Annotated in this window: 70 protein-coding genes; 22 read left to right on the plus strand and 48 right to left on the minus strand. The window is 38.4% G+C overall.

Annotated elements, in window-relative coordinates; genetic code table 11:
- Positions 1-181: 181 nt before the first annotated feature.
- Positions 182-508: a stress response translation initiation inhibitor YciH gene (yciH, locus tag MT390_RS12455; protein ID WP_499441505.1), complete on the plus strand. Its 327-nt coding sequence runs from the start codon at positions 182-184 to the stop codon at positions 506-508.
- Between the two features lie 119 nt (positions 509-627).
- Here the strand turns inward: yciH and MT390_RS12460 are convergent, their stop codons facing one another.
- The 7 genes from MT390_RS12460 to coaE form a co-directional block, all read right to left on the minus strand.
- Complete coding sequence (locus tag MT390_RS12460; protein WP_299664045.1) at positions 628-972, minus strand: HopJ type III effector protein; 345 nt, start codon at positions 970-972, stop codon at positions 628-630.
- Positions 973-1,261: 289 nt separating this feature from the next.
- A complete protein-coding gene (locus tag MT390_RS12465; RefSeq protein WP_499441441.1) occupies positions 1,262-1,459 on the minus strand; it encodes a diguanylate cyclase domain-containing protein in 198 nt (65 codons plus the stop codon).
- Positions 1,452-1,691, minus strand: coding sequence for a GGDEF domain-containing protein (locus tag MT390_RS12470; RefSeq protein ID WP_499441507.1), 240 nt, complete (start codon positions 1,689-1,691; stop codon positions 1,452-1,454). Before MT390_RS12470 ends, MT390_RS12465 begins: the two co-directional genes overlap by 8 nt.
- 18 nt (positions 1,692-1,709) lie before the next feature.
- Complete coding sequence (locus MT390_RS12475) at positions 1,710-2,732, minus strand: hypothetical protein (protein ID WP_499441443.1); 1,023 nt, start codon at positions 2,730-2,732, stop codon at positions 1,710-1,712.
- Positions 2,733-3,052: 320 nt separating this feature from the next.
- Complete coding sequence (gene yacG / locus MT390_RS12480; RefSeq protein WP_499441444.1) at positions 3,053-3,247, minus strand: DNA gyrase inhibitor YacG; 195 nt, start codon at positions 3,245-3,247, stop codon at positions 3,053-3,055.
- A 51-nt stretch (positions 3,248-3,298) separates the two neighbouring features.
- Positions 3,299-4,030: a cell division protein ZapD gene (gene zapD, locus MT390_RS12485; protein ID WP_499441446.1), complete on the minus strand. Its 732-nt coding sequence runs from the start codon at positions 4,028-4,030 to the stop codon at positions 3,299-3,301.
- 54 nt (positions 4,031-4,084) lie between these two features.
- On the minus strand, positions 4,085-4,699 hold the full coding sequence (gene coaE / locus MT390_RS12490) for a dephospho-CoA kinase (RefSeq protein ID WP_499441448.1): 615 nt from the start codon (positions 4,697-4,699) through the stop codon (positions 4,085-4,087).
- 121 nt (positions 4,700-4,820) lie between these two features.
- Here coaE and nadC point away from each other — a divergent pair, with 121 nt between their 5' ends.
- Together nadC and MT390_RS12500 are read left to right on the plus strand one after the other, a co-directional pair.
- Positions 4,821-5,675, plus strand: coding sequence for a carboxylating nicotinate-nucleotide diphosphorylase (nadC, locus tag MT390_RS12495; RefSeq protein WP_499441449.1), 855 nt, complete (start codon positions 4,821-4,823; stop codon positions 5,673-5,675).
- 72 nt (positions 5,676-5,747) lie between these two features.
- The gene (locus MT390_RS12500) at positions 5,748-6,683 is read left to right on the plus strand and encodes a DNA ligase (RefSeq protein ID WP_499441451.1); all 936 of its coding nucleotides are present in this window, start codon (positions 5,748-5,750) and stop codon (positions 6,681-6,683) included.
- On the opposite strand, the gene mutT is transcribed toward MT390_RS12500, so the two are convergent.
- The 3 genes from mutT to MT390_RS12515 all read right to left on the minus strand — a co-directional run bounded on the left by mutT (position 6,667) and on the right by MT390_RS12515 (position 10,970).
- Positions 6,667-7,053, minus strand: a complete 387-nt coding sequence (gene mutT, locus MT390_RS12505) for an 8-oxo-dGTP diphosphatase MutT (RefSeq protein WP_499441452.1) — start codon at positions 7,051-7,053, stop codon at positions 6,667-6,669. The two genes, MT390_RS12500 and mutT, sit on opposite strands and share 17 nt — an antisense overlap.
- Positions 7,054-7,179: 126 nt before the next feature.
- The gene (gene secA / locus MT390_RS12510; RefSeq protein WP_499441453.1) at positions 7,180-9,903 is read right to left on the minus strand and encodes a preprotein translocase subunit SecA; all 2,724 of its coding nucleotides are present in this window, start codon (positions 9,901-9,903) and stop codon (positions 7,180-7,182) included.
- 41 nt (positions 9,904-9,944) lie between these two features.
- Positions 9,945-10,970 (minus strand): peptidoglycan DD-metalloendopeptidase family protein, encoded by a 1,026-nt coding sequence (locus MT390_RS12515; RefSeq protein WP_499441455.1) that lies wholly within the window; start codon positions 10,968-10,970, stop codon positions 9,945-9,947.
- A gap of 129 nt (positions 10,971-11,099) precedes the next feature.
- Here MT390_RS12515 and MT390_RS12520 point away from each other — a divergent pair, with 129 nt between their 5' ends.
- Positions 11,100-11,564 (plus strand): DciA family protein, encoded by a 465-nt coding sequence (locus MT390_RS12520; RefSeq protein ID WP_166370018.1) that lies wholly within the window; start codon positions 11,100-11,102, stop codon positions 11,562-11,564.
- Between the two features lie 208 nt (positions 11,565-11,772).
- Here the strand turns inward: MT390_RS12520 and lpxC are convergent, their stop codons facing one another.
- From lpxC to mraZ, 16 genes are all read right to left on the minus strand, one after another.
- Positions 11,773-12,702, minus strand: a complete 930-nt coding sequence (gene lpxC / locus MT390_RS12525) for a UDP-3-O-acyl-N-acetylglucosamine deacetylase (RefSeq protein ID WP_166369760.1) — start codon at positions 12,700-12,702, stop codon at positions 11,773-11,775.
- A gap of 86 nt (positions 12,703-12,788) precedes the next feature.
- The gene (gene ftsZ, locus MT390_RS12530; protein WP_166370016.1) at positions 12,789-13,988 is read right to left on the minus strand and encodes a cell division protein FtsZ; all 1,200 of its coding nucleotides are present in this window, start codon (positions 13,986-13,988) and stop codon (positions 12,789-12,791) included.
- 70 nt (positions 13,989-14,058) lie between these two features.
- Positions 14,059-15,303 (minus strand): cell division protein FtsA, encoded by a 1,245-nt coding sequence (gene ftsA, locus MT390_RS12535; RefSeq protein ID WP_166369758.1) that lies wholly within the window; start codon positions 15,301-15,303, stop codon positions 14,059-14,061.
- 68 nt (positions 15,304-15,371) lie between these two features.
- Positions 15,372-16,115 (minus strand): cell division protein FtsQ/DivIB, encoded by a 744-nt coding sequence (locus tag MT390_RS12540; RefSeq protein ID WP_166369756.1) that lies wholly within the window; start codon positions 16,113-16,115, stop codon positions 15,372-15,374.
- A gap of 3 nt (positions 16,116-16,118) precedes the next feature.
- Positions 16,119-17,039, minus strand: coding sequence for a D-alanine--D-alanine ligase (locus MT390_RS12545; RefSeq protein ID WP_499441458.1), 921 nt, complete (start codon positions 17,037-17,039; stop codon positions 16,119-16,121).
- The gene (gene murC, locus MT390_RS12550) at positions 17,039-18,499 is read right to left on the minus strand and encodes a UDP-N-acetylmuramate--L-alanine ligase (protein WP_166369752.1); all 1,461 of its coding nucleotides are present in this window, start codon (positions 18,497-18,499) and stop codon (positions 17,039-17,041) included. Before murC ends, MT390_RS12545 begins: the two co-directional genes overlap by 1 nt.
- A gap of 15 nt (positions 18,500-18,514) precedes the next feature.
- On the minus strand, positions 18,515-19,588 hold the full coding sequence (gene murG, locus MT390_RS12555; RefSeq protein WP_499441460.1) for an undecaprenyldiphospho-muramoylpentapeptide beta-N-acetylglucosaminyltransferase: 1,074 nt from the start codon (positions 19,586-19,588) through the stop codon (positions 18,515-18,517).
- Position 19,589: 1 nt separating this feature from the next.
- On the minus strand, positions 19,590-20,969 hold the full coding sequence (gene ftsW, locus MT390_RS12560; RefSeq protein WP_499441461.1) for a putative lipid II flippase FtsW: 1,380 nt from the start codon (positions 20,967-20,969) through the stop codon (positions 19,590-19,592).
- Positions 20,970-20,971: 2 nt separating this feature from the next.
- The gene (gene murD / locus MT390_RS12565; protein WP_499441462.1) at positions 20,972-22,297 is read right to left on the minus strand and encodes a UDP-N-acetylmuramoyl-L-alanine--D-glutamate ligase; all 1,326 of its coding nucleotides are present in this window, start codon (positions 22,295-22,297) and stop codon (positions 20,972-20,974) included.
- 1 nt (position 22,298) lies between these two features.
- Entirely contained in the window at positions 22,299-23,381 is a 1,083-nt protein-coding gene (gene mraY, locus MT390_RS12570) for a phospho-N-acetylmuramoyl-pentapeptide-transferase (protein ID WP_299664008.1), read from the minus strand.
- A gap of 48 nt (positions 23,382-23,429) precedes the next feature.
- The gene (locus MT390_RS12575) at positions 23,430-25,022 is read right to left on the minus strand and encodes a UDP-N-acetylmuramoyl-tripeptide--D-alanyl-D-alanine ligase (RefSeq protein ID WP_499441463.1); all 1,593 of its coding nucleotides are present in this window, start codon (positions 25,020-25,022) and stop codon (positions 23,430-23,432) included.
- Positions 25,019-26,590, minus strand: a complete 1,572-nt coding sequence (gene murE, locus MT390_RS12580; RefSeq protein WP_499441464.1) for a UDP-N-acetylmuramoyl-L-alanyl-D-glutamate--2,6-diaminopimelate ligase — start codon at positions 26,588-26,590, stop codon at positions 25,019-25,021. Before murE ends, MT390_RS12575 begins: the two co-directional genes overlap by 4 nt.
- Positions 26,590-28,419: a peptidoglycan D,D-transpeptidase FtsI family protein gene (locus MT390_RS12585; protein ID WP_166369738.1), complete on the minus strand. Its 1,830-nt coding sequence runs from the start codon at positions 28,417-28,419 to the stop codon at positions 26,590-26,592. Before MT390_RS12585 ends, murE begins: the two co-directional genes overlap by 1 nt.
- On the minus strand, positions 28,416-28,730 hold the full coding sequence (gene ftsL / locus MT390_RS12590; protein WP_028869773.1) for a cell division protein FtsL: 315 nt from the start codon (positions 28,728-28,730) through the stop codon (positions 28,416-28,418). Before ftsL ends, MT390_RS12585 begins: the two co-directional genes overlap by 4 nt.
- Complete coding sequence (gene rsmH, locus MT390_RS12595; RefSeq protein ID WP_166369736.1) at positions 28,731-29,678, minus strand: 16S rRNA (cytosine(1402)-N(4))-methyltransferase RsmH; 948 nt, start codon at positions 29,676-29,678, stop codon at positions 28,731-28,733.
- Positions 29,679-30,140: a division/cell wall cluster transcriptional repressor MraZ gene (mraZ, locus tag MT390_RS12600; RefSeq protein WP_028869771.1), complete on the minus strand. Its 462-nt coding sequence runs from the start codon at positions 30,138-30,140 to the stop codon at positions 29,679-29,681.
- 299 nt (positions 30,141-30,439) lie between these two features.
- On the opposite strand from mraZ, the gene rsfS reads away from it, so the two are divergent.
- Genes rsfS through MT390_RS12625 form a run of 5 tightly spaced genes read left to right on the plus strand, consistent with a single transcriptional unit; the run spans position 30,440 to position 35,030 of the window.
- On the plus strand, positions 30,440-30,766 hold the full coding sequence (gene rsfS, locus MT390_RS12605; RefSeq protein WP_137297296.1) for a ribosome silencing factor: 327 nt from the start codon (positions 30,440-30,442) through the stop codon (positions 30,764-30,766).
- The gene (gene rlmH / locus MT390_RS12610) at positions 30,766-31,236 is read left to right on the plus strand and encodes a 23S rRNA (pseudouridine(1915)-N(3))-methyltransferase RlmH (protein ID WP_028869769.1); all 471 of its coding nucleotides are present in this window, start codon (positions 30,766-30,768) and stop codon (positions 31,234-31,236) included. The genes rsfS and rlmH overlap by 1 nt, the downstream gene beginning before the upstream one ends.
- A 2-nt stretch (positions 31,237-31,238) precedes the next feature.
- Positions 31,239-33,125 (plus strand): penicillin-binding protein 2, encoded by a 1,887-nt coding sequence (gene mrdA / locus MT390_RS12615; protein WP_499441465.1) that lies wholly within the window; start codon positions 31,239-31,241, stop codon positions 33,123-33,125.
- A gap of 2 nt (positions 33,126-33,127) precedes the next feature.
- On the plus strand, positions 33,128-34,231 hold the full coding sequence (gene rodA / locus MT390_RS12620) for a rod shape-determining protein RodA (protein WP_499441466.1): 1,104 nt from the start codon (positions 33,128-33,130) through the stop codon (positions 34,229-34,231).
- A 7-nt stretch (positions 34,232-34,238) separates the two neighbouring features.
- Positions 34,239-35,030, plus strand: coding sequence for a septal ring lytic transglycosylase RlpA family protein (locus tag MT390_RS12625; RefSeq protein WP_166369730.1), 792 nt, complete (start codon positions 34,239-34,241; stop codon positions 35,028-35,030).
- Positions 35,031-35,325: 295 nt separating this feature from the next.
- On the opposite strand, the gene MT390_RS12630 is transcribed toward MT390_RS12625, so the two are convergent.
- Positions 35,326-37,080, minus strand: a complete 1,755-nt coding sequence (locus MT390_RS12630) for a methyl-accepting chemotaxis protein (RefSeq protein ID WP_499441467.1) — start codon at positions 37,078-37,080, stop codon at positions 35,326-35,328.
- Positions 37,081-37,647: 567 nt separating this feature from the next.
- On the opposite strand from MT390_RS12630, the gene MT390_RS12635 reads away from it, so the two are divergent.
- Positions 37,648-38,694: an alkene reductase gene (locus MT390_RS12635; protein WP_499441469.1), complete on the plus strand. Its 1,047-nt coding sequence runs from the start codon at positions 37,648-37,650 to the stop codon at positions 38,692-38,694.
- Positions 38,695-38,989: 295 nt separating this feature from the next.
- On the opposite strand, the gene punC is transcribed toward MT390_RS12635, so the two are convergent.
- Positions 38,990-40,207, minus strand: coding sequence for a purine nucleoside transporter PunC (punC, locus tag MT390_RS12640; protein WP_499441470.1), 1,218 nt, complete (start codon positions 40,205-40,207; stop codon positions 38,990-38,992).
- A gap of 99 nt (positions 40,208-40,306) precedes the next feature.
- Here punC and punR point away from each other — a divergent pair, with 99 nt between their 5' ends.
- The gene (gene punR / locus MT390_RS12645) at positions 40,307-41,212 is read left to right on the plus strand and encodes a DNA-binding transcriptional activator PunR (protein WP_499441471.1); all 906 of its coding nucleotides are present in this window, start codon (positions 40,307-40,309) and stop codon (positions 41,210-41,212) included.
- Positions 41,213-41,296: 84 nt separating this feature from the next.
- Here the strand turns inward: punR and pmbA are convergent, their stop codons facing one another.
- The gene (gene pmbA, locus MT390_RS12650) at positions 41,297-42,622 is read right to left on the minus strand and encodes a metalloprotease PmbA (RefSeq protein WP_499441472.1); all 1,326 of its coding nucleotides are present in this window, start codon (positions 42,620-42,622) and stop codon (positions 41,297-41,299) included.
- A gap of 126 nt (positions 42,623-42,748) precedes the next feature.
- On the opposite strand from pmbA, the gene yjgA reads away from it, so the two are divergent.
- Complete coding sequence (yjgA, locus tag MT390_RS12655) at positions 42,749-43,258, plus strand: ribosome biogenesis factor YjgA (RefSeq protein ID WP_499441474.1); 510 nt, start codon at positions 42,749-42,751, stop codon at positions 43,256-43,258.
- 167 nt (positions 43,259-43,425) lie between these two features.
- Here yjgA and tldD read toward each other — a convergent pair whose 3' ends face one another.
- The 12 genes from tldD to gyrA form a co-directional block, all read right to left on the minus strand.
- Entirely contained in the window at positions 43,426-44,871 is a 1,446-nt protein-coding gene (tldD, locus tag MT390_RS12660; protein ID WP_166369716.1) for a metalloprotease TldD, read from the minus strand.
- A gap of 18 nt (positions 44,872-44,889) precedes the next feature.
- Complete coding sequence (locus MT390_RS12665) at positions 44,890-45,768, minus strand: carbon-nitrogen hydrolase family protein (protein WP_499441476.1); 879 nt, start codon at positions 45,766-45,768, stop codon at positions 44,890-44,892.
- A gap of 352 nt (positions 45,769-46,120) precedes the next feature.
- A complete protein-coding gene (locus tag MT390_RS12670; RefSeq protein WP_499441477.1) occupies positions 46,121-50,209 on the minus strand; it encodes a YhdP family protein in 4,089 nt (1,362 codons plus the stop codon).
- 84 nt (positions 50,210-50,293) lie between these two features.
- Complete coding sequence (rng, locus tag MT390_RS12675) at positions 50,294-51,766, minus strand: ribonuclease G (protein ID WP_299663969.1); 1,473 nt, start codon at positions 51,764-51,766, stop codon at positions 50,294-50,296.
- A 4-nt stretch (positions 51,767-51,770) separates the two neighbouring features.
- Positions 51,771-52,331 carry a Maf family protein gene (locus MT390_RS12680; protein WP_499441479.1) on the minus strand — a complete coding sequence of 187 codons (561 nt, stop codon included), beginning with the start codon at positions 52,329-52,331 and terminating at the stop codon, positions 51,771-51,773.
- A gap of 2 nt (positions 52,332-52,333) precedes the next feature.
- Positions 52,334-52,816 (minus strand): rod shape-determining protein MreD, encoded by a 483-nt coding sequence (mreD, locus tag MT390_RS12685; protein WP_299663968.1) that lies wholly within the window; start codon positions 52,814-52,816, stop codon positions 52,334-52,336.
- Entirely contained in the window at positions 52,800-53,681 is an 882-nt protein-coding gene (gene mreC / locus MT390_RS12690) for a rod shape-determining protein MreC (protein WP_166369704.1), read from the minus strand. The genes mreD and mreC overlap by 17 nt, the downstream gene beginning before the upstream one ends.
- Positions 53,682-53,730: 49 nt before the next feature.
- Complete coding sequence (locus tag MT390_RS12695) at positions 53,731-54,768, minus strand: rod shape-determining protein (RefSeq protein WP_166369702.1); 1,038 nt, start codon at positions 54,766-54,768, stop codon at positions 53,731-53,733.
- Between the two features lie 548 nt (positions 54,769-55,316).
- Positions 55,317-56,609, minus strand: a complete 1,293-nt coding sequence (aroA, locus tag MT390_RS12700) for a 3-phosphoshikimate 1-carboxyvinyltransferase (RefSeq protein ID WP_499441481.1) — start codon at positions 56,607-56,609, stop codon at positions 55,317-55,319.
- 13 nt (positions 56,610-56,622) lie between these two features.
- The gene (gene hisC, locus MT390_RS12705) at positions 56,623-57,744 is read right to left on the minus strand and encodes a histidinol-phosphate transaminase (RefSeq protein ID WP_499441482.1); all 1,122 of its coding nucleotides are present in this window, start codon (positions 57,742-57,744) and stop codon (positions 56,623-56,625) included.
- Positions 57,745-57,917: 173 nt separating this feature from the next.
- Positions 57,918-59,006, minus strand: a complete 1,089-nt coding sequence (gene serC / locus MT390_RS12710; RefSeq protein WP_166369696.1) for a 3-phosphoserine/phosphohydroxythreonine transaminase — start codon at positions 59,004-59,006, stop codon at positions 57,918-57,920.
- A 77-nt stretch (positions 59,007-59,083) separates the two neighbouring features.
- Positions 59,084-61,819 carry a DNA topoisomerase (ATP-hydrolyzing) subunit A gene (gene gyrA, locus MT390_RS12715; RefSeq protein WP_499441484.1) on the minus strand — a complete coding sequence of 912 codons (2,736 nt, stop codon included), beginning with the start codon at positions 61,817-61,819 and terminating at the stop codon, positions 59,084-59,086.
- Positions 61,820-62,295: 476 nt separating this feature from the next.
- On the opposite strand from gyrA, the gene ubiG reads away from it, so the two are divergent.
- A complete protein-coding gene (ubiG, locus tag MT390_RS12720) occupies positions 62,296-63,000 on the plus strand; it encodes a bifunctional 2-polyprenyl-6-hydroxyphenol methylase/3-demethylubiquinol 3-O-methyltransferase UbiG (protein ID WP_499441509.1) in 705 nt (234 codons plus the stop codon).
- 818 nt (positions 63,001-63,818) lie between these two features.
- Here ubiG and MT390_RS12725 read toward each other — a convergent pair.
- Positions 63,819-66,533 carry a TrlF family AAA-like ATPase gene (locus MT390_RS12725; RefSeq protein WP_499441486.1) on the minus strand — a complete coding sequence of 905 codons (2,715 nt, stop codon included), beginning with the start codon at positions 66,531-66,533 and terminating at the stop codon, positions 63,819-63,821.
- Between the two features lie 818 nt (positions 66,534-67,351).
- Here MT390_RS12725 and MT390_RS12730 point away from each other — a divergent pair.
- Positions 67,352-67,894 (plus strand): TrmH family RNA methyltransferase, encoded by a 543-nt coding sequence (locus MT390_RS12730; protein ID WP_166369688.1) that lies wholly within the window; start codon positions 67,352-67,354, stop codon positions 67,892-67,894.
- Between the two features lie 93 nt (positions 67,895-67,987).
- Here MT390_RS12730 and MT390_RS12735 read toward each other — a convergent pair whose 3' ends face one another.
- The gene (locus MT390_RS12735) at positions 67,988-68,434 is read right to left on the minus strand and encodes a YdiU family protein (protein WP_166369686.1); all 447 of its coding nucleotides are present in this window, start codon (positions 68,432-68,434) and stop codon (positions 67,988-67,990) included.
- A gap of 453 nt (positions 68,435-68,887) precedes the next feature.
- Here MT390_RS12735 and MT390_RS12740 point away from each other — a divergent pair, with 453 nt between their 5' ends.
- Positions 68,888-69,721 (plus strand): enoyl-CoA hydratase/isomerase family protein, encoded by an 834-nt coding sequence (locus MT390_RS12740; protein ID WP_499441488.1) that lies wholly within the window; start codon positions 68,888-68,890, stop codon positions 69,719-69,721.
- Positions 69,722-70,040: 319 nt separating this feature from the next.
- On the opposite strand, the gene MT390_RS12745 is transcribed toward MT390_RS12740, so the two are convergent.
- The 4 genes from MT390_RS12745 to MT390_RS12760 all read right to left on the minus strand — a co-directional run bounded on the left by MT390_RS12745 (position 70,041) and on the right by MT390_RS12760 (position 75,366).
- Positions 70,041-71,069 carry a methionine synthase gene (locus tag MT390_RS12745; RefSeq protein WP_499441490.1) on the minus strand — a complete coding sequence of 343 codons (1,029 nt, stop codon included), beginning with the start codon at positions 71,067-71,069 and terminating at the stop codon, positions 70,041-70,043.
- An 89-nt stretch (positions 71,070-71,158) separates the two neighbouring features.
- A complete protein-coding gene (locus MT390_RS12750; RefSeq protein ID WP_499441491.1) occupies positions 71,159-72,151 on the minus strand; it encodes a DUF1852 domain-containing protein in 993 nt (330 codons plus the stop codon).
- A gap of 795 nt (positions 72,152-72,946) precedes the next feature.
- Complete coding sequence (locus tag MT390_RS12755; RefSeq protein WP_499441493.1) at positions 72,947-74,770, minus strand: protein adenylyltransferase SelO; 1,824 nt, start codon at positions 74,768-74,770, stop codon at positions 72,947-72,949.
- Positions 74,771-75,036: 266 nt separating this feature from the next.
- Positions 75,037-75,366 (minus strand): hypothetical protein, encoded by a 330-nt coding sequence (locus tag MT390_RS12760; protein ID WP_499441495.1) that lies wholly within the window; start codon positions 75,364-75,366, stop codon positions 75,037-75,039.
- Positions 75,367-75,767: 401 nt separating this feature from the next.
- On the opposite strand from MT390_RS12760, the gene MT390_RS12765 reads away from it, so the two are divergent.
- Together MT390_RS12765 and MT390_RS12770 are read left to right on the plus strand one after the other, a co-directional pair.
- Entirely contained in the window at positions 75,768-76,166 is a 399-nt protein-coding gene (locus tag MT390_RS12765; protein WP_366944157.1) for a DUF2061 domain-containing protein, read from the plus strand.
- 145 nt (positions 76,167-76,311) lie between these two features.
- Positions 76,312-77,211: a bile acid:sodium symporter family protein gene (locus MT390_RS12770; protein ID WP_499441496.1), complete on the plus strand. Its 900-nt coding sequence runs from the start codon at positions 76,312-76,314 to the stop codon at positions 77,209-77,211.
- 143 nt (positions 77,212-77,354) lie between these two features.
- Here the strand turns inward: MT390_RS12770 and MT390_RS12775 are convergent, their stop codons facing one another.
- Positions 77,355-78,533 (minus strand): hypothetical protein, encoded by a 1,179-nt coding sequence (locus MT390_RS12775; RefSeq protein WP_499441498.1) that lies wholly within the window; start codon positions 78,531-78,533, stop codon positions 77,355-77,357.
- 478 nt (positions 78,534-79,011) lie between these two features.
- Between MT390_RS12775 and MT390_RS12780 the strand changes: the two genes are divergently transcribed.
- The 5 genes from MT390_RS12780 to MT390_RS12800 all read left to right on the plus strand — a co-directional run bounded on the left by MT390_RS12780 (position 79,012) and on the right by MT390_RS12800 (position 84,204).
- The gene (locus MT390_RS12780) at positions 79,012-80,124 is read left to right on the plus strand and encodes a PQQ-dependent sugar dehydrogenase (protein ID WP_499441499.1); all 1,113 of its coding nucleotides are present in this window, start codon (positions 79,012-79,014) and stop codon (positions 80,122-80,124) included.
- A 157-nt stretch (positions 80,125-80,281) separates the two neighbouring features.
- A complete protein-coding gene (locus MT390_RS12785) occupies positions 80,282-80,794 on the plus strand; it encodes a DinB family protein (RefSeq protein WP_499441501.1) in 513 nt (170 codons plus the stop codon).
- 57 nt (positions 80,795-80,851) lie between these two features.
- Complete coding sequence (locus MT390_RS12790) at positions 80,852-81,439, plus strand: GNAT family N-acetyltransferase (RefSeq protein ID WP_499441502.1); 588 nt, start codon at positions 80,852-80,854, stop codon at positions 81,437-81,439.
- A gap of 402 nt (positions 81,440-81,841) precedes the next feature.
- A complete protein-coding gene (locus MT390_RS12795; protein ID WP_499441503.1) occupies positions 81,842-83,353 on the plus strand; it encodes a DUF3360 family protein in 1,512 nt (503 codons plus the stop codon).
- Between the two features lie 350 nt (positions 83,354-83,703).
- Complete coding sequence (locus MT390_RS12800; protein ID WP_166369661.1) at positions 83,704-84,204, plus strand: TIGR00645 family protein; 501 nt, start codon at positions 83,704-83,706, stop codon at positions 84,202-84,204.
- Positions 84,205-84,661: the final 457 nt, after the last annotated feature.

An 84,661-nucleotide genomic window follows, 5' to 3' on the forward strand; every position in this document is an offset into this window, starting at 1 on the left:
CTAACTAACAAGGTAATACAAACTATTATCATTAACAACGTAAAGTAGACTAAAATGGCCGCTATAAACAAGACTCTTGTTTTAGATCAATTTGTCACCATAAATGAGCTTTGTATTGATTTTTGCATCTACCGTATTAACCGGTATAAAATAGATAAAAATTGAATAGGTAGGGATGATGATGGATTTTGGTGATTTAAATTTAGTTTATTCTACAGACGGTGGCAAAGTAGAAAAAAGCAAGCAAAAGCAGGTTGCACCTGAGGGTGACGGCATTATTCGTCTACATCGTGAAACTAAAGGACGTAAAGGTAAGGGAGTGACCTTGATTAAAGGTTTGCAACTGGACGATAAAGCCATTAAAGCATTGGCAAAAGAGATTAAAAAGCGAACTGGGTGTGGTGGTACAGTTAAAGATTTTGTGATTGAAATCCAAACCGATCAACGTGACATTATTAAATCGGAATTAGAAAAACAAGGTTACCAAGTTAAGTTAGCAGGCAGTTAAGCGTTGTTTTTACCCTGTAATACGCTACAAAAATGGGGTTATGAATTAACCCCATTTTATTGCTTTTTTTATTACAGCTTGATACTTCTGTTACTCATTAAATAACAGCAATCATCACCTTATAAAGGCTTTAATGCCACACTATCAAAATTAATACCAGCCCAACCATTGGCCATAAATTGACGAATATTCTGATGATCCGTAGCATCTGGATGACCTAAAACATGGTCGCGATAATAAACACCAAAACAAGCCAAGGTCTGTTCTTTAGATAAGTTATTTAATTGTGCAAATGAAAAAATCTTACATGAGCCTGCATTTTCGCCAGCAGCGTTTTTTTGTTGCCCATTACTAAACGACGTTTCAGTAAAGTTATAATTTTCTTCAATAACAGCCATTGTATCCGCAAACTCAATCACTTGTGGTTGTGTCTGCAATTTTTTTATAAAGTCTTGTAACGTCATTATATTCCCTTTTTTTATCTACGATGTTGCTTCAATGTTTGTTCAATATTTATTGAAATACATAATATCTGTTTCAATAGCATGTTTTGATCATGACCTTGAATATACTTTGAATCAAGTTAAGCTTTTATAATTAAAATCTAACCGTTAATAAGTTGAATAGGTGAAGTGAACAAATGAGGTGAGCAGATGAATGATAAAAACTATTCATCTGCTCTGTGATAATCATCATCGACCTAGTAATCATTATCAACCTAGTACTCAATAGCAATTTTCAGGACTGTAATCTCTATCTGTGATTAAAACCACTTATGAAGTCGGTTTCATCATTGCTGATGAATTGCACCTGATTACGTCCTTTTTGTTTTGCAGAGTAAAGCGCTTTATCAACCAACGATATCATATCAGTGACGCTATTAATGCCAGGGTCAATCATAGCGACACCAATACTTAAGGTCATTGTCACCGGCTTATTATCATCACTCATAACAATGCATTCTTACCGCTTGCCTAATACGTTCGGCAACAATATGCGCCTGTTTGAAGTTGGTGTACGGCAGTAAAAGAATGAATTCATCCCCCCCAATTCTGGCAAAAATGTCGACATCACGTAATGAGTCAAAACAAACTTTTGTAAAAGAAACTATTGCTTTATCGCCTGTTGCATGACCATGTGTATCATTGATTAATTTGAAGCGGTCAATATCCAGTGCAAAAATAGCAAGATCAGTGTCATATCAATGCACTATATCCAATTCTTTTTTGGCCTGTAACATAAAACCGCGTCGGTTTAATGTTTTAGTGAGCGAGTCTGTTTGTGCTAATAATAAATTTTTAGCTTGATCAAGTTGTTTCCGGTGATTCAACAACAATAGGATCGACATAATAAATAATATGCTCACAACACAGAACACCATCAATATTTTTAAATACCAACTTTGTAACCAGTCTTCGTTAGCTTCACCCACTAAAACATAAAAAGGTAAAGTATCTACTTTGCGCAACCCATAAAATCTGTTCTGATTATCCAGTGGAGAGAGATAGTTAAATGTCATTAAAGTTTGACGCTTGGAAGCAATATATTTAGCCGCAACTTCCCCTTTAACTTGTACCCCGATTTTTTCCGAAATATTGGGGCTTCGAGCCAATAGCATCATATTACTATCTATTACAGCAATTACACCGTGTTTATCCAATGTGACTTGTTCAATGAATGTTGAAAAGAAATTTAGCTCCACCTGAAAAGCAACCACCCCAGCCACTTTTTTTGAGCCTCCACGAAAGGCGCGACTCTGCACTACACCAATGTTACCAGTAGTGCTAATAAAAGCAGGTGTCACAACTTGTCCAGAGTTTTCATCATTTTTGTGCTCAACACACCAATCTCGTAGGCTACCATCAAAGCCAAGTACAGATAATCGAGGGGGATAATTATAAACATGAGTAAGAATACAATTTTTATCTGCCGTACCCACACCAGCATAATAATTAGGTAAAGTTTGTAGTTTGGAGGTGAAAAATTTGGTGCTCGCTTGTTGCTGTTGTGGATCCGGGTGAGGGTAAATCAAATCATCTGAAGAGAGATGACTCATTATATTTAATAGGACGTAATCTGATGCTTGAAACTCTCCTTTAAGCCATTCAGTAACCAAGAAGCTGGTATTGGCTATACGCGAACGAACTGCTTCTTTCTCCTTTGTATACCCTGCATAGGCGCCATATAACACATAGCTCAGAATTAACAAAAAAATAAAATACAATAAACTTCATCTATATTCGTTCATAGGTACCCTTTTTGAATAGAGCCATATACCGATTACTGTACGACTACATTTCTCTTAAGATACTAAATCAGCAAACCTTGATGTAAAAAATACTAAGCATAAAGGTGAAGCGCTGATGGATATTTAATGAATGTTTACGATGGGCTGTAAACATTCAGAATGTACCCTAAGTTACGCTAGCATTCTGAATTTTTACAGTATTAAGTTTTGATTTATTGTTGGTAGTATAAAATATTTTGTTGATCCGATTAAAAAAGAAGTCTTTCTAATTATTTATTAACAATAAATAGCTTTATTTAATCTTCCTCAAAATAAATCGTTCTATTTTGAGGAAGATTCTCGGGGCTTACTGATTCCCCTTTAATGCGTTTTTCTTCGTCGGCCCATTCGCCTAAATCAATAAGCTGACAACGTTTACAACAAAATGGACGATACAAACTTTGTTTATCCCAGACAACTTTTTTTTGACAAGTTGGACAATTAACTTTCATCGTTCTTCCTTACATATTTAATCTTTTATTTTAACGTTAATCACTTTTTTATTAACAAAAAACCTGTTCAAATTCTATATAATCAGCGTGACTATTTTCAGCATTGGCATTCATAAAACGAACCGAATAACGATGTTTATGCCCTGATATCATAGGATATACCTGCAGCGCAGGATCCACATTAATGATAATAAACAAGGCATGTTCAACTTCACCTTGGTAAAAAGCATTTTTAGCACGCTGTTTAGACTTAATACCTTGATGACGTTTCATTTTCAAAAATAATGTTAACGCACGTTCTAATACATCAAAGTGCTCAAACCATTTTTTAGCATCTGCTTTTTGTACTGAAATAGGCTGTGCTTGCCAGAAATGAAATTGCGGTAAATCAAAGTTACAACAACCACCAGGAATGAAAAAACGTTGTTTTAACGATGTTAAAAAACGACTATCTTTAAAGAATTTCAATTGTTTTGACATTACTAATAAGGTACTAATCAATTCACTTATTTCTACCATTAATGCCTTAATGGCTTCAGTATCTGCCTGCTCCCATGCCAACCATGATTGCATATCTTCTAATAAAGCGCGTAAGTCTTTAATTAAATCATGTCGAATATCACTGCGGTCACTTAATTCTATTAATTCAAATAATGATTTGAAATAGGCAGTAGCATCACTTTCATGATCCAAACCCATGCTTTGTTTAATTTGTAAAAAAAGTGACTCAAAGCGTAAGTAACAACGACTTTTTTCTGTTAGGGGGTATTCAAAAGAGATCATAAAATAGTCTATTTATTTGTTTTGTAAAAAGTAAGGTTACATTAAAAGGCATAACTAAGAATTAAATGTCTTCTTTTTTAGGGATAAAAATTTCAAATGTAACGATTTAATTTGTTGTTTTAAAGCCACGCGATCAACACTACTGTTGTCAATAACATAATCAGCCTGTTGTAAGCGAAGCGAACGGCTAATCTGCGCATCCATAATGGCTTGAATTTGAGATTTTGAATTGTCGTCTCGTTGCATTGCTCTCTCGATTTGCAATTTTTCGTCTACATCAACGACTAGCGTATAATCAGTATATTGAGTCAGTTTATTTTCCAGTAATAATGGCGCTTCCAACATCACATATTCACTCTTAGCCATGTTTAGTTGAGCTAATAATGTATCGCGAATAATGGGGTGCAATAATGCATTTAACCATTGTTTTTTAGTTTCAGATTGAAAAATAAGTTTCCTCAGCTTAGCTCTATTAAGTTCGCCTGCAGCATTTAAGACATCGCGGCCAAAATAAAGTTCAATTTCAGCTAATGCAGGTTGCCCAGGTTCAACCACCTGTCGAGCAACTTTATCTGCATCAACAATATCTATTCCTAAAGCGGTAAATTCTTTTGCTACGGTTGATTTTCCGCTGCCAATACCGCCAGTTAAGCCAATAATCACTTGCATTATATCTTCTCTTTATATTGATCTGTATCTCTTATTTTATAAGAGTTAAGCATTAAGGTCATTGGTATTCAAAGGCCATTAGGGTAATATTTCATTTTTTATCCCCGTCTGGAAATTTACCATGATTGAACAAGAAATTGCACAAAGTGTTAGCTTAGCGTTAAACGAAGATTTAAATGGATTATCAGCAGCTGAAGGTGACATTACCGCTAATTTAATTCCTGAAGATAAACGCTCAAAAGCGACAGTAATTACACGTGATGATGCAGTTTTCTGTGGTAAGGCTTGGACCCAAGAAGTATTTCGCCAATTAGGTGATCAAGTGACTATCACTTGGCATGTTAAGGACGGAGATTTTGTACTCGCTAATAGCCCGTTGTTCACATTACAGGGACCAGCAAGAACATTATTAACAGGCGAACGTACAGCATTAAACTTTATTCAGACGTTATCTGGTATCGCAACCACTACCAAGTACTACTCAGACTTAATTGCTTCAACTCAATGTAAATTATTAGATACGCGTAAAACATTACCCGGTTTACGCAATGCCTCTAAATATGCGGTGGTATGCGGAGGTGGTTTTAACCATCGCATTGGCCTTTACGATGCCTACTTAATTAAAGAAAACCACATTATGGCCTGTGGTGGCATTAAACAAGCAATAACAGTTGCTAATCAACAACACCCTGAACGTTGGGTAGAAGTTGAGGTGGAAAGTATTGATGAACTTAAACAGGCATTAGATGCAGGTGCGCAACGTGTTATGTTAGATAACTTCAGCATTGCAATGATGTTAGAAGCTGTAGCCATTAATAAAGGTAATTCACGTCAAGCAGACTTAGAAGTATCAGGCAATGTAGATAACACGACTATTTTAAGTTATGCCGAAACCGGCGTTGACTATATTTCTGTAGGTGCATTAACTAAACACGTACATGCTGTCGACTTATCAATGCGCTTTATCCAAGAATAAAAAATAACCTAACTGCTAAAAACTTCCTACACTTGTAAAAGTCTTTGTTCTTTTACTGTGTTGGAGGTTCTTATGATAAATACGATTAATCGCTTCACTCCCTGCCTATTTGTCGTCACGATAAAAAGATTAATAAACTACTATTATATATCATGCAACGGCCTCATTCGCTCCAAACTGACTAAAACAAGCCCACTGATAATCATCTTCTTTAGCACAACTTTTTGCTATGCCCAGACACCGGCAATCCAACTTGCAACCACCTTTCGTCAAGACATTAATATTGAACAATATTTTGTCAGTGAAAAATTAGATGGGTTACGTGCTTACTGGGATGGAGAGCAACTTATATCTAAGCAGGGTAACCGTTTCACTGCCCCAGTTTGGTTTACACGCGATTTCCCCACTACTGCACTTGATGGTGAGTTATGGATATCACGACAACAATTTGAAAAAGTGTCAGGTATTGTGCGTACTCAAGATAGAAATAATCCTCGATGGCAACAGGTAAAGTTTATGATCTTTGATCTACCACTCAGCCCAGCACCATTTTCACAACGCATTCAGCAGATGCAACAATTAGTTGATCAAGCGAAGAGCCCCTATTTACAGATCATAAAGCAACAAAAGTTAACCTCTATTACTGCTTTATACGCATTACTAGATGAGGTTGTAGCTGAAAATGGAGAGGGCTTAATGCTGCACCATGAACAGGCTTTATACCAACATAAACGTAATAGAGACTTGATGAAACTGAAAAAATTTGAAGATGCTGAAGCGACAGTGATCGAACATCTACCCGGCAAAGGTAAATATAAAGGACAACTGGGTTCTTTATTAGTAAAAACCGAAGATGGTATCACCTTTAAGATAGGCTCTGGTTTTAGTGATAAAGAACGCCAAAATCCACCGCCAATTGGCGCAACTATCAGCTATCGTTATACCGGCAAAACGCGTAACAATGTACCACGATTTGCCTCATTCATGCGCGTTAGAGTAATTTATTAATCACGGTTAAATTAGCTTTAGGGAACTCATATTCAATAAGTTGAGATGCGCTAACCCATTTTATCTCCTGTCCTTCTAAAGACACAGGTTCGCCTTCATAGGCTTTAATTAAATAGAAATACAGACTCAGGTTTAGTTGGTCATATTGAAAATTAAGTGAATCAAATAAAGTGAATTGGGTTGCGCTTAATCCTACTTCTTCTTTTAGCTCGCGTAACATTGCACTTTCAAGCGACTCACCCTGTTCAACTTTACCTCCCGGAAATTCCCACTTTCCAGCGAGGTGCTTACCTTGTTGACGGCGGCTAATAAGTAATTGTTTCTGTTCATTTTGTACAATGGCAATACTGATGGTTTGTTGTTCTATCATAATATTCACACTTACTTGTATCGATTAAGGTTGTTTACGCTTTAAAAAGAAAAAGGTGGTCTTCAAAGAAGTACCACCTTTTATGTCATGCTGCACTGGTGTTATCTAAATAACACCGATATTTGATCACCCTAATTTACCATGACATTGCTTGAATTTTTTACCTGATCCACAAGGACATGGCTCATTACGACCCACTTTTTTGTTTTCTCGAATAAAGGTATCAGCCGTTTCATCAGCTTCTTTTTCAGCTTCACCATCACTATTGACCTGTGCATGTTGATATTGAATTTTCGCTTTTTCTTCGGCTTCTCGGCGCTGTTGATCAATTGCTTCGGCTTCTTCTTTACTTTGAATTTGCACTTTAGATAAAATGCCTACTACATCCATTTTCAAATTTTCTAACATCGCAATAAACAGTTCAAAAGATTCACGTTTATATTCTTGTTTTGGATCTTTTTGAGCGTAACCACGTAGATGAATACCTTGACGAAGATGGTCCATCGCGGCTAAATGCTCTTTCCACAACATATCAATAGTTTGGAGCATTACTGATTTTTCAAATCCAGCAATAATAGACTCGCCCACTTGTTCTTTTTTATCTTGGTAAGTATTACGCGCATGATCTACGATATTTTCACGAATGGTTTCTTCTTGTATATTCGCATCGTCGGTTAACCATTGTTGCACTGGTAACTCGATCAAGAAGTCTTGTTTCAGACGCGCTTCTAATCCAGCTAAGTCCCATTGCTCGGTTAACGAATGTTGCGGTACATATTCGTCAATGCAGGTATTGAATACGTCTGCCCACATTTGCTCTATGTTTTCAGTGATATTATCACTGTCCATAATACCATTACGTTGTTGGTAAACGACTTTACGTTGATCATTGGCAACATCATCAAAGTCCAACAATGATTTACGCATATCAAAGTTACGGCCTTCTACTTTACGTTGTGCATTTTCAATAGCACGAGTTACCCAAGGATGTTCAATCGCTTCGCCGTTTTCCATACCTAATTTTTTCATCATATTAGACACTTTTTCAGAAGCAAAGATACGCATTAACGAATCTTCCATCGACAGGTAGAAACGACTTTCACCGGCGTCACCTTGACGTCCCGCACGACCACGTAATTGGTTATCGATACGACGCGATTCATGACGCTCAGTACCTACAATGTACAAGCCTCCAGCAGCTAACACTGCCGCTTGATCTTCTTTCCATGCAGCGGTTTCAGCAACAATTTGTTGTTCAGTCAACTCACCTAGTTTTTCTAGACGGTTTTGTAAATTACCACCTAATACAATATCTGTACCACGACCGGCCATGTTAGTTGCGATAGTAACTGATCCTAACGCCCCTGCTTGTGCGATAATATCAGCTTCTTTTTCATGGAATTTAGCATTTAAAACATTGTGTTTAATATTGGCTTTTGTCATCAATTCAGAAAGTAATTCAGAGTTTTCAATCGAAACTGTACCCACTAACACAGGTTGGCGACGCTCTAAACGTGTTTTAATATCTTCAATAATAGCTTGATACTTTTCGATCTCAGTCAAATAAACTAAATCGCCACCATCTTTACGAACCATAGGGCGATTGGTAGGGATTACAATAGTTTCTAACCCATAAATAGACTGGAATTCAAATGCTTCTGTATCTGCTGTACCTGTCATCCCACCTAATTTTTCATATAAGCGGAAGTAGTTTTGGAAAGTAATTGAGGCAAGAGTTTGGTTTTCATTTTGAATTTTAACCCCTTCTTTTGCTTCAACAGCTTGATGTAAACCTTCAGACCAACGACGACCAGGCATAGTACGCCCGGTATGTTCATCAACAATAACGACTTCACCTTGTGCTGTTACAATGTATTCAACATCTTTTTCAAACAGAGTATGAGCACGTAATGCTGCATTCACATGATGTAATAAACTGATGCTAGATGCCGCATATAAAGAAGTATTTTCTTCTAATAACCCACGTTCTTGTAAGATACGCTCAACTTTTTCTTGACCACGTTCAGTTAATAATACTTGCTTGCTTTTCTCATCAACAGTGAAGTCCCCCTCACCAACATATTCTTCAGTATCTTCTTTATCCTGCTGAGTCAGTAAAGGAATAATTGAATTTAGTTTAGTATAAAGCGTTGCATCACCATCGGTAGGGCCTGAAATAATCAATGGTGTTCTTGCTTCATCGATTAAAATAGAATCAACCTCATCGACAATAGCAAAATGGAGGCCGCGCATAACGCGTTGTGAAGCTTCAAAAGCCATGTTGTCACGTAGGTAATCAAAGCCGAATTCGTTATTCGTACCGTAGGTAATATCGGCAGCGTATGCAGTACGTTTTTCTTCACCGGTCATACCTGACAAGTTAATACCAACGGTTAATCCTAGATATTCAAATAGTGTTGCATTCCATTCCGCATCACGACGCGCTAGGTAATCATTCACGGTAATAACATGCACACCGTTACCGGTTAACGCATTTAAATAAGCAGGTAATGTGGCCGTTAAGGTTTTACCTTCACCAGTACGCATTTCTGCAATTTTGTTTTCATTTAATACCATACCGCCAATCAACTGCACATCGAAGTGACGCATTCCAAATACACGTTCAGAAGCACTTCTGACTACGGCAAAAGCTTCAACCAAAATATCATCGATGGTTTCGCCTTTAGCGAGACGTTCTTTAAAATAAGCGGTTTTAGCTTTTAACTCTTCTTCCGATAGCGCTTTAATCTCCGGTTCAAGTTTATTAATTTCATTTACTACTTTACGTAGGCTTTTAAGGTAACGGTCATTTCGACTGCCTATTATTTTTGTTATTAGCGATGTGATCATTTTGCTTTTCTCATTGTAAAAAGTCGGATAAAAGTTGTAATTTAGCTTGGTAATCTTTGTATATAATAAACTGGGTCTATTTGGGTGCCATCTTTGATGACTTCATAGTGCACATGTGGCCCTGTTGAGCGGCCTGTTGTTCCCATCACTGCAATTTGTTGCCCTTTTTCAACAACAGCCCCGACCGCTACAAGTAACGATGAAGCATGTGCATAGCGTGTTCTCAAACCACTACCGTGATTGATCTCTACCACATAACCATAACCAGTGCGTGCTTCTGATGTTGTTACTACCCCTGCGGCAGTAGCATTAATCGGCATACCTGTATGTCCAGCAATATCAACGCCTTTGTGACGACGTAAACGCCCCGTAAATGGATCTGTTCGAGTCCCAAAGGGGGAAGATATCCAAGATCCTTGAATTGGAACAGGGCGACCAGAAATGAATAACTCATCTGTAAGATGGAGATTAGTTAATGTAATTTCAAGTTGTTGCAGTAAATTTTGATTCTTTTGGTACTGATATGCGAGGAGTGATACATTTTTATGAAGTTTTGCTAGGTCTGAAGTGTCTAATGTTTTTACATTGGAAACAACATTTAACGGCACTGGCTGCTCAATTTCTTCATCTACTGACTCTGCATTTGCAGATATATTATCAATTGGCTCATGGTCAATCGCCTCTTCCACGACTTGCTCGTTGTCAGACTCTACATTTTGGTCTAGGTTTTGCTCTAAACTTTGGTCTGAACTTTGATCTAGACTTTTATCTAGGTTATCGGCATCAAGGATAAGCCCTTGATCAATATATTGGTTAATATCAAACTCAAATTCCTCTTTGGGAAAATTTGATTTATCGACAATACGTTCACCTAAATTATTTAAGCGAATACTCTGTGCCTGTAATTGACCTATTTTAACAGCCAGTGCTTGCACTTGTTGGTTGGTTTGAGATTGTAAGGTGTCTAAATATTGTTGCTTAATGAGGTTTCGCTCACTGAGAGCTTGTATTTTATGTTGGGTTAATTGTTGATGGTAATGCGATTGTAACAGCCAAGCACTCGTCATCAAGATCGCGACAATCAATATGCACACGAAAATAAATGTCGATCTTGTTATAGAAAAGCTATGTTCAGTCTCCTTCCTATTATAAATAACCGTTATACTCATAAACTTAATTCACTATTGATGGCTGCTATGAAATCTTACAAGAAACAACCTAAACCCATTGCACTATTATTAGAAAAAAATAGTTATCAGAAAAGTACATCCTTGATAACTAAGTTGGATATGGTACTACAAAGGCTTTTAAAACAACACAACATCAGTGGATGTCGTATAGGAAATATTGAAAATGGGACTTTGATTATAGAAAGTCCGACCTCACTATGGCTTCAGCGTTTACAATTTATACGAAGTGATCTCCTCAGCGAATTGCGCACCCATCATTCGTCTTTGATTAGCATCAAGGTCAAAGTTAACCCAGCCCTTGCAAAAGTGACCCCATCGCAACTAAAAACTAACAAACCAGTAAAAAAACGCGCCCAAAAAATGAGTAAAGATATTGCAGACTCTTTTTTAGCATTAGCTGAAAATGCCGATCCTAAATTAAAAAAAGCACTACAATCATTAGCTAAATTTTCAACCAATAAAAGTGAATAATAGCGATTAACTAACCACAACTATTCAATTCGAGTTCTATTCAGTTCTACGCTTAAAGTAAACCAATTCTGTGTTGCAGATTCTAAAGGGCACGAACATTTATCCCCGCTCTAAAAAATGCAAAAAAAAACCACTTTAAAAATAAAGTGGCTTTCATTGAAGTCTATCTTTGCTTAACTAAACACTTATTCAATCTTAATTAAGTATTTTAAGCAGTAACAAAAACAGGTTCGATGTATTGTATTGGTGATTCACTAACAGGTTCTTCAAAGGTCACCATTTCAAATGCTTCTTGATCAGCAAGCAACGCACACAAAAGCTTGTTGTTTAAGGCATGACCAGTTTTAAAGGCTTTTAAATGACCAAGAATGCTGTAACCAGATAAATATAAATCACCGATAGCATCTAATACTTTATGTTTAACAAATTCATCTTCGTAACGTAAACCTTCAGGGTTTAATACACGGAACTCATCTAAACCAATCGCATTATCTAAACTTGCACCTAATGCTAGATTATTAGATTGTAGATACTCAACGCTTTTCATAAAACCAAAAGTACGTGCGCGACTGATTTCTTTAACAAATAAGTCACCTGAAAACTGCATTTCAACATGTTGGTTTTGACCTTCAAATACAGGATGATCAAAATGAATTTTAAAATCTAAACTGAATCCATTATCAGAAGGATGCAATTCAGCCCACTTACCTTCTTTTTCATCTTCTACACGTACTGTTTTTTTAATACGGATGAATTTTTTAGCTGCATTTTGCTCTTCGATACCAGCAGATTGAAGCAAGAAAATAAAAGGACTCGCACTACCATCCATGATTGGAATCTCTGGTGCGTCAACATCGATAATAATATTATCAATACCTAAACCAGCCAATGCAGCAGATAAATGCTCAACAGTAGAAATTTTCTGCCCTTGATCATTTACTAAACAAGTACATAAAAGCGTTTCTTGCACTGCTTGTGCATGTGCTTTAAAGCTAACCACCGGGTCAAGGTCAATACGACGATAAACAATACCCGTGTTAACAGGTGCAGGGTGCAACTCAATTGTTACTTTGTTCCCTGAATGTAAACCAACACCCGTTGATTTAACACTTTGTTTTAATGTTCTTTGCTTAATCATAAAATGACCTCCACTACGATGATATCTGCGACCAATGATAACAGTTTGAGATCAATATCACAAACTGTTATATCGTTAGCTTAAATTTAGTTATCTGCTTGACGTCTTAAAAAAGCAGGAATATCCAAGTAACTTTCGGTGCTAGTTTTATCTTTAACTTCAGCAATTGGCTCTACTATTTCAGGCTCCGCTTGACTAGCATCTTCAGCTTCAACATTGCTTTTTGCAACTTCAACTTCAGGTGCTTTTTCAACACTTTCTGGTGTTTTCTGAGTATTAAGCGTAGGGTTTTTAACTACATTTAATTCAGATTTACGCTCACCAATACCCGTCACAATTACTGTAACGTGTAATTCACCCGTCTCTAAGGTTGGATCAACAGTTACACCAATGATATTTTGAGAGTCATCGGAAGCGAATTGTTTTAACGCATCACCCACAGTGTGGTATTCATCCCAACTGAAATCGATACCAGCAACGATATGAACAAGGACACCGCGTGCATCTGATAGATCGACATCTTCTAATAATGGACATGAAATAGCTTCTTCAACGGCTTCTTCAGCACGGTTTTCACCAGAAGATACACCGATTCCCATTACCGCAGTAGTACCCGCTTCTGTCATTACAGTGCGTACATCCGCGAAATCGATATTGATAGTACTTTCTTCATTATTAATGATTGAAGAAAAACCAGAAACCGCATCATAAAGTACGCCATTCGCAGCACGTAACGCATCTAAGAAAGATATGCCACGTGGTAAAGATTTTTGTAGTTTATCATTTGGAATAATCAACAAAGAGTCAATATTTTCAGATAAACGAGCAATCCCCTGCGTTGCGTAATTCATTCGCTTACGGCCTTCAAACAAAGAAGGTTTTGAAACCACACCAATGGTTAATGCACCTTCCTCTTTAGCGATTTCAGCAACAACCGGACAAGCACCAGTACCTGTTCCACCACCCATACCAGCAGCAATAAATACAACATCGGCACCAGTAACGATTTCTCGAATACGCTCTTTATCTTCAAGTGCTGATTTATAACCAATTTCAGGGTTTGCACCGGCACCTAAACCATTAGTGATATTAGCTCCTAATTGTAAGCGAATATCTGCTTTTGATGAACGTAATGCTTGCGCATCCGTATTCATAGCAATAAATTCAGCGCCAGTTAGACCTTTTTCGATCATATAATTGATCGCGTTACCACCACCACCACCAATGCCAATAACTTTAATTATGGCTTGTGCTGAATGGTCTTCATCATCGATTATTTCAAACATTTGACTCTCTTCCACTCTATTATTTTCTTGTGACATCGTCTGTTACCACCCAATCCATGTAACTTGATAACTAATATTCTTTTTTTATCCAATTTTTTATTTTACTGAATAAACTTGCAAAACGATTTTCCGGCTCAGCATCCTCTTCACCTGCAAACTCGTCATTTTTATAACGTAATAAACCTACTGCCGTAGAGTAAGCTGGTGAGTTTACATCATCAGCTAATCCTTGAATATGTTCCGGTTTACCAATTCGAACTTGAATATTACCAAATACTTCTTCAGCAACTTCAACCAAACCTTCAATTTGAGCAGCACCACCTGTTATGACAACACCCGCCGCTAATTGTTGCTTTAAACCTTCACGCGCAAATTTATCATTCAATTTAAAGATTTCATTCTTAACTAAAGTTAATAACTCACTATATCGTGGCTCAATAACATCTACTAATATTGAACGCTGCAAACTACGTGCAGGTCGGCCACCGACACTTGGTAAATCGATGGTCTCTTCATCTAGTACTAAGCGTTTATTTAGACACCCATATTTAACTTTTATTGCTTCAGCTGACGTTGGCGGAGCACTAAATGCAATGGCAATGTCGTTAGTCACTGAGTTACCCGCATAATCAAGTACCATACTATGCTGTAATGAACCTGCGATATAGATAGAAAGGTCCATTGTACCACCCCCCATATCGATCATACAGACACCTAGCTCTTTTTCATCTTCACTAAGAATAGCTTCACTTGATGCAACACCTGAAAATGTTAACTGGTCAATCACTAAACCACAACGTTCAACTGCTTTTTCTAAATTTTTAACTAGGTCATTATGACAAGTAATTAAATGTACATTTGCTTTTAGCTTAACACCCGACAATCCAATAGGATTATTAATGTGCCCTTGGGAATCAATAGAGTATTCCTGAGGAATGACATGTAATAAGCGCTGTTCATCACGAATTTTCACTGAACGCGCATTATGGATCACACTTTCAACGTCATAGTTAGTCACTTCGTGTGCATCAATCGCCCAAGTACCCGATTCATTCATTGATTCAATGTGCGAACCTGAAACTGATAAGTTAACTGACGAGACTCGACAGTCAGCCATATCTTCTGCTTGTTTTAACGCACTTGCGATCGACTCAACGACTGCATCTAAGTTCGTTACAGAGCCTTTATCAACTCCCTTGGACGGGGCACTGCCCACTCCAACGATATTAATTACATCATTTGCTAATAACTCACCGATTAAGACAACCACTTTATTACTACCAATGTCTAAACCAACTGTGTAATTACTTTCCATTCGTCTATCACCATTTTCTCTATTTTAAGAGAGAAGAATTAACTCAACATGAGCATAAAATTATTATATTAGGTTTTATTATTTTCTGTTTTCTTCCATCCAATTGCCAACCCAGTATCATAACGAAGATCAACATAATCGATGGAGCTGATTTCATATTTTTGTGCAATTCTTGGAAATGCATTTAAAAATAGTTGTATACGTTCTAATTTTTGTTCTTTACCTAACTTCAAACTAATGCCATTTCTTAACACTAATTCACTGGCATTACGTTGGTCACTGTGTAAAGCAGCAATTCTGTAATGACTCGGCAACAATAACTGATTTAATTGTAAATATGTATTCAGCACTTGTTCAGAATGTTTATCATCACCTGACAGCGCAATATAATTATTGTCCTGCTCAGGTAACACATCGATAATTTCGCCAAACCGATTTAATAATGACTTCTGATTCCATGAAGCAACAATCGATTGCTCAACAATATGAATCTTTAATGTATCGGGCCAATTTTTTCGAATCGATGCAGAATAAACCCAGGGCTTTTGCTCTAATTGTTTTTGTATCTCAGCTATTTCTAAAGTAAAGAAATTTAACCTATCTTCTTGGTCTGCTAGCACCTCTCTCACCACATCTTCAGTAATATGCTCGCGGTCACCCGTGAGCACTAATGCCGTTAATGGTGATGATTGGTGGTCCGTTAACCAAAATTTTAATTTAAAAAAGCTATCCTGTAAGGCATACATTAAAAGTACAAAAACAAAGAAACCAATCCATTTGCTTATTTTGACTTGTTTTAACTTATGCCACATAAATTATAAAGTTTGCTCTAAAATAGATAACACTAATTGATCAAAGCTAATACCAGCTTGCTTCGCTGCTTTTGGTACTAAACTGGTTTCAGTCATGCCCGGTACTGTGTTCACTTCTAATAGGAACCAGTTTTTGTTTTCATCACGCATAAAGTCAACACGTCCCCAACCGCTACAACCAATAGTTTTAAAAGCTTCTTCAGCGATATGGTTTAACTCGATTAGTTCATTATCTGACAGCCCACAGGGACACAAGTATTGTGTTTCTGTGGATTGATATTTTGCTTGGTAATCATAAAACTGATTAGTTGTTTTCATACTAATAGCCGGTAATGCGCGACCATTTAGCATTGAAACAGTAAATTCATCACCGGTTATCCAAGATTCAAGTAATACTTTATTATCAAACTTAAAGGCTTCTTCTAAAGCAGCCACTAATTGTTCTGCATTTTCTGCTTTAGCCATACCAATACTTGAGCCTTCGTGTACCGGTTTAACCATTACAGCACCCGATAAGGAAGCTAGTATATCGGTAGCGGTTGATGGTTCAAAGTTTTCTTTGATAATAATTTGATAGCTTGCAGTAGGTAACTGACAACTTTGCCAAATTTGCTTAGTTTTGGCTTTATCCATACCAATTGCAGAACTCGATACATCACTGCCCGTAAAGGGAATATTCAATGTATTTAAAAAGCCTTGAATAGTGCCATCTTCGCCACCACGACCATGCAATACAATAAAAGCTCGCTCAAAACCTAACGCTTTAATTTGTGAAATATCATCAATTTTAGGATCCACGGCATGCGCATCAACACCTTGACGAATTAACGCATTTAAAACGGCATTGCCTGACATTAAAGAGACTTCTCGTTCTGCACTATTACCACCAAACAGAACTGCTACTTTTCCAAAATCTATCGCCATTAACTTGCGCTCACTTGTGTCATTTTTTCAATATCTAATTTTAATTCAGCTAAGGTTTTAACAACTGCGCCAATATTGCCCGCACCTTGAGTAAGGACCAGATCACCTTCTTGAATCACTTTTGCTAATGCACCCGGCAAAGCTTCAGGTGAGGCAACAAAAATAGGCTCTTTACCACTTTGTTGGCGAATCGTGCGACATAGCGAACGGCTATCTGCACCTGCGATTGGCGTCTCCCCTGCGGAATAAACATCTAATAATAATAGTTGGTCAACCTGCGATAAAACGTGCGCGAAATCTTCGTATAAATCACGAGTACGTGTATAACGATGCGGCTGATACGCCATCACAAGGCGCTTTTCGGGCCAACCTGCTCGTGCTGCGTTAATGGTTGCTTGTACTTCCGTTGGGTGATGACCATAATCATCTGCTAACATCGCTTTACCACGACCGGTTTCGAATTCACCATATTGCTCAAAGCGACGACCAATGCCTTCAAAACTTTGTAATGCAGCTAAAATAGCCGCATCTTCAATATCATCTTCCATCGCTACAGCAATTGCCGCAGCAGCATTCAATGCGTTATGTTTACCCGGTAAATTTAACTGGATCGTTAAATCAGGGCGATTATTACGGTGTACTAAAAATTCACTTCTGCTAACCGTTTGTTGAAAGTTAGAAATACGCACATCGGCTTGCTCATGAAAACCATAGGTCACACATTGACGAGCAAAACGCGGGATCAAACTCTCAACCACTTGATCATCTAAACAAACAACCGCAGTACCGTAAAAAGGTAAGTTTTGAATAAATTGCACAAAAGTATCTTTTAAAACTTCAAAGTCACCTTGATAGGTATCCATGTGATCAGCTTCAATGTTGGTCACTACTGACACCATGGGTTGTAGATGCAAGAATGAAGCATCACTTTCATCTGCTTCGGCAATTAAATAACGGCTTTGCCCTAATTTAGCATTAGTACCAGCACTATTTAGCAAACCACCAATCACAAAAGTAGGATCTAAATCTGCTTCACGATAAATACTCGCAATCAAACTAGTTGTGGTGGTTTTTCCATGCGTACCCGCCACAGCAACACCATGGCGATAACGCATTAACTCGGCTAACATTTCAGCACGACGAACCACGGGAATACGCGCTTGCTGCGCGGCCAATAACTCAGGGTTTTCTTTATTAATGGCTGTTGATACAACCACCACTGAAGCACCATAGATATTCTCTTGTGCATGACCAATAAAGATTTCTGCCCCAATGGTACGCAGACGTTTAACGACGGTATTTTCAGCAATATCAGAACCAGTGATTTTATAGCCTTCATAGGCTAATACTTCAGCAATCCCCCCCATACCAGCGCCACCTATCCCCACAAAGTGGATCTGTTTTACACGGCGCATTTCTGGGATCATGGTACGGATTTCTGCTAATTCAATTTTTGTCATCGGAATTCACTTTCACTATATTTTCACTAAGGAATTACAAACCGCAGCCACTTGCTCCGTTGCATTTCTAATTGCTATATTTTTACAGTTTGTGCTCATATCAACAAGCAACTGCCTATTTTGACTTAATGTCGCCAAACATTCACTTAATTTTTTTGCATTTAAGTCTTTTTGAGGAAGTAATATTGCAGCCTCTGCATTGACTAAACTTTGTGCATTTTTTGTTTGATGATCATCTACCGCATGCGGTAAAGGAACAAAAATAGCAGGTAACCCTACCACAGCAACTTCAGCAACTGTAAGCGCCCCTGCCCTACAAATAATAACGTCCGCCCAATCATAAGCGGCTGCCATATCAGTAATAAAATCTTGTACTTTATACTCTACTTGAGTTTCTTCATAACGTGCTAAAACAGACTCAGAAAAGCCTTTTCCAGTTTGATGCAAAATAGACACTTTTGTCGCGTCAAAGTTCATTAATGCTTGAGGTACTGTTTCATTTAAAACTTGTGCCCCTAAACTTCCACCAATTACGAGTACCCTTAAGCTAGAAGAGGATGCTGAAAATTGCTTTTCAGGTAGAGCCAAAAGATCTTTGCGTATTGGATTACCGACTAAAATAGCTTTTTCATTCAAAAATGCACCACTAAAGCCCATTAATACCTTTTTTGAGAAATAAGAGAGTAAGCGGTTGGTCATTCCAGCGATTGCATTTTGCTCATGTAAAACAACTGGAATACCTAAAGTCCAAGCCGCAATGCCACCTGGTCCACTGGCAAAGCCTCCCATACCCAATACTAAATCTACTTGTCTATTTTTTAAGACTTTACGTGCTTGAAAAATTGATTTCAAAATTTGAAAAGGAGCTGCTAGCAAACGTTTGATGCCATTCCCTCTCACTCCAGCCACATCAATAAAGTCGATTTCATAACCGTGTTCAGGTACTAATCTTGCTTCCATTCTTGCAGCTGTACCTAACCAGCTAACTTGCCAGCCTTCACTTTTTAATTTATCTGCGACCGCTAAGCCCGGAAATACATGCCCACCAGTACCGCCAGCCATCACCAATAAGGTTTTAGTTTTATTCATATTATTCAACCTTTAGGTCATTACTTGATGCATTGTCAGGCACACTTTTAGATACCTTGCTGGATGTGTTGTCGGCAGCGTTGTCAATCGTCTTGTCTGATTCCGTATCGAAATCAATACTGGATACAGTATTAGGTGCAAAGCTAGGTATATCGCTAGGTACATTTTTGGGTTTCGATTTTTTCTTTTTGACTTTCTTTGTAATGCGCACCTGAGCAGAGCTTAAACGCGTTTCAAAATCAATACGCAATACCAATCCCACAGCAATAGCGATCGTGATCAAACTCGAACCACCGTAACTAATCAAAGGTAAGGTCAAACCTTTAGTAGGTGCGACACCGGAAGCGGCACCAATATTAACTGCGGTTTGGAAAGCGAACCAAATTGCAATACCGATAGCAACGTAACCAGCAAAAACAAAGTTTTGTTGTAACGCTCTTCTACCAATCGAAAAAGCTTTATAAACGAGAATAAACTCAAGAATAATAACAATACTAACACCAATAAAACCTAACTCTTCCGCGAGAATAGCCATAATAAAGTCAGTATGTGCTTCAGGTAAATATTCAAGTTTTTGTACTGAGTTACCTAGCCCTTCACCAAACCAGCCGCCTCGCCCAAAAGCCATTAAAGACTGTGTTAACTGGTAACTTCGGCCAAATGGATCAGCCCAGGGATCTAAGAAACCAAAAACCCTTGCCATACGATAGGGTGAGGTAACAATCAATAGGATGATCACCGATAACAAGGCCACTGCGATCCCCACGAAAGAGATCATGCGCGCATTAGCAATGAATAACATACCCATCATGATCACTACGATCACCACGGTTGAACCTAGATCTGGTTGTAATAATAGTAACAACGCCAGTAACGCTAATATCGCCAAAGGTTTTATAAAGCCTTTGATAGTATCAATCACCTCTTTTTGCCGACGTAAAAGGTAGCTTGAAATAAACAACACCACAGACAGTTTTGCAAATTCAGAAGGTTGAATATTCAAGGGTCCAAAACGCAACCAACGTAAGGAACCATTCACTTCAGTACCAATTAATAACACTGAAAATAAAGCTAAAGTGGAAAGTAATAAGATCAAAGGCGTGTATTTATGCCAGCGTGTAATTGGGATCGAAACCACCGCAGCTAATATAAATAAGCATAAAATAATATAAATAAGGTGACGTTTTAAGAAACGAAATGGGTCATCGGAAAGTGCTATTCCTTCTGGCATAGAAGCAGAGGCGACAATCACTAAGCCAACGCCCATAAGTGTAAGCACTAACACCAATAAAGAACGATCATAAGCTTGCGGCTGCAGCGACGACTGAAAGGTTAGTGTTCTAAAGACAGATGCTAACTTATTACTAATAGCCCTAAACATAGCTAGATTTTTCCAGTAAGAGCGTTAACTAAATCAATAAAATGATCACCACGTGCCATGAAGTTTTTATACATATCTAAACTGGCGCAGGCAGGTGTCAAAATAGCTAAATCACCAGCTTCGGCCTGTTGATTAATATGTGAAATCGCTTGATCTAAATTTTCAACAATAATGGTTCGAGCATCCTGTTCTGCAATTAATGCAGCATCACGTCCGAAACAAACAATCTGCCCTTTTATTTCCTGTAATACCGATTTTAATTCAGAGAAATCAGCGCCTTTACCGTCACCACCTAAAATAACATGCACTTTACCTTGAATGGTATCAGACAAGCCTAATAGCGCTGCTTGGGTTGCACCAATATTAGTGGCTTTAGAATCATTGATCCAACGAACACCTTGCACTTCTTTAACAAACTCACAACGGTGTTTGAGTCCAGTATAGGTTTGTAATGTAGCTAACATACTCGTCATAGGTAAATCAACTTGTTGCCCTAAAGCGAGCGCAGCTAATGCATTCATCCAATTATGCTTACCACTCAATTTCAAAGCAGAACAAGCTAATAAAGGTTGTTGCTCAAGGCTTAAATAATGTTCATTTTTTTGAACCATTAAACCATAATGCTGTTGGTCAAAACCAAAGCTTAATTGAGGTTGTTTTTCAGTAAAGGTTAATGGGTCGTCACGGTTAATCAAAACCGATTGACTTTGTTGATAAATCTTATGTTTTGCATCGATATAAGCTTGGTAGCTTGGGTAACGGTCTAAATGATCTTCGCTGATGTTTAAAATAGTAGAGATATCAGCATTCAGAGACTCGGTCGTCTCTAATTGGAAGCTAGATAATTCTAAAATATAAAGTGCAACATCGGCGCTTAATAAATCTAAGGCTGGTACACCAATATTACCACCCACCCCAACATTAACGTTAGCATCAACAGCCATTTCACCAAGTAAGCTAGTCACCGTACTTTTGCCATTTGAGCCAGTAATGGTAACCAATTTTGCATGTTGATAAGGTGCTGTTTTTAATTCACGCGCAAATAACTCAATATCACCGATCACCTCCACACCCGACTTGATAGCGGCATCAATTGCTGGCGTCGCAATTGCAATGCCAGGACTAACCACTAAACAATCAAATTGACATAAAAGTTGCGTAGATAAAGGCCCGCTGATCAGCTTTGTTGTTGCGTCAAGTTGGTCTTTGCCAGGCGGAACTGCACGAGTGTCGAAGACAGTAACTACAATGTCTTTTTTACGGAAAAAATTGACACAAGAGAGGCCAGTTGCTCCCAAACCAATAATAGCAATACGCTTAGCAACCATATTAGCGAACCTTCAGCGTAACTAAGCCAATCAACACTAATACGATAGTAATGATCCAGAAACGAACAATTACACGTGGCTCTGGCCAGCCTTTTTTCTCGTAATGGTGGTGAATAGGTGCCATTCTAAAAATACGTTGCTTACGCATTTTATAAGAGCCCACCTGCAAAATCACCGAGACGGTTTCCAGTACAAAAATACCGCCCATGATCACTAATAAAAATTCTTGACGAACCAATACCGCAATCACACCAAGGATAGCTCCTAAGGCCAATGAACCCACATCGCCCATAAAGACTTGCGCAGGGTAAGTGTTAAACCATAAAAACCCTAAACCAGCACCGGCAATGGTACCGCAAATAATCACTAATTCACTTGCTTGTGGAATATACGGAATAAATAGGTAATGAGAGTAGTTAACATGGCTAGTTAAATACGCTATCAATGCAAAAGCAGACGCTACCATTACCGTTGGCATAATCGCTAGACCATCTAAGCCATCGGTTAAATTGACCGCATTACTACTACCCACTACGGTGAAATAAACCAATGGGATAAACAGTAAACCTAGGTACGGCATATATTCTTTGAAAAAAGGGACCACTAAAGTTAACTGTGCATCACCTTGTGCTGTCATATATAAAACGATACCTAAGGCTAGCGCAGCAACTGATTGCCAGAAATACTTCCAGCGTGCAATTAATCCATCGGGATGTTTACGTACCACTTTTAAGTAATCGTCCATAAAGCCAATCGCGCCAAAAGCAATGGTAGTGAACAGCACAATCCAAACATATAGATTATCTAATCTTGCCCACAACAAGGTACTTAATACGATCGCGGCTAAAATGAGTACACCACCCATGGTTGGTGTTCCAGCCTTACTGAAATGAGATTCGGGCCCATCATCACGTACAATTTGACCGATCTGCTGACTCTGTAAAAAACGGATCAATTTAGGGCCAGCCCACAATGAAAATGCAAGTGCAGTCAAAACAGCTAAAACCATTCTCACGGATAAGTATGTCAACACATTAAAAAAAGTGTAATGACTTGAAAGTAATTCCGCTAACCAGACTACCATTGTTAAATCCTATTTATATAAAGCTGTTGTACAGCTAATGTAGACGTCTTACGCAGTGGTTTGTTTAATAAAAGCAACGATCTCTTCCATTTTTGCACTACGCGACCCTTTTATAAGCATCACTATTTTAGATTCTTTATCACTTAAATAAGCACAGATAGCTTGTTTAAGTTGTTGTTTATCTGAGAAATGTTCTGCCACTGTTTTTTTCGCAGCCGCATTATACGCATGGGTTGCGAGTTGACTCAAATTTCCTACGGTAAATAATTGCTGAATGCCCTGTTGTTGAGCATATTCACCAATACTTTTATGTTCCTGTTCCGCAAATTCGCCTAGCTCTCCCATATCACCGCAAACCAACACTTGTTGCGCGTCATATTGCGTTAATAAATCAATACCCGCTTTAACCGACGCAGAGTTTGCATTATAAGTATCATCAATCACTGTTAAGCGATCTGAAACTACAGAGCAATTCACTCGACCAGCTACCTGTTGGACAGTTTCCAAGCCCTGTTTAATATCCTGTAAGGTGCATCCTAAGGCAATCGCCATGGTACTTGCTGCTAGTGCATTACTGACATTATGTAACCCAGGAAGGTTCAATTTTATGCGTATGTTTGGCAAACAATTGAGGTTATTTATTAATGTATTTGCAAGATTTAATGTAAAGCTCGCTTGCCCGAGTTGATTATGTGTAATGTCAGATGCAAATAGATCCGGTTCCGCTATGTTTTTTGCTCCATCTGTACTTTTAAGTTCAGCTGAAAAAGTAATAAAGCGTTGCTCTTGATTAGTTAAGTTTCGCACAAAATCTGCAGCAAAATCGGCATCTAAATTCACTACTGCAATACCAGATTTATTTAAGCTCGACCAAATTTCAGCCTTTGCAGTCGCCACACCTTGCAACGAGCCAAATCCTTCTAAATGCGCAGGCATTACATTGTTTACTAGTGCCACATCGGGTTCAACGAGTGCTGAGGTATAGGCGATTTCACCAATATGATTAGCCCCTAATTCAAGTACAGCAAATTGATGTTGTGCTTGTAATCTCAATAGCGTTAATGGCAAACCTATATCATTATTAAAATTACCGGCAGTCGCTAATACTTTGTCCGAGTTCCCATTATGTGCCGATAATATGGCACTCAATAATTCTTTACAGGTGGTTTTGCCGTTACTACCCGTTATCGCAGCACACTTAATGCCTTTTATTTGCTGCTTGATATAACGTCCTAATAAACCTAATGCAATTCTTGTATCTGCAACCATCACCACAATGCAATCATCAGCAAAAGTGAAGTTGTTGTTTTCACCGCAACTATTTTTAACCGAGTTTTTTTCAACCCTGTTTTTTTCAACCCAGCTCTTTTCAACTAATAGGACTGCGGCACCTTTATCAAGGGCGCTTTGTAGCATGTTATGCGCATCAAAAGTTGGGCCTTTTAATGCAATAAACAGGTCATTTTCACTGATGGTTCGAGTATCAGTACTTACATTATTAATCACAACAGAATTAATTTGCGCTAAAGTCAGATTATCTGATTTCTGATTATCTACATTAAGACTATTTAAATTAAGGCTATCTAAATTAAGCTGACCATCAGTCGCTTCACATAACTGTTCTACGGTGATCGGTATCATACGCTTTGTTCCTGCTGTTTATCTTTGTTCTCAATCAAGTCGCTCAAACACTCTCGATCGCTATAATGTACTTTTTTATCGCCAAAGATTTGATAATCTTCATGCCCTTTTCCAGCCATTAAAATAATATCGTTAGCTTGTGCTGATTGTAGTAAATGTAGAATGGCTTGTTTACGATCATGTATCACTAAGGCCAACTCAGGTTGAGTTAAGCCTTTTTTAATATCTTGAACAATTTGCAGGGCATCTTCACTACGTGGGTTGTCGTCAACAATTACCACTTGGTCTGCACCTTGCTCCGCCATTTTAGCCATTTCAGGTCGTTTGCCTTTATCACGATCACCACCACAGCCAAAGACAGCGATAATACGCCCCTTTTGTTTATGATTTTGCAACGCTTTTAAAGCATTCAGCAAAGCATCAGGTGTATGAGCATAATCAACCACAAACGTGACCTGTTGTTGCGCAAAAAAGTATTGCTCCATTCTTCCAGGCACAACCGTTAACTTAGCTATCACGTCTGCAATTTGTTTAATCGAAAAACCATCCGCCAGTAACGCACAACAGACTGCGGCAATGTTTGAAACATTAAAGTCACCATAAAACGGTGCATTGATAACACCATCACCCCAACTAGAGGCAAATTCAAAACTAATTCCCTGCGCGAGGTACTGTACTTTTTTAATGCTGAAGAAAGGTTGATTTGAAAAATATTGCTGCGCATTCACGCCATAAGCAATGGCCTTTGGAAATTCTTTTAACCAAGCTTGTCCTACTGCATCGTCGGCATTAATAATACGATGTTGCAGAGGGAACTCAGTAAATAATGTCTTCTTAGCGAGAGCATAAGCTTCTAACGTACCGTGATAATCAAGGTGATCGCGCGTTAAGTTAGTAAAAATAGCGGTTTCAAAAGGGATAGCAGCGACACGTCTTTGTACCAAACCATGTGAAGACACTTCCATGATTGTATGTTTGGCACCTTGGGATTGATAATGTTGCAATTCGCGGCAAACTGAAATGGCATCTAAAGTAGTATTTAAACTGCTTGTTAACTTTCCATATAAACCATTGCCGATAGTGCCCATTTGCGCACTTTTCTGATTCAACAACATATAGCTATTTGCTAGCAAACTAGCAATGGTGGTTTTACCGTTTGTACCGGTAATAGCGGTAACCGCATGTAGATTTTGTTGAGGAAAGTAAAAGCGCATAGCTAATTCACTAAGGTGTTTGCCTAGTTGATAAATCTCTATGACAGGCGTCGTTGCTTCAAAGCGGATGTGTCCATTGGCTGTTTTATCGGTAGTTTCAGCAAGCACCACTGCAGCACCAGCATTAATGGCATTATTGATAAACCTGCGGCCATCATTAATTGCCCCCTGCAAAGCAACAAATAAGTCACCTTGCTGAACTTCACGACTATCTAAGGTCATGCCAGATAAAGACTGAGTTAATGAAACAGTTAACCAAGGCGCTAGCAACCAAGTAATGTCGATATTATCTTGGTGTTGATTAAGCACACTTTTTACATTCTGTGCTGGCACCGGTTGCGTTTCTTTAACCATTATTTAGCCTCCAAATAGGTGTAACTTTGATCTCCACCATCGGGTAATACATGTGTTAATAATAAAGTACTTTTCATCACCGCAGAAAATACAGGTGCAGCCACATCGCCAGCATAGTAACGATCCCCCTGTGGTTCATTAATCATAACTGCAATAGCAAAACGTGGACGACTAGCCGGTGCTACTCCTGCAAAGACAGCAACATAATCATCGCCATAACCACCTGCTTCAGCTTTTCGAGAAGTCCCAGTTTTACCGGCTATACGGTAACCTTCAACTTTGGCTTTTTTTGCGGTACCGCCAGGTTCACTAACCCCTTCCATCATTGCAACGACTTCAAGCGCAATATTTTTAGGAATAACTTGTTCGCCTGGATATTCTGGACCTTTGATAATAGACAAAGGATATTGCATACCACCACTACCTAAGATGGCATAAGCTTTAGCAAGCTGTAGCGTTGTCGAGGTAATACCATATCCAAAGGACATAGTGGCTAATTCAAAATCAGACCAACGATGGCGAATAGGTAAACGCCCAACACTTTCACCAATCAAAGCAATACCAGTATCATTACCAAAACCAAAATCAGCAAAAGTTTGCTGCAATTGCTCTGGTTTTAAACGCAAGGCTAATTTACTTACCCCAATATTACTGGACTTTTTCAAAATTTTAGCCAAATCCATTTTTCCATAGTTGCGACCATCGCGAACGCGACGACCACCAATGGTCATCCAACCAGGGGAAGTATCAATCACTTCATCAACATCGGTTTTATGGTGTATCAATGCACTAGCAACCACTAAAGGTTTAACCGTTGAGCCTGGTTCAAAGGTATCAGTAATCGCTCGGTTACGTAATTTGTAAGCTTGGTATTGAGTACGATCGTTTGGATTAAATGAGGGGTAATTGGCCATCGCATAGATTTCACCGGTGTGAACATCTAACACCACAATAGAACCTGAAGTTGCGTTATTCATTTTAATTGAACGTTTCAATTCAGTATAAGCAACAGCTTGAATACGCTGATCAATAGTAAGCTGTAAATTGCCTGCTAACTTTTTCTCTTTAAGTACTTCAATATTATCAATAACATTACCTAAACGGTCTTTACGAACACGTTTTTTACCGGTTTGTCCTTGTAAGTAATCATTATAACTTTTTTCAATACCTTCAATACCTTGTGCATCTAAATCAGTTAACCCTAAGATATTGGCATTAATTTCACCGGTAGGATAAAAACGATGAGACTCTAATTGGCTAGCAATCCCCGACAGTTTTAACTGCTTAACATATTGCACCATAGGATCGTTAACTTGACGTTTTAAATAAGCAAAACGTGCCTTAGGTCGTTGAATTATTTTAGCAATGGCTTCACGTTCAATGCCTAATACCTCGGCTAACGCAGACCATTTTTTTGATTCATAAAAGTATTTTTTGGTATGTCGCTCTAACCCTGTTTTGGGATTGACAACAACACTATCAGCCCACTCTTCAAGGGTGAAAGCAAAATGTTTTTTGACCTCTTTAGGATCTACCCAAATGGCAAAGGCTGGTACACTGATCGCTAACTCTTCACCATTACGATCTTCAATATTACCTCGATGCACCACGGATTTAGTGACACGCAAACTACGTTTGTCAGCTTCATTGGTTAAGTACTCAGGTTCTAAGATCTGTATAAAGGCAAGGCGGGAAATTAAGGCTATTGCAATTAATGAAATAGTCACAGCAACAAAAACATATCTACCCGAGGAATAACTCAGGTAGATTTTTTTCTTTCTTGTTTGTGAGCTTCCCTTTGCCCTTGATGTCGTCCGTCTTTTATTCATCGAATTTCCACTAATACACTATTTTGTTTGGTTGGTTGCGACATTGATAACTGTTTGGTTGCAACTGAACGAATGCGACTATGTTCATCGAGTGTATGTTCTTCGATCAGCAAGTTTTTCCACTCGATCATTAAGTTATCTTTTTGTTGAGATAAGAATTCTTTTTTTGTCACTAATTCTCGTGTTTCATGAGTGATGTAAATATTATACAAAGCACTGATTAATATCACGATTCCTAGGATCACTAGGATCGCGTTTTGACGTAAGTCCGCTAATATCAGTAATAATAAATTTTCACGAGAAGCCACCATCTAGTTAACCTCTGGCTGTCTCAATTTGACAGCAACACGCAATACCGAGCTACGAGCGCGTGTGTTGACAGCAATTTCTTCAGCACTTGGTTTAATCGCTTTACCCACCGCTTTTACGTTTTTACCCACTTGCATTTGTGCGTCAGTTAAAGGCAAACCAGGCGGATACTCAGGCCCTTTTTCCTGCTTACGAATAAAGCGTTTTACAATACGATCTTCCAGAGAATGGAAACTGATCACCGAAAGTTGACCACCAATCGCCAAAATATCTAAAGCACCGTCTAATACCTTATGGATCTCTTCTAACTCACTATTGATATAAATACGAATGCCTTGGAAACTCCGCGTTGCAGGGTGTTTTTTCTTTTCACGCTTAGGACATAAACGCTCAATTAACTGTGCTAATTGCAACGTCCGAGTAAACGGAGTTTCTACTCGATCTGCGACAATCGCGCGTGCAATGCGGTAGGCAAACTTCTCTTCACCGAAGGTCTTTAAAGCCCAGCCAATATCATCAACATCTGCTTTTGCTAACCAATCTGCGGCACTAATGCCCGATGTCGGGTCCATGCGCATATCTAATGGTCCATCGCGCATAAAACTAAATCCGCGCTCTGCGTCATCAAGTTGTGGCGAAGAAACACCAAGATCCAATAACACACCGTCTATCTTACCGGCCAAGCCAAGGTCTTTAATATATTCAGCCAAACCTGAAAAAGGTCCATGAACAATTTGAAAACGACTATCTTCTTTTTGTAAAGCTTCTGCGGTAGCAATTGCACGCGGATCTCTATCGATCGCAATTAAACGGCCATTTGGCCCTAGTTTCGATAAGATATGTCGTGAATGTCCACCACGTCCAAATGTCCCATCGACATAAATCCCATCGGGTTTAATCGCTAGTCCATCAACGGCTTCATTTAATAATACAGTTATATGCTCACTCATCTAGAACGAGAACTCCTTGAGAGAATCACTTAATTCCATGCCTAATGACATGTCACTTTGTAGATCTTGCTGAACTTGTTGATGCCACACTTGCTCATCCCAAATTTCGAATTTATTTAATTGTCCGACTAACATTATTTTTTTATCTAGCTTTGCATGCTGGCGTAAGGTGGGCGCAATTAAAGTACGGCCATTTTTGTCTAACTCACATTCACTGGCATGGCCTAAAATTAATCGCTGTATACGTCTTTCCTGTGGGTTGGTACTTGATAAACCACGTAATTTATTTTCAATCAATAGCCACTCATGTAATGGATAAAGCAACAAACAGTTCTGCGTTTGAAAATCAATCGTGCACACAAACTGCCCCTGACAAGTGTCAGATAGCCAATCACGATACCGAGTAGGGATCGCTATACGTCCTTTTGTGTCGAGATTGATCGCATTTGCACCACGCAACATGACGGTTCAGTTCCATTGATTGATGGGTGAAAGATCCATTTTATAAGAAAAAGATCCACAAAACGACACTTTTTCCCACTTTTGGACACCCAGTCTAATATTCTGCGATATTATTGCAAGCAATGGATCTTTTAAAATGAGGATCACAATCACACTTTCCTCGGCTAGGTATTTTATTTATTTGTTATATCGGTTAATAAAAAAGTGAAATTATCCTCAAAAGGCGACCAATTAATAAGTTGCGTGATATACTCCGCCGCTTAATACAATTTAACCAATAAACTCGGAAGGAAATTCCTTTGCAAGACGAACAATTAAAAGCTTTTATCATCAATCAACTTGAAGACATGAAAGCAAAAGAAATCGTAACTATTGATGTTGCAGGTATCTCAGATGTCACTGACACTTTGATCATATGTACTGGTACTTCAAAACGCCACGTACGCTCAATTGCAGAACAAACTGCATTAGCAGCAAAAAACGCGGGTGAAGTGCCACTAGGCGTTGAAGGCCTTGAAGGTAGTGAGTGGGTATTAATTGATATGGGTACTGTGGTTGCACATGTAATGCAAGATGAAACTCGTCAATTTTATCAACTAGAAAAACTATGGACTGAAACAGCGTAATGAAAATTCAGCTAATTGCAGTGGGTACTAAAATGCCTGACTGGGTTGAAAAAGGTTACCTTGAATATGCACGGCGTTTCCCAAAAGAGATGCAACTTGAGTTATTAGAAATTAACGCAGGTAAACGTGGAAAAAACGCGGACATTAAGCGTATTTTGAAAAAAGAAGGTGAATTAACCTTAGAAGCGATTCCAAAAGGTAATAAAATTGTCACGTTAGAAGTGACAGGGAAATCGTGGACAACAGAACAATTAGCGAATGAAATGACTAAGTGGCAGCACGATGGGCGAAATATTAGCCTATTAATTGGCGGGCCTGAAGGTTTAGCACCGGAATGCATTCAACAGTCAGAGCAACGCTGGTCTCTTTCTGCATTAACCCTACCGCATCCATTAGTAAGAATCTTAGTTGCTGAAAGCTTATACCGAGCTTTCACGCTAACCATTAACCACCCTTATCACAGGGAATAAAGTTGAAGAGAAAGCGTAATAGCATACGTAACCACAGTGCTGAATCAGCCCTCTTTTTACGTAGAACTCTAGTTGTTTTCTTAGCAATACTGCTTGCAGTGGGTATTTTGATCTCCAATTTGTATTACCTACAAATTAACTCCTTCGATACTTACAAAACACGATCTAATGCCAACAGGATCAGTGTACAAACAGTGCCGCCCAATCGTGGTTTAATCTACGATCGCAACGGTGTTATTCTCGCTGAAAATAGACCTGTTTATAGTTTGCAAGTTATTGCCAATAAAACCAATAACTTAACAAAAGATATTGAACGGCTAACCAAACTTTTATCTTTAACAGATAGAGAATTAGTTAAATTTAAAAGCAAAAATCGTTATTCACGATCTTTTAAAGCGATCACTATTCGCGATCAGTTAACGCCTGAAGAAGTCGCACTATTTACCGTCAACCAACACCTCTTTAAAGGTTTTTCAATTCAAGCGAGCTTAAAACGTTATTATCCTTTTGGTAATGCATTCACACACGTTTTAGGTTACATAGCAAAAATTAATAGTCGAGATTTAGAAAAAATTGAACAACGCGGTGAACGCGCACGTTACCAAGGTACTCGCTACATCGGTAAATTAGGTATCGAACGTTATTACGAAGATATTTTGCACGGTCAGCCAGGACAACGCCAAGTAGAAGTGGATAGTTGGGGTAAAGTGATCCGCACCTTGCAATTTACAGCACCAACACCGGGTAAAGATATCACCCTTAATATTGATATTAATTTACAATTAAAAGCACAAGAGCTATTGGGTGATAACCGCGGTAGCATTGTATTAATGGAAGCAAAAACCGGTGCAATATTAAGTTTAGTATCGGCACCAAGTTACGATCCAAACTTATTTGTAACAGGGATCAGCCAGAAAAAATATCAATCTTTACTGTCCTCTCGAGATCGCCCATTAATAAACCGTGCGACTCAAGGCCGCTACCCTCCAGCTTCGACCATCAAACCACAAATGGCGTTATTAGCGTTAGATGAAAAAGTGATCACAGAAGAAACTAAAATAAAAGATCCTGGTTGGTGGATTGTACCTAACTCCAAACGCCGTTTTCGTGACTGGAAACGCTGGGGCCATGGTTTAGTGGATGTGTTCCACGCTATTGAACAAAGTTGTGATACCTTCTTTTATGATACTTCCTATAAGTTAGGGATTGACCGCATCGAGCCCTTTATGCGTTTATTTGGCTTTGGTGAGTACAGCGGCTTAGATATTGCAGAAGAAACAAAGGCAATTATGCCGTCACGTGATTGGAAACGAGGCCGCTTTAACCAACCTTGGTACGATGGGGACACCATCTCGATTGGTATTGGACAAGGTTACTGGACTGTTACACCTATTCAGTTAACAAAAGCAACGGCTATTCTGGCAAGACGTGGAGAAAATATTAAACCGCATGTATTACGCTCGATCACTGCTGCGGGAGAAACCTCAACGCCAGTGTACGAAACCGCACCGATCATCAAATTACACAGTAGCCGTTATTGGGATATTGCGTTAAAAGCCATGCAAGGCGTAACCAGTAAACGTTCTGGTACCGCTTATCGTGCTTTTGGTGATGCACCTTATACAGTTGCAGGTAAATCGGGTACAGCTCAGGTCATCAATATCAAAGAAGATGAAGTTTATGATGCCGATAAAATTAATGAACGTCACCGTGATAATGCGATGTTTGTTGCCTTTGCTCCCTTTGAATCACCTGAAGTTGTGGTCTCAGTTGTATTAGAAAATGCAGGTGGAGGCAGTAGTAATGCAGCACCTATCGCGCGTGAATTATTTGATGAATATTTTAAAAACATACATCCAATCGCACCTAAATCTGCACCGGATTCATAATTATGGTTAGCACCCAAGCTCAAAAAAGTATTTTTTATCGTTTGCATATCGACCCGTACCTATTGCTGGGTTTATTTGCACTAATGAGTATTAGCTTAACGGTATTATATTCAGTGGCCGGCTATGAAATGGTCTATCGTCAATTGGTCCGTCTCGCCATTGCTTTAACCGTGATGATTGTGATTGCACAAATACCACCGGAATGGTATCGACGCTGGACACCCGGTATATTTATTATTTGTGTGATGTTATTGATTGCCGTATTGGTAATAGGTCATACCGGAAAAGGCGCACAACGTTGGCTAGATTTAGGCTTTACTAAGTTTCAACCTTCGGAAATTATGAAACTGATCATGCCTTTAATGGTCGCCTATTATGTCAGCCAACACACCCTGCCAACACGTTTTACACAAGCCCTTGTTGCCCTTGTTATCGTTATTATTCCGACATTAATAATCGCTAAGCAACCGGATTTAGGTACTTCAATCTTAGTTGCCTCATCGGGTTTATTTGTACTGTTTTTATCGGGTATTTCTTGGTTATATATCGGTATTGCTTTGGCGGGGGTGATCGGGTTTATTCCTATTCTATGGTATTTTTTAATGCTTGATTATCAGCGCGGGCGAGTATTAACCCTACTTAATCCAGAAGCGGATCCCTTAGGTGCCGGTTACCATATTATCCAATCTAAAATTGCCATCGGTTCAGGCGGACAATGGGGAAAAGGTTGGCTAGAAGGCACACAATCGCAACTAGAGTTTTTACCGGAACGACATACAGACTTTATCTTCTCAGTATTTTCAGAAGAGTTTGGCTTTATGGGGGTGTTGTTATTACTGAGTATTTACATTTTGATTATTGGTCGTGGCCTGTGGATTGCTAATCAAGCGCAAGATGCCTTTACCAAACTGATCGCAGGCAGTATCATCCTGACCTTTTTTGTTTATATCTTTGTGAATATTGGTATGGTGAGCGGATTATTACCTGTGGTAGGTGTTCCACTTCCAGTGATCAGCTTTGGCGGGACGTCGATTGTTACCCTACTGGCAGGATTTGGCATTCTAATGTCTATTCACACTCATAAACGCTTTAATATAAAACGGTGACCCCACAATGAAGAATTTAATCCTATTCAGCTTAACCTGTATTTTGTTAAGTGCCTGTAGTAGTGAGCAAAAACGCTATCAATATAGTGATGATCATGCGCCTACGGCTATTCCACCATTAGCACATATAGAAGATGTGAATCCTCGCTATGAGCCACAATCTCGAGGTGGTAACAAAGACTATCGCGTACGTGGTATCGACTACAAAGTATGGCGTGATATTACCGAGCTAACGGAAACTGGCGGTGCTTCTTGGTACGGTAATAAGTTTCATGGTCACCTCACTTCCAATGGTGAACGTTATAACATGTTTGCAATGAGTGCAGCGCACAAAAACCTGCCTTTACCAAGTTACGTGCAAGTCACTAACTTAGCGAATAAAAAACAAATTATTGTGCGAGTGAATGACCGTGGTCCTTTCCATAAAGGGCGTATTATTGACCTGTCCTACGCGGCGGCTAAAAAACTAGATATTATTCAGGCAGGTACAGGACAAGTTGAAATTAAATTAATCCACTTTTCTGAAGATGAAAGTACTAGCTTATTAGACAAACAACAAAATGAGAGTATCTACGGTACCTTTACCATTCAATATTTAGTGACATCAAGTGCAGCAAAGGCAACTCAACTATCCAACGCATTAAAAACTAAACATAACGTAGCGACTTTTTTTGAACAAAAAAATAACCTCTATTATCTACGTATAGGTCCTTTAAGCAGTGAAGCAAAAACAGAAGCTTTATTAAAAACTATTCAAAAAGACTACCCTAAAGCTTACATTATTCATCAAGAGCCTTAATATTAACAAATACTTATTAACTGCTTTTTGACAGAGCAGACTTTTAAGATAATATGCCTTTTTAAGATGGCGTCGCTTTTCTAAAATCAGGAAAGCTTGCTCAGAAAATAAAAATGCCGCGTTGAATGGATTATATTCAACGCGGCATTTTACTTTTATAACAGTTACTTTTATAACACTTACTTTTATGACAATTAGTTTTATTACTTTATTTTACTGTAATTCCAAAAAAGCTTAGCTATTTAAGTCAATACTTCAAGTATTTCCTAAACACATTCGCAACGTTATTGTCCTATTATTTAAGTTTAAATTTATTGATAATAGCCACTAACTGTAGATTTGATTCAGTTAAATGATGGGTGCTATTGACCGTCTCTTTACCATTAACACTGAGTGTATCGACCATACCTTGAATCGCCGTCATATTACGATTAATTTCTTCACTCACAGAACTCTGCTCTTCTGCAGACGTTGCTATTTGCCCTACTAAGTCATTAATATTAAGTACAGCTTCAGTCACTAAATCAAGCGAAGAAGAGACTTTAGAAGTTGTCGTTGCAGTACTGAGGCAACTTTGTTTAGTTGAGTCCATACTAACTACGGCAGCTTCAGAACCAACACTTAACTTTTCTAGCATAGTATTAATTTCTATCGTGCTTTGTCTTGTTCTCGCGGCAAGTGCCCTTACTTCATCGGCCACCACGGCAAAACCACGACCATGTTCTCCGGCTCTTGCGGCTTCTATCGCGGCATTTAATGCAAGTAGATTAGTTTGCTGTGCAATTTCACCAATCACATTCAAAACACTACTAATTTGAGCACTGTCTTCACTCATTGATATAATTGTCTTGCCGGTATCTTCAACCTCATCGACTAAATCCGTGACACTCTGAACAGCTTGTTGTACCGCTACTTTAGATTGTTCTGCTTCGCTATTGGTCGCCTCTGTCTGTTTCGCGGCATTAGCTGCACTTTCTGCCACTGCATCAGCTGTCGCACTCATTTCATGAATAGAAGTCACCGCCATTTCCATCTCTTCGCTATGCGATTGCAATAAGCGATGGCTCGACTTGGTCAAGTCTTCTAAGGTATTTATCTGATTGTTAATGTTGACACTAGAGTGAGAAACATCGAGCATCATAAGCTGTAGGTTTTCTATGAATTTATTAATACCATCAGCAATCTTACCTAAATCATCACTTGTTTCCACCTTCAGGCGATGTGTTAAATCACCACTGCCATTAGCTAAGTCTGTGATCACATTTCTTAATGTCACAACAGGACGGAAGGCAATATTTAGAGCTAAGACACTAAGTGGAATAATCACGGCAGCAGCGATTAATAACGCGATAGTAATGGAATTATTGAGGTTATCGGTATTACCTTGTATATAACTATTATCGATGTAACCGGTCAGCGACCATTCGTTACCTTCAATGCTAAAGGTATTGCTAATAGGCGTTAAATCACCCTCTATTTTGTTAGAGAATAAAACAGTGCCCACAGAGTCTTTTAATTCAACGTAACTACCATCTACGGCAGACATTTCAAAAAGACGACGTATTTTTGTAAGGTCAATGACAAAAATATCACCGGCATCATCAGCTTCTTTTTTAGTAATATTGATGTAAGGGATCTGATTTTCAAAATAGACATTACTGATTGATAATGGATCTTTTGCATTAGCAATTTGTGCGATATATTTTTCGTTGTTTGACGGCTCATCAATACTGCCTTGTTTATCAAATACCGACCCATACTTATATTTTATAATATTGCTAAAACCAGTGGAGTCGACCGCCTTTTGTATTTCCGTAAAACTAAAATTACTATTACGAGCAAGTTTTACATTATTTTCAAAATCATTAATCAACTGATCTTTAACGAGATTAAGCTGAGCTTGAATATTCTGGGTGTCATTTTTATAAATGTATTCTTTAATATAATAATTTGCACTTAAGAATGAAATCATTACTGAAATCGTAATGATGGCAACAACTAATGTTAATATTTTTGCTTTGAATGGAATTTTCTTAAAACTATTTTGCATGTAATTACTCGCTTGCTTTTAGTTAATTGCTTATTTACTGACTTATGTAGCTCAACTGTTTCGATATGCTCAGACTTATTCGTTTAATGCCTAGCTTGGGCAGCATCAAAATCCGCTGCAAATAAATCTAAATAAACGGATTTGATATTAAAAGTAGTGCAAACATATTCAATTGATAAATTAATAAGATGGGTTCACAACTCACGACTAGATTGATTGTAGTAACTTTTTAATTAAAAGCTTGGTTACATTTAATTAACATCTACAAATGCAGAGAAGATCACAAAAAAAGCAATCTTACTTATTGTTTTAAAAGGATAAAAACATTAACCTATAATTTTTAATCAAATAAAAGACAACTATTTATAAGTCGAATTTATTGCTTTACGCAGGTTATTTAAACACATCTTAAATTTTTACAATTTTATTTGAACAATCATTCAAATAAGCCTTGATAAGCATTAAACCATCCCCATTACTTAACTATGGTTACAACAAATAATTTTGTTTAACACAATTAATTACAACGATTAGTAACAACAACTAATTACAATAAGGGAACATATAATGGCTATTGATTTACTTTCACCGTTTAAATTAAACGACACGATCACGCTAAGTAATAGAGTATTAATGGCACCACTGACCCGTTGTATGGCAGATGATGATTTAGTCCCTACACAGGATATGGTTGATTATTATGCACGTCGAGCTGATGCTGGCTTAATTATTAGTGAAGCGACTATTATTCGCCCCGATGCACAAGGCTACCCTAATACGCCTGGATTATTTACCCAGCAACAAATTCAAGGTTGGAAAAAAGTAACCGATGCAGTACATAAAAATGGCGGAAAAATGTTTGCTCAGATATGGCATGTTGGTCGTGTCGCACATCCACACTTTTTCGATGGTGAAGTATTAGCCCCTTCTGCGATTGCAGTTGAAGGCTCTGTTCCGCGCATGCGTGAGTTAACTTATATCACGCCTAAAGCAGCGACGATTGAAGATATTCAAGGCTTAATAGCTGATTATGCAAAAGCGGCTGAGAATGCAATAGAAGCGGGTTTTGATGGTGTAGAAATACATGGTGCAAATGGCTATTTGATCGACCAATTTTTACATTATGCAGCCAATACACGTGACGATGAATACGGTCAAACACCTGAAAATATGTCTCGCTTTGCACTACAAGTAGTTGATGCTGTGATCGCAGCAATTGGTAACGATCGTACTGCATTACGTTTAACGCCCGGTGCGTACTTTAATATGAGCGAAGATAATCGCGATCAAGCTATTTTTGATTACTTATTAGCGCAACTTGAGAGTAGAAACTTAGCTTACTTACACGGTGGCATTTTTGATGATAGTACACGTTTTGACTCATTACAGGGTAAAACAACGTCTGAATATTTACGTGCAGGTTACTCAAAGGGTACTTTAGTCGGTGTAGGAAGTTACAGCTTTGAAAGTGCAAAAGAGGCTATTAATGACGATAAGTTTGACCTAATTGCAATTGGTCGTCCGTTTATTGCTAATCCAGATTACATTAGCAAAATGATTCATGGTGAAGAGACCCTTGCTTATAGCGATGAAATGCTAACAGAATTAAAATAATAGCAGATCTGGTTTTGTTCTATGTAACGGGTATGTATATACCCTATAAAACCAAGCTTAAAATAAAGGCAATAAATAAAGACAACCTGGATTAATTTCGGTTGTCTTTTTTATTGAATATTTTTATGTTCAATATCTAATAACTTCGCAAGCAGTTAAAGAAAGAGTAAATTATTACTTGTGATAAGGTCCTTTAAACAGTGAAAAGAGGCATAGGCGCTTTTAGAAAAGTTACAAAATAAATATCCTAGCGATTTTGCTGTACGACAAAAAACGCTAGGGGACAATCTCTAAATTAAGCGGCACTAGCCTCTAATTCTGTCATTTTACGGTCTTTTGCTATCAAACTATAACCAACAATAACAAATACCCCTTGGCATGCCATGACTGCACTCATGGCTATTACACCATACTCACTGAACAGTGACACCATTGCGCTAGCTAGTACACACAACATCATCTGCAAAAAGTTTAATAAGCCAGATGCTGATGCACTGTTACTTTTGAAAGATACCAATGCACTATTTGCTACAATCGGATAAATTGCACCGTTGGCTGCTGCCATAAAACACATCGGAATTAGCAAGGGAACAATACTATTACCTGTGCCTACCACCGCAACTGCAAAAGTTGCAATCACACTTAAAATGAACGTTTTCAGTAACAATGGCAGTATTTGCTCAGTGTTATAGCGATTTAGTAATGTCCGACAAGTATATCCACCAATGATAAAAGCGATAGTTTGCGGTACATAACTCAAACCAATATCAGTACCTGAATAACCCATTGCACTCATTGCAAAAGGAGACCCGGTTAACCATGCAAAAAAGGCTGCTGAACAAGCCGCATAAATGATCATATTACCGCTGAATTTTTTTGATTTTAAAATACTAACATACTGTTTTAAAATCGAGATTGAAGGTTGATCAGTTACCTTTTGCTGAGTAACGTTATTACTGCTAAAATCGATTAAACTACTTCGGATCGCCCAAACAACACCAATTAAAAGTAAACAATAAAAAATGCTCTGCCAGCCAAATTGAACTTCAAGTAAACCGCCTAATAATGGTGCTAATGCAGGAGACAATGCGACTAACGGCATAACTGTAGCAAAAATGTGCTGAGAAGTTTTATCATCATATTTTTCGATAACAAAAGATTGCCAAATAACTGTCGCCCCCGCAGCACCTAAAGATTGTATAAAACGCCCTACTAATAATTGTTCTACATTACCCGATATTGCACAGATAACTGTACCAATACTAAAAATAGCTAAGCTAGAAATAAGCACTTTTTTTTGACCAAGTCGTTCGCTTAATGGCCCATAAATAAGCTGACCTATCGCCATACCTAACAGGAAGATACTTAATGACCAACCGATCATCTGATTTGTTGTTGCTAAATTTTGGCGTAATACATCAAAAGCCGGGAGGTACATATCAGTTGCAAGGAAACCTAGCATGCTCAATCCAGATAACCAAATATAAGGAATTTTAACCTGTTGTTTAATCATTTAAGTGCTCTATATAATAAATTTGCGACAGTATATTCTTGTACAAAACGAGATTAAAACGGTATATTTTAACCTTTACCATCAAAAAAGTTGACGTGTATGTTTTCTCACCATGATTTGATTGTTATCGATACAGTTGCCCGCCGCGGAAGCTTCTCTGGTGCCGCGGAAGAGTTGCATAAAGTGCCCAGTGCAATCAGCTACACGGTGAAATTAATTGAAAATAAATTAGACGTATTGCTGTTTAAGCGCCTACACCGAAAAGTACAGCTCACTCCTGCGGGTGAGTATTTTGTCTCACAAACACGTTTGCTACTTAAACAGATGTCGGAAGTGAAAGTACAAACACAGCGAGTTGCTAATGGCTGGCAAAGTAGTGTTTCTATAGCACTAGACAATGTTGTAAGGGAGGCGTCGGTAAATCAACTGGTTGCAGATTTTTATCAGCAATTCCCAGATATTGAATTATTACTTACCATGGAAGTGTTTAATGGTGTTTGGGATGCATTGGTTGATGGCCGTGCTGATATCGCCATTGGTGCAACTTCTGCAGTGCCGATTGATGGCGGTGTGGCTTACCGGAGTATGGGGGAGTTATCATGGGACTTTGTCGTCAGTAAAAATCACCCTTTAGCAAAGCAAAACGAAGCGTTGACCGAACAACAACTAATTACCTATCCAAGTATCTGTTTAGAAGACACTTCGCGCATATTGCCAAAACGTACCACCTGGCTACTCAATAACCAACGTCGGTTAGTAGTGCCTAACTGGCATAGTGCAGAACAGATTTTTATCGCAGGATTAGGAGTTGGATTAATGCCTACGCATCGTGCAACGCAATTAATCAAACAAGGACTATTAGTAAAGAAAACATTAGCTTTTGGTGCTCAAGATAATAGCCCTTGTTGTTTAGCGTGGCGTGATGGTGTTCTACCACCGGCAATAAAGTGGTTATTAAACTATTTAGGAGATAGTGAAAAATTACATCAACAATGGTTGGCATAAACATAAAAACAGCTGTCAGTTACTCTTCCGCCAGCTGTTAATAAAATATAAATATAAATATAAAAAGTAATTAAAATGTGTAATTTATGCGCCAGCAATCTTCATTTTTTTAATTAAGATAGAACCAGTTTGTAAACTACTTCTTGGGTCGGTATCACAACCAACAGCACTAATATCCATGAACATTTCTTTCAAGTTACCAGCAATAGTAATTTCATGAACAGGGTAAGCAATCACACCATTTTCTACCCAGAAGCCCGCCGCACCACGAGAGTAATCACCGGTCACCATATTAACGCCTTGCCCCATTAACTCAGTGACAAATAATCCGGTGCCCATCTCTTTTAATAGACCAGCTAAATCAAGTCCGCCATCCTTTACAAACCAATTATGAATACCGCCAGCATGGCCAGTACTTTCTAGCCCCATTTTACGTGCAGCATAACCCGTTAATAAATAAGTTTGTAAAAAGCCATTGTCGATAATATTACGTTTTATAGTACGTCCGCCTTCACTATCGAAGGGTGAACTAGCAATACCTTTAACGATATGTGGGTCTTCAGAAATTGACAACCAATCAGGGAATATTTGAGTATTAATTGAGTCTAATAAAAATGAAGACTTTTTATATAAACTTGCACCACTAATCGCACTCACTAAATGACCAAATAAGCCACTGGCCATTTCAGGACAAAATAATACAGGGCTTTCCTGTGTGGCTATTTTACGGGCACCTAAACGTTCAACCGAGCGCTTCACAGCTTGTTCAGCAACCCATTGTGCAGAAAAGAGGTCATCCATATCACGGGCACTGGTATAACTATAATCACGTTGCATCTCACCGTTTTCCTGTGCAATTAAGACACAACTTAAACTGTGGCGACTGCTGCCATAACTTTCTAAGAAACCATTGCTGTTACCGTACACCTGCAAACTAGTATGACTATTAACACCTGCACCATCTGAATTAACAATGCGTTTATCTAAATTCAACGCAATATCTTCACATTGTTTGGCTAAAGCTAACAGTTGGTCGGTATTTTTATCACTTGCATGGTATAAATCTAAATCAATGGGAGCTTGTTCTAAAAAGCGTTTATCTAATAAGCCTGCATAGGGGTCTTGGCTTGTATACTTGGCAATATCAACCGCCGCTTTAACACTCGCAGCAATCGCCTCTTCGCTTAAATCAGCGGTAGAAGCGCTTCCTTTGCGGTGATCAACATAAACACTGATCCCCATTGCACCATCGTGGTTAAACTCAATATTTTCAACTTCACCTAAACGGGTGTTCACAGAAATCCCAGCACTTTTCCCTAACGCAACTTCAGCTTGGCTTACACCTAAATCATTGGCAATATTAAGCGCCGTATTAACGGCATTTTCTAGTAACTGTTTCTGTTCAATCATGTTTAAGCACCACAATGTATAATTAAATTTAAGATAAGAAATAATAACATGGATTAAGGTAAGCATCTTGTGATGATGGTATGATGCGCTTAATTATTTAATCCCTAACGTGATAGACCATAAGCTATGAATAAAAAAGTTGAAGAGATCTTTGAAGAAGACGAGATCAGTAAGTCGCAAATTAAACGTGAAGCTGAAGCTTTAAAAGATATTGGTCGCCAATTAGTGGCCTTAAATGCAAAGCAATTAGCACAAATCCCTGGTAGTGATACTTTGATGGAAGGGATTAAAGTAGCGCATAAAATATCCACTAAACATGAAGCATTACGCAGACAATTACAATATATCGGGAAAGTATTACGTACCGAAGATATGGAAAAAATTACTGCTAAGTTGGATATTATCAATGATAACAACCGTAAACGTACTCATGCGATTTCGCATTTACAGTTGCTAACAGATCAGTTGATTGAATTAGGCGACCCTAAAGTAAATGATGCGCTAGAGATGTACCCACAACTTGAACGTCAAAAACTACGCCAAATGATTCGCCAAGCGAATAAAGAAAAGAAATTAGAAAAACCAGCTAAAACTGCTAAAGAGCTGTTTGTCTACTTAAAAACCAACTGTTTATAAGTAGCTGTCTTTATAAAACATTAACAAAGCTAAATAAAAAGCCTGTGCAGTGAATGAACTGGACAGGCTTTTTTTATCGTTTATTTTATAACTTTCATTTGAAGTTCATAAAACTCAAGAGTCTAATTAAGCTTAAAACTGTAACTTGAAAATTAAAAATTAAAAAGTTAATTAGTTCCACCAACGGTTAATTGGTCAATTTTAAGTGACGGCTGACCAACACCAACCGGTACACTTTGCCCTTCCTTACCACAAACACCAACGCCTGGGTCTAAGCACATATTATTAGCCACCATAGACACTTGCTGCATGGTATCAAAGCCATTACCAATTAATGTCGCGCCTTTGATCGGGGCGGTGATTTTTCCGTCTTCAATCAAATAAGCTTCAGAGGCAGAGAATACAAATTTACCTGAAGTAATATCCACTTGCCCACCACCAAAATTAGGCGCGTAGATACCTTTTTTAACACTTTCAATTAACTCATCATGCTCATACTCACCATTTAACATAAAGGTATTGGTCATACGTGGCATTGGTAAATGCGCATAGGATTCACGACGTCCGTTCCCCGTTGGCGCAACACCCATCAAACGTGCATTGAGTTTATCTTGCATGTAACCTTTTAAAATACCATTTTCAATGAGAACATTACGCTGACCTTTAGTACCTTCATCGTCTATGTTCACTGAACCACGGCGATCAGCAATACTACCATCATCGATAATAGTGCAATGCTTAGAAGCAACTTGCTGGCCTATTTTTCCAGAAAATGCAGATGAACCTTTACGATTAAAATCACCTTCTAAACCGTGCCCTACTGCTTCATGTAACAATACACCAGGCCAGCCAGCACCGACAATAACTGGCATAGCTCCTGCAGGAGCAGCAATAGCATCAATATTAACGAGAGCCTGACGAACAGCTTGGCGCGCATAAGAGAAGGCTCTAAGTTCACCTTCTTGCGTATCGGTAAAATAATCTAAATCAAAACGACCACCACCACCGGCACTGCCTCGTTCGCGTTTACCATTTTTCTCAATTAACACAGAACAACTAAAACGGATCAAAGGGCGAATATCTGACGCTAATGTACCATCGCTTGCAGCTACTAATATTTCTTCATAAACGGCGTTTAATGACACAGTAACTTCACTAACAGAAGGCTCTAGAGCGCGCGCGAAGGTATCAACTTGTTTCAATAGCTCAATTTTTTTGTCGCGGCTCATGCTTTGCAAAGGATCCGCTGAACCATAATAAATAGGTTGTGCTGTTGGCATGACTAGCTTTACTGACTTTTCTTGCCCTGAATTAGCAATACTTTTGGCAGCATTAGCGGCTTCAGTAATGGCTTTTTTAGAGATATGATCAGAATATGCAAAGCCGGTTTTTTCACCAGACACAGCACGAATACCAATGCCTTTTTCGATGTTATAACTGCCTTCTTTGACAATCCCATCTTCTAACAACCAAGATTCATGTCGGCTTGCTTGAAAATAAAAATCAGCATAGTCAATTTGAGCTCCAGAAATTTGACTCAGTTGTGATTCTAAATCACTAATTTGCATATCAGCAGGTGCTAAAAAATTGTCTACTACTTGTTCAAAAGACATTGACGATCCTTATTTCTATTAAAGTTTTTGTGTACAGCTAAATTTATTATGTTGCTGTACAGGCATTATTTTTCTTATATCGAGTAATTTTTCTTGATCAAAATTGGCATAGATAACACCCTTACCAGTGGTCAGCTGAGTCATTATTTTCCCCCACGCATCTATGATCATGGAATGGCCAAAGGTATAACGCGGCTCGAAGTGAGCATGATTAAGAAAATGCTCCCCACCTTGATTAGCAGCAATAAAGTAACACTGGGTTTCAATGGCTCTAGCCTGTAATAAGGCTTGCCAATGTGCTTCACCCGTTACCTTAGTAAAAGCGGCTGGCAATAATATAATATCGGCCTCAAGCTCTCTAAGTTGCTGGAACAATCCTGGAAAACGTAAATCATAACAGATAGCGAGGCCAACTTTCGCAAAACCGCAATCAATGACCTTAATATCTTTTCCTGCGATAAAGGTATCAGACTCTCGATATGCCCCCTGAGTGTCTGCCACATCGGCATCGAACAGGTGTATCTTATTGTAATGTGCGATCAATTCACCCTGCGGCGAAAAAACCAAACTACTTGTATATATTTTTTCTGATTGTTCACTTTGAATCGGAAAACTACCACAGACTAAGGTACAGTGATACTGAATAGCCAATTCACTTAATCGGCTTTGAATAGGCCCAGCACCTAACACTTCAGCGACACTTAAATAATGCTTTCTACTGGAAAAACAAAGTGCATTTTCTGGTAATAACACCAATCGATTTACCACTTCTTCTGATTCAGGTAGTGCCTGTAATTGCTCAATAATCTGTTGAAAATTATCTTCAATACAATCATTGCTTACTACTTGAATGGCAACCAGTTGACATGTTGCAGTGTGACTATTTTTAGTGCTCATTTAACATGACCTCATTTTCAGGTGATAATTTGTAACGATAGTTTAGTGTGAAAGTTTATAGTGACATTTTATAGTAGTAGCCTACAGCAAAATACGTCAAAAAATGACAGCCGTAAACAAGTAGTGAAAAGCAAGTAGTTAACAGCAAAGGATTAACATTGTGTCTATTGACCCACTGCAAAATTTTCCTCTGTCCTGAAATTTGTACTCCTCCTAAAATTTTTACTTATGCGGTGCGTTAACAATGCGCTTCAAAGTATTAGCACTTAACTCTTGGTACTTACTATTTAACACTTAGCACTTAACACTTAACACCTGTCACTTAGTACTTAACTCTTAGCGTCGAACACATCTATTTTTTGACGTCACTTACGGCAGCGCTGTTTTTAACCTTACCATTACTATTGCCAACAACACTATCTTCAATCTCTTCTAACACTTCGCTATTTTGCAGTTTAACCACGCCTCTTTGTCTGTCTTCTATTTTAACGTCTGGATCCTCTAACGCACCTTTAACAGAAAAGTCGACACGAATAATACTATCCACAACCGGTTCAAGTATTTTGGTCATCATTAATACCGCAGCGCCAGTTAATGGGTTAATAGCAAAGGCAGCCAACACCGGTAAGCTAGAGGTCACAGCGGGACTATAACTAAAACGATAGTTAACATTGAGGTTGGGTAAGTCAATTAAACCTTCGCCTGATATTTTCCCCGCCGAACCATTTAAAAAATAATCATCATTTTTCAAAATACCATTACTAATATTGGCGGAAAGCGACATATCGTCAAAACCTAGTCCTTTAGAAAAAATATTACCAAACTCTAGGTTCAAACTACGGCGAATACCATCAAGGCTTAAGAAGCTTAAGAGGCGAGCACCTTTATCATCGACTTCAGTGATTTGGCCATTCTCAGCTTTCACTGAAAGCTCACCGTTCAACGAATCTAAGTTAAACTTCCAAGGTGCACCAATCCAATTTAACGCACCATTTAGCGCCGCTTGTTCATAAACCATTGGGCTGCTATAGCCTAAACGATGAACAATACTGTTATCGCTGTTACCTTTGCTATCCACAATAATATTTGTACGGCGCTGGTCCCAAACACCTGAAATATTGGTTGCCTGACCTTCTTTTCCTATCTTTAAGTAATCAACATTAAAGCTTGTTTTACTCGGGTACACATGTGCTTTAAGCGGTGACAATTGCATTTTTTCAAGGTTACATTGCACACATTCTAAAAAGACTTCTGGATAGTCTTTTCGTAAGTTATCACTGATCTTAGGTAATGATGTCGTTTCCTGTTGTGCCAATAATTGTTGTAAGCCGTCAATATCAAACAACTTAAAATCCATTTTTTTAATATTAATATCATAACGTTCAGGTACGCCCTGTCGATATTCTATATTGCCCTGTAAATTATCGGCATTAAGTTTAACCGCCCAAAAATCATTGTTATAACTGGCTTTTGCATCAAGGTTAACTAAAGGTTGTTGAAATAACTCCGCGTGTCTAATATCCACATAAACGTCATTAATTTTAAATATTGATGGTTCCTTTGACATTGCTTGCTTATCAGCTGTTTCGCTTTTATTGCTAGCAAACCAATTATTCACCACCTCGGCCCAAGGTGTTAGGTTAATATTGTCACCACTAATACGAACAATATTTTTACTTTTATCAACGTCAATCGATTGTCCAGTGCCAAGTCCTAGATAAAGGTATTTAAGCACTGGTACTCTTTCATCATTAGAATTCAGCGGGTGTAATATTTCCCCTTCGGATTTCAATTTATTATTAATCCGAGCATCCCATTGTGTCGCACGTTGATTACCGCTGATCTTAATAGAGGTCGGCCATGCTTGTAATGAATTTTTATTAAATGGTGCGGGTAACCCGACCTTAACTCCTTGTAATTGAGACGATAAGTTCACGGCAAATTGATAGCTGTTATTTGGACGTTGAATAAAATCGAGTTGCCCCTGCCAATCTAAATTACCAATAGACTGCAGCGGAGCTAACTGTTTTTCATAGCGACTTAACTTCGCCACATTCCAAAGTCCAGAAAGGTTGGCAGTGAGTTGGTATTGTTCCGCTGATTCTTTACTGGAAAAAGATAAATTAACCGGTTGCTCAAATAAAGTAGCTGTCAGGCCATTGGCCGTTAGGTCACCATTAATGAAACTAAACTGACCTTTTACTTGTTTAAATGGCAGGATCACATCGCTGGTTAATTCAATATCAATATCATTATCGTTTAAATCCAGCTTACCTTTAGCAACGGTTTCTTTAGCCGTGGAATCCAATGGAATTTCTAAGGTTAAAGCACCTGTCACTTGGCCAGCAAGACGGATCATTTGCACCACCTTACCAACACTGTTTTGCAGTGGAGAAGCGATCAGGTAATCAGCAATTGATGTAGACTCTTCTGCGACTTCAGCATCGATGGTCAATATCCCATCGGGTCTTAAATGGTCAATCACAGCCGACAATGAATCGACTTGCATATCACCTAATTTCGCTTTGTCACTACTCATTAACAATGAGTCATTTTCAAATAACAGGTCTAAATCTAAATCACTTAACCCTTCCCAACCTGGATAGAAGTCATACTGACCATTTTTAACGGGTACTGATGCTTGAAAAACACCTTGGTTATTTTGGTAAGGGTAATCCGAAAGTGCACCATGCCATACAATTTTAGCGCCAGAAACAGAGCCTTTTTTAAGGGTAGGTTGTAAATAATCAAAAACATCTTTACCCATGGCTAACATCGGCAGGTAGTATTGTGCTTTTTCTACATCACTTAAAGAGGCGTAAGTATACAAGCTCAAAAATGGGCTACTCGCCTTACTATCGTTTGGAAAAAACAGCGTAAATTGACTGCTGCTATCAAGTTCATCAGTCACTAATATACTTTTATCACTGACCAGTTTGAATCCATCTTGTTGGTTCTCCCAACGCAGTTCAAATTGCCCTTTTTGCAATGGCATACTACGACTAAACTGCTTATCAAAAAGGATAGATTGAGGACCAAGTTGAATACTAGCGCGACCAGCTCGTTGATTGCTAACTAATGAAATATTAGCATCACTAATACCAGGAAATGCACCCACCGCTTGATTGTTAAAGGCATCAATATTCGCACTTATTGAATATTCGCCGGATTGATCCACTAATAATCCTACTTTATTTACATCGCCACCCAGCTCAAGGGCTAGTATTTGCTCAATATTCGCTTCAGGCAATGTTGAAAATAAAAGAGCAAAGGGCACGATTGAATTAACATTAACGCCTGCTAGGTCAAATTCACCAAATTCATTATCAATACCCGCCCCAGAAAAATTAGCATCATTAAGCGGAATGTAATTGTGGGTAATATTTAAATCGTAACTATCGAATAACCAATGTTTATCTTGATCCGTAAATTGTAATAAACCATCATTAATTTGCCATTCATGAGATTGGTTTAACATCGACCAGGCAATCTCTGAATTACCCCATTGCAACTGCATGCTCTTAGGTCCATTAAAATCAAAGTCACTCCAAACTTCAAAAGAAACAATGGCTTTTTTAAGCTCTGCTAATGGATTTACTTGAGGTTGTAAGTATTCGGTTGCATTTAGATTTTCAGCCTGTGCGTAAAAACGACCAATCAACTGGTCATTGTCGGCTTCTGCATCACCTGTAATATCAATCACAAACTGTAATGTATTCTCACCCTGTGTATTAGGTAATGATGCTTTACCAACACCTTGATGGCGTTTATCATCGTTAACCCAACTAAGATCTTGGATTAAAATAGTCTTTTTATTATTTAGATGATCGATAAAATTAATTTGGCTATCGGTGATAGAAAATGAACTCAAGTGCAATAAAAATATATTTTTAAGTGCATCAAGCGTTAACTCTGATTGTTCTTGATCTTCTGCAGATGTGGGTGATGCAGGCTGGCTAGTAATCGCTTGAGATGAAACCGATGCACTAGCGGCAGATTGAGTGGCAATAGCTTGAGAAGTTAATTGCTGAGAATTCGCAGCAACAACTAGGTTCTGCTTTTGTGCTGATTTTAATGATAAATTTGCTCCCTTTAATGAAATATCATTAAAGATAAGCTTTTGCTTAGTTAAGCTGTCAATAAAGTCGAAATGTAAAAATAGGTGTTCAATTTTCAACTCAAAGGGTAATACTTGAGTATCAATCAAGGTCACATCTTTTAAGGTTAATACTAAGCCAGAAAAGTCAATGCCTGCCGAGACTTTTTCAGCATTAACATTGATATTCTGCTCCGCTGCCACCCACTCTACTAGCTGCTCTTTATAATCATCAACGCTATTGATAGCAAAGCGTGCAATGGTCAATAACACTGCAATAATAATTAATTTGGCAGCGAGCAGTACCCAGAGTCGCTTTAACCATTTAAAGGTGACATGTTTCAAAAATGATAACCCATTAAACCTACTTTCTCCTACTTCATAGCTACATACTAACGGCACTATAACCGTACTATAGCCGTATAATAACTACATCATAACGACATCAAACTGCTCTGGACCATATAAAGGTTCAGCATGAATTTCTACGCGTTTTTGCATAAACACAATTAATTCGCCAAGGTTATAGGACTCATCGCCCTGTAACGCTTCAGCAACCCCAACAGAGCTATAAACAACAAAACGCTCAGCAGTAAAGGCACGGTCAACACGTAATATTTCACGCAATATTTCATAACAAACGGTTTCTACTGTTTTAACGTAACCACGGCCATTACAAGTACTACATTCGCCACAAAAAATATGCTCTAAACTTTCGTGAGTGCGCTTACGAGTCATCTCAATCAAGCCCAGCGGCGAGAAATCATTAATATGAGTTTTCACACGATCTTTAGATAACGCTTGTTCTAAACTATTAAACACACGGCGTCTATGCTCTAAAAGCTTCATATCAATGAAATCGAGTATAATGATCCCACCCAAATTACGTAATCTTAATTGACGTGCAATCGCTAAGGTTGCTTCAATGTTAGTATTAAAAATGGTCTCTTCAAGGTTACGATGTCCCACAAACGCACCGGTATTGATATCTACCGTGGTCATCGCTTCCGTTTGGTCAATAATTAAATAACCACCTGATTTTAATTCAACCTTTCTATTTAATGCTCGCTGCACTTCATTTTCAACATCAAACAGGTCAAAAATAGGACTTTCACCATCATAATATTCGACTTTTTTTGCTAATTCAGGGACAAACTCCACGCTAAATTTAGAAAGTTGCTTAAAGCTCAACTTTGAATCTATACGAATACGATCAATTTCATTGCCTACAAAATCACGCAGAATACGAAATGCTAATCCAAGATCTTGATATAACATCTTATTTTTAGTTTGAGTACGCTGTTTACGTGTGATCACTTTATTCCACACTCGTTGCAGAAAAGCAGCATCATTTCTTAATTCTTCTTCAGGTGCACCTTCGGCAGCCGTACGAATGATAAAACCACCTAATTCGTTAACACAGGATTGAGTAATCTCTTTAAGACGTTCTCTTTCCTCAGCGCTTTCAATACGCTGTGATACACCGACGTGCTGTGTATCGGGCATAAACACTAAATAACGAGAAGGTAACGTAATATCTGTCGTTAAGCGTGCGCCTTTTGTACCGAGTGGATCTTTAACCACTTGCACAATAATATTTTGCCCCGGACGAACTAAGGTCGAAATATCAGCAACTTTGAATTTATCTCTTTCAGGATCTGCAACACATTCAGTACGAGGGTCGATATCTGATGCATGTAAAAAAGCCGCTTTTTCTAAACCGATATCAATGAAAGCCGCTTGCATACCAGGGAGAACACGTGTCACTTTCCCCTTATAAATATTACCTGCAATGCCTTTACTCGCCTGGCGTTCAATATGTAATTCTTGTAAAACTCCCCCTTCGATTAACGCAACACGCGTTTCAGTAGGGGTAATGTTCATTAATAATTCAACAGACATGCTGTTATCCTTTAACACTTTTAATCAGTTGAGCTGTTTCGTAGAGGGGAAGCCCTACCACAGCACTATAGCTACCGGAGAGATGAGTCACAAATTGACCCGCAATACCTTGAATACCGTAACCACCCGCTTTATCCTGTGGTTCACCTGTTTCCCAATAGTCCGAAATTTCTTGTTCTGTTAATGCTTTAAATGTGACATCAGTGGTAACTAACTTAACGCGCTGTTGATGTGCAGAAACAACCGCAACCGCAGTTAACACTTGATGAGTATTATCCGACAATAATGTCATCATTTGTCGAGCATGTTGCTTATTTTTTGGCTTCTCCATCACAGTTTCAGCACAAACTACAATAGTATCCGCTCCTAACACCACACCTTGCTGATTATTGTTATCTAAACCCGCTAATGCTTTCTCTAATGCTAATCGTTGCACGTATTCTGAGCTACTTTCATGAGCTTGTTGAACTTCGTCAATACCTGCAGTAATTCGTTCATATTGAATATTAATTTGCGATAATAATTCACCTCTGCGGGGTGAATTCGAGGCAAGGAAGATAGGCATTGTTAGCTGACCTTAAAGCGAATACGTAAAAAACGCATAAACAGAAAAAACCATGGCCACACCAACATGGAAGTAAACACTGACCAAAAATAATGACGGTGTAAAATAATCTCTTGCATACTCGATGCGATCCAATACAAGGCAAGTTTGGACATAAAAATAAACGCACCTAACAGTAACGTTGTTTGTACTAAGGTGAAGTTTCGAAAACGTTGAAAGTTAATACTGGTGATATAGGCGAGTAACGACAATAACATGGCATGCATACCAAGAATCGAGCCGAGCAGCAGGTCTAAAAATAGGCCCAGAATAAAAGCATGTCCAATATTTACTCGGTGCGGTAAAGCGATGATCCAATAACACAGAACTAACACCATCCAATCCGGACGAAACGCATTAAGTATGATCGGTAGCGGAAAAATAGCAGCAACCAAACAAACAAAAAATGTGAAATAAATTATTTTATAACTATTGAACAGGTTCATCGAACATTTCCGGCGAGTCTAAGGTTAAATCTGCACCCGCTAACGGATCATTATTCCACAACAATAATAAATAACGGCTTCTATCTAAGTCCGCCACAGGCGTCGCCGTCACCGTTGCATATAACTCACCTTCTTGATATTCAAAACGGCTAATTTTAGCAACAGGATAACCAGCAGGAAAACGCCCACCTAATCCCGATGTCACCAGCAAGTCACCTTCTTTAATATCGGCATTACTTTGTACAAAAGGCACATTCAACTTATCCCATGCACCACTACCATGTACCACAGCAATTGCATCGTTACGCTGCACGCGTACAGGAATACCATGGCTAGCATCAACAATTAACACAACGCGACTGGTGGTACTACCCACTTGTGACACTTGGCCAACCACACCCTGTTCATTAATCACCGGTTGCCCGAGATAGACACCATTAATGGCCCCTTTATCGATCAATAGTTGATGTGTAAACGGGTCTGAACGTAAGCTCATCACTTCGGTGATCATACGTTTGTTTTTAAATTGTTTTTTAGAGTTCAATAATTCACGTAATTGCTTGTTTTCACTTTGCAACTGGCCAAGTAATAAACGGTCTGCTTTTAAATGTAAATTATCTTTCTCAAGCTGTTGGTTGCGATCCACTAACGCTTGCCTAGTCATAATATTTTCAGAGAAGGCACTGAACAATTTTTGTGGCGCATCGGCAACATATTGAATAGGAGAAACAATAGAATTGAGGTAAACACGTACGGAGGAGAAAAGATTAAACTGACTATCAGCGATCAGCAAACCTACGCAACAGGCTATTACAATGAATAGCCTTAACGTAAAAGAAGGACCGCGGGTAAAAATTGTTTTCATGGGTATTTCTATTGAATCAGAGCGCAGGATTTAGCCTGCGCTAGAAATATCAATCTCCGTTAAAGACATCGCCGCCATGCGTATCGATCATCTCTAATGCCATACCGCCGCCACGTGCAACACAGGTAAGGGGATCATCAGCAATAATAACGGGAATGCCAGATTCTTCTGACAACAAGCGATCTATTTCACATAACAATGCGCCACCACCTGTTAATACCATACCCTGCTCTGCTATATCAGCAGCCAGTTCCGGTGGTGTTTTCTCTAACGCAACCATCACAGCAGCGACAATGCCACTTAATGGCTCTTGTAATGCTTCTAGGATTTCGTTGCTGTTTAATGTAAAGCTGCGAGGAACGCCTTCAGCAACATTAACACCACGTACTTCAATCTCTTTAATTTCGTCAATTGGGTAAGCAATTGCAATGCTATGTTTGATACGCTCAGCGGTAATTTCACCGATAGTACAACCATAATTACGGCGTACATAATTGATGATCGCTTCATCAAACTTATCGCCACCAATACGCACAGAAGCAGAGTAAACAATACCGTTTAATGAGATAACAGCAACTTCCGTCGTACCGCCACCAATATCAACAACCATTGAACCTTTTGCTTCAGACACTGGCATACCAGCACCGATTGCAGCAGCCATTGGCTCATCGATTAAAAATACATCACGTGCACCAGCGCCCATTGCAGATTCACGAATAGCACGGCGTTCAACTTGTGTTGAACCACAAGGCACACACACTAAAACACGTGGGCTAGGACGCATCCAACTATTGTTATGTACTTGCTTGATAAAATGTTGCAACATTTTTTCAGTAATATAGAAGTCAGCAATTACCCCATCTTTCATAGGACGAATCGCTTGAATATTTCCAGGTGTTTTCCCTAACATTTGCTTTGCAGCACTACCAACAGCAGCAACTCTTTTGCCATTTTTATCCATACGGATTGCAACCACTGAAGGCTCATCCAATACAATACCTTGGTTTTTTACATAAATAAGGGTATTTGCAGTTCCTAAATCGATTGATAAATCGTTAGAGAACATACCACGGAACATTTTAAACATGAAGATTTCCAAAAGAAGCGAATAAAAGTAATTCGCGTACTCTACCAACCCACTAAAAATACAGCAAGAAAAGAAAGCGAAAAGCTTGTTTAAAGAGCGATACAACGCCCTAAAGGGATAGATTTTCCCAATGCCTGTTGGATATTTAAAAGATGTTAACAAAGATATAAAAATAACTGACAAAATATTGACAATTTAAACCTCTGGCTTTTAAAAAAGTAATGGCAAAATATTGCGGTAAGTGAGTGCTTAATTGAATAATTAGGGCTTACAGCATCAACTATTCGTTTTTACTGCACTAATCATTAGTACTTATAAAATTCATAATAATGCCTGATGAAATTTAAATAGTGTCTAATGAATTTAAAATAGCGCCTGATGAAATTTAAACAGCGTCTAGTGAAATAAACAGGAAAGCTTTAAGTAATGAATACTGAGTTAATGAATGCTGAGATGCTGAGAAAATAAAAAACCTACCGAAGTAGGTTTTTATTAAGCATTTAAGAACAGTGAATATAAACGCTTTTTATGGCATCAAATGAACACAATTAAAAACTAACTGATGCTAATTTTTCAAAGTAATCAGGGAATGTTTTTGAAGTACATTTAGGGTCGTTAATGGTTACTGGTGTACCACTTAAAGCAACTAATGAAAAACACATCGCGATACGGTGATCATCGTAGGTATCAATTTCAGCATGTTTGATTTGTGTAGGTGCTGTCACTTCGATAAAGTCATGCCCTTCAACTACTTCTGCGCCCACTTTACGTAGCTCAGTCGCCATCGCGTATAAGCGATCGGTTTCTTTCACACGCCAGTTATAAACATTAGTGATTTTAGTAGTACCTTCAGCAAACAAAGCCGCTACCGCAATGGTCATTGCCGCATCAGGAATATGATTCATATCCATATCAATGGCTTTAAGCTCACCTTTGCTGGCTTTAATGTAATCGTCACCCCATTCAATATTAGCGCCCATTGCTTCTAATGCATCAGCAAATTGAATATCACCTTGGACTGATTTTTTACCAATTCCAGTTACTTTAATACTACCGCCACCAATCGCCGCTGCCGCTAAAAAATAAGAAGCCGATGATGCATCGCCTTCTACCAAATAGTCGCCAGGTGCTTGGTAAGTTTGTCCACCTTTGATAACAAAAGTCTGGTAATTACCATCGACATTATCTACTTCAACACCAAAGTCTTGCATAATTTGTAGCGTGATTTTGATATAAGGTTTTGATACTAATTCACCCACGATATTAATGGTTGTATCTTCAGAAGCCATCGGTGCAGACATCAAAAACGCCGTTAAAAACTGACTTGAAACGCTACCATCAATTGAAATAGTACCGCCCTTAAGGCCAGTTCCTTTGATTTTTAATGGTGGATAGTTTTCATTTTTTAAGTAAGTCACGTCTGCGCCAGCTTGCTTTAATGAATCCACTAAAGAGCCAATTGGGCGCTCGAACATACGTGGTTCACCGGTCAAAGTATATTCACCTTGACCTAAACATAATGCCGCACATAATGGGCGCATTGCCGTACCTGCATTACCTAAAAACAGCTCAATATCACCTAACGCTTGAGTATTAAACGCATGTCCTAACCCTTCCACGACACATTGTTTTTTATCTGCAGATAACTGGTAATTTACACCCAACTTGGTTAACGCATTCAACATATGACGAATATCATCACTGTCTAATAAGTTGGTTAACGTGGTTGTTCCTTTTGCCAATGCCGCTAACAATAAGGCACGATTCGACAAGCTTTTTGAGCCTGGTAAATTAATCTCACCATCGACTTTCTTAATCGGGTTTAATAATAACTGTTCCATAGTATTCGTTCTCTTATTGCAAATTTAAAACTTTAGTAAGTGCTTGCTTGAAGCGCTGATTTTCGGCTTCAGTACCAATACTGATACGTAAGTGTTGCGGCAAACCATAACCGGTAACAGGTCTTACAATCACACCTTGCAGTAATAACTGCTGGTAAACCTCATCACCTGATTGTTGATCATCTTCTCGCGCAACTTTGACCGTTACAAAATTACCCATTGATGGAATATAATCTAAATTATTCGTATCAAAAAAAGCACATAAATCCTGCATACCGGCATTATTTAATGCCACACCTTCAGCTAGATATTGCTCATCTTTCAAAACAGTTTCAGCGGCTTTTAACGCTAGTGCATTACAATTAAATGGCTGACGAACACGATTTAAAATATCAGCAATTTCAGGGTGTGAAATACAGTAACCAACACGTAACCCTGCTAAACCATAGGCTTTTGAGAAAGTACGAGAAACGATCAAGTTAGGGAACTCTTTAATCCAAGCAATGGCATTACCGCGACGTGTATTGTCCGCATATTCAAAATAGGCTTCGTCTAATACCACTAATACTCGCGCCGGTACTTTTGCTAAAAAGTCTTTGATTTCTGCTTGCTCTAAAAACGTACCCGTTGGATTATTTGGGTTAGCAATGAAGATAAGCTTAGTTTTATCGGTGATAGCGGCGGCCATCGCACTTAAGTCATGACCATAGTCTTTCGCTTTAACCACGACCGCTGTCGCGCCAATCGCCTGCGTCACTAATGGATAAACCACAAATGCATGCTCTGCAAACATCACTTCGTGACTGCTATCAACAAAAGCACGCGCAATAAGTTCTAACAGATCATTTGAACCATTGCCCAAAGTAATTTGATCGTTATTAACCGAATACTTAGTGGCAAGTGCTTGCTTTAGATAAAAACCATTAGCATCTGGATAACGCGTTAATTCCGTTAACTCTTTTTGTAATGCTAATTTAACTGACTCACTTAACCCGAGCGGGTTTTCATTTGAGGCAAGCTTTACAATATCAGTAATTCCTAATTCACGTTCTAACTCATCGGTTGGTTTACCTGCTTGGTACGGGCGTAATTTTTGTACTCCAACATTGGCCAAGCTTAAAAAATCATTACTCATTCCAGTTCCTTACAATGCTTTATTTTTTTGAATCTGCTCTTTATAGGTGTTCTTAAAAGCGATTCTTTAAAGAGTGTGGTGTAACGCATGACTTATAAAATCCATGTAAAAAAAGTGCTAGTTTAATGACTCAAACATAACACTTTAAAAACAGATGATTTTTGGACCTTAACTTAGGCGTATTTCTTCTCGAAAACAGCCATAAAATCAACTAAAGCTTGTACGCCTTCAATCGGCATTGCGTTATAAATGCTAGCGCGCATTCCACCAACTAATTTATGCCCTTTTAAAGTTAATAGACCCGCAGCTTTAGCTTCACTTAAGAAGGTTTCATTCAAGCTATCGTCAGCTAATGTGAAAGGAATATTCATACGGCTACGAACACTTGCATCAACATTATTAGTATAAAAAGCAGACTTATCAATTGCGTTATAAAGCAACTCTGCTTTAGCAATATTCTTTTGCTCAATAGCCGCTATACCACCTTCCGCTAATAACCATTTAAACACTAGACCGGCTAAATACCATGAGTAAGTAGGTGGTGTGTTGTACATTGAGTCAAAGTCGCTTTGAATTTGATAATCAAAAATAGACGGGATCGCTTTGCGTGCATGGCCAATTAAATCTTCACGTACAATCACAATCGCCAAACCAGATGGACCAATGTTTTTCTGCGCGCTGGCATAAATAACACCAAATTTTGAAACATCAATGGTGCGCGACAAAATGGTTGAGCTCATATCCGCTATTAGCGGCACAACACCCGTTTCAGGCACATCAAATATTTCGATGCCTTCAATGGTTTCATTAGGGCAATAATGCACATAAGCCGCACCGGCATTAACATTCCAATCCGCACTTGGTTTAACTGCAACTTTACCTTGCTCTGTAGTTAGCATGATATCGGTTTCATGAATGCGAGCGTGTTTTTTAGCTTCCGCCACGGCAGATTTAGACCACTGCCCAGTAACGATATAATCAGCGTCTAATTTATCACCCAATAAATTAAGTGGTACAGCAGCGAATTGGCCGCGTCCGCCACCATGACAAAACAGCACTTTATAATTATCAGGAATAGCCATTAATTCACGTAAATCAAGTTCAGATTGTTTTGCCATAGCAACATATTCAGGACTACGGTGACTCACTTCCATCGCCGAAACGCCTAAACCTTGCCAATTACAAAACTCGCTTTGCGCCTGTTGCATTACAGCTTCAGGTAACATCGCGGGACCCGCACAAAAGTTATATATTTTTGTCATTGCTAATTCTCTTAAAAAGTTGACTCTTTTAAAACAAAATAAGCGGCTATTGCCGCTTATTAAATTGTAATTAACTGTTATTCAGGTGCGTCTGTTGGTTGCTCTTCGACATTATCTAATGCCTCTGATTCACTTTCTTCTACTTCACCCTCAACTACCGCTGGCTCTTGTATAACTAGTTCGCCATTTTCATCGTAAACAGGCACATCTTTGATTTCTTCAATACGTTGTAATGCCACGATTTTTTCATCTTCAGCTGTACGTATTAATGTCACGCCTTGTGTATTACGACCGACCACAGAAACCTCAGAAACACGTGTACGTACTAACGTACCGCGGTTAGAGATCAACATGATTTCATCATTATCATCGACCTGAACCGCACCAACCACTTTACCGTTACGCTCACTCACTTTGATTGAGATAACACCTTGTGTTGCACGACTCTTAGATGAGTAATCTTCTAATGGCGTACGTTTACCGTAACCATTTTCTGTTGTTGTTAAGATGTGGCCCGTTGCATTTGGTACGATTAATGAAACGACTTTACCGCCTTCATTTAATTTAATACCACGAACACCCGTTGCCGTACGACCCATTGGACGAACACCTTTGAATTTAATCTCAGGGTTACCCTCTTCATCTAATACAACATTACCTTCTTCATCGGTTACTTCGCTTTCTTCCGCTTCTTTAAAGCGAACTACTTTACCCGCATCCGAGAACAACATAATTTCATTAGTACCATCGGTTAACGCAACACCAATTAATTCATTGTCATCATTTAAGTTAATCGCAATTAAACCACTTGAACGTGGACGACTATAAGCACTTAATGCCGTTTTCTTAACCGTACCGTTAGCCGTTGCCATGAAGACATATTTATCATCTTCATATTCACGTACTGGCAAGATTGCGGTAATACGTTCGCCCTCTTCAAGCGGCAGAATATTCACAATCGGACGACCACGAGCTTGACGAGACGCTAATGGTAATTGGAATGTTTTCAACCAGTACAGACGACCACGCGTAGAGAAACATAAAATCGTATCGTGCGTACTTGCTACTAACAGTTTCTCAATAAAATCTTGATCTTTCATCTTAGTCGCTGCTTTACCTTTACCACCACGACGCTGTGCTTCGTAATCTGATAACGGTTGGTACTTAACGTAGCCTTCGTGAGAAAGTGTTACTACCACATCTTCTTCAACGATCAAATCTTCCATACATAAATCAGATTCAGATTCAGTAATTTCAGTACGGCGTTCATCAGCAAAGTTATCACGTACTTCTTCTAATTCTTCTTCAATCACTTCCATCAAACGAGCAGGACTTTCAAGAATGAATAATAAAGCAGCAATGATTTCTAATAGCTCTTTATACTCGCCTAAAATTTTCTCGTGCTCAAGGCCAGTTAACTTGTGCAGACGTAAATCTAGAATCGCTTGTGCTTGAATTTCAGTCATGAAGTATTGGTTATCACGAATACCAAACTCAATGGCTAACCCATCAGGACGCGCAGCATCAACACCACTTGCTTCTAACATTGAAGCAACAGCACCTAAATCCCAACCACGAGACTGTAGCGCTAATTTCGCTTCAGCAGGTGTAGGAGATTTACGGATCATTTCAATGATGGCTTCAATGTTAACCAATGAAATCGCTAACCCTTCAAGGATATGTGCACGGTCACGCGCTTTACGTAATTCAAATACCGTACGGCGAGTAACTACTTCACGACGATGCAGAATAAACGCTTCTAACATCTCTTTTAGGTTAAATAATTTAGGCTGACCGTGGTCAAGTGCAACGGCATTAATACCGAATGTCACTTGCATTTGCGTTTGTGCGTAAAGGTTATTTAAAACTACTTCACCCACTTCGCCACGTTTAACTTCAACCACCATGCGCATACCGTCTTTATCCGACTCGTCACGTAGTGCGCTGATACCTTCAATTTTTTTATCTTTAACAAATTCAGCAATTTTTTCAATTAAGCGGGCTTTATTAACTTGGTACGGTAGCTCATGAACCACGATCGTTTCACGACCAGTTTTTTCATTAACTTCAATGTCAGCTTTAGCGCGTACTTTAATTTTACCGCGACCCGTATGGTAAGCTTCAACAATACCTTTACGGCCATTGATAATACCTGCCGTTGGGAAATCTGGACCTGGGATATGTTCAATCAACTCATTGATAGTAATATCTTCATTCTTGATTAATGCCAAACAAGCGCTAATCACTTCACCTAAGTTATGAGGTGGGATATTAGTCGCCATACCAACCGCAATACCCGATGAACCATTAATTAATAGGTTCGGGATTTTTGTTGGTAACACTTCAGGAATGAATTCAGTACCGTCATAGTTAGGTACGTAATCAACGGTTTCTTTTTCTAAATCGGCTAATAATTCATGCGCTAATTTCTGCATACGGATTTCCGTATAACGCATCGCCGCGGCGCTATCGCCATCAACAGAACCAAAGTTACCTTGACCATCAACTAACATGTAACGTAGAGAGAAGTCTTGCGCCATACGAACGATCGTATCGTATACCGCAGTGTCACCATGTGGATGGTATTTACCGATAACATCACCAACAACACGTGCCGATTTTTTATAAGGTTTGTTCCAATCATTACGTAGTACATTCATGGCAAACAGAACACGACGGTGAACGGGTTTTAGGCCATCACGTACATCGGGCAATGCACGACCTACGATCACGCTCATTGCGTATTCAAGATAAGAATTTTTTAATTCATCTTCAATATTAATTGGAGAAACGTCAGAGGCAAATTCGCTCATAGAAACTGAAATCCTTAATTTAGTGGAAATAGACTGAATTTAGTAAGAGGCCGATAGTAGCACAAATGCACCTTGGCAGAAGCGTTTTAATGAGCAAAATCGCCTGAGAATCGTTTTATGGCGCAATATGGGGCATTTATTAACTAACCGCTCATTTTTCACACAACCACATGTGGCATTTTAAGCCCCTTAGAATCGCAAAATAAATTTCCTCTTCGTTATTGTTGTCACGTTATGAGCGTTATTCTCAATTTGGTCATTCCTTTTAACGATTCTCTCGATACAAGGTTAACCAAGTTAATCGCTCGAAAGTTCAATTTTAAACCTAGCGACTAAGCACAATTTGGTTTGTTGATTTTGCATCTTGAAGTATCATGGGGATAAAAATCGCAACTCAATAGGATGACAATAGCGTGGCTGAAAACACCCCATCACAGAATAACGCAGCACAAACGACCTCATTACAAGATAATGCGCTGGAAGCGAATGTCGATCAGCAAGAAATTGAAAAATTTTCTGCGATGGCGGAGCAATGGTGGGATTTAGAAGGTGATTTCAAGCCGTTGCATATGCTAAACCCAACACGCTTGGAATATATAGAACAAGGTGTTGATGGGTTATTTGGCAAAAAAGTAGTCGATGTTGGTTGTGGCGGCGGCATTTTAGCAGAGAGCATGGCAATTAAAGGTGCTGACGTAACAGGCATAGATATGGCACATGCCTCATTACAAATTGCGCGTTTACATGCTTTAGAGACTGAAACTAAGGTTGATTATCAAAAAACCACCGCTGAGAATTTTGCGCAAGCGCATCCACAGCAGTTTGATCTAGTGACATGCATGGAGATGTTAGAGCATGTGCCAGACCCAGCCTCTGTTATTCAAGCCTGTTGTGATTTGGTCAAACCCGGTGGCACGGTTTATTTTTCGACCATTAATAAAACATGGAAAGCCTATGTGATGATGATTTTAGGCGCGGAGCATGTGTTACGTTGGGTACCTAAAGGTACGCATGAATATGGGAAGTTTATTCGCCCTTCTCAGTTGTTGAATGCGATTGATGCGACGCAGTTACATTGTGATGATTTGTGTGGTGTTGAGTACAGTCCGTTGATGAATGGTTTTAAGATCACGCAGAATGTGGATGTGAATTATATGTTGAAGTGTACGAAGTTGAGCTAGTTTTTTCTCGTTCCCATGGTCTCCGTGGGAATGCATAGTTTTTAATTTCCTCGTTCCCATGGTCCTCCGTGGGAATGCATAGTTTTTAATTTACCTTGCTAGTTGCTAATTCTCGTCTGCGCTCGTCCGGTCTGTTTGATATTTCCAGCAACGTGTTCCGCCCTAACGGCGTGTTACTTTCTTTTGCGTGCCCAAAAGAAAGTAACCAAAGAAAAAGGCACCCGTAACGTTTTTTAACCTGAATAAATAACTGCCTTCTTAACGCACCGCTCAGACTCGACATCCATGTCTCGAACTGAGCTAGCAACGGCATCCCTGCCTTCGCTTGCTAAAGGCAGTAATTGATTCAGAAAAACTTAACGGGGGAGTTATCGAAGCCGCATTGAGCAAGGTTTTGTTATGGCTACTGGAACAACATTTGTTAAGTTAGTATTTAGCTTATGTATTAAGGGTTTTCGGGGCGCGGACTTCAGTCTACATATTTTGACTTTTTTTGTTATTGCTCATCTGCGCTCGTCCAGTCCTTACGATATTAATTAACTTTGTGTTTCGCCCTGTCGGCGACTTTACTTTCTCTCTGCCAGCAGAGAAAGTAAGCAAAGAGACTGGCCCCGATCGTTTTTTAATCTGAATAAATAACAGCCTTCTTAACGCACCGCTCAGACTCGACATCCATGTCTCGAACTGAGCTAGCAACGGCATCCCTGCCTCTACTTGCTAAAGGCAGTGATTGATTCAGAAAAACTTAACGGGGGAATGTTGTAGCCGCATTGAGTAAGGTTTGAATGTCTCGTGCTTTGTACTTTTCTGGTTTAAAATCAAACTAAAGCTTGTATCCCATATTTCCGCTCACGCTTTTCAAAAGCATAGCTGCCACCTTCTAAAATATTACAAATGCTAGCTTTGGTACCTTGATTGCGGACTACACTGCCATCCTCTAATGCACCAGATTCATAACTTATTACTTCACTTTCGTTAGAAGCTACAATGATCTGTTCTGCATCTGTATTTACTACGAGGTTAGCATTATGAGTAACTATTATAACCTGACGATATTTTTTTATTTTACTAAACAACGGAACCAACTCCCCCATTATAAAGTCATTATCTAGATCATCTTCTGGTTGGTCGAAAACAAATGGGCTACCAAATGGGTCTGTTGCTAGTTTCAAGCAAACATAAAATGTACCTCGTTGACCAACACTTAGCTTATCAACCGTTTTACCTTTGTATTCAAATTCAGCATTAACATAGAGATAGTTTTTAATGCTGTCAGGTGAGAATAAATAGTTTAGTAGCTCAAACCTTCCACCCTGATTAAAGTATTCCGGTTTCCAGAATAAACCTTCAATAGCTATTTTATTTTGCTGACCTTGAGCATCAACATCACCTTCGCATGCAATTTGTTGATTACCATTTATCAAATTGAAGAAATCATCAATACCTTTTATCGCAAACATTTCTTCTAAGCGTTTTGCCGTGGTTTGAACTTGTGTAGCTCTAAATTTTCCTCTATTTAAGCAACCTTCAAGCCCTTCATAAAATCTCTTATCATCAAAGATTATATTACCGTTAATACTTATATCAGCAAGCATTGAAGCAACTAGAGCATTTTGTTCGTCATTCCAATGCGCTTTATCGACTTTCAAAGACTGAAATTTATTATCTATTTTTAATTTTTCTTCATTTAAATAGTCACGGTATGTTAACGCTAGATTAGCCCTAGTTTGAACATACTCCTGATATTGCTGTGTCCTTAATTGTATTTCTTGTAATTTTGCATCGGCAGTATCAATAGCCAACTGATATTCAGAAATTTTATCCAATAGTGAAGATATATCTTGATTAATACCTTGCTGTTGGAAAGCTGAGACAATAGTTAAATTATTCGTTTGCAACTGAGAAATTTCACCTTTAAATTGTGAAATATTGACGGTAATTTTTTGTTCTGTTACTTCTGCTGTTAACAACGGCACATGATTCAGTACTAGTAACTTTTGATTAATTCCACCTAAACTTAAATTAATTTCTTGTATTGACCTTACGATAACAGCCTGAACTTCTTCCAACTCATTAATAACCGTTTGCTTTTCGTTTGCTAACTTCAAATTATTTTGATATTGCTCTATATGCAGCTGGTTTTGTGGGTTAGTAATAGTTGCCATTAACTTGGTGAACTTTGCTTTAATGGCATTTTGGTGTTCTGGTGTGTTCAACCTATTACCGTCAACATCAGATAATTCCCAATACTGCACAAAGCTTCTATATTTACCAATATTTTCAGTAATGGCATTAGTGGTCACAGTATTAAAGTTAACACCTAGAATTCCTAACATTCGTTTGATTTCATCACTTAATTTACTTGGTTCTTGGCTAAAGTTCTGAATATCTCCCTGAGATACATGCAAGTATGAATAGGTATCATCTTGTGAATTAAAAACCAGTTCAGTACCGTCACCCTGATCAAAAGTAATTTTCAGGCTATTAACATCAACGCTTCGAGCATTATTGAATACTGCTTGATGATTAAACATTGAGTGCATTGAATCTAGAAACAAGCTTTTTCCTGTACCACGCCCTCCAACAATTGCGACCATATTAGGGTTTAATGGAATAGTTTGAGGTTGAAATTTAATTGCTTGACCAGTAAAAATCTCACCGCCTAACTGAATTGAAGTAAATTTAGGTTTAATAAATGTTTTTTCAATGAAGTCATCAGTTTGTTGAACTCTTGCTTCAGGTTCAATTAATGCCTGTCTTAACCCCTCAAATGTCGGCTTTGCTTTTACCCACGTATAGTTTTCACCAACAGAAAATTTTCCATTTTTTGGATCGCTGGTAAAACCATGTGCATCTGAACAACAAAAAACAGGTTTTGCCACTGCCCCCTCATATCTTTCAAGGTAATGTAGAAAAAACTCCCGATCATCTTTATTACCAAGTAAAAGTTGACCTTTTTTCTCAATCTCTGTTGCCGTTGCGATTGATCTACCTTCTTTATTAGGTCTAAATCCACCATAACCGTTTGGACACACAGCTATCAGATAATCCACTCCAAATCGAAAACTCTTTTTCATGTGATCAATAAGTTTATCAAAATTAACTGTAATATCTGAAGGTTGAACCTTATTTTGAGCAAATGAATTTTGACAGCAATAAATGGCTTGTTGAAAATCACCGGTATTATTAACTTCAAATTTTGATAATTTTTCATTAATTTGAGCAGTGGTAACATGCTCGGCAAAAATACAGTGAACATTTATCCATTCACCATCTTTATTAGGTTGGGTAATCCTAAATTCAACATTACCTAATACCGTAATTTCCGCAGATTTTTTGGCAATTTCAGTACGAATGATTTCCAGTTCATTATCAGCAAAGTAAAAATAATTGGTAACACCAACAAGGGATATTTTATTGGTAATTAATGCATCAACATAATTTTCAATTGTTGCGCCATTAAATTGATTATTTTGATGTGTAAGAGGTGAATGAGCATGTAAATCCCACTTGTTCCATATGGATCCAATCATTAATCTTCCCTTTATTGATACAACTACGAAGTGAATTATTATTTTGGATTTAACTTATCACATTAACCCACTTAGAAAGAAAAAAACCACAAAAAATAATGAATATCATGCAGAAATTCGAGGGTCTCCCATTAGGAATAATAAAGCTGAACACCTATTAGTTGAATTAATAAAAATCAAATAGTTACGATAAAAACTTACTCAATATGGCTAAGCCAATTCCTCCCGTTGAGTTTTTCTGAATTAATGATTGCCTTTAGCAAGGTTAGGCATGGAGCGATTTATGCGACAGCATAGTTATATGAGCGGGCTAAGCTCTGCGTGCCCTTTGCCGTTGCTAGCTCATTTCGAGACATGGATGTCGAGTATGAACGGTGCGTTAAGAAGGCTGTCATTACTTTATTTACAAAAAAGGAGATTAAAAAATGAATTGGGAGCCAGTCTTTTTGCATGTTGTGGGTAAAAAGTATTCTTCTGGTAAGAAAAAGTATGTCGCCGACAGGGCGAAAACACTGTTAATAAACATCAATTAGACTGGACGAGCGTAGACGAGTTAACACAAAAACAGCCACAGCTCCCCCACCGCTAAGCTTTCTCCAATCATTCGTTAAAATAAATAATATCAATCAGTAACAATAAAACACGGTAAGCATTACGGTTCAGGTTCTCGTGAAGGAACAATCTAAACAATCCCAAGTATCACTATCAGATAAGTGTTAAAGTGCGTGCACCCAAATACTCTGCTTGAGCGGTCAATAAATCAACTGAGTACTGGTTATCTGAAACCTATTATTAAAAATCACATGAGCAATAAATCAATGCAACAAAATATACAATTAAGTAAAACGGAGCTCAGAGAAACGAAGCCAGCGAGAGATGAATATTTAACGCAACCCAAAACACCTTTGATTCTCGTTTTAGATCACGTCACCAATAGTTACAACGTTGGATCTTTTATTCGTTTAGCGGATGCCTTTTCGATTGAAAAAATTATTGTTTGCGGTGAATTAACTATCTCAGATAAAAAATTAAAAAAAGCGTCTAGAAATGAAGCTAAATGGGTGAATGTTGAATATAGCGATAGTACGTCAAAAAGCTTACAAACATTATTAGATAAAAATTACACGATTTATAGCGTAGAACTCTGTCATGATTCAGTTGATTACAGTGAGGTTAATTATCCATCTTCCACCGTATTAGTGTTAGGTAATGAACGTAAAGGGGTGAGTGAAGCGGCTTTAACATTAAGCCATCAACACATCCATATCCCAATGTCTGGCATGGGCAATTCACTTAATGTTTCTACAGCAGGTGCAATTGTATTAGCGGAATGTGCAAAACAACTTCGTCAAAAAAAATAAAGTACGAACATTCATACATTGAAACAAATAGGTATGAAACGAATAGGCAACGAATCAATGTATGATCATGCAATATTTTTTAAAGCTTAATGATCACGATGAACAACTAAGATGGGAAACGCCACCCAAATTAAAAAACTCACGCGCTTTTAAGCGATAGTATTTATCTTCCACTTCCTGCGACTGCTCTGCGTATGGCTGTGTCATCACACTCTGCAACTCTCGCAATAAAGTATAGTTTCCAACGGCAGCTTGCTGGTAAGCCGGTTTCACTAACCACTCTCGTAAAATGTATTTTGGATTAACCGACTTCATCTGCTTAGACACTTCTTCAATACTTCTCGGTGCATTTGCATCACAGTCGTTATTAAGAATCGTTTTCCATTTTGCAAACCACTCTATCCAACGCGTGTCCATTTGATGGGTATCTGATTCATTTGAACTGCTGTAAAAGCTTTTTTTCAATGGACGAATATCATTGGGTATCGACGATAGCTCTCGAAAGGAAAAACCAACGGGGTCAAGTCTTTCATTTTGCATTACAAAACACTGGGCACCCACACATTTAAATAATTAATATCAGATGGTTACAATAAGATTTAACTCAATTTAATTTTCGGCTCTTTTTTTCATTTAATAACTTGGTTTATCTACTTTTTCATTTTCACCTAAAAAGGTAATCAATAGTGCGATCAAAAAGGAAACAAATTTTCAACTAAGATAGCTCACTCGAAAACGCCTCCAACACACCTCAAAAATCTAAGCCAGCACATATCATTATGGATAAAACACCCCATAGTGATTGGGTTGTTTCTCCTTACCCCTTACTTTATTTTTCGTTTATCATTCATCATCAATAATGTTAGCAATCAACAATACTCAATATTAAAAACATAAAAAGCATCGATTATTAAAGGCTGCACTGGGTGCAGAGCCCCATAGCCATTGAAATAGAAAGAAAGATAAATTTTATTAAATATCAAAGGGAAAGTGATGAAAAAGCTATTGATTATATTACTATTTACAATGAGTTCAGCCGTTACTGCCCAAGTAGCCGAAACTACATTTGAAAATATTGAAGTAACTAAACAACACAATGTTTTATTACTGAGTATCAACGTACCTCCCCGTAATACAGTTTCAAAAGCCGTACTAGCGGAGATCAATACAGCCCTTAATTTAGCTGAAAGTGATGAAAATATTGGCGCGGTTGTTATTACAGGAACAAATAAAGTTTTCTCCGCTGGGGCGGGTGGTGAAAGCCTCAAAGGTGTGGATAAAGGTGAGATGACGCATGCAGCCATTGCACATAAAGTTTATAACCGCATCGAGAGCTTTCCAAAGCCAGTGATCGCCGCAATTTCAGGTATAAGTGCAGGCGGTGGTAATGAGCTTGCTATGTCTTGCGATATTCGGATAGCAGGAGAAAGTGCTCAGTTCCGCCAACACGAACTCCAAGCTGGATTGATTCCAGGTTTTGGTGGAATGCAAAGGCTTCCACGCTTAGTTGGGCAAAGTCGAGCTATGGAAATAATGCTAACAGGTCGCTATGTCGGAGCTGTTGAAGCACTTTCTATTGGCTTAGTTACAACAGTGGTTCCTGATTCTGAGGTGGTTTTAAAAGCGGTTAGTTTAGCCCAGCAATTAAATGACAACTTAAATAAGAAAGCCCTTGCACAGTTTAAAAAACGTATGGCACTTTCTCATAGCGAGACTTTTAAAGAGGCACTTATCAATGATCAACTTACCTTTGATGAACTTGCAACTTCCCCCGATATACATGCCGCTATTGCAACGTTTATAGAAAAGCAAAAAAATGGAAAGTAAGATTGCATTAGACTGAACGGGAAATACGAAGTACTGCACCCAAACATTGAAATTAACACCAAGGGGTCAAGTCTTTCATTTTGCATTAAAAAACCTGACAGTATTATCTTTTGCTTTTAAGCTAAATAAAAGTGCTGCCACACACAATTAAAGTATGTATATCAAAGATTTGCTGGGAGTTCCAATACTCAATGCGGCGACAACTCTACACCGTTAAACTTTCCCAATCAGTAAATTCATTTTAGTAAAGCCAAACAGAATGTTTGGCTTAGTTAAGGCTAGCGCATGGATGTACGTCCAAAACACTACGCTTAAAAAGTTAAGCCGAAAGCTCTTTTCGAACAATGGCAGCACCCGCGCTGAGGGCTTTTAACTTGCCTCTTGCTACTTCACGCGATAACGGTGCCATGCCACAGTTAGTACAAGGATAAAGTTTATCCGCATCAACATATTTAAGAGCTTCTCGTAACGTGGCCGCCACTTCTTCTGGCGTTTCAATCGTATTGCTCGCCACGTCAATAGCCCCTACCATCACTTTTTTACCGCGAATAAGCTCAAGTAGATCCATCGGCACATGAGAGTTATGACATTCTAACGAGATAATATCGATATTGGATGCTTGTAATTTAGGAAAAGCTTGTTCATATTGACGCCACTCGTTACCTAAGGTTTTTTTCCAATCGGTATTGGCTTTAATGCCGTAGCCGTAACAAATATGAACGGCAGTCTCACATTTAAGTCCTTCAATCGCTCTTTCTAAGCAAGCAATGCCCCACTCATTAACATCATCAAAAAACACATTAAAAGCTGGCTCATCAAATTGAATAATATCAACGCCAGCGGCCTCTAACTCTTTGGCCTCTTGATTAAGAATGATCGCAAATTCCCAAGCGAGTTTCTCACGGCTTTTATAATGATCGTCATACAGCGTATCGATCATAGTCATTGGACCTGGCAGCGCCCATTTTATTGGCTGATCAGTTTGTTGACGTAAAAACTTAGCATCTTCAACAAACACTGGTTTTTGTCGACTCACAGGGCCAACTACCGTGGGTACACTTGCATCATAACGATCACGAATTTTAACGATTTTACGGTTTTCAAAATCAACGCCATTAAGGTGTTCAATAAAGGTGGTCACAAAGTGTTGACGGGTTTGTTCACCATCGCTGACTATATCGATGCCTGCTTGTTGTTGCTCGTGTAATGACACACATAACGCGTCTTTTTTACCATCTACTAATGCTTGATCCTGTAGTTTCCATGGAGACCATAATGTTTCAGATTCTGCAAGCCAAGACGGTTTAGGCAAGCTGCCTGCGGTAGACGTTGGTAATAATTTATTCATAATCAATATTCATCCTATATTCGGTATTTAGCGCTTTTATTGCTTAGCTTTTTATTATTTAGCTTTGGCTATTTAGCTTTGTCGTTTCATTAAGCTACACATGGTTGCTGACGATAACTTGCAGCCCACTGCTCAAGTACATTTTTATTCGGTTTGATGAAGTGCGCTTCAGCAAACTTGCCCTGCGCAATGCCTAATCGGTTGCGTTCTTCTCGGTCATAAACAATATGTGTTAATGAATAATCTAAGTTCTTTAGATTCGGTTGATAAGTTTGCCCAGCCACCGCATTGGCATTATAAATTTCAGGACGATATATTTTCTGGAACGTCTCCATGGTGCTGATAGTGCTTATCAATTCAAGGTTTGTATAATCATTCAACAAATCACCAACAAAATAAAAAGCTAACGGCGCAGTACTATTGGGAGGCATAAAGTAACGCACCTGTAAGCCCATCTTTTTGAAATATTGCTCCGTTAAAGAAGATGCATTAGGCTGAAATTCAACACCTAACACAGGATGTTGATTTTCAGTTCGTTGATAAGTTTTAGTTTCCGCCACACTTAAACAAATAACAGGCGGTTTATTAAAGTGCGCTTTATAAACCGCTGAATTTAAGAAGGACTGAAATAATTTGCCATGCAATTCACCAAAATCATCTGGAACACTAAATGAAGATTGATTCTTGTTATGCTCAGACAACAAAATACTAAAATCATAATCTCGCACGTACGATGAAAAGTTATTGCCAACAATGCCTTCAATACGTTGATTGGTTTGATGATCCACAATATTAGTTTTTAAAACTTCAATGGATGGAAATGTTTGTCCGCTATTCTCAATGTCTATTTCAACAGAAATAATCTCAAGCTCCACTGCATAACGGTCACCCTGTGGGTTATCCCAATTAGCTAAAGCATTAAATCGATTGTCGATCATTGTTAACGCATTACGAAGATTATGTTGGCGGTTTTTGCCGCGCGCTAAATTGGCAAAGTTAGTCGTCGCACGTGTATTGTCAGTGGGCTGATAATGTTCATTTAAACAAGTGCTCTTAATCGTAAATGTAAAATCTGTCTTCATCGTCTTTAGCTCCAATTTTCTATCATAAAATCTGCACATTCCCTGTTCACTCAGGATTTTCTAGTCAACAACCTTACCGATTTTTACGACGCTAAATTAAAAACTCACGGTAATATCGCCTAGCGTTCAAAAGCAGAGTGTATTTTATACGTTAAATCAATCATGAATAAAAATGATTGATTTTCAAATAAACATGAATAAAACTAATGTAAAGATTTTGGTTGTGAATAGTTCAGGATAAAATTAGCGATAAGCTTGGACGATTTATGAAGGTTAAATTTGGATTAGCTTAGGTTTGGTGTAGGTTGGCTTTGATTGACGCGTCTGTACTCGTCGGGCCTATTTGTTCATTGTTTTGAACATTTCCGTGCTGTCCCACATACAATTAAAATAGGTATATCAATGAGTGATTGGAAATGTCGAGACTCAATGCGACGACAACTCTCCACCGTTGAGCTTTCCCAAATCATCAATTGCTTTTAGCAAATCCAAACAGGATGTTTGGCTTAGGCTCGTTCTGACCAAGGATGGGCAGTAACAGCCGGTGCGTTAAAAAAGCAATTTATTATTTGGATCAGAAAGCGAGTCGATGTCAGTTTCTTTGCACGTTGTGGGTAAAAAGTCTTTTCTGATAAAGAAAGTTTGGTCGCCTACAGGGCAAAACCCAAAGCTAATTAACATCCAAGTGACTGGACGAGCGCAGACGAGTTAACACAGTAGCTCGCTAGTCCAGCCGCTAAATCCCCCAACCTACAACAAGATCTGTAGGTCAGGTTTTGCTATAAACCTAAAGGTTTACGACGAGCAACTAAGATGAGATACGCCCCCTAGTTTAAAGAACTCAAGCGGCTTCAATCGATAGTATTTATCTTCTACTTCCTGCGACTGCTCTGCATAGGGCTGTGTCATCACCTCTTGTAATTCTCGAATTAAAGTGTAATTCCCGACTGTTGCTTGCTGGTAAGCAGGCTTAACGAACCACTCTCGTAAAATGTATTTTGGATTAACTAGCTTCATCTGACTAGAGACTTGTTCAAGAGTTCTCGGCGCAATCGCATTTGCATCACAGTCACTATTGAGGAGTGCTTTCCATTTTACAAACCACTCCATCCAACGTGTGTCCGTTTGCTGGGAGTCTGACTCGTTTAGATCATTTGCACTATTGTAAAAGCTTTTTTTGAGTGGGCGTATGTCCTTGGGTATCGACGAGAGCTCTCGAAAGAAAATAGTATAATCGATAGGCGTTTGCATCATTAGCATTTGTAATTCGTTAAGCAATACCTTGTGTGCAGCGGGTTCTAGAGTGCTAAGGCCTAACTTGGCAGCCCACATATCTTGCATTTTAGAATGCATGATTGTCGAGAATTCACTTTGAATCTTATCAAGTACTAGCAAGTCATCTTGATCTGATGCCAGTAACGGACGTAACGCCGAACAAAACATTTCGAAGTTGCTTTGCGCTGCTTTAGGTTGGTTCATGAAGGAGTAATGATTACCACCGCCCGTCCAAGGTTGATAATACGGGTTGAACACATCGCAAAATCCGAAGGGACCATAATCAAGTGTAAAGCCACCAGCAGCGCAATTATCACTGTTAAAGTTACCTTGGCAGAAGCCAACACGGATCCAATTAGCTATCAGCGACGTCAGGCGACTGCGAAATTCGCGCGCCAACAACAGCACTTTTTCTGGCATAGGTAGCTGACTATCGACAACATCTGCGTATTCACGGTCAATCAAATGCAACACCATTTTTTCGAGCTCTTGCATCGCATGAAGTTGTTCATCGAGCTGATCATCTTCGCGAGTACGGCGAGCGAAAAGTTCGAGTTGGCCAACACGAATGAATGACGGTGCAACACGTGTCGAAATGGCGACGGCTTCAGACACCATCATGTCCGGATTTTCCAAACGTGAACCTTCCGAGTACCACGGACGCTTTACCTTTTCCGTTTTTGATACGTACAAACTCAAAGATCGTGAAGTAGGAACACCAAGAGCATGCATGTGTTCCTGCGCCAAGAACTCACGAATACTAGACCGTAAAACAGCACGACCATCCGCACCGCGACAATAAGGTGTTGGGCCACCGCCTTTTAGCTGCATTTCCCAGCGTTGACCGTTAATGACAGCTTCAAGTACAGAAATTGCACGCCCGTCCCCATAACCATTGCCAGTTTGGAACGGACATTGATGAGTGTATTCGATACCGTAAATAGAAAGTGCGTATCCCGTCGCCCAACCAACCTTGCGCATCGGCTCTGGCACTTGAGAAATGTCACCGGAAAACATGCGCATGAAATCAGCAGACTCTGCCATCGTGTCAGCTAAGCCAAGTTCGGCAAAAAAAGTGTTACTGTGCGCAACATATTCAGGGTTTTTAATAGGTGTTGGATTAACAGGAACATAGTGACCTGAGAATACTTGTCGTGCGCTATGATCATTGCCGTTTTCTGTCGCATCAGGATCGCAATTGAGTGTATCCATCAGGGAATAATTTGCCTGTTTAGCCAGATCATCGAATGTAGAAATAGCAGGCGTTGGAGTAGTAGATCTAATATCTTTAGTAGGTATAGCAGATACAGTCGAGTTGTTTTTCTGAGGCAGTCGATTTGTCATAATTTTTTATACCTGCGTTGATAGAAATAAAGGTTGATAGAGATAAAGGTGCATAAAGATAAGTATTAATGCTTACTATCTTAACCTGTTATTTTATAGAGTTCTCTACTTGTTCAAAATGTTTCAGAAAACCATAGTTATGTTGCCCCCTCTAGGCTGGTGAAGGCTGTTTGATTTTTATTAGCTGTTGCATAAATCGTTTCATGGTGAAGCTCATACACGTATGTTTAAGGTAAGAGACAAAACCTCCTCACAGAGGTTTAAGTTTATAATCGATATATCGTTATTGCATAGAGTGCCGCAAAACCCAATAGCATTAATAACACAACTGGTTTTGCACGACGCAAAAACAACGGTAGCCAGCTTGCTTTAACAATATAGAGTGAAGTCAGCACCATTAACACACCAGAACAGAAGGCAGCAAGCCCCCAAAACTCTCTGAAATGTTGGCTCGCATACCACAATATATTCCATAATCCTGCGGCGAGTAAAATAACGCCAATGCTAAGACGGATCGGGCGAGGACATACTTTTGCCATTGGTGGTACGGCAACGATTAAACCTGCGAACATACACGCAGTAACAACACTTCCCATGGGTATCATATTATTAACTTCAATTTGGATTGATTAGGTGAATCATTATATTTAACCCTAACAGGAAAACAATAATTCCATTAATTATTAACATTGCCTGCAATAACTAAGTACGAATCAATGATGGAACATCCACAAATTGGGCCTAACAATATCCATTCCTTACAAACAGCCATATACGACTATTAATTCGCTCTACAAACGCAATCGATTATCTAGCTAGCCAACACCAATAATGTAAATTATTCAATTGGTTACCGTTAAAAAATAAAAATGTCGATTCAAAAATACAAAAGAAACAGTAAAACCTATCAATAATATAGGAATTTTCACCTTGACTAAATGATAATGATTATTAATAATGTTTACAGAGAGAGAAAATAGACCATGAGGGATACACAATGATTAAAACAATGACTTTTGCAGTGATCCATTTCAGCATCGCAACCTTAGTTGCTTTTGCTTTAACAGGCGATTTTTTATTAGGTAGTTTGATCGCGATTATCGAACCTGCGGTTAATACCGTCGCCTTCTATTTTCATGAAAAAGTTTGGCAACATACACCGTTCCTTAAAAAGAGAGAATCAATGACAAAAGTCAAAACAGTGAGCTTTGCAATTATTCACTTTAATGTTGCTTTCATTGTCACTTACCTTTTAACTGGCGACGCTTTCTTAGGCGGACTAATGGCAACTATTGAACCAACGATCAACTCTTTTGCTTATTTCTTTCATGAAAAAGCCTGGGTTTTCAAAAAGAAAAATGCGGAGCACAACATTGAACATCCTCTGCGTGCTTAATGAAACACCCAAAATACAAGTAAAAGTGTAGAAATACCTTTTAGAAAAACAGTAAAGAATGCGCCATATCAAAACGAAAAACCACAATACCCAGTAATATTAACGTCATCGAGTCGTTCCTAAACTACGTAAATTAAGGGGTGTTATGGATCCAATTATCGCTAAAACTGTTTCTCAAGTTATGTTACCTATTGTATTGGGTATTGTGATGTTAGGGATGGGATTAAGTTTACAGATAAAAGATTTTAAAGCGGTATTAAAAGCGCCTAAAGTCGCCATCATTGGTTTTTTATTACAATTACTTTTACTACCAATATTAGCGCTGTTTATTATTAAAGCTTTTTCCCTTAATCAAACAGCGGCAGCCGGACTTTTTTTGTTGGCTTTATGTCCCGGTGGTGCGACATCAAACTTATTTTCATTTATTGCCAAAGGTAACCTCGCCTTAAGTGTCTGCTTAACCAGTGTCATGAGTATGTTATCGCCATTTATTATCCCTATCGCCTTTGTTGGCTTTATTCATTATAGCGGTAGCGCAGATAACCAACATTTTAACTTACCTTTATTACCTGCCATCAAACAACTTACCGTCGTCACTTTGCTACCAATAGTGATTGGTATGTGCATTCGTTATTTCGCAGATCAATGGTCACAGTCTGTTATTCCTTTTATGAAAAAGGTTTCAACAATTGCCATGTTATTAGTGGTTACTGCGCTTGTTTTAACAAATTTAAAAATCATTCCTGCGATGCTTTCTTTACAGGGTTTTGCGGTGATAACTTTGTGTAGCCTAGCGCTAATCATTGCTTATTTTATTGCAGGAAAGTTGAATGTTAATAACACCGATAGAAAAACCATTGCCATAGAAGTGGGTGTTCAAAATGCAGGCACAGCGATGATGATTGCATTCACTATCATGAATCAACCCGCATTAGCGACGATCCCTTTAATGTATGGACTATTAATGAATGTACCTGCGTTCATTTTTGTATATTTGCTTCTAAACAAAGAGAAAGTGATTATGCCGATCAAGGTAACTCCTTAGAATCAATAATAAAAATAAGTAGTCAGCTAACAAAATAGCTACCTTACATTAAGACTCGATATCATTAATGAAAGGTAGCTATGAATATAATAAGCAATTAATGCAATAGTTTTTTATTAGAATAAATAATTAATATAAAATCATTATTTACGCTCAAACTCTATAGTGTGACTATCTGATTCTCCTGGTTCAGTGACTTCATAGGTCATAACATCCTCTGTAACATCGATAACCAAAGAATCGATATCAGTTAAACCTGCTTCTCCGTTTTCATCAAAGATAAGATTTGTAATATTAAATTCGCCTGTTTCACTATTTAGTGAATAATTAGCCCACTCCACTCCAGCGAATTGATCTATTACTTCTAAATGGACATATGACCCATCATCTAAATATACAAAAGATAACAAATGGTCATCACCTACATCTGCAACCCAAGTACCTAATATACCTTCTGATGTAATACGTTCAAACTCAATGGGCTCACTAACATCACTTGCAATAAGTGTTAATTGGTTACCTGAAACTTGTGCTGTTATTGTTTCGACATCACTAAGTCCACCACCATCATTTGAATCAAAATTTTGAGTCGCAGTGATAAGACCGGTTTCACTATCTAGCGTGTAGGTTCCCCATTCCATTCCACTGTCTTCATCGAGGTCTGTTGTATAAACTTCTGCGTGAATATATGTGCCATCATCAAAGAAAATAAATAATAATAAATCATTTACATTGTCAGTTGCTCTCCAAGTACCGACAATTGTGGAATTAGCAATAAACTCTACACCTTCATCAAGTAATGTTGTTTCAAAATGTGCGATGGCCTCACTTTGAGAAACTAAAATAGTTTTTTGCGAACCTGAATTATTAACTAATCCAATTACACTTTCAGAGGAAGCAAACTCATCTACGGATAGATTGAAGTTGACGGGAGTTGCAACTTCTTTTGCTGTTTCAGTAATCGTAATACCATTACTTGGATCTCCATCCTCATCGATTGTCTGAAGCAAGCGTAAAATATTAACAACCTTAGAATCTGATGTATCGTTAGAAGCAGCGATATCTAATGGAGTGATTGTGGAGGATGCTAGTACAGGGGGGAATTCTAGATCACCAATAAAGAATATTACTGACTCTCCTTCTACATAATCGAACTTACCAAAAGCATCTGTTACACCTTCTAATGTATTTGTTTTATAACCTATATTTATTACAGCACTGTCTAAAAAATTGCCTTCATTTGTCTTCGAGTCATTATTACTGCTATTACAACCCGTTAAAGATAATGTTGCCCCTAATAATAAAAGATAAATGTTTTTCATAACGATCTCCTTTTAATTTAGAAAATTTTATATTTTTAGTGTACAAAGTTAATAGATCTATTACTTTCATAAGCTTATCCCTTTAAGCCTGTAAATTAGCTGCTCCCTAGAAGAATTAAATTTTAAAAGGCACTAAAATAATGCCTCATACAAACTAAAACACATACCGATTCAAAAGATAAACAATTACTTCAATAGATACTGAGTCACATGTCAAAAATATAATTTTTATATCAATCAAAAAGCCAATGAAAATTTATAGGCATAATTAAAAGATATTTTTTAGCATAGGATTGAATATAGATAGGTTAAAAAGAGGCACGCATTATCTAAAGCTCAGAATTCTAACCTTTCCGGACTTTTAAAACCAACCTTGTAAACTTCATGCTAGATTCGTATAGTGAAGTGACTAAAATTCAACCACCAGCATCAATCACTATTTTAGTAAGCGCTTAATCCCATCTATGAAGGAGCAAATATGAAATATTGGTATCGACTACTGTTCATTTATCTAAGCCTTATAGCGACTTCATCACAGGCTATGCAACCACTTCCTATTATTGAAGATAAAACCCAATACAAAACAGAAACAATTTGGTCTGATATAAAAATTCCTTGGGGAATGGTTCAGTTGCCTAATGGAAAAATGTTAGCAACGGAACGTTCAGGTAAATTATGGTTATTAACTGAAGGAAAACCGTCAATTGAGATTACAGGCTTGCCCAAAATACATGTAAACGGCCAAGGTGGTTTACTTGATATTGCATTACACCCAGACTTTGCAAAAAATCAGCTTATCTTTTTCACCTATTCCAGTAAAAATGCGAAGGGCAGCAATACAGCTTTAATGCGAGCTAAGTTAGATATTAAGAATAATCAGTTAATTGAGCAGAAAAATTTATACCTTGCTACAGGTGACTCAAATAAGGGCCAGCATTACGGTAGTCGGATTACCATCACTGATGAGTTTATTTACTTTTCAATCGGTGACCGCGGACAACGTGATAAAAACCCTCAAAATTTATCATTGGATAGTGGTAAAATTTATCGATTAAATCTTGATGGTAGCATCCCAACCTCCAACCCTTTTTATCAACAAGCTAACGCTAAAAAAGCAATTTATTCCTATGGGCATAGGAACCCACAGGGGCTAATTAATCTGCCTGATCGCAACCAAGTTTGGTCACACGAACATGGTCCAAGAGGCGGCGATGAAGTTAATCTGATTGAATCGGGTAAAAATTATGGTTGGCCAGTTATCGGCTATGGTGTTAATTATATTGGTACTAATTATACTGACATCACTGAAAAGAGCGGGATGGAGCAACCTAAATTGTACTGGGATCCTTCAATTGCGCCTTCTGGCATGGCCTATATTAGCAGTAATAAATACCCTCAATGGCAAGGTAAAATATTACTTGGTTCAATGAAGTTTGGGCATTTAGTGTTATTAGAGTTAAACAACGAAAGCGTTGTCAAACAAACTAAGTTGTTAGTTGGTATCGGCAGAGTCAGAAATGTGATTCAAGGTAGTGATGGGTATATTTACTTAGGTATTGATGGAAAAGGGATCCTAAGATTAATACCTTAAAACAGCTAATTGCAAATAATGACAAGCAATTACTACTACCTGTGCAGCTTCTAATTCGTGATGAACTAACTCTATTTACTTACTTTCTATTCAGGCATAAGGTGAAGATATCACCCGTTAAATAGAAACTTTATATTCATTTATAACAGGAATGAAGATGCATCTGAAACAAGCTAAAGATATGGCGCTATATAATCAATGGATGAATGAACGCATTTATTCAGTTTGTGCAGATATACCTGATGCCGAGAGGCGAAGTGATAAAGGTGCATTTTTTAAATCAATCCATGGCACGCTTGGTCATCTATTGCTGGCCGATAAACTCTGGCTTGGTCGATTCTTAGGTACCCCTTTTCCAATAGATGGACTTGATCAGGAGCTCTATCAAGATTTTAATCAGTTAACTCTTGCACGAAAAGAAACCGACGAAGCCATTTTAGCGTGGATAAACTCACTCACCGATCAGGTGTTATCGGGACAATTGCTTTATACAAGCATTGTTAACCCCGAACCTAGACAATACGAATATTGGTTTGCAGTTACACATTTTTTCAACCATCAAACACACCATCGTGGTCAATTAAGCACATTATTAAATCAATGTGGTAAGGATTGCGGTGTGACAGATCTAATTTGGTTGCCACAGGCTATAGAGCGTAATGCCATTTAATATAGACGTTAAATAATTTGACTAACTTCATTAAGCACAATGGGTAAAGGGTAAAACATGTTTTTAAAAGAAATCGAGTTAGCATCTCATTCCGTAACGTTAATGCCATTACGTCGCGAACATGCCGACGCTTTGGTCGAGGCAGCATCAGATGGTAACCTTTGGGATCTCTGGTTCACTTCAGTTCCTTCTTCAGCGTCTATTAATGATTATATCTCGACGGCCTTAGCACAGCAGGACAAAGGACTCTCGTTACCCTTTGTTATTGTTGCTAAACACAGTGGTAAAATCATTGGTTCAACACGTTTTTGTAATGCAGATCCTGTCAATCGTCGTCTCGAGATAGGTTACACTTGGTATTCAAAAAGCTATCAACGCTCATCAATAAATAGCGAATGTAAACTCATGCTATTACAGCATGCATTCGAAGTCCTTGATGTCATTGCAGTAGAGTTTAGAACGCATTGGCACAATCAAAAGTCACGTGCAGCAATTGCACGTTTGGGTGCAAAGCAAGACGGTATATTAAGGAATCATCAAAAAATGCCCGATGGTGCTTACAGAGATACAGTGGTGTTTTCCATCATCAACATTGAATGGGCAGCGGTTAAAAAGAATTTGATATTTAAGATGGAAAAATATTAAAAGTATTACAGCGAAACAAAAATACGTGCACCTATAAACTTGTATGATTAGATAAACAAAAATACATTGTTAATCTAATCATTCTTTATAAAGTAGTTTATCCACTGTAAGTTACCTCTCCTGTTGTTATTTCCCTAAAATAAAACATAACTGTCTATAAATTGAAATAGCTGGCTCTGAATTAGAATAACTGGCTCTAGATTGAAACTTCTCCCCTCTAAATGATTAACTTCATGACCAACCCGATAAAAAAATAGTATTCAAAAGATAACGCTAAATTAATTAAAAACATGAGCTAGTGCTAATGCTTGTATATCGTTGTTAGTAATAAGTATCACCTTGAGTTAGTTTACAGCATTGAAATTCTTAGTTATTTTTTAATAGTGACCATAGGGACTAATAATGCACAATGCTTCTAACGCCGCAACTGAACAAGATTCAACATCTCAAAAAAGTATAGATAAAATGAATTATGCACAAAAACATAAGCCGAGCTCAGAATTTGATACACGAGAAGAATACTTAGAGCACGAATTACAAATCATGGCGCCTAAACGTTGGCGCCCCAATTTACCCTTCAAAGATTATCGATTTGAGATAGAAGACAGCATACCTGCGATGGCAGCAACAATTGGTAAAATCGTGATGGTCGGTGCAATAGCAGCAACTTTTGCTGGACCGCTCGGACTTGATGATGGCTTCATTTTAGAAAACGTACGCTATGAGTTATTAATTGTTTCCATTTTTATTGTTCTTTTTTCCGGTTTTTTACTGCCCACAGCTAACTTAGCGGGTACTCATGGGCCACTTATTCCCCTTATTCCTATTGTAGTGGCAGCAGGCGGGCATCCAATGGCATTTGGGTTATTGATTGGTGCATTTGGTTTGATTTTGGCCATTAGTAAAGGAGGAAGTCGATTAGCGAATCTGACCAGTAAAGGGGTTTGTGGTGGGTTATTACTGTATCTCGGTTTTGTAGGCACTATTTCACAAGTTAAAAAATTGCTTGCTTGGGGAGACGATATTGGTATGTCGCACATCCCTTTTATCGTCATTATTAGCACCATTATATTGTACGCTTTACTTGAACATTGGCGGAAACGCTGGTTGGCCGTTCCTTTGAGTTGTTTGTTAGGTGGTTCGCTGGCTTTTGCTATGGGCGCCCCTTTTGAGTTTATGACTAGCCCTGGTTTGCCTAACCTGAATCCGATGTATTGGTGGGGAGAGGATACTGGATGGATGTTAGGTATGCCTACAATAGAAAATTTTGTGGTCGTATTACCTTTTGCCATCTTAGCAGTGGCAATGTGGTCACCAGATTTCTTGGGGCATCAAGTATTTCAAAAGATCAGTTACCCAGAGCGTACTGAAAAAGTGCAAATGAATATAGACGATACGATGACCACGGCCTCTATTCGTCAAGTGTTTGGTTCCCTTTTAGGTGGGTCTAACTTCACTTCATCATGGGGGACTTATTTAATACCCGCGGCTATTGCTAAGCGCCCTATTCCTGCTGGCGCTTTATTAACTGCTCTATTTTGTGTAATAGCAGCAATATGGGGTTATCCAATGGATTTAGCCATCTGGCAGCCAGTGTTATGCGTTGCATTAATCGTAGGGGTTTTTATTCCATTACTTGAAGCTGGAATGGAGATGACACGCGAAGGTAAAACAACTCAATCAGCAGCGATTGTTGTATTTGCTTCTGCATTAGTGAACCCAGCTTTTGGTTGGTCGATCACAATGTTACTTGATAACCTTGGTTTGATTGGTTGTAAAGAACGTAGTTCTGAATTGAGTAAGATGAATCGTTGGATCATACCGGGAATTATGTTTGTAGTGTTAACAACGGTGATGGCTGCAGTAGGTATGTTGCCAGGTATTCCGGCTTTAATATCAAGCTTCCGTCAATGATCTAAGGATTATTCAACATAGAATAATGACTCTTTAGAAACGTTAATAAAGAGTCATAAACGTCAGTGTAAAGTTAAAACGATCAAGAAATTGACGATATTTAATTTTACATTGGCTTCATTGCTTTGCCGAGATATTCTCATCTGCTTCGCACTCAGCTCAGGTCTAAAGCAACAATATCGCCTATTAAGCTTTCACGCCTTTAATCAATAACAAATCACTTACCATTGATGATCTCAAAGCGCCCTATTTTCCTATCCAATTATTGCTATATCTAACCACTTTTATGATTGCATCTTTTCAATAGGTGTATATATTGTCATCTTTTTTACTTTACTAAGTTGGGCTTTATGGAACGTTTTATTGAAAACCTTATCTACTCTTCTCGCTGGCTATTAGCCCCTATATATGCGGGATTATCATTGGGTTTATTAGCTTTAACAATTAAATTTTTTCAGGAATTAATTCATTTATTGCCTAATATTTTAAGCGTGACTGAAAATGACCTTATTTTATTATTGTTATCACTGATTGATATGACGTTAGTGGGCGGATTACTTGTGATGGTAATGTTTGCAGGTTATGAAAATTTCGTTTCTAAATTGGATATCGATGAAAATAAAGAGAAACTTGCTTGGTTAGGTACTATCGATTCTGGCTCACTGAAAAATAAGGTTGCAGCAGCAATTGTCGCTATTTCATCAATCCACCTTTTACGTGTTTTTATGGATGCGCAAAATATTGCCAATGATAAGCTGATGTGGTTTGTGATCATCCACCTAACGTTTGTGCTTTCTGCTTTTGTAATGGGATATTTAGACAACGTATCGCAAAAAAATAAAAAGTATTAATGAATGATTGAGACGTGAAGTTTTAAAGTTACTTAGAAAAGGCCTTGATGTTAAAACCAAGGCCTTTTTTATTACCTAGTCTTTTTAAAGCACCAAGTTACCGAGTTGAGAAAACATAAGATCCAAAGCAATTAACCATGAAGTTACTGAGTTGAAAAAAGATAAGATCAAAAGCGATTAACCACGAAGTTACTAAGTTGATAAAAGATAAGGTCAAAAGCGATTAACCACGGAGTTACTGAGTTGAAAAAAGATAAGATCAAAAGCGATTAACCACGAAGGCACGAAGTTAAAAGAAGGTTAGGTCAAAAGATAAACAACTTAACTTTTAAATTTTTCTTCGTGTCCTTCGTGAAGCGTAGCGCTTCGTGGTTGCTTTAATCTTTTAAACACAAAACCATTAACCACAAACTTACTGAGTTGAAAAGATTAGGTCAACAGCAATTAACCACGAAGG

The organism is Vibrio sp. 2-Bac 85 (genome assembly GCF_037546705.1).
Classification (GTDB): Bacteria; Pseudomonadota; Gammaproteobacteria; order Enterobacterales; family Psychromonadaceae; genus Psychromonas.

Bases quoted from the DNA above. Each gene is read 5' to 3' on its own strand.
- mreC (WP_166369704.1), bottom strand. From the start codon at position 53,681: ATGAAAACAATTTTTACCCGCGGTCCTTCTTTTACGTTAAGGCTATTC.
- murD (WP_499441462.1), bottom strand. From the start codon at position 22,297: ATGGTTGCTAAGCGTATTGCTATTATTGGTTTGGGAGCAACTGGCCTC.
- MT390_RS12520 (WP_166370018.1), top strand. From the start codon at position 11,100: ATGAAATCTTACAAGAAACAACCTAAACCCATTGCACTATTATTAGAA.
- MT390_RS12745 (WP_499441490.1), bottom strand. From the start codon at position 71,069: ATGAATAAATTATTACCAACGTCTACCGCAGGCAGCTTGCCTAAACCG.
- punC (WP_499441470.1), bottom strand. From the start codon at position 40,207: ATGATTAAACAACAGGTTAAAATTCCTTATATTTGGTTATCTGGATTG.
- MT390_RS12800 (WP_166369661.1), top strand. From the start codon at position 83,704: ATGGAACGTTTTATTGAAAACCTTATCTACTCTTCTCGCTGGCTATTA.
- MT390_RS12730 (WP_166369688.1), top strand. From the start codon at position 67,352: ATGCAACAAAATATACAATTAAGTAAAACGGAGCTCAGAGAAACGAAG.
- hisC (WP_499441482.1), bottom strand. From the start codon at position 57,744: ATGAGTAATGATTTTTTAAGCTTGGCCAATGTTGGAGTACAAAAATTA.
- serC (WP_166369696.1), bottom strand. From the start codon at position 59,006: ATGACAAAAATATATAACTTTTGTGCGGGTCCCGCGATGTTACCTGAA.
- secA (WP_499441453.1), bottom strand. From the start codon at position 9,903: ATGATCACATCGCTAATAACAAAAATAATAGGCAGTCGAAATGACCGT.
- MT390_RS12460 (WP_299664045.1), bottom strand. From the start codon at position 972: ATGACGTTACAAGACTTTATAAAAAAATTGCAGACACAACCACAAGTG.
- ftsZ (WP_166370016.1), bottom strand. From the start codon at position 13,988: ATGTTTGAAATAATCGATGATGAAGACCATTCAGCACAAGCCATAATT.
- pmbA (WP_499441472.1), bottom strand. From the start codon at position 42,622: ATGATTGAACAGAAACAGTTACTAGAAAATGCCGTTAATACGGCGCTT.
- zapD (WP_499441446.1), bottom strand. From the start codon at position 4,030: ATGATCTCTTTTGAATACCCCCTAACAGAAAAAAGTCGTTGTTACTTA.
- MT390_RS12790 (WP_499441502.1), top strand. From the start codon at position 80,852: ATGTTTTTAAAAGAAATCGAGTTAGCATCTCATTCCGTAACGTTAATG.
- yacG (WP_499441444.1), bottom strand. From the start codon at position 3,247: ATGAAAGTTAATTGTCCAACTTGTCAAAAAAAAGTTGTCTGGGATAAA.
- mreD (WP_299663968.1), bottom strand. From the start codon at position 52,816: ATGAACCTGTTCAATAGTTATAAAATAATTTATTTCACATTTTTTGTT.
- rlmH (WP_028869769.1), top strand. From the start codon at position 30,766: ATGAAAATTCAGCTAATTGCAGTGGGTACTAAAATGCCTGACTGGGTT.
- murC (WP_166369752.1), bottom strand. From the start codon at position 18,499: ATGACAAAAATTGAATTAGCAGAAATCCGTACCATGATCCCAGAAATG.
- lpxC (WP_166369760.1), bottom strand. From the start codon at position 12,702: ATGATTAAGCAAAGAACATTAAAACAAAGTGTTAAATCAACGGGTGTT.
- MT390_RS12500 (WP_499441451.1), top strand. From the start codon at position 5,748: ATGATAAATACGATTAATCGCTTCACTCCCTGCCTATTTGTCGTCACG.
- yjgA (WP_499441474.1), top strand. From the start codon at position 42,749: ATGAATAAAAAAGTTGAAGAGATCTTTGAAGAAGACGAGATCAGTAAG.
- rodA (WP_499441466.1), top strand. From the start codon at position 33,128: ATGGTTAGCACCCAAGCTCAAAAAAGTATTTTTTATCGTTTGCATATC.
- MT390_RS12540 (WP_166369756.1), bottom strand. From the start codon at position 16,115: ATGTGGCATAAGTTAAAACAAGTCAAAATAAGCAAATGGATTGGTTTC.
- MT390_RS12775 (WP_499441498.1), bottom strand. From the start codon at position 78,533: ATGAAAAACATTTATCTTTTATTATTAGGGGCAACATTATCTTTAACG.
- nadC (WP_499441449.1), top strand. From the start codon at position 4,821: ATGATTGAACAAGAAATTGCACAAAGTGTTAGCTTAGCGTTAAACGAA.
- ftsW (WP_499441461.1), bottom strand. From the start codon at position 20,969: ATGTTTAGGGCTATTAGTAATAAGTTAGCATCTGTCTTTAGAACACTA.
- MT390_RS12575 (WP_499441463.1), bottom strand. From the start codon at position 25,022: ATGATACCGATCACCGTAGAACAGTTATGTGAAGCGACTGATGGTCAG.
- MT390_RS12665 (WP_499441476.1), bottom strand. From the start codon at position 45,768: ATGAGCACTAAAAATAGTCACACTGCAACATGTCAACTGGTTGCCATT.
- ftsA (WP_166369758.1), bottom strand. From the start codon at position 15,303: ATGGAAAGTAATTACACAGTTGGTTTAGACATTGGTAGTAATAAAGTG.
- rng (WP_299663969.1), bottom strand. From the start codon at position 51,766: ATGTCTGTTGAATTATTAATGAACATTACCCCTACTGAAACGCGTGTT.
- MT390_RS12725 (WP_499441486.1), bottom strand. From the start codon at position 66,533: ATGATTGGATCCATATGGAACAAGTGGGATTTACATGCTCATTCACCT.
- gyrA (WP_499441484.1), bottom strand. From the start codon at position 61,819: ATGAGCGAATTTGCCTCTGACGTTTCTCCAATTAATATTGAAGATGAA.
- MT390_RS12515 (WP_499441455.1), bottom strand. From the start codon at position 10,970: ATGACGAGTGCTTGGCTGTTACAATCGCATTACCATCAACAATTAACC.
- MT390_RS12780 (WP_499441499.1), top strand. From the start codon at position 79,012: ATGAAATATTGGTATCGACTACTGTTCATTTATCTAAGCCTTATAGCG.
- MT390_RS12770 (WP_499441496.1), top strand. From the start codon at position 76,312: ATGGATCCAATTATCGCTAAAACTGTTTCTCAAGTTATGTTACCTATT.
- MT390_RS12585 (WP_166369738.1), bottom strand. From the start codon at position 28,419: ATGAATAAAAGACGGACGACATCAAGGGCAAAGGGAAGCTCACAAACA.
- MT390_RS12545 (WP_499441458.1), bottom strand. From the start codon at position 17,039: ATGGCGATAGATTTTGGAAAAGTAGCAGTTCTGTTTGGTGGTAATAGT.
- rsmH (WP_166369736.1), bottom strand. From the start codon at position 29,678: ATGAGTGAGCATATAACTGTATTATTAAATGAAGCCGTTGATGGACTA.
- MT390_RS12625 (WP_166369730.1), top strand. From the start codon at position 34,239: ATGAAGAATTTAATCCTATTCAGCTTAACCTGTATTTTGTTAAGTGCC.
- MT390_RS12740 (WP_499441488.1), top strand. From the start codon at position 68,888: ATGAAAAAGCTATTGATTATATTACTATTTACAATGAGTTCAGCCGTT.
- MT390_RS12760 (WP_499441495.1), bottom strand. From the start codon at position 75,366: ATGGGAAGTGTTGTTACTGCGTGTATGTTCGCAGGTTTAATCGTTGCC.
- MT390_RS12695 (WP_166369702.1), bottom strand. From the start codon at position 54,768: ATGTTTAAAATGTTCCGTGGTATGTTCTCTAACGATTTATCAATCGAT.
- aroA (WP_499441481.1), bottom strand. From the start codon at position 56,609: ATGGAACAGTTATTATTAAACCCGATTAAGAAAGTCGATGGTGAGATT.
- MT390_RS12750 (WP_499441491.1), bottom strand. From the start codon at position 72,151: ATGAAGACAGATTTTACATTTACGATTAAGAGCACTTGTTTAAATGAA.
- ftsL (WP_028869773.1), bottom strand. From the start codon at position 28,730: ATGGTGGCTTCTCGTGAAAATTTATTATTACTGATATTAGCGGACTTA.
- yciH (WP_499441505.1), top strand. From the start codon at position 182: ATGGATTTTGGTGATTTAAATTTAGTTTATTCTACAGACGGTGGCAAA.
- MT390_RS12735 (WP_166369686.1), bottom strand. From the start codon at position 68,434: ATGCAAAATGAAAGACTTGACCCCGTTGGTTTTTCCTTTCGAGAGCTA.
- murE (WP_499441464.1), bottom strand. From the start codon at position 26,590: ATGGTTAAAGAAACGCAACCGGTGCCAGCACAGAATGTAAAAAGTGTG.
- MT390_RS12630 (WP_499441467.1), bottom strand. From the start codon at position 37,080: ATGCAAAATAGTTTTAAGAAAATTCCATTCAAAGCAAAAATATTAACA.
- murG (WP_499441460.1), bottom strand. From the start codon at position 19,588: ATGAATAAAACTAAAACCTTATTGGTGATGGCTGGCGGTACTGGTGGG.
- MT390_RS12680 (WP_499441479.1), bottom strand. From the start codon at position 52,331: ATGCCTATCTTCCTTGCCTCGAATTCACCCCGCAGAGGTGAATTATTA.
- coaE (WP_499441448.1), bottom strand. From the start codon at position 4,699: ATGCAAGTGATTATTGGCTTAACTGGCGGTATTGGCAGCGGAAAATCA.
- tldD (WP_166369716.1), bottom strand. From the start codon at position 44,871: ATGTCTTTTGAACAAGTAGTAGACAATTTTTTAGCACCTGCTGATATG.
- MT390_RS12755 (WP_499441493.1), bottom strand. From the start codon at position 74,770: ATGACAAATCGACTGCCTCAGAAAAACAACTCGACTGTATCTGCTATA.
- mraY (WP_299664008.1), bottom strand. From the start codon at position 23,381: ATGGTAGTCTGGTTAGCGGAATTACTTTCAAGTCATTACACTTTTTTT.
- MT390_RS12465 (WP_499441441.1), bottom strand. From the start codon at position 1,459: ATGAGTGATGATAATAAGCCGGTGACAATGACCTTAAGTATTGGTGTC.
- punR (WP_499441471.1), top strand. From the start codon at position 40,307: ATGTTTTCTCACCATGATTTGATTGTTATCGATACAGTTGCCCGCCGC.
- MT390_RS12635 (WP_499441469.1), top strand. From the start codon at position 37,648: ATGGCTATTGATTTACTTTCACCGTTTAAATTAAACGACACGATCACG.
- MT390_RS12765 (WP_366944157.1), top strand. From the start codon at position 75,768: ATGATTAAAACAATGACTTTTGCAGTGATCCATTTCAGCATCGCAACC.
- mraZ (WP_028869771.1), bottom strand. From the start codon at position 30,140: ATGTTGCGTGGTGCAAATGCGATCAATCTCGACACAAAAGGACGTATA.
- mutT (WP_499441452.1), bottom strand. From the start codon at position 7,053: ATGATAGAACAACAAACCATCAGTATTGCCATTGTACAAAATGAACAG.
- MT390_RS12785 (WP_499441501.1), top strand. From the start codon at position 80,282: ATGCATCTGAAACAAGCTAAAGATATGGCGCTATATAATCAATGGATG.
- MT390_RS12795 (WP_499441503.1), top strand. From the start codon at position 81,842: ATGCACAATGCTTCTAACGCCGCAACTGAACAAGATTCAACATCTCAA.